General features: G+C 70.7%; 103 protein-coding genes, 2 tRNA genes and 3 pseudogenes (1 of these 108 running past the window's edge). 51 read left to right on the top strand and 57 right to left on the bottom strand.

The genetic code is table 11. The annotated features are described in order from the left end of the window. Nucleotides 1–106: pseudogene (locus AC2D8W_RS12730) on the top strand (IS5/IS1182 family transposase); the annotation flags it as partial. A gap of 47 nt (nt 107–153) precedes the next feature. Here AC2D8W_RS12730 and AC2D8W_RS12735 read toward each other — a convergent pair. After that, nucleotides 154–501 carry an ArsC family reductase gene (locus tag AC2D8W_RS12735; RefSeq protein WP_293482555.1) on the bottom strand — a complete coding sequence of 116 codons (348 nt, stop codon included), beginning with the start codon at nt 499–501 and terminating at the stop codon, nt 154–156. 12 nt (nt 502–513) lie between these two features. Between AC2D8W_RS12735 and AC2D8W_RS12740 the strand changes: the two genes are divergently transcribed. Continuing rightward, nucleotides 514–765 carry a DUF2164 domain-containing protein gene (locus AC2D8W_RS12740; RefSeq protein ID WP_484671855.1) on the top strand — a complete coding sequence of 84 codons (252 nt, stop codon included), beginning with the start codon at nt 514–516 and terminating at the stop codon, nt 763–765. Between the two features lie 39 nt (nt 766–804). On the opposite strand, the gene guaA is transcribed toward AC2D8W_RS12740, so the two are convergent. The 5 genes from guaA to AC2D8W_RS12765 all read right to left on the bottom strand — a co-directional run bounded on the left by guaA (nt 805) and on the right by AC2D8W_RS12765 (nt 6438). Next, the gene (gene guaA, locus AC2D8W_RS12745; protein ID WP_293482619.1) at nt 805–2364 is read right to left on the bottom strand and encodes a glutamine-hydrolyzing GMP synthase; all 1560 of its coding nucleotides are present in this window, start codon (nt 2362–2364) and stop codon (nt 805–807) included. A gap of 49 nt (nt 2365–2413) precedes the next feature. After that, nucleotides 2414–3691, bottom strand: coding sequence for an RsmB/NOP family class I SAM-dependent RNA methyltransferase (locus AC2D8W_RS12750; RefSeq protein WP_484671856.1), 1278 nt, complete (start codon nt 3689–3691; stop codon nt 2414–2416). Between the two features lie 4 nt (nt 3692–3695). Further along, nucleotides 3696–4094, bottom strand: a complete 399-nt coding sequence (locus AC2D8W_RS12755; RefSeq protein WP_293482621.1) for an MAPEG family protein — start codon at nt 4092–4094, stop codon at nt 3696–3698. A 14-nt stretch (nt 4095–4108) separates the two neighbouring features. After that, on the bottom strand, nt 4109–5569 hold the full coding sequence (gene guaB / locus AC2D8W_RS12760) for an IMP dehydrogenase (protein WP_484671857.1): 1461 nt from the start codon (nt 5567–5569) through the stop codon (nt 4109–4111). 71 nt (nt 5570–5640) lie between these two features. Continuing rightward, nucleotides 5641–6438 carry a class I SAM-dependent methyltransferase gene (locus AC2D8W_RS12765; RefSeq protein ID WP_484671858.1) on the bottom strand — a complete coding sequence of 266 codons (798 nt, stop codon included), beginning with the start codon at nt 6436–6438 and terminating at the stop codon, nt 5641–5643. Nucleotides 6439–6492: 54 nt separating this feature from the next. Between AC2D8W_RS12765 and AC2D8W_RS12770 the strand changes: the two genes are divergently transcribed. Next, a complete protein-coding gene (locus AC2D8W_RS12770; protein WP_484671859.1) occupies nt 6493–7395 on the top strand; it encodes a LysR family transcriptional regulator in 903 nt (300 codons plus the stop codon). A 62-nt stretch (nt 7396–7457) separates the two neighbouring features. Further along, the gene (locus tag AC2D8W_RS12775; protein WP_484671860.1) at nt 7458–8327 is read left to right on the top strand and encodes a sulfurtransferase; all 870 of its coding nucleotides are present in this window, start codon (nt 7458–7460) and stop codon (nt 8325–8327) included. Here the strand turns inward: AC2D8W_RS12775 and AC2D8W_RS12780 are convergent. Then, complete coding sequence (locus AC2D8W_RS12780) at nt 8324–8767, bottom strand: helix-turn-helix domain-containing protein (protein ID WP_293482626.1); 444 nt, start codon at nt 8765–8767, stop codon at nt 8324–8326. The genes AC2D8W_RS12775 and AC2D8W_RS12780 overlap by 4 nt on opposite strands. Before the next feature lie 81 nt (nt 8768–8848). Between AC2D8W_RS12780 and AC2D8W_RS12785 the strand changes: the two genes are divergently transcribed. After that, the gene (locus AC2D8W_RS12785) at nt 8849–9691 is read left to right on the top strand and encodes a class I SAM-dependent methyltransferase (RefSeq protein WP_484671861.1); all 843 of its coding nucleotides are present in this window, start codon (nt 8849–8851) and stop codon (nt 9689–9691) included. A 23-nt stretch (nt 9692–9714) separates the two neighbouring features. On the opposite strand, the gene AC2D8W_RS12790 is transcribed toward AC2D8W_RS12785, so the two are convergent. Together AC2D8W_RS12790 and AC2D8W_RS12795 are read right to left on the bottom strand one after the other, a co-directional pair. Then, a complete protein-coding gene (locus AC2D8W_RS12790) occupies nt 9715–10419 on the bottom strand; it encodes an RlmE family RNA methyltransferase (RefSeq protein WP_484671862.1) in 705 nt (234 codons plus the stop codon). After that, nucleotides 10416–11492, bottom strand: a complete 1077-nt coding sequence (locus AC2D8W_RS12795; protein ID WP_484671863.1) for a Ppx/GppA phosphatase family protein — start codon at nt 11490–11492, stop codon at nt 10416–10418. Before AC2D8W_RS12795 ends, AC2D8W_RS12790 begins: the two co-directional genes overlap by 4 nt. Nucleotides 11493–11653: 161 nt before the next feature. Here AC2D8W_RS12795 and hspQ point away from each other — a divergent pair, with 161 nt between their 5' ends. Then, a complete protein-coding gene (gene hspQ, locus AC2D8W_RS12800; protein WP_293482630.1) occupies nt 11654–11983 on the top strand; it encodes a heat shock protein HspQ in 330 nt (109 codons plus the stop codon). Nucleotides 11984–12102: 119 nt separating this feature from the next. Continuing rightward, complete coding sequence (gene phhA, locus AC2D8W_RS12805) at nt 12103–12975, top strand: phenylalanine 4-monooxygenase (RefSeq protein ID WP_484671864.1); 873 nt, start codon at nt 12103–12105, stop codon at nt 12973–12975. 12 nt (nt 12976–12987) lie between these two features. On the opposite strand, the gene AC2D8W_RS12810 is transcribed toward phhA, so the two are convergent. Further along, on the bottom strand, nt 12988–17163 hold the full coding sequence (locus AC2D8W_RS12810; RefSeq protein WP_484671865.1) for a translocation/assembly module TamB domain-containing protein: 4176 nt from the start codon (nt 17161–17163) through the stop codon (nt 12988–12990). Continuing rightward, nucleotides 17160–18938: an autotransporter assembly complex protein TamA gene (locus tag AC2D8W_RS12815; RefSeq protein WP_484671866.1), complete on the bottom strand. Its 1779-nt coding sequence runs from the start codon at nt 18936–18938 to the stop codon at nt 17160–17162. Before AC2D8W_RS12815 ends, AC2D8W_RS12810 begins: the two co-directional genes overlap by 4 nt. A gap of 267 nt (nt 18939–19205) precedes the next feature. Between AC2D8W_RS12815 and AC2D8W_RS12820 the strand changes: the two genes are divergently transcribed. From AC2D8W_RS12820 to AC2D8W_RS12830, 3 genes are read left to right on the top strand one after another with little or no spacing between them, the layout of a single operon-like run. Continuing rightward, the gene (locus tag AC2D8W_RS12820) at nt 19206–20612 is read left to right on the top strand and encodes a circularly permuted type 2 ATP-grasp protein (RefSeq protein ID WP_367118749.1); all 1407 of its coding nucleotides are present in this window, start codon (nt 19206–19208) and stop codon (nt 20610–20612) included. A gap of 4 nt (nt 20613–20616) precedes the next feature. After that, a complete protein-coding gene (locus AC2D8W_RS12825; RefSeq protein WP_293482633.1) occupies nt 20617–21564 on the top strand; it encodes an alpha-E domain-containing protein in 948 nt (315 codons plus the stop codon). Between the two features lie 32 nt (nt 21565–21596). Then, nucleotides 21597–22571: a transglutaminase family protein gene (locus AC2D8W_RS12830; RefSeq protein WP_484672083.1), complete on the top strand. Its 975-nt coding sequence runs from the start codon at nt 21597–21599 to the stop codon at nt 22569–22571. 150 nt (nt 22572–22721) lie between these two features. On the opposite strand, the gene phoU is transcribed toward AC2D8W_RS12830, so the two are convergent. The 5 genes from phoU to pstS (AC2D8W_RS12855) are packed head-to-tail and all read right to left on the bottom strand — an operon-like array spanning nt 22722 to nt 27110. Continuing rightward, nucleotides 22722–23390 carry a phosphate signaling complex protein PhoU gene (phoU, locus tag AC2D8W_RS12835; RefSeq protein WP_484671867.1) on the bottom strand — a complete coding sequence of 223 codons (669 nt, stop codon included), beginning with the start codon at nt 23388–23390 and terminating at the stop codon, nt 22722–22724. Between the two features lie 9 nt (nt 23391–23399). Further along, nucleotides 23400–24209, bottom strand: coding sequence for a phosphate ABC transporter ATP-binding protein PstB (pstB, locus tag AC2D8W_RS12840; protein ID WP_293482665.1), 810 nt, complete (start codon nt 24207–24209; stop codon nt 23400–23402). Beyond that, complete coding sequence (gene pstA, locus AC2D8W_RS12845) at nt 24206–25081, bottom strand: phosphate ABC transporter permease PstA (protein WP_293482667.1); 876 nt, start codon at nt 25079–25081, stop codon at nt 24206–24208. The genes pstB and pstA overlap by 4 nt, the downstream gene beginning before the upstream one ends. Further along, a complete protein-coding gene (gene pstC, locus AC2D8W_RS12850; RefSeq protein WP_293482669.1) occupies nt 25078–26046 on the bottom strand; it encodes a phosphate ABC transporter permease subunit PstC in 969 nt (322 codons plus the stop codon). Before pstC ends, pstA begins: the two co-directional genes overlap by 4 nt. Further along, on the bottom strand, nt 26043–27110 hold the full coding sequence (gene pstS, locus AC2D8W_RS12855) for a phosphate ABC transporter substrate-binding protein PstS (protein WP_484671868.1): 1068 nt from the start codon (nt 27108–27110) through the stop codon (nt 26043–26045). Before pstS (AC2D8W_RS12855) ends, pstC begins: the two co-directional genes overlap by 4 nt. 147 nt (nt 27111–27257) lie before the next feature. Here pstS (AC2D8W_RS12855) and AC2D8W_RS12860 point away from each other — a divergent pair, with 147 nt between their 5' ends. Both AC2D8W_RS12860 and AC2D8W_RS12865 read left to right on the top strand, forming a co-directional pair. Next, nucleotides 27258–27899 (top strand): DUF47 domain-containing protein, encoded by a 642-nt coding sequence (locus tag AC2D8W_RS12860; protein WP_484671869.1) that lies wholly within the window; start codon nt 27258–27260, stop codon nt 27897–27899. Between the two features lie 8 nt (nt 27900–27907). After that, a complete protein-coding gene (locus tag AC2D8W_RS12865) occupies nt 27908–28921 on the top strand; it encodes an anion permease (protein ID WP_484671870.1) in 1014 nt (337 codons plus the stop codon). On the opposite strand, the gene pstS (AC2D8W_RS12870) is transcribed toward AC2D8W_RS12865, so the two are convergent. Continuing rightward, entirely contained in the window at nt 28918–29955 is a 1038-nt protein-coding gene (gene pstS / locus AC2D8W_RS12870) for a phosphate ABC transporter substrate-binding protein PstS (RefSeq protein ID WP_484671871.1), read from the bottom strand. The genes AC2D8W_RS12865 and pstS (AC2D8W_RS12870) overlap by 4 nt on opposite strands. A gap of 214 nt (nt 29956–30169) precedes the next feature. Here pstS (AC2D8W_RS12870) and AC2D8W_RS12875 point away from each other — a divergent pair, with 214 nt between their 5' ends. Further along, nucleotides 30170–31750, top strand: a complete 1581-nt coding sequence (locus AC2D8W_RS12875; protein ID WP_484671872.1) for an OprO/OprP family phosphate-selective porin — start codon at nt 30170–30172, stop codon at nt 31748–31750. Nucleotides 31751–31769: 19 nt separating this feature from the next. Here AC2D8W_RS12875 and rnd read toward each other — a convergent pair whose 3' ends face one another. After that, nucleotides 31770–32948, bottom strand: a complete 1179-nt coding sequence (rnd, locus tag AC2D8W_RS12880; protein WP_484671873.1) for a ribonuclease D — start codon at nt 32946–32948, stop codon at nt 31770–31772. 84 nt (nt 32949–33032) lie between these two features. Between rnd and purM the strand changes: the two genes are divergently transcribed. The 5 genes from purM (at nt 33033) to AC2D8W_RS12905 (ending at nt 37971) form a co-directional block, all read left to right on the top strand. Then, a complete protein-coding gene (purM, locus tag AC2D8W_RS12885; RefSeq protein WP_484671874.1) occupies nt 33033–34058 on the top strand; it encodes a phosphoribosylformylglycinamidine cyclo-ligase in 1026 nt (341 codons plus the stop codon). Nucleotides 34059–35012: 954 nt separating this feature from the next. Continuing rightward, entirely contained in the window at nt 35013–35798 is a 786-nt protein-coding gene (locus AC2D8W_RS12890; RefSeq protein WP_484671875.1) for a DUF3313 domain-containing protein, read from the top strand. 40 nt (nt 35799–35838) lie between these two features. Beyond that, nucleotides 35839–36615, top strand: coding sequence for a hypothetical protein (locus tag AC2D8W_RS12895; protein ID WP_484671876.1), 777 nt, complete (start codon nt 35839–35841; stop codon nt 36613–36615). A gap of 116 nt (nt 36616–36731) precedes the next feature. Next, the gene (locus AC2D8W_RS12900) at nt 36732–37157 is read left to right on the top strand and encodes a nuclear transport factor 2 family protein (RefSeq protein WP_293482691.1); all 426 of its coding nucleotides are present in this window, start codon (nt 36732–36734) and stop codon (nt 37155–37157) included. Nucleotides 37158–37167: 10 nt separating this feature from the next. Beyond that, nucleotides 37168–37971 carry an SDR family NAD(P)-dependent oxidoreductase gene (locus tag AC2D8W_RS12905; protein WP_484671877.1) on the top strand — a complete coding sequence of 268 codons (804 nt, stop codon included), beginning with the start codon at nt 37168–37170 and terminating at the stop codon, nt 37969–37971. A 244-nt stretch (nt 37972–38215) separates the two neighbouring features. Here AC2D8W_RS12905 and AC2D8W_RS12910 read toward each other — a convergent pair whose 3' ends face one another. The 3 genes from AC2D8W_RS12910 to AC2D8W_RS12920 are packed head-to-tail and all read right to left on the bottom strand — an operon-like array spanning nt 38216 to nt 42920. Next, nucleotides 38216–39271 carry a 2-oxoacid:ferredoxin oxidoreductase subunit beta gene (locus tag AC2D8W_RS12910; RefSeq protein WP_484671878.1) on the bottom strand — a complete coding sequence of 352 codons (1056 nt, stop codon included), beginning with the start codon at nt 39269–39271 and terminating at the stop codon, nt 38216–38218. Further along, complete coding sequence (locus AC2D8W_RS12915; RefSeq protein WP_293482695.1) at nt 39268–41127, bottom strand: 2-oxoacid:acceptor oxidoreductase subunit alpha; 1860 nt, start codon at nt 41125–41127, stop codon at nt 39268–39270. The genes AC2D8W_RS12910 and AC2D8W_RS12915 overlap by 4 nt, the downstream gene beginning before the upstream one ends. Continuing rightward, a complete protein-coding gene (locus AC2D8W_RS12920) occupies nt 41112–42920 on the bottom strand; it encodes an FAD-dependent oxidoreductase (RefSeq protein WP_484671879.1) in 1809 nt (602 codons plus the stop codon). The genes AC2D8W_RS12915 and AC2D8W_RS12920 overlap by 16 nt, the downstream gene beginning before the upstream one ends. 327 nt (nt 42921–43247) lie before the next feature. Between AC2D8W_RS12920 and AC2D8W_RS12925 the strand changes: the two genes are divergently transcribed. Further along, the gene (locus AC2D8W_RS12925) at nt 43248–43424 is read left to right on the top strand and encodes a hypothetical protein (protein ID WP_293482699.1); all 177 of its coding nucleotides are present in this window, start codon (nt 43248–43250) and stop codon (nt 43422–43424) included. A 157-nt stretch (nt 43425–43581) separates the two neighbouring features. Here AC2D8W_RS12925 and tig read toward each other — a convergent pair whose 3' ends face one another. Continuing rightward, entirely contained in the window at nt 43582–44940 is a 1359-nt protein-coding gene (tig, locus tag AC2D8W_RS12930; RefSeq protein WP_484671880.1) for a trigger factor, read from the bottom strand. 189 nt (nt 44941–45129) lie between these two features. Between tig and AC2D8W_RS12935 the strand changes: the two genes are divergently transcribed. Then, nucleotides 45130–45214 (top strand) — tRNA-Leu (locus AC2D8W_RS12935). Nucleotides 45215–45266: 52 nt separating this feature from the next. Beyond that, nucleotides 45267–46496: a glycosyltransferase gene (locus AC2D8W_RS12940; protein WP_484671881.1), complete on the top strand. Its 1230-nt coding sequence runs from the start codon at nt 45267–45269 to the stop codon at nt 46494–46496. 329 nt (nt 46497–46825) lie between these two features. On the opposite strand, the gene AC2D8W_RS12945 is transcribed toward AC2D8W_RS12940, so the two are convergent. The 4 genes from AC2D8W_RS12945 to AC2D8W_RS12960 all read right to left on the bottom strand — a co-directional run bounded on the left by AC2D8W_RS12945 (nt 46826) and on the right by AC2D8W_RS12960 (nt 49896). After that, entirely contained in the window at nt 46826–47149 is a 324-nt protein-coding gene (locus tag AC2D8W_RS12945) for a peptidase inhibitor I78 (RefSeq protein ID WP_484671882.1), read from the bottom strand. Next, on the bottom strand, nt 47146–47604 hold the full coding sequence (locus AC2D8W_RS12950) for a DNA polymerase III subunit chi (RefSeq protein ID WP_293482707.1): 459 nt from the start codon (nt 47602–47604) through the stop codon (nt 47146–47148). The genes AC2D8W_RS12945 and AC2D8W_RS12950 overlap by 4 nt, the downstream gene beginning before the upstream one ends. Continuing rightward, nucleotides 47597–48295, bottom strand: a complete 699-nt coding sequence (locus AC2D8W_RS12955) for a hypothetical protein (RefSeq protein ID WP_484671883.1) — start codon at nt 48293–48295, stop codon at nt 47597–47599. The genes AC2D8W_RS12950 and AC2D8W_RS12955 overlap by 8 nt, the downstream gene beginning before the upstream one ends. Before the next feature lie 158 nt (nt 48296–48453). Next, complete coding sequence (locus tag AC2D8W_RS12960; protein ID WP_484671884.1) at nt 48454–49896, bottom strand: leucyl aminopeptidase; 1443 nt, start codon at nt 49894–49896, stop codon at nt 48454–48456. 136 nt (nt 49897–50032) lie between these two features. Here AC2D8W_RS12960 and lptF point away from each other — a divergent pair, with 136 nt between their 5' ends. From lptF to AC2D8W_RS13005, 9 genes are all read left to right on the top strand, one after another. Then, the gene (lptF, locus tag AC2D8W_RS12965) at nt 50033–51169 is read left to right on the top strand and encodes an LPS export ABC transporter permease LptF (protein WP_484671885.1); all 1137 of its coding nucleotides are present in this window, start codon (nt 50033–50035) and stop codon (nt 51167–51169) included. Continuing rightward, complete coding sequence (gene lptG, locus AC2D8W_RS12970) at nt 51166–52263, top strand: LPS export ABC transporter permease LptG (protein WP_484671886.1); 1098 nt, start codon at nt 51166–51168, stop codon at nt 52261–52263. The genes lptF and lptG overlap by 4 nt, the downstream gene beginning before the upstream one ends. 82 nt (nt 52264–52345) lie before the next feature. After that, nucleotides 52346–54676 (top strand): LPS-assembly protein LptD, encoded by a 2331-nt coding sequence (locus AC2D8W_RS12975; protein WP_484671887.1) that lies wholly within the window; start codon nt 52346–52348, stop codon nt 54674–54676. Nucleotides 54677–54721: 45 nt separating this feature from the next. Beyond that, complete coding sequence (locus AC2D8W_RS12980) at nt 54722–56077, top strand: peptidylprolyl isomerase (RefSeq protein WP_484671888.1); 1356 nt, start codon at nt 54722–54724, stop codon at nt 56075–56077. A 10-nt stretch (nt 56078–56087) separates the two neighbouring features. Further along, complete coding sequence (gene pdxA, locus AC2D8W_RS12985; RefSeq protein ID WP_484671889.1) at nt 56088–57092, top strand: 4-hydroxythreonine-4-phosphate dehydrogenase PdxA; 1005 nt, start codon at nt 56088–56090, stop codon at nt 57090–57092. After that, nucleotides 57089–57913, top strand: coding sequence for a 16S rRNA (adenine(1518)-N(6)/adenine(1519)-N(6))-dimethyltransferase RsmA (gene rsmA, locus AC2D8W_RS12990; protein ID WP_484671890.1), 825 nt, complete (start codon nt 57089–57091; stop codon nt 57911–57913). Before pdxA ends, rsmA begins: the two co-directional genes overlap by 4 nt. Before the next feature lie 42 nt (nt 57914–57955). Continuing rightward, nucleotides 57956–58624 (top strand): DUF969 domain-containing protein, encoded by a 669-nt coding sequence (locus AC2D8W_RS12995; RefSeq protein ID WP_484671891.1) that lies wholly within the window; start codon nt 57956–57958, stop codon nt 58622–58624. Further along, the gene (locus tag AC2D8W_RS13000; protein ID WP_484671892.1) at nt 58621–59562 is read left to right on the top strand and encodes a DUF979 domain-containing protein; all 942 of its coding nucleotides are present in this window, start codon (nt 58621–58623) and stop codon (nt 59560–59562) included. Before AC2D8W_RS12995 ends, AC2D8W_RS13000 begins: the two co-directional genes overlap by 4 nt. Further along, entirely contained in the window at nt 59546–60562 is a 1017-nt protein-coding gene (locus tag AC2D8W_RS13005; protein ID WP_484671893.1) for a DUF2891 domain-containing protein, read from the top strand. The genes AC2D8W_RS13000 and AC2D8W_RS13005 overlap by 17 nt, the downstream gene beginning before the upstream one ends. Nucleotides 60563–60585: 23 nt before the next feature. Here AC2D8W_RS13005 and AC2D8W_RS13010 read toward each other — a convergent pair whose 3' ends face one another. From AC2D8W_RS13010 to AC2D8W_RS13035, 6 genes are all read right to left on the bottom strand, one after another. After that, nucleotides 60586–62508 (bottom strand): flavin-containing monooxygenase, encoded by a 1923-nt coding sequence (locus AC2D8W_RS13010; protein ID WP_484671894.1) that lies wholly within the window; start codon nt 62506–62508, stop codon nt 60586–60588. Nucleotides 62509–62614: 106 nt separating this feature from the next. Next, nucleotides 62615–63526: an aldo/keto reductase gene (locus tag AC2D8W_RS13015; RefSeq protein ID WP_484671895.1), complete on the bottom strand. Its 912-nt coding sequence runs from the start codon at nt 63524–63526 to the stop codon at nt 62615–62617. Beyond that, a complete protein-coding gene (locus AC2D8W_RS13020) occupies nt 63526–64410 on the bottom strand; it encodes an alpha/beta hydrolase family protein (RefSeq protein WP_484671896.1) in 885 nt (294 codons plus the stop codon). The genes AC2D8W_RS13015 and AC2D8W_RS13020 overlap by 1 nt, the downstream gene beginning before the upstream one ends. 82 nt (nt 64411–64492) lie before the next feature. Next, on the bottom strand, nt 64493–64681 hold the full coding sequence (locus AC2D8W_RS13025) for a type II toxin-antitoxin system antitoxin (protein ID WP_484671897.1): 189 nt from the start codon (nt 64679–64681) through the stop codon (nt 64493–64495). Between the two features lie 5 nt (nt 64682–64686). After that, nucleotides 64687–65577, bottom strand: coding sequence for an SPFH domain-containing protein (locus AC2D8W_RS13030; protein ID WP_484671898.1), 891 nt, complete (start codon nt 65575–65577; stop codon nt 64687–64689). Further along, nucleotides 65574–65783 (bottom strand): hypothetical protein, encoded by a 210-nt coding sequence (locus AC2D8W_RS13035; protein ID WP_484671899.1) that lies wholly within the window; start codon nt 65781–65783, stop codon nt 65574–65576. The genes AC2D8W_RS13030 and AC2D8W_RS13035 overlap by 4 nt, the downstream gene beginning before the upstream one ends. 144 nt (nt 65784–65927) lie before the next feature. Here AC2D8W_RS13035 and AC2D8W_RS13040 point away from each other — a divergent pair. Beyond that, a tRNA-Val gene (locus tag AC2D8W_RS13040) sits at nt 65928–66004 on the top strand. Between the two features lie 40 nt (nt 66005–66044). Here the strand turns inward: AC2D8W_RS13040 and AC2D8W_RS13045 are convergent. The 6 genes from AC2D8W_RS13045 to AC2D8W_RS13070 form a co-directional block, all read right to left on the bottom strand. Then, nucleotides 66045–67442, bottom strand: a complete 1398-nt coding sequence (locus AC2D8W_RS13045) for a peptide MFS transporter (RefSeq protein WP_484671900.1) — start codon at nt 67440–67442, stop codon at nt 66045–66047. A gap of 24 nt (nt 67443–67466) precedes the next feature. Then, nucleotides 67467–68048 carry a TMEM165/GDT1 family protein gene (locus AC2D8W_RS13050; protein WP_484671901.1) on the bottom strand — a complete coding sequence of 194 codons (582 nt, stop codon included), beginning with the start codon at nt 68046–68048 and terminating at the stop codon, nt 67467–67469. Nucleotides 68049–68340: 292 nt separating this feature from the next. After that, nucleotides 68341–68616, bottom strand: coding sequence for an HU family DNA-binding protein (locus AC2D8W_RS13055; protein WP_293482824.1), 276 nt, complete (start codon nt 68614–68616; stop codon nt 68341–68343). A 197-nt stretch (nt 68617–68813) separates the two neighbouring features. Next, entirely contained in the window at nt 68814–71210 is a 2397-nt protein-coding gene (gene lon, locus AC2D8W_RS13060; protein WP_484671902.1) for an endopeptidase La, read from the bottom strand. 433 nt (nt 71211–71643) lie between these two features. Continuing rightward, nucleotides 71644–72222: a hypothetical protein gene (locus AC2D8W_RS13065; protein ID WP_484671903.1), complete on the bottom strand. Its 579-nt coding sequence runs from the start codon at nt 72220–72222 to the stop codon at nt 71644–71646. A 231-nt stretch (nt 72223–72453) separates the two neighbouring features. Then, nucleotides 72454–72840, bottom strand: coding sequence for a VOC family protein (locus AC2D8W_RS13070; RefSeq protein WP_484671904.1), 387 nt, complete (start codon nt 72838–72840; stop codon nt 72454–72456). 281 nt (nt 72841–73121) lie between these two features. Between AC2D8W_RS13070 and AC2D8W_RS13075 the strand changes: the two are divergent. Both AC2D8W_RS13075 and AC2D8W_RS13080 read left to right on the top strand, forming a co-directional pair. Next, nucleotides 73122–73250, top strand: a pseudogene (locus tag AC2D8W_RS13075) (DUF559 domain-containing protein); the annotation flags it as partial. Then, complete coding sequence (locus AC2D8W_RS13080; protein WP_484671905.1) at nt 73238–73639, top strand: DUF559 domain-containing protein; 402 nt, start codon at nt 73238–73240, stop codon at nt 73637–73639. The pseudogene AC2D8W_RS13075 and the gene AC2D8W_RS13080, both read left to right, overlap by 13 nt. A 9-nt stretch (nt 73640–73648) precedes the next feature. Here the strand turns inward: AC2D8W_RS13080 and AC2D8W_RS13085 are convergent, their stop codons facing one another. Then, on the bottom strand, nt 73649–74383 hold the full coding sequence (locus tag AC2D8W_RS13085) for a DNA alkylation repair protein (RefSeq protein WP_484671906.1): 735 nt from the start codon (nt 74381–74383) through the stop codon (nt 73649–73651). A 64-nt stretch (nt 74384–74447) separates the two neighbouring features. Beyond that, nucleotides 74448–75710 (bottom strand): ATP-dependent Clp protease ATP-binding subunit ClpX, encoded by a 1263-nt coding sequence (clpX, locus tag AC2D8W_RS13090; protein WP_293484598.1) that lies wholly within the window; start codon nt 75708–75710, stop codon nt 74448–74450. Between the two features lie 222 nt (nt 75711–75932). Between clpX and AC2D8W_RS13095 the strand changes: the two genes are divergently transcribed. Further along, nucleotides 75933–76577, top strand: a complete 645-nt coding sequence (locus AC2D8W_RS13095) for an HAD-IB family hydrolase (protein ID WP_293484596.1) — start codon at nt 75933–75935, stop codon at nt 76575–76577. Nucleotides 76578–76762: 185 nt separating this feature from the next. Here the strand turns inward: AC2D8W_RS13095 and AC2D8W_RS13100 are convergent, their stop codons facing one another. The 3 genes from AC2D8W_RS13100 to AC2D8W_RS13110 form a co-directional block, all read right to left on the bottom strand. Further along, nucleotides 76763–77713 carry a glycosyltransferase gene (locus AC2D8W_RS13100; RefSeq protein WP_484671907.1) on the bottom strand — a complete coding sequence of 317 codons (951 nt, stop codon included), beginning with the start codon at nt 77711–77713 and terminating at the stop codon, nt 76763–76765. A gap of 99 nt (nt 77714–77812) precedes the next feature. Further along, nucleotides 77813–78430 carry an ATP-dependent Clp protease proteolytic subunit gene (locus AC2D8W_RS13105; RefSeq protein WP_293484592.1) on the bottom strand — a complete coding sequence of 206 codons (618 nt, stop codon included), beginning with the start codon at nt 78428–78430 and terminating at the stop codon, nt 77813–77815. A gap of 133 nt (nt 78431–78563) precedes the next feature. Then, on the bottom strand, nt 78564–81890 hold the full coding sequence (locus AC2D8W_RS13110; protein ID WP_484671908.1) for a Calx-beta domain-containing protein: 3327 nt from the start codon (nt 81888–81890) through the stop codon (nt 78564–78566). Between the two features lie 280 nt (nt 81891–82170). Between AC2D8W_RS13110 and AC2D8W_RS13115 the strand changes: the two genes are divergently transcribed. Beyond that, nucleotides 82171–83427, top strand: a complete 1257-nt coding sequence (locus AC2D8W_RS13115) for a glutamate carboxypeptidase (protein WP_484671909.1) — start codon at nt 82171–82173, stop codon at nt 83425–83427. Between the two features lie 9 nt (nt 83428–83436). Here the strand turns inward: AC2D8W_RS13115 and AC2D8W_RS13120 are convergent, their stop codons facing one another. Beyond that, a complete protein-coding gene (locus AC2D8W_RS13120) occupies nt 83437–84075 on the bottom strand; it encodes a DsbA family protein (protein ID WP_484671910.1) in 639 nt (212 codons plus the stop codon). A gap of 95 nt (nt 84076–84170) precedes the next feature. On the opposite strand from AC2D8W_RS13120, the gene nthA reads away from it, so the two are divergent. The 4 genes from nthA to AC2D8W_RS13140 are packed head-to-tail and all read left to right on the top strand — an operon-like array spanning nt 84171 to nt 86022. Further along, nucleotides 84171–84788: a nitrile hydratase subunit alpha gene (gene nthA / locus AC2D8W_RS13125; RefSeq protein WP_484671911.1), complete on the top strand. Its 618-nt coding sequence runs from the start codon at nt 84171–84173 to the stop codon at nt 84786–84788. Continuing rightward, nucleotides 84785–85435 carry a nitrile hydratase subunit beta gene (nthB, locus tag AC2D8W_RS13130; protein WP_484671912.1) on the top strand — a complete coding sequence of 217 codons (651 nt, stop codon included), beginning with the start codon at nt 84785–84787 and terminating at the stop codon, nt 85433–85435. The genes nthA and nthB overlap by 4 nt, the downstream gene beginning before the upstream one ends. Next, entirely contained in the window at nt 85422–85757 is a 336-nt protein-coding gene (locus AC2D8W_RS13135) for a nitrile hydratase accessory protein (RefSeq protein WP_484671913.1), read from the top strand. The genes nthB and AC2D8W_RS13135 overlap by 14 nt, the downstream gene beginning before the upstream one ends. A 52-nt stretch (nt 85758–85809) precedes the next feature. After that, nucleotides 85810–86022, top strand: a complete 213-nt coding sequence (locus AC2D8W_RS13140; protein WP_293484578.1) for a hypothetical protein — start codon at nt 85810–85812, stop codon at nt 86020–86022. Here the strand turns inward: AC2D8W_RS13140 and AC2D8W_RS13145 are convergent. Further along, nucleotides 86019–86378: a DUF6481 family protein gene (locus AC2D8W_RS13145; RefSeq protein ID WP_293484576.1), complete on the bottom strand. Its 360-nt coding sequence runs from the start codon at nt 86376–86378 to the stop codon at nt 86019–86021. The two genes, AC2D8W_RS13140 and AC2D8W_RS13145, sit on opposite strands and share 4 nt — an antisense overlap. A 76-nt stretch (nt 86379–86454) precedes the next feature. After that, nucleotides 86455–86874 (bottom strand): nucleoside-diphosphate kinase, encoded by a 420-nt coding sequence (gene ndk, locus AC2D8W_RS13150; protein ID WP_293484575.1) that lies wholly within the window; start codon nt 86872–86874, stop codon nt 86455–86457. A 183-nt stretch (nt 86875–87057) separates the two neighbouring features. On the opposite strand from ndk, the gene AC2D8W_RS13155 reads away from it, so the two are divergent. Beyond that, on the top strand, nt 87058–88935 hold the full coding sequence (locus AC2D8W_RS13155) for an ABC-F family ATP-binding cassette domain-containing protein (RefSeq protein WP_484671914.1): 1878 nt from the start codon (nt 87058–87060) through the stop codon (nt 88933–88935). On the opposite strand, the gene AC2D8W_RS13160 is transcribed toward AC2D8W_RS13155, so the two are convergent. The 3 genes from AC2D8W_RS13160 to AC2D8W_RS13170 all read right to left on the bottom strand — a co-directional run bounded on the left by AC2D8W_RS13160 (nt 88928) and on the right by AC2D8W_RS13170 (nt 90276). Then, complete coding sequence (locus AC2D8W_RS13160) at nt 88928–89206, bottom strand: hypothetical protein (RefSeq protein WP_293484571.1); 279 nt, start codon at nt 89204–89206, stop codon at nt 88928–88930. The two genes, AC2D8W_RS13155 and AC2D8W_RS13160, sit on opposite strands and share 8 nt — an antisense overlap. Nucleotides 89207–89290: 84 nt before the next feature. Further along, a complete protein-coding gene (locus AC2D8W_RS13165; RefSeq protein ID WP_484671915.1) occupies nt 89291–89608 on the bottom strand; it encodes a polyhydroxyalkanoic acid system family protein in 318 nt (105 codons plus the stop codon). An 86-nt stretch (nt 89609–89694) separates the two neighbouring features. Further along, nucleotides 89695–90276 (bottom strand): BON domain-containing protein, encoded by a 582-nt coding sequence (locus AC2D8W_RS13170; RefSeq protein ID WP_484671916.1) that lies wholly within the window; start codon nt 90274–90276, stop codon nt 89695–89697. 111 nt (nt 90277–90387) lie between these two features. On the opposite strand from AC2D8W_RS13170, the gene AC2D8W_RS13175 reads away from it, so the two are divergent. Both AC2D8W_RS13175 and AC2D8W_RS13180 read left to right on the top strand, forming a co-directional pair. Beyond that, a complete protein-coding gene (locus AC2D8W_RS13175) occupies nt 90388–91422 on the top strand; it encodes a lysylphosphatidylglycerol synthase domain-containing protein (RefSeq protein ID WP_484671917.1) in 1035 nt (344 codons plus the stop codon). A 212-nt stretch (nt 91423–91634) separates the two neighbouring features. Then, on the top strand, nt 91635–92465 hold the full coding sequence (locus tag AC2D8W_RS13180; RefSeq protein WP_293484561.1) for an HAD family hydrolase: 831 nt from the start codon (nt 91635–91637) through the stop codon (nt 92463–92465). Nucleotides 92466–92726: 261 nt separating this feature from the next. Here AC2D8W_RS13180 and AC2D8W_RS13185 read toward each other — a convergent pair whose 3' ends face one another. The 3 genes from AC2D8W_RS13185 to AC2D8W_RS13195 are packed head-to-tail and all read right to left on the bottom strand — an operon-like array spanning nt 92727 to nt 96342. Next, a complete protein-coding gene (locus AC2D8W_RS13185) occupies nt 92727–94172 on the bottom strand; it encodes an NAD(P)H-hydrate dehydratase (protein ID WP_484671918.1) in 1446 nt (481 codons plus the stop codon). A gap of 59 nt (nt 94173–94231) precedes the next feature. Continuing rightward, the gene (locus AC2D8W_RS13190; protein ID WP_293484608.1) at nt 94232–94801 is read right to left on the bottom strand and encodes a histidine phosphatase family protein; all 570 of its coding nucleotides are present in this window, start codon (nt 94799–94801) and stop codon (nt 94232–94234) included. Nucleotides 94802–94803: 2 nt separating this feature from the next. Beyond that, nucleotides 94804–96342: an acetyl-CoA acetyltransferase gene (locus AC2D8W_RS13195; protein WP_484671919.1), complete on the bottom strand. Its 1539-nt coding sequence runs from the start codon at nt 96340–96342 to the stop codon at nt 94804–94806. Between the two features lie 239 nt (nt 96343–96581). Here AC2D8W_RS13195 and AC2D8W_RS13200 point away from each other — a divergent pair, with 239 nt between their 5' ends. From AC2D8W_RS13200 to AC2D8W_RS13210, 3 genes are all read left to right on the top strand, one after another. Then, the gene (locus tag AC2D8W_RS13200) at nt 96582–96920 is read left to right on the top strand and encodes a P-II family nitrogen regulator (protein WP_293484555.1); all 339 of its coding nucleotides are present in this window, start codon (nt 96582–96584) and stop codon (nt 96918–96920) included. Nucleotides 96921–96952: 32 nt separating this feature from the next. Then, nucleotides 96953–98362, top strand: coding sequence for a type I glutamate--ammonia ligase (gene glnA, locus AC2D8W_RS13205; protein ID WP_484671920.1), 1410 nt, complete (start codon nt 96953–96955; stop codon nt 98360–98362). Between the two features lie 154 nt (nt 98363–98516). After that, nucleotides 98517–100448: a M61 family metallopeptidase gene (locus AC2D8W_RS13210; RefSeq protein ID WP_484671921.1), complete on the top strand. Its 1932-nt coding sequence runs from the start codon at nt 98517–98519 to the stop codon at nt 100446–100448. Nucleotides 100449–100452: 4 nt separating this feature from the next. On the opposite strand, the gene AC2D8W_RS13215 is transcribed toward AC2D8W_RS13210, so the two are convergent. Then, a complete protein-coding gene (locus AC2D8W_RS13215; protein ID WP_484671922.1) occupies nt 100453–101358 on the bottom strand; it encodes an alpha/beta hydrolase in 906 nt (301 codons plus the stop codon). A 164-nt stretch (nt 101359–101522) separates the two neighbouring features. On the opposite strand from AC2D8W_RS13215, the gene AC2D8W_RS13220 reads away from it, so the two are divergent. Next, nucleotides 101523–102638 (top strand): helix-turn-helix transcriptional regulator, encoded by a 1116-nt coding sequence (locus tag AC2D8W_RS13220; protein WP_484671923.1) that lies wholly within the window; start codon nt 101523–101525, stop codon nt 102636–102638. Nucleotides 102639–102643: 5 nt separating this feature from the next. Here AC2D8W_RS13220 and AC2D8W_RS13225 read toward each other — a convergent pair. Next, nucleotides 102644–102742: pseudogene (locus AC2D8W_RS13225) on the bottom strand (PEPxxWA-CTERM sorting domain-containing protein); the annotation flags it as partial. 695 nt (nt 102743–103437) lie between these two features. Between AC2D8W_RS13225 and parE the strand changes: the two are divergent. From parE to AC2D8W_RS13250, 5 genes are all read left to right on the top strand, one after another. After that, nucleotides 103438–105492, top strand: coding sequence for a DNA topoisomerase IV subunit B (gene parE, locus AC2D8W_RS13230; RefSeq protein ID WP_484671924.1), 2055 nt, complete (start codon nt 103438–103440; stop codon nt 105490–105492). Between the two features lie 53 nt (nt 105493–105545). Continuing rightward, nucleotides 105546–105953 carry a hypothetical protein gene (locus AC2D8W_RS13235; RefSeq protein WP_484671925.1) on the top strand — a complete coding sequence of 136 codons (408 nt, stop codon included), beginning with the start codon at nt 105546–105548 and terminating at the stop codon, nt 105951–105953. A 170-nt stretch (nt 105954–106123) separates the two neighbouring features. Then, nucleotides 106124–107659 (top strand): DEAD/DEAH box helicase, encoded by a 1536-nt coding sequence (locus AC2D8W_RS13240; protein ID WP_484671926.1) that lies wholly within the window; start codon nt 106124–106126, stop codon nt 107657–107659. Nucleotides 107660–107708: 49 nt separating this feature from the next. Beyond that, nucleotides 107709–108761 carry a GGDEF domain-containing protein gene (locus AC2D8W_RS13245; RefSeq protein ID WP_484671927.1) on the top strand — a complete coding sequence of 351 codons (1053 nt, stop codon included), beginning with the start codon at nt 107709–107711 and terminating at the stop codon, nt 108759–108761. 85 nt (nt 108762–108846) lie between these two features. Beyond that, entirely contained in the window at nt 108847–109653 is an 807-nt protein-coding gene (locus AC2D8W_RS13250) for an enoyl-CoA hydratase/isomerase (protein WP_293484536.1), read from the top strand. 244 nt (nt 109654–109897) lie between these two features. On the opposite strand, the gene AC2D8W_RS13255 is transcribed toward AC2D8W_RS13250, so the two are convergent. The 3 genes in view from AC2D8W_RS13255 to AC2D8W_RS13265 are tightly spaced (at most 44 nt apart) and all read right to left on the bottom strand, a layout consistent with a single transcriptional unit that may run on beyond the window. Then, nucleotides 109898–110182: a 2TM domain-containing protein gene (locus AC2D8W_RS13255; RefSeq protein ID WP_293484534.1), complete on the bottom strand. Its 285-nt coding sequence runs from the start codon at nt 110180–110182 to the stop codon at nt 109898–109900. 44 nt (nt 110183–110226) lie between these two features. Further along, entirely contained in the window at nt 110227–110622 is a 396-nt protein-coding gene (locus AC2D8W_RS13260; protein WP_484671928.1) for a HesB/IscA family protein, read from the bottom strand. After that, nucleotides 110622–110867, bottom strand: the 3' portion of a protein-coding gene (locus AC2D8W_RS13265; protein WP_293484606.1) for an SUF system Fe-S cluster assembly protein. The gene runs 117 nt beyond the window's last position; 246 of the gene's 363 nt are visible here — the last part of the coding sequence; its start codon lies off the right edge, out of view — the gene reads right to left on this strand; its stop codon occupies nt 110622–110624. Before AC2D8W_RS13265 ends, AC2D8W_RS13260 begins: the two co-directional genes overlap by 1 nt.

Consider the following 110867-nt stretch of genomic DNA (forward strand, 5'->3'; position numbering starts at 1 on the left):
CTGCCGCCTGAAGGACTGGCGGCGCATCGCTACCCGCTACGACAAACTCGCAGCCGTCTTCGCCGCGACCGTCTACCTCGCCGCCGTCGTCACCTGGTGGACCTGATTGAGTCCGGAACCTAGTCGCCGCCGACGCTCGGATCGGATGCAGGCTCAGCGGAACCGCTGTGCGTAGACCTCCGGCCGAAAGCCGACGGTGACCGCGCCGTCCACATCCAGCACCGGCCGCTTGATCATGGCCGGCTGGGCCAGCATCAGAGCCACGGCCCTGCCCTCGTCGACGCCCTGCCGGTCGGCGTCCGGCAGCTTCCTGAAGGTCGTTCCCGCGCGATTGAGCAGGGTTTCCCAGCCCACCTGCCGGACCCAGCCCCGCAGGGTGGCTTCCTCCAGCCCGTCCTTGCGGTAGTCGTGGAAGTCGTAGGCTACGCCGTGCTGGTCGAGCCAGGTCCAGGCCTTCTTCATCGTGTCGCAGTTCTTGATGCCGTAAAGCACTGTCGCCATCGTGGCCCTCCCATGCCGAAGATCGAGCTCCCGAAGGACGTCCGCGACGCCGCCGCCAAGGCGCTCAGCCGCTATCTCAAGGACGAACTGGACGTCGAAGTGACCGGATTCGACGCCGTCTTCCTCCTGGACTTCATCACGGAAACCCTCGGCCCGCAGTTCTACAATCAGGCCCTGGCCGACGCCCAGTCGCTGCTGGGCCAGAAGATCGACGAGATTGGCGAGGCCCTCTGGCAGCTGGAGCAGACGCCGCCTAAGCGCTGACGCGTCAGGTCCGCGGCGTGGAACGCGGCGCCCGTCCGCCTACTCCCACTCGATGGTGCCGGGCGGCTTGGACGTGACGTCGTAGACGACGCGGTTCACGCCCCTCACCTCGTTGATGATCCGCGTGGCGCAGCGGCCGAGGACGTCCCAGGGGAATTCGAAGAAGTCGGCGGTCATGCCGTCGGTGGAGGTGACGGCGCGCAGGGCCAGGACGTGCTCGTAGGTGCGCGCATCGCCCATCACGCCCACCGTCTTCACCGGCAGCAGGACCGCGAAGGCCTGCCAGATCGAGTCGTAGAGCCCGGCCTTGCGGATTTCGTCCAGGTAGATCGCGTCGGCCTGCTGCAGGACGGCCACCTTCTCGCGGGTGATCTCGCCGGGGATGCGGATGGCGAGGCCGGGGCCAGGGAACGGGTGGCGACCGACGAACGGCGGCGGAAGGCCCAGTTCGACGCCGAGGGCCCGGACCTCGTCCTTGAACAGCTCACGGAGCGGCTCGACCAGCTTCAGCTTCATGTAGTCCGGCAGGCCGCCCACGTTGTGGTGGCTCTTGATGACCGCCGAGGGCCCGCCCCGCGCCGACACGCTCTCGATGACGTCGGGATAGAGCGTGCCCTGGGCCAGGAACTCGGCCCCCTCGATCTTGGCGCTCTCCCGGTCGAAGACGTCGATGAAGAGCCGGCCGATGGTCTTGCGCTTGGTCTCCGGGTCGGTGACCCCCGCGAGCTCGCCCAGGAAAAGGTCAGACGCATCAACGTGAACGAGCGGGATGTTGTAGTGATCCCGGAACATGGTGACGACCTGGGTCGCCTCGTTCTGGCGCAGCAGACCGGTGTCCACGAACACGCAGGTGAGCTGGTCGCCGATCGCCTCGTGGATCAGCACCGCGGCCACCGAGCTGTCCACGCCGCCGGAGAGACCGCAGATGACCTTCGCCTTGCCCACCTGGGCGCGGATCTTCTCCACCTGCTCCTGGCGGTAGCTGGCCATGGTCCAGTCGCCCGAGAGCCCGGCGATGCGGTGGGTGAAGTTGCGCAGGATCAGCGCGCCGCGCGGGGTGTGCGCCACCTCCGGGTGGAACTGGATGCCATAGAAGCGGCGGCCCTCGTCGGCGATCACGGCGAACGGCGAGCCTTCCGAGACGGCCACGGTCTCGAAGCCCTGCGGCAGGGCCGTGACCTTGTCGCCGTGGCTCATCCACACGGTTTCCCGGTGCCCGGCGCCGCCCAGACCTTCCAGCAGCGGGCTGTCGCGGACGATCTCGATCTCGGCGCGGCCGAACTCACGCGTCGTGCCCGGCTCGACCTTTCCGCCCAGCTCGGCGCACATCGTCTGTTCGCCGTAGCAGATGCCCAGCACCGGCACGTCCGCCTCGAACAGCGCCCGGGCGGCCGCCGGGCTCTCGGCCTCGTGCACGCTGGCGGGACCGCCGGACAGGATGATCGCCTTCGGCCGCATGGCCGCGAGCGCCGCCTCGGCCTTGTCGTAGGGATGGATCTCGCAATAGACGCCGCTCTCGCGCACGCGCCGCGCGATCAGCTGGGTCACCTGGCTGCCGAAGTCGACGATCAGGACGCGTTCGTGGTGGGCTTCGGTCATGGCTTCCTGTCCGGCCAGGTTGTCGGGGCGCGTGCAGCGCTCGTAACGGTCACGTCGTCTGCTCCAGGACGGCGACGTAGAAGCCGTCGGTGTCCGAGGTGCGCGGGGTCAGGCGCAGGTCGCCGAGCGGCGTCAGGAACGGCCTGAGCATCGGGTCTTCGGTGGCAGGCCGGCGGGCGAAGTCCGGACGGCGCTGCAGGAACGCCTCGACGCGGTCTTCGTCCTCCTCGGGCAGGACCGAGCAGGTGACGTAGACGATGCGGCCCCCGGGCTCCACGAACCGGGCCCCGTCGTCGAGCACGCCGTCCTGGTCCTGCTGCCGCTTCGCCAGGGCTTCGGGGGTGAGCCGCCACTTCGTGTCCGGATGCCGCCGCCACGACCCGGATCCGGTGCAGGGCGCATCGATGAAGACGAGGTCCATCCGGCCTTCCAGGTCCTTCAGCGCATCCTTCGCCAGCGGTGTGCGGACCTGCAGGTTGCGAACGCCTGCGCGCTCGCCGCGGCGGACCGTGTCGGTCAGCCGACGGGCATCGGAGTCGTAGGCGTAGATCTGCCCGGTGTTGGCCATGGCGGCCGCCAGCGCCAGGGTCTTGCCACCCCCGCCGGCGCAAAGGTCCAGGACCTGCCGCCCCCGCACGTCGCCGGCGGCAAGGGCCGCGACCTGCGAGCCCAGGTCCTGCACTTCGAACCAACCCTTGCCGAACTGCGGGATGGCCTCGACGGCCCCGGAACGGTCGGCCGCCTCCGGGGCGGGCACGCGCAGGGCGTTGGGTGACAGGCCGGGGATCTGGGGATCGAACGGCGCGAGCGCCTTCTGCGCCCGGGCCGGATCGGTCTTCAGCGTGTTGACGCGCAGGTCGACGGGCGCGCGCTCGGCCAGGGCGGCGGCTTCCTCGGCCCGCAGGTCCCCGAACGCCCGTGTCAGCGAGGCGTCCAGCCAGTCGGGATAGTCGCCGCGGACCGGCGGCGGCGCCTCGGCGAGGTCGCGGGGCCTGTCCAGCGCGGCCCGTTCGGCCTCGCTGAGCGCGCCGGGTCCATGGGCCTCATCGGCCGCCGCGTCGGCGATCCGGTCGACCGGCCAGTTCCAGACGACCCGCAGGGCCGCGAGCGCGGCCGCGCGGGGGCTGTCGTCACCCATGCGCCAGCCCAGGGAACGCCGCCGCCGCAGGACGTCCAGGACCAGGCCCGAAACCCAGGCGCGGTCCTTGGCGCCGGCATACCGGGCGGCTTCGCCCCAGGCCTTGAGGGCCAGGCGGACGGGGCGGTGGCGGGCCTCGATCTCTTCGATGATCTCAATCGCCGCCGCCAGGCGCCCGCCGTCGCGCATCAGCTCACCGGTAGAGGCCGAACAGCACGCTGAGCATGCCGGCGGTGGCCACGAACCAGACGATGGAGCGGACCATCGGGACGCCGGTGGCGTACAGCGGCACGTACAGGGCGCGGCCCACCACATAGGCCCAGGCGCCCCAGACCGTCAGCGGCTGACCCAGCTTGCCGGCCACGCCACAGGCGACGACCGCGGCGACGAAGAAGGGGAAGGTCTCCGCGAAGTTCCAGAAGGCCCGCTCCAGGCGCGCGGCGACGCCGCTGATGGGCATCGGCGTGTCCCGGGGGCCTGCGGCCCACTTCATGTCCTGCTGAGCCCGCGCCGCGCCGGCGGCCCAGAGGAGCTGCACCAGCCCCACGACCACCGCGGCGCCGAGGAGCTTCAGTTCGATCGCGACATCCATTCGCCCCGCCCTCCCTAGTTCGGACTCGAATAGTTCGGCGCCTCGCGGGTCATCATCACGTCGTGGACGTGGCTCTCGCGCAGGCCCGCGTTGGTGATCCGGATGAACCGCGCCCGATGCCGGAATTCGGCCAGCGTGGGCGCGCCCACATAGCCCATGGCCGCCCGGAGCCCGCCCACCATCTGGTGCAGGATCGGCGCGATCGGCCCCTTGTAGGCGACCTGGCCCTCGATCCCCTCGGGCACCAGCTTGAGGGTGTCCTTGACGTCCTTCTGGAAGTAGCGGTCGGCCGACCCCTGCCCCATGGCGCTCAGCGAGCCCATGCCGCGGTAGGCCTTGTAGCTGCGGCCCTGGTAGAGGAAGACCTCGCCCGGGGCCTCGTCCACGCCGGCGAAGACCGAGCCCATCATCGCCACCGACGCGCCCATGGCGAGCGCCTTGGCGAGATCGCCCGAGTACTTGATGCCGCCGTCGGCGACGACCGGAACGTCAGAACCTTCCGCCGCCCGCACGGCGTCCATGATCGCCGTCAGCTGCGGCACGCCGACGCCCGCGACGATCCGCGTCGTGCAGATCGAGCCCGGGCCGATCCCCACCTTCACCGCGTCGGCGCCGGCGTCGATCAGGGCGCGCGCGCCGTCGTAGGTGGCGATGTTGCCGGCGACGATCTGCACGCGGTTGGTCTCGCGCTTCACCCGCTGCACGGCGCGGGCCACGTCGGCGTTGTGGCCGTGGGCGGTGTCGATGACGACCACGTCCACTCCGGCGTCCACCAGGGCCATCGAGCGTTCGTAGCCCGCATCGCCGACGGTGGAGGCCGCCGCCACCAGCAGGCGGCCCTGGGCGTCCTTCGCCGCGTTCGGGTGCTGCTGGGACTTCTCCATGTCCTTGACGGTGATGAGCCCGACCGCGTGGTAGTCGTCGTCCACCACGATCAGCCGCTCGATCTTGTGCCGCCGCAGCAGGTCCCGCGCCTCGTCCTGCCCGACCCCTTCCTTGACGGTGACCAGACCATCCTTGGTCATCAGGGCCTTGGCGGGGATGTCGTCGCGGCCCTCGAAGCGCATGTCGCGGTTGGTGAGGATGCCCACGAGCTTCCCGGCGTCGTCGACCACCGGGAACCCGGAGATCTTCCGCCGCGCCTTGATCTGGCGGACCTCGCCCAGGGTGGTTTCCGGGCCGATGGTCATCGGATTGATGACCATGCCGCTTTCGTAGCGCTTCACCTCGCGGACGTGATCGGCCTGCTCCTCGACGGTGAGGTTGCGGTGCAGGACGCCGATGCCGCCGGACTGGGCCATGGCGATGGCCAGCCGGCTCTCGGTCACCGTGTCCATGGCCGCCGACACGAGCGGTATGTTCAGACTGATCTCGCGCGTGAACCGGGTCGAGACGTCCACCTGGGTGGGCATGACATCGGACGGGCCGGGTTCGAGCAAAACATCGTCGAAGGTGAGCCCTTCGCGAATCTCCATTGGAGTCTCCGTTTTGCGGGACGCGTATAGGGGGTCCGCCGCGGACGGGGCAAGGGGCCAGAGCGACGCGTTCATGCGATTGCGCCCTTCGGAGCGAAGACGATGAAGTCCCCGTGTGTCGGCTTCTCGGCGATCGCGGCCGCCGCGAGGTCGGCGTCGAGGCGCGCGAACCCCTCCTCGAGCTCGGCGTCCGACAGGTGTTCGAACACCGAGACGGCCCGCAGCTTCAGGCGTTCCACCGCCGCGGCCATGTCGCCCTCGAACGGGAGTTCCATCTGCACGCTGGCGATCGTCGCGAAGCCGGCCGCTTCGAACAGGCTCCGCGTCTCGGCCTCCGTGGGGAACATCGCGCGTTCGACGGCCCAGCTGCCGGGGAAGTAGCCGCGCCACCAGTGGTCCGGTATGCGCTCGCGGAAGGTGCTGCGAAGAACGAGCCGGCCATCCCGCGCGAGCACGCGCCGGATCTCCCGCGCGCCGGCCGGCTTGTCGGCCACGTGGTGCCAGGACAGGAACATCAGGACGAAGTCGGCGGCCGCGTCCGCCAGCGGGATCGCCTCCGCACGGCCGTCGACGTAGCGAACGTTGGGGTGCGCCGACTCGGCCGCGGCGCGCAGTCGCATGCCCGCGGCGGGCTCCACGCCCAGGATCGGGCCGCCGAAGCTCTCCGCCAGCGCCGGCGTGAAGCGGCCGGTTCCGGCGCCCAGGTCCACGCCGCTCAGCGGACGGCGGCTTGGAAGATGTTTGGCAAAGACATCCATCCACCGCCGGATCGCCTCGACCGGCAGCGCGCGTCCGCGGGCGTAGGCCTGGTGCTGGACCTTGTCGTAGTCGATGGGCGGGAGCGGTGTGGGGGGCGCGGGGGGTTCCATGACCAGCCTGTGCCCGGATTGCCGCTGCAAGGAAATCGACTTATTCGACGGACGATGTTCCAAAAGCTCACATTCGGCGCCCTTCCGTCGCTGAACGCGCTTCGGGCTTTCGAGGCGGTGGCGCGGACGGGGCGCGTGACGCTGGCGGCGGACGAACTGTCGGTGACGCATTCGGCGGTGAGCCGGCAGGTGAAGGCGCTAGAGGCCGCCCTCGGCGTTCGCCTCTTCACCGGGCCGAAGAACCGGCTGGAGCTGACGGCGGCCGGCCGCGAGCTGGCGCCCGCGCTCACCGCGGCCTTCGACCAGATCGCCGGCGCGGTCCGCGGGGTCCGCACGGGCGGCGAGGACCTGCACGTCGCCGTCAACGCCTCCCTCTCGGTGAAGTGGCTGATTCCGCGGCTGCCGGGCTTCCAGGAGGCCCAGCCGGGGCTGCGCCTGCAGCTTTCCGAGCTGTCGCCGCACGCCACGACCCACCGCGGCGCCCAGGCGGTCGTGCGCATCGTGCCGCTCGCGCGGGCCTCCGAGCCGAACGTCACGCCCTTCATGCGAAACGCCCTGGGCGTCGTCATGACCCCGGACATGGCGGCGCGTTTCCGCGACGACCCGCTGCAGGCCCCTCGCCTCGTCGCCCAGACGCATCCCGAGGCCTGGCACGTCTGGGCCGAACACGCCGGCGTCGAGTTGAGGCCCGCGCCGGAGCGGCCGTTCGCCCACGTCCACTTCGCCCAGGACGCCGCGCTCGCGGGACTGGGGGCGGCCGTGGTGTCGTGGCCTTTCGTGGCCGAGGACGTGGCGGCCGGGCGGCTGGTCGCTCCCCTGGGCTTCCGGTGGTCGACCACGACCTTCGCGCTCATTGCCGCGCCCGGGGCGCAGGGGCGCGCGCTGGACCGCTTCCGCGACTGGCTGGCCGAGGAAGGAAGACGGATGCCGCCGCCCCCGGCGACGCCAGCGGCGTGAACCGCCCCATTGCGCCGGCGGCGCGGACTTGGGAGCCTGGAGCCAACGCGGGAGGATGCCGAATGGACGATTGGGACGGTCGGGGCCTGGTGTCGACGGCCTGGTTGGCGGCGAACCTGGACGACCCCGGGCTGCGCATCTTCGACGCGACGGTGCACCTGAGGCCGGCCACGCCCGGCCCGTACACGATCGAGAGCGGCCGGGCCGACTACGAGGCCGCGCACATCCCGGGCGCCGCGTTCCTGGATCTCGTCGCCGACCTGTCTGACCCCGCCTCGAAGCTCAACTTCACGCACCTCCCCGCCGACCGGCTCGCCGATGCGCTGGGCGCGGCCGGCGTCGGGAGCGGCGACCGGGTGGTCGCCTACAGCAGCACCTCGCCCATGTGGGCGACGCGGCTGTGGTGGATGCTCAGGGCGGCCGGCTTCGAGTCCGCCGCCGTGCTCGATGGCGGGCTGGCCGCCTGGACCGCCGAGGGGCGGCCGACGGAGACCGGAACGCGACGCTATCCGCCGTCGTCGCTCACCCTCACGGATCGGCCCAATGCCTGGGCGGACAAGGCCGGCGTCCTCGCGGCCATCGAGGATGGCGGGGTCTGCACGATCAATGCGCTGGCCCCGGGCGTCCACAGCGGCGAATCCGCCACGAACTACGGCCGGAAGGGTCACATCAAGGGCAGCGTCAACGTCCCCTACGCCGCGCTGCTCGACGAGGCCGGACGCTACCGGCCCGACGCCGAACTGCGGAGGCTGTTCGAGGCCGTGGGCGCGTTCGACCGCAAGCGGGCCATCTGCTACTGCGGCGGCGGCATCTCGGCGACCATGGACGCCCTGGCCCTGACGCGGCTGGGACATCCGTCGGTCGCCGTCTACGACGGCTCGATGTCCGAGTGGACCCGCGACCCCGCCCTGCCGATGGAGACCGGACGCTAGACGGCTTCCGACACGAACGGCCTGCGGGGCGCCGGATCGAGCCGGCCCTCGCCTGCCAGGCGGACGATGCGGCGGAAATGAGGGCATTCGGCGTGGCTGGGCGCGGGACAGTGCGCAGCGTGACGCAGGCCGTCGCGCATCAATTCCAGGCGACGGATCGTCAGGTCGAGTTCGTCGGCCTTGGCCGTGAGACGCGCACGGTCGATCCGCGGACGGCCGTCGCCGGCGAACATCTCGCCGATCTCGTCCAATGTGAACCCAGCCGCCCGGCCCAGCGCGATGAGCGCGAGCCGCTCCAGCACCTGAGGGTCGAACAGGCGTCGCAGGCCCCGGCGGCCGATCGACGCGATCAGTCCCTTCTCCTCGTAGAAGCGCAGCGTCGAGGCCGGCACGCCGGACCGGCGCGCCACCTGGGCGATGTCGAGATCGCGCGTCGTCATCCGGGAGCTTGACCTCAAGTTCACTTGAACTTGCAGGATGCGCCGTCCCCTCCCCGGACGCAAGCCGAAGGACCTCGCGAGATGAGCAAGACCGACACCCCCAATCGCAGCCAGGCGGACGCCTGGAACGACGCCAGCGGCCGCGCCTGGGCCGAGATGCAGGACATGCTCGACCGAATGCTGGCGCCCTTTGAAGCGACGCTGACGCAGGCGGCTTTCCCCGGCGCGGGACGTCGCGTCGTCGACATCGGCTGCGGCGCGGGCGCGACGACGCTCGCCATGGCGCGGCGGCTGGGTCCGGACGGCCTGATCACGGGGGTCGACATTTCGGGGCCGCTGGTGGCGGTGGCGCGGGCCAGGGCCGATGCCGAGGGCCTCCGCGCCGGTTTCATCCAGGCCGACGCCCAGACGCACGCATTCGAGGCGGGAACGTTCGACGCGGCGATCTCGCGCTTCGGCGTGATGTTCTTCGACGATCCGGTGGCCGCCTTCGCCAATATCCGCCGCGCCCTGAAGCCAGGCGGGACCCTCACCTTCGAGGCTTGGCGGAGCCCGATGGAAAACGGCTTCATGGTCTCGGCGGCGATGGCCGCTGCGCCGTTTCTCCCCGCGATGAAGCCGCCGGCGCAGGACGCGCCGGGTCAGTTCGGTTTTGCGGACGGCGCACGGGTGCGGCGCATTCTCGACGCGGCGGGCTGGCGCGACGTCGAGGTGGCGCCGCTGGACATGCCCTGCGAAGTCCCCGAGGCAGACCTGATGGCGTACGCGACCCGGCTGGGCCCGGCCGGCGCGGCGCTCAACGACGCGGACGCGGCGACCCGCGCCAAGGTGACCGAGGCGCTCATGGCCGCGTTCCGGCCGTTCGTCCGCGACGGCGCGGCCCGCTACACGGCGGCCTGTTGGCTGGTGACGGCACGAGCCTGAGCGAACTGCTTCCGAGGTCGGCGTCAGCGGCCCCGGAAGCCCGTGGCGACGAGGAAGACCTCGGAGCTGTCCTGGCGGCTGGCCTTCGGCTTGACGTTGCGGACCTCGCGGAAGTGTCGGCGCAGCTGCGCGATCAGCCGGTCGGTGCCGCCGCCCTGGAAGGCCTTGGCGACGAACGCCCCGCCGGGCTTCAGCACCTCGACAGCGAAGTCCATGGCCGCCTCGATCAGGCCGACGATCCGCAGGTGATCGGTTTCTCGATGGCCGATGGTATTGGGCGCCATGTCGGACACGACCACGTCGGGCGCGCCGCCCAGCAGCGCGATCAGGCGGGGTCCGCACTCGGGGTCGGTGAAGTCCATTTGCAGGATGTGGGCGGGCGGCAGCGGATCGACCGGCAGCAGGTCCACGCCGACGATGTCGGTGACGCCCCGCTCGATCGCCACCTGCGTCCAGCCGCCCGGCGCGAGGCCGAGGTCGACGACCCTGACGCCCTTGCGGAACAGGTGGAAGCGATCGTCGATCTGGGTGATCTTGAACGCGGCGCGGCTGCGATAGCCCAGCGCCCGGGCCTTGGCGGCGAAGGGATCGTTGATCTGCCGCTCGAGCCAGGCCTGCTGGCTGGGCGTGCGTTCCTTCGCGGTCTTGAGCCGCGCGGGTTTCCCGCGGCCGCCCTCGAGCCCCCCGGTCGGGGGCTTCACCATCCTCTTGCGCGGGGGTTCGGTCATGGCGCGCGCCTCCCGCCGCGGCGTCGGCGACGCCGGCGCGGGCGGCCCCGCTCCGACATCAGGGACAGCAGGATGCCCTCGCGCAGGCCGCGGTCCGCGACGCGGACGCGGTTGCAGGGCCAGAGTTCCTGCACCGCTTGCAGGATGGCGGCGCCGGCCAGCACCAGATCGGACCGCTCGGGTCCGATGCACGGCTGCGCGGCGCGCTCGGCGGCGCTCAGGGCCAGCAGGTCCGCCGCCGCCGCATCGCAGTCCGCCCGGCTCATCCAGATCCCATCGACGCGGTTGCGATCGTAGCGTGGCAGCCGCAGGTGCATGCCCGCGAGACTGGTGATGGCGCCCGACGTGCCGACGAGGTGCGCCCGGTCCGCCTCGAACACAGGCTTCAGCGGGTCGGCGCGGCGGAAGGCGGCGAGCTCGGCCTTCACATGCTCGACCATCTGGCGGAACCACGCCTCGGTGGCGGCCTCTCCTTCAGGAAACCGCTCCGCCAGCGTGACGACGCCGATGGGCACCGACAGCCATGCGCGGATCGGAGGCGCCTGCCCGGGCGGCCCGCCCTTCAGGTCCACCCACGAGAGCTCGGTCGAGCCGCCGCCCACGTCGACCACCAGGGCCGCCTCGTGGCGCGCATCGAGCAGGTTCAGGCACCCGGTGACCGAGAGGCGCGCCTCCTCCTGCGGGCTGATGATCTGCAGCTTCACGCCCGTCTCATTGGCCACGCGGTTCACGAACGCCTGGCCGTTGACCGCGATGCGGCAGGCCTGGGTGGCGATGGCGCGGAAGCGCGCGACCTTGCGCCGCCGGACCTTCTCCCCCGAGACCTTCAGCGCCTGGAGCGCCCGCTCCATGGCGGCGTCCGAAAGGCGGCCCGTCTGCGACAGGCCTTCGCCGAGGCGCACGATCCGGGAGTAGGCCTCGACCACGCGGAAGCCGCCCCGCGGCGTCGGGGTCGCGATGAGAAGACGGCAGTTGTTCGTGCCGAGGTCGAGCGCCGCATAGCACGGCGTCTCGGCCACAGCCCCTTCCCGGCCTCGACTCGCGGGCCCGGGCGCCCGCGGCGCCTCGTTCATGGACTTCACCCGTCCTGCGCAGGCGCGTTCCCCGTGGTCCGCGCCTCATTTCGCGGCGACCTTAGCAAGCGGGGCGGCGAGCCGAAAGACGACGGTTGAATGACGCGCTACCGTGACTACGTTCACCTTCCGGTCAGCATAGAGGATGTAGATTCGCGGTCATGAGCACGCGACTCGCCAAGTTCACCATCGGCCAGGTCGTCCGCCACCGCGTGTATCCCTTCCGCGGCGTGATCTTCGACGTCGACCCGGTCTTCTCCAACACCGAGGAGTACTGGCTGTCGATCCCGGAGCACATCCGGCCCCACAAGGACCAGCCGTTCTACCACCTGCTGGCCGAGAACGATGACAGCGCCTACGTCGCCTACGTCTCCGAGCAGAACCTGCTGCCGGACGACAGCGGACAGCCGGTCGGCCACCCGCAGGCGTCGCTGATCTTCGACGCCTTCAAGGAAGGCCACTACACCTTGCGGCCCGGCATCGGCCACTAGGCGTCTTCGCGGCGAATTTTCTCCGCGCGCCCGCTTCGGCGCACGAACATTTCGCCCAAGGGCTGTGGGCAGGGACATTCCGAACGGAACTTCCGCTCCGGAGGGATCATTCTGCGCGCATGATCGCGAAGGATCCCGCCCTGCAGCCTCCGCCCGGCGCGCGCCCGGACTGGAGCATCGACCAGGACTGGGACGGCTACACCGCCGACGAGCATCAAGTCTGGATCACGCTCTACGAGCGGCAGACGGCGCTCCTGCCCGGCCGGGCCTGCGACGCCTTCCTTCACGGCCTCGAAGCGCTCGACCTGCATCGGGCGGGCATCCCGGACTTCTCGCGGATCAACCTCGAACTGGAGCGCCTCACCGGCTGGAGCGTCGTCGCCGTGCCGGGCCTCGTGCCGGACGAGGTGTTCTTCGACCACCTCGCGCATCGGCGCTTCCCCGCCGGTCAGTTCATCAGACGCCCGGAACAGCTTGATTACCTGCAGGAACCGGACATCTTCCACGACGTCTTCGGGCATGTCCCCATGCTCACCGACCCGACGTTCGCCGACTACATGCAGGCCTACGGCGAAGGCGGGCTGAGGGCGCTGGACCTGGGCCGGCTGCACAATCTCGCGCGGCTCTACTGGTACACGGTGGAGTTCGGCCTGCTGCAGACGCCTGCGGGCCTTCGGATCTATGGGGCCGGCATCGTCTCCAGCCACGCCGAGTCGATCTTCGCTCTCGACGACCCTTCCCCCAACCGCCTGGCTTTCGACCTCGAGCGCGTGATGCGGACGCCCTACCGCATCGACGACTTCCAGCAGGTCTACTTCGTCATCCCCTCGCTGCAGGCGCTGCTGGATGCGACGCTGCAGGACTTCGCGGCGCTCTACACGTCGATTGCGCGGCGGCAGGACCTCGCCATCGACGAGGTGACGCCCAGCGACCGCGTCTTCACGCGTGGCGACCAGTCCTACGCAGCCCGGGGCGGCCGCACCGCCGCCTGACCTCCGCTGACGTCAGTAGTCCTTGCGCCACCGGATCGCGATCCGGTTGCCGGACCCGGCGCGCGTGGTCTGCTGGGCCAGGCGCGAGAGGATCGAGAGGCTCCGGCTGATGCGCCACTCCACCTGGGCCGACGGGCCGCTGCGCCCGCCCCCGGTGAGCTCCAGATAGACGTCGTCCGTCAGGTACTTGCCGCCGGAAACGGTCACGCCGGTCTGCTCGTCGCCGCCGAACGCGAGCCGGTCCAGCCCCGCGAAGGTGCGCAGGTTTCCGATGACGTCGAAGCCCCCGCCCCCCGAGAGCGCGGACAGCGCCGAGGCCAGTTGCGCCGCCTCGACGCCCGAGAGCTGGCTGGCCGAGCGCTCGAACAGCACCTTCGCCAGCACCTCGTCGTCAGGCAGGCTCGGCGAGGACACCAGGGTGATCTCCGGACGGGCCGCCGTCCCGCGGATGCGAACCGTGACGGTCAGCGACGGGACCTCCCGCGTCGCGTCGAGCTGGAGGCGGATGTCCTGTGGGCGCGACGACAGGTAGACGAGGCTGCGGTCGTCGAACTCGAAGCGCTTGCCGGCGAAGTCGTAGTCCCCGCGGACCACGCGCGCCACGCCGGTCAGGTCGGCCCTGGCGGTCGTTCCGCCCACGTGGGCGTCCAGGGAGAGTTCGACGTCGAGGCCACGGCCGCGCAGGAACACCCGGCGCGGGGCCCGCAGCTTGACGTCCAAGGCCCAGCCGTCGCCCCGGCGAACACGCGGGGGCAGCGATGCGGCGAGGTCGGCCGGCCTGTTGATCTCCTTCACGTCCATGGCCACCACGCCGGAAGGCGTAGGCGGTTCGGCGGCGATTTCGGCCTCGTCGATCACGAGGTCGCCGGCCAGCTTCACTTGGCCGTCCGCGCCGCGGTTGATCGTGGCCTGCCCCGAGGCCCGTGCGGTCCCGATCTCGTTGTCGATCAGGCGGAAGCCACGCAGATCGAGCCGGAAGCTCGAGACGCCCTCCCGCGCCAGGCTCACCCGCCCCTGCCCGCTCACCTGGCCGCCACGCCCGTCGACGCCCCGCGCCTCCGTCACATTGACCGAGTCCTCGGTGAAGTCGGCGCGCACCACCACGTCACGCAGCGTGAGGCCGGTGCCTCCGTCGTCGAAGCGCCCGCGCTCCACGCTGACCTGCCCGGTCGCGCGGGGGTTGGCCAGCGTGCCGGCCAGCGCGCCCTCCGTCCGAACCAAACCGGCCAGGGCCCGGTCCCCGCCCACGAGGATGTCGAACAGGGGTCGCACTTCGCCCTCGGCAGAGAAGCGGCCGCGCATGGGCCGCTGCCGCGCGATGGCCACGCGGAACGGCGCCGCGGCGGCCTCGGCCGGCAGAACGAGGTTGGCGCTGGCGCGCAGCCCCTGCGCGTTCGCCGTGGCCACGTCCATGGTGATGGTGTCGCCCGTCAGGCGGGCCTGGAGCGTGCCGTCCATGCCCTGGACGGCCGGCGTGCCCTTGCCGCGCGCGTCCGTGAGCCTCGCTTCGAGCGCGCCATCGAGCCGCGCCCCCTGGCCCTGCAGGCCGAGGGTCGCGTCCACGCGACCGTCGAAGTCGGCGTTGAAGACGTCCAGGCCCATCGCGGCGACGCGGGCGGTGACGTTGGCCCGCTCCCCCCGCCACACGCCGTCGAGATCCAGGCGGCCTCCATCGGGACCCGCCAGCCGCACCCGTGCGGTCCGTTCAGGCCCGCCGAAGCGGAACGCGGCCGTCTCGACGGTGCGAAGGGTCCGAGCGCCGATCGCGCCCTGGCCGTCGAACGCCAGCGTATAGCCGGACGACGCCTCTCCCAGCACGCCGCGGCCGGCGACGCTCCACGCCCCCTGTCCGGAAGCGCCTCGGGCGTCGAGTCCAAAGGGCAGCCGGGCCAGGGGCCCATCGGCCGCGATGCGGGCGCTGCGCACCGTGATGTCCGAGCCCCGCCACCGGAGGTTCTCGCCCTGCAGGTCGAGGTCTGCGCGCGCGGCGCCCGCCGCCCCGATGATGCGGGCCGTTCCGGCGATCCGGCCGGCTTCGATCAGCGCGCCTCGGGTGATCGTCAGCGTGAGGTCCGCGGCCGAGGGGCTGGACTGCCGAAGGCTGAGCGAGCCGGCCGCCTTGACGCCGCCCGCGTCCACCTGCAGGCCCGTCAGGTCGACGCCGCCGCGCGGGAAGCGGAAGTCCGAGCGGGCGCTGGCCGGTCCATAGGCCGTGGAGGCGTTGAGGGCCACCGCGCCGCTCGATCCGTCCGGCCGCCGCTCGAACGTGAGCAGCAGCCGGGCGTCCGTCATCGGCAGCCGCGGAACGTCCAGCTGCGGCACGCTGGCGGCCAGTTCGAGACGCGGCTGCGCCACCGTTCCCGTCACGTCGCCGGTCCCGCGGACCCGTCCCGTGATCTCGACCGGACCCGCCCGGAGGGGGCCCGTCGCCGTCCAGTCCGCCTTGAAGGCCAGGCTGCGATCCCCGCCCATGACGCCCGCGACGTTCGCCTCGAGCGCGGCGCCGCTCAAGGACGCCCTGGCCACGTCGAGACGGCCGGCCTGCCAGCCTGCTTCCAGCTGCACCCGCGGCGTTCGCCCGACCAGGCGATCGAGTTCGGCCAGGCCAACGGCGAACCCCTGGCCTCTCGCGTCCAGCCTGAAGGTCCAGGGCGCCTCGGCGCGCGCCTGGGCCGCCCGCCACGAGAGCTTCGCCCCGCCGGACGCACCCAGCCGCGCCTCGCTCAGGTTCGACACGTCCGCCTCGCCATCCAGGGTGAGCGCGCCCAGGAGGCTTCGTCCGCCGCTGGCGCGCACCTTCAGGCCGCGTCCCGATAGGTCGAACCGACGCAGCATCTGCTGGCCGTTGGCGAGCCGCGCCGCCTCCAGGCGGACCGACGGCGTCGCGCCCAGGAAGGTGGCGACGAAGCCCTGTCCGCGGCCGCCGGCGCCGGTCAGCCCAGCCTCCAGGTCGTAGGCCCCGCGGCGACGGCTCAACGCCACCGGCCCCGACACCCGCGCAAGGCCGTAGCCCCCCAAGGCGACGTCGTCGGCCGCGGCTGAGCCCTCGAACGCCCAGTCAGCGCCGCTCATGTCGAGAACGCCGGCGATACGCGCGGGTCCGGCCTCTGGTCCTGGGACGAGGCGCGAGAGCGACGGCGCATCGGCCTCCAGCCGGACGCGGCTGAGACGCCGCTTGCCCAGGTCGCCCGGCCCCCAGGCGTGCACCTGCAGGCCCTCGGACCTCAGCTTGAGATCGAGGGCGAAGACCCCGGGCGCCGTCCGACGTCCGGCCAGGCCAAAGCGAACCTCCTCGCCCAGCCGCTGCGCAAGGCCGCGGGTCAGCTCCGAAGCGCCGAGCTGCAGCCGTCCGCCGGCCTGCCCTCCGGCCGGCGTCCACGCGCCGCGCGCCACGAGCGGGGCTCGCGCGCCCGACGTGGCCGTCGCCGTGAACTCGCCCTTCGACAACGTGCCCCCTGCGCGGACGTCGAGGCGGAACGGGACGTCGGGAGGGAGTCCCAGCGCGCCCGCGATGGCGCCGCCCCTCGCCTCCCTCGCCTGCGCCACGACCCGGAGCGGCCCCGTCCCGCCGAGCGCCAGGTCCAGATCGAGATGGTCCCCGGGGTGCAGGACGCTTTCGGCCGCAAGCGTCGCCCGCCGTCCGCCGAGCCTTTCGATGTCGAGGCCGAGTACAACGTCGTAGACGCCGCGCTCGTAGCTGAAGCCCGGCTCCAGGATGAGCCGCGTCGTGGCCTTGTCGATGTCGAAGGAGACGGGGAGACCGCGGTCCTTGCCCTTGGGCGTGAGCGTCGGCCTGCGGATCACCCGGACCGAGGCCGCCTCGATCAGGTCCGCATCGAAGCGCCGCCGGAAAAGTTCGAGATAGCGCCACGTGACGTGGACGTCCCTGGCATCGAGCCACACGCCCTTCTCATCCCGGATCGTGACGCGCCGGGCCCGGACATCACGCCATATGTCGCCGGAGAGCCCTTCGACCTTCAGCCGGCCCAGACGTCCGATCTTGAGGCCATCGGTCCTCGCCTCGATGAGGTGGCGGACCTGGGGCAGCAGGACCCCGTACCGTGTCGACGCCACGACCGCCGCCAGGACCGCCAGCAGCGCGAGCGCCGCCAGCAGCACCGTCCTGCGAAGGGGAAGGCGCCGCCGGGTCGCGGGGGCCGTCGCAGGCGTGTCGTCCGCGCCGCTCAAAAGCTCTGTCCGATCGAGAGGTAGATCTGGAACGGCGCCTCGCCGCGACGGCGGGCCACCGGCGTGGCCAGGTCCACCCGGATCGGCGCGAAGCCGAGGTTGTAGCGGACGCCGATGCCGGCGCCGACGGCGGCGTCGCCGAGGTCGACGACGTTGGACGAGCCGACCGCGCCGGCGTCGACGAAGAGCGCCACGCCCCAGCGCTCGGTCAGGTCGCGGCGCACTTCCAGGGAGGACTCGAAGAGGAAGACGCCCCCGCGGGGCGTGTTGTCGGCGAGCCGCGGTCCGACCGCCTGGTACGGGAAGCCGCGCACGGACCCGCCGCCGCCGGCATAGAAGCGCTGAGAGGCCGGGATCTGGTCCACCGTTCCGTTGACGATGCGGCCGAGGCGCAGGCGCGCGGCCACGACGGTGTCCGCCTCCTTGTCGAGCGGCAGGTAGTAGGATCCCTGGGCCACCGCGCGCAGGTAAGGCAGGTTGGTGTCGCCCACGATGAGCGTCGGCTCGAGGCGCGCCGACAGCCGCCAGCCGGAGGTCGGATCCAGGGGGTCGTTGGACCGGTCCAGCAGGACGTCGCCGAGCAGCGCCGCCGTGACCAGCCGGCGACCCACGTTGCTGAGGGTCCCGGCGGTCTTCTCGTCCGACTTCGTGGCGTCGAGGGAGACCCCCGCCGTGACGTACGACGTCCGGCCGTAGCGCCGCGTGACATCGGCGCGGAGACCCAGGCCGTCCTCGTTGTAGGCGTCGGTCTCGAGGCGATAGACCGACGCGCCCATCCGCAGCGTCTGCTGCGGCCTGCGCCAGTGCGGGAGGGCGAGATCCGCCTCGACCCTGGAATCCCGATCGGAGACCTGGCCGAACAGCGACAGCGTGTCCGCCCGGCGGAGGCGGTTGTAGTGCGTCCAGCGCGCGTTCACGCCGATCCCGTCCGAGGTGGCGTAGCTGGCGCCCGCCTCGATCGTCCGCGGCTTCCGCTCGGCCAGGCTCACGACCACCGGCCGCAGGCCTGCCGCCGACGTCTTGTCCGGGGGCGCCAGCGCGACGGTCACCGAGTCGTAGACGCCGGCGTCCAGCAACCGCCGCTCCAGTTCGGCGACATCGTCGGGATCGTAGGGTTCGCCGGCGTTCCAGGGCGCAAGCCGCCGCAGCCAGTCGGGGTTTGTGCGTCCGCCCTGGGCGATGTCGAGCCCGTCGAGGCGAACCAGCGGCCCGGAGGCGATCCGGTAGGTGGGCCGCATGGTGTGGTCGGCATGGTCGACGATCACCTCGCGCGGCTCGGCCTGGGCGTCGGCGTACCCGCGCTGCTGCACCGCGGCCAGGATCCGGCCCTCGGCGGCGATGACGTCGATCGCTCGCGCCGGGATGCCGGGATGCTCGAAGCCGATCACCGCGCGCGCCTCCGCCTGGACCTCGGCCTCGGGCGGAGTCCCCTGCCAGGCGATGTCCGCGGACCCGATGGCGAAGCGCGGGCCGGGGTCGATCCTCACCACCGGGTGCGGCGGCTCGGCTTCGGTCACGTCGGGCTCGACGCTGTAGGCGTAGTAGCCTTCCGACCGCAGCACGGCGATGGCGTCCTCGGCCGCCGTCCGCGCGCGGCGGCGCGCCTCGAAGCGGTTCTCGATGGGGCGGTCGGCATCCCCGATCGCCTGCCGGACGGCCGCGCGGAGGTTGGGCTCAAGGTCGCCTTCGACCTGCGCGCGAGGCTCGGCATGGGCAGGCGCGGAGGGTGCGCAGATCACCGCCGTGGCGGCGACGGCGGTGAGCAGTCGACCCAAAACCAGTCCTCGTGTCTCGCCCCGCCCGCGGGTGTAGCGGCGCGGTTCCGGCCTGTCACCCGCCTCCTCGAACGGGCGCCCAAATCCTGGGCAGTCGCACGCCGGGGCGGCGCGTCCTGACGATTTTCCCCTCGCGGCTTCCGAGCGGGCCGTAAGCGTCCTACAGATCAGGAACGGAAGGTCGGCGGCGGGGTGGAATCGATCGTGAGCGTCAGGCGCGACGAGGCGGAAGCGGCCACAGAGCTACCGGCGAGCCCCTATGACGAGATGCTGACCCCGCGCGGCGAGGTGCGGCCGCACTACGCGGCGCTGTCGGCGCGCCTGTCGACGCTCTCGCCCGACGAACTCGCCGAGCGCCAGAAGACCCAGGAGCGGTTCTTCCTGCTCCAGGGCATCACCTTCACCGTCTACGGCGCCGAGAGCTCCACGGAACGGATCATCCCCACCGACATCCTGCCCCGGATCATCCCGGCCGCTGAATGGGCGAAGATCGAGAAGGGCCTGACCCAGCGCCTGCAGGCCCTGAACATGTTCCTCGCCGACATCTATTCCGAGCAGCAGATCCTGATGGACGGGGTCGTGCCGCGAGAACTCGTCCTGCAGGCGCCCAGCTACCGGCGCGAGATGCAGAACCTGTACGTCCCCCACAAGGCGTACGCGAACGTCTGCGGTTCGGACCTCATCCGCCAGCCGTCGGGCGAGTTCGCGGTGCTGGAGGACAACCTGCGGGTTCCGTCCGGCGTCTCGTACATGCTCGCGAACCGCGAGGCGTCGAAGCGGGTGTTTCCCGGCACGTTCCGCGGCGCCGGCGTCCGCTCGATCGACCGCTATCCCGACCTGCTGCTGGCGACCCTCAAGAGCATGGCGTCCGACTGGCGGCCGGACCCCCAGGTCGTGGTGCTGACGCCCGGCGTCTACAACTCGGCCTACTACGAGCACGCCTACTTGGCCCGGCTGATGGGGGCGCCGCTAGTCGAGGGCCGCGACCTCGTGGTGCATGACAACATGGTCTACATGCGCACCACCACCGGGCTGCGCCGGATCGACGTGATCTACCGCCGCGTGGACGACGACTTCATCGACCCCCTGACCTTCCGGCGCGATTCCAGCCTCGGCGCGGCGGGGCTGTTCAACGCCTACCGCGCGGGGAACGTGGTGATCTGCAACGCGCCCGGCACCGGCGTGGCCGACGACAAGGCGGTCTACGCCTACGTCCCGGAGATCATCAAATACTACCTCGGCGAGGACGCGATCCTGCCGAACATCGAGACCTTCCTCTGCCGCGAACCGTCGCAGCTCAGCCACGTGCTCGCGAACCTCGACAAGTTCGTCGTCAAGGCGGTGGGCGCGTCGGGCGGATACGGCATGCTGGTCGGGCCGCACTCCACCAAGGCGCAGCAGGACGCCTTCGCCGAGGCGCTGCGGGCGGATCCGAACAACTACATCGCCCAGCCCACGATCCAGCTCTCCACCGCCCCCTGCCTGGTCGATCACGCCGTGGAGCCGCGGCACGTCGACCTGCGCCCGTTCATCCTGTCCGGGGAGAAGATCGTGGTCACCCCGGGGGCTCTCACCCGCGTGGCGCTCAAGAAGGGCTCGCTTGTGGTCAACTCCAGCCAGGGCGGCGGCTCGAAGGACACCTGGGTCCTGTCCGAGCCCCGCGGGGAGCGCTAAGCCCATGATGCTCGCGCGGGTGGCGGACAGCCTCTACTGGATCGGCCGGTACGTGGAGCGCGCCGAGCACATGTGCCGGCTTTCGGACGTGATGCTCAACGCGACGCTCGACCGCTCCGAGGCGGCGACCCAGGTGGCGCGCATCGCCCTCGCCGCCGTGGGCGACCCCGACGCGGCGAAGGCGAAGAACCCCTATGACGCGGCGCTGGCCCTGGCGCTGGACCGCGAGGACACCGGATCGATCTACTCGTCCGTCGCGCGAGCCCGGGAGAACGCCCGCCAGGTGCGGGACCAGATCACCACCGAAACGTGGGAGCGGCTCAACCTCATCTACCTGCGCATGAACGACGCCGAGGCCGCCCACTCGTTCGCCGAGGGCTCGCAGCAGTTCCTGCACGACACCATCGCGGACCTGCACCTGTTCAAGGGCGCCGGCGACGCCACCATGAGCCACGGCGAGGGCTGGAGCTTCCTGCTGCTGGGCGTCTACCTGGAGCGCGCCCAGCTGATCGGCGCCCTGCTCGAGGTGGTGTTCGGCGAGGATCGCCGGCGCCGCCCGATCTCGGACCATTTCGCGCTCACCAACGTCCTGCGCATGGGCTGCGCCCTGGAGCCCTACCTGCGGGTCTACACCGCCGAGATCCAGCCCCGCTTCATCCTGCAGTTCCTCACCCTCGACGAGGATTTCCCGCGGTCGATCCGCTTCTGCACGGACCAGATCGAACAGCACCTGTCGGCCATCATCCGCCACGCCGGGCTCGCCGGCCGCGTCGGCCCCGACCGCCTGGCGGGCCGCCTGCGCGCACGGCTGCAGTACGCGGACATGAGCGACCTGGAGAACGAGGGCGCCAGCGCCTTCCTGAAGACCGTCCTGGACGAGTGCTCGGCCATCCACCGCAGCCTCTACGACGCCTTCGTCGCCTACCCGCTCGAAGACCGGCTTCCGGCGTAAGGAGAAGTCCCCTGCTCCTAGAGACCCGCCACATCACCCAGTACCGCTACGCCTCGCCCGTCCGCGAGAGCGTCATGGAGGTCTGGATGCAGCCCCAGCAGTCGGCGCGCCAGCGTCTGGTCCGGTTCGATCTGGAGATCGATCCGCCGACCCAGGTGTTCAGCTACGCCGACAGCTTCGGCAACGCCGTCTACCATTTCGACGTCCCGCAACCGCACGACCTGCTGACGATCACCGCTCGCTCCGCCGTGGAGACGCAGCCGCCGGCGCCCCTGCCCGACAGCCTGGACATGGGCGAGTGGGATCGTCTGCGCTCCGAGTTCCTGCGCGGCGAGAACTTCGACTTCCTGAACCCGCACGGCTTCGCCCGGGAGACCGAGGCCCTGCGGGTCTACGAGAACGACCACGACATCGCGGCGCTTCGCCGGAAGGATCCGCTGACGGCGCTTCGGGCGCTCAACAGCACCATCTATGAGAGCTTCGGCTACGAGGCCGGCGTCACGCGAGCCGACAGCCCCATCGACGACGTGCTGAAGGCGCGCAAAGGGGTCTGCCAGGACTTCGTGCACGTGATGCTCGCCATCCTGCGCTCCTGGGGCGTCCCGGCGCGCTACGTGTCCGGGTACCTCTTCACGGACCGCAAGCACGGCGACCGCTCGGACCCCGATGCGACCCATGCCTGGGTCGAGGCGTTCCTGCCCAGCCTGCGCTGGGTCGGCTTCGATCCCACCAACAACTCCGAGGTCACGGAACGGCACATCGCCTGCGCGATCGGGCGGGACTATTCGGACGTGCCGCCCTCGCGCGGGGTCTACAAGGGCCAGTCCGAGAGCGCGCTGGCGGTCGGCGTCCGCGTCAGCAAGGCGCGCGCAGCCCTCGCCGAACCCGAATTCCTGCGGGTGACCCGCCCGATGCGCGGCGGAACCGCCCACCGCCAGGCGACCAGCGGCGCCGCGCGCGAGCACCAGCAACGCCTGCACCAGATGCAGCAGCAACAGCAGCAGTAGCCGAGGGGCGCTGCGGCGGGAGAGCGCTCTTGCGACGACGCTCTGACCCGCCGTCCTGAACGGGGCCCGGAATGGGCGCGCCGGTGGGCCGTCGTAGCCCGCCGCAGCAGTGCGAAGATAGCGACCGCCGCCGGCCTGCGCGAGAGGCGCTCAGAGCTTGGGACGGTCTTCCAGTTCGCGGCCCGTGATCTGGTAATGCACCAACTCGGCGATGTTGGTGGCGTGGTCGCCGATGCGCTCGAGGTTCTTGGCGATGAACAGGAGGTGCGCCCAGTCGCCCGCGCTCTGGCCTCCGGCGCTCATGCCCTGGATCAGGTCGGCAAGCACCTGCTCGTGCCGCTCGTCGATGTCGGTGTCCTTGAGCCAGACGGAATAGGCGCCCTGGGCGTCCCCGGCCCGGAAGGCGTCCACCACGGCGGCCAGCCGCTCCGCCGAGAGCTCGCCCAGCCCGACGATGGAGGCCACGAGACCCGGCGGCGGCGAGGCTTCCATCCGGAGCACGCGCTTGGCGATGTTCTTCCCGAGGTCCCCGACGCGTTCGAGCTGCATGGCGATCTTCATCGCCGCGATGGGCCGGCGCAGGTCGTCGGCCATGGGCTGGCGCAACGCGATGAAGCGGATCGCGCGCTTCTCGATCTCCGCGTCCTGGATGTCCAGCGCGTCGTCGCCCCGGACGACCTTGCCCGCGAGGTCGAGATCCCGGCGCACGAAGACGTCGAGCGCGGCCCGCACCTGGCTGACCGCCAGGTCGCCCATGGCGGCGATGCCGTGGGTCATGGCGCCCAGGTCGGAGTCGACGGCTCTGAGGGTGTGCTCCATCGGGGCCTCCTAGCCGAACCGGCCGGTGATGTAGTCGCGGCAGCGGGCCGTGACCGGGTTGGTGAAGACCTGCTCCGTCTCGCCGAACTCCACCAGCTTGCCCAGGTACATGAAGCCGGTGTGGTCCGAGAGGCGGGCGGCCTGGCCCATGTTGTGGGTGACGATCACGATCGTGTAGTCGCGCTTCAGCTCGGCGATGGTCTCCTCGAGCTTGGCCGTGGAGATCGGGTCGAGCGCCGAGGCGGGCTCGTCGAGAAGCAGCACCTCGGGACGGACGGCGATGCCGCGGGCCACGCACAGCCGCTGCTGCTGGCCGCCAGAGAGCGACAGGCCGCTCTCTTTCAGCTTGTCCTTCACCTCCTCCCAGAGGGCCGCACGGCGAAGGCTGTCCTCGACGCGCGCGTCCATGTCCGCGCGGGAGAGCCTCTCGTAGAGGCGCACGCCGTAGGCCACGTTCTCGTAGATCGACATCGGGAACGGTGTCGGCTTCTGGAACACCATGCCCACCCGGGCGCGGAGGGTCGCCACGTCGACCCGCGACGACAGGACATCCTCGCCGTCCAGGAGCACCTGGCCCGCAGCCTTCTGGCCTGGATAGAGGCTGTACATGCGGTTCAGCACGCGCAGCAGGGTGGACTTTCCGCAGCCCGAGGGTCCGATGAGCGCGGTGACGGCCTTCTCGGCGAACGAGACCGTGACGTCGAACAGGGCCTGCTTCGAGCCGTAGTAGAAGTCGAGGTTCTGCACCGTCAGCTTCACCGTCTCGGGCGGAAGCTGCAGGACCGCGGTCTCGGGCGGGGCTTCGATCTGCGTGTTCATGAGCGGGTCTTTTCCCGGGCGAGGATACGCGCGATCACGGTCACCGACAGCACCGTCGCAGCAATGAGCAGCGCCCCGGCCCAGGCCAGGCGGCGCCAGTCGTCATAGGCCGAGAGCGCGAAGTTGAAGATCACGACCGGCAGGTTGGCCGTGGGCTTGGTCAGGTCCAGGCTGAGGAACTGGTTGTTGAGCGCGGTGAAGAGCAGCGGCGCGGTTTCGCCCGAGATCCGGGCGAAGGCCAGCAGCGCGCCCGTCAGCATCCCGGCGCGCGCCGACTTCCAGATCACCGCGAAGATCGTGCGCCATACGGGCGCGCCGAGCGCCACGCTCGCTTCCCGCAGCGCCTTGGGCTGCAGGCGAAGGACGTCCTCGGTCGTGCGCGTGATGACAGGGGCTGCGATCAGCCCGAGGGCGGCCGCGCCGGCGAGGCCGGAGAAGCCTTTGAACGGGAAGACCAGGATCTCGTAGATGAAGAGGCCGACCAGGATCGACGGCGCCGACAGCAGCACGTCGTTCAGGAAGCGGATCACCTTCCCGTAGAGGCTGTCGCGGGCGTACTCGGACAGCCACGTTCCCGCGAGGAAGCCGATGACGACGGCGCCGACCATGGCGACGGCGCACATCATGAGCGAGCCCAGGATGGCGTTCAGCAGTCCGCCCTCCGAACCCGGCGCCGGCGTGGACTTGGTGAACAGGTCGAGGTCCAGGCCGCCGCTGTCGGGATCGATGAAGCCGCTCAGGCCCTGGCTCAGCAGGGACCACAGGATCGCCGCCAGCGCGACGAGCGCGACGACCGTCGCAACCCAGCAGAACACCAGGAACGCACCCTGGGCCAGGCGGCGCGACAGACGGGGCGTAGCGGTCGTGCTCACAGGTTCGCCTGCCGGCCGATGAGGATCCGGGCCAGGGCCAGGACCGCGAAGGTGATGACGAAGAGGACGAAGCCCAGCGCGATCAGCGAGGCCGAATGCAGGCCTGGAGGCGCTTCGGCGAACTCGTTCGCGATGGTCGAGGCGATCGTCGAGCCCGATGCGAAGATCGACGTCGGGAAGCCGTGCGCGTTCCCGATGATGAAGGTCACGGCCATGGTCTCGCCGAGCGCGCGGCCCAGGCCCAGCATCACCGCGCCGATGGCGCCGGTGCGGATGTAGGGCAGGCTCACCTTCCGGATCACCTCGAACGTCGTCGAGCCCAGGCCGTAGGCGCTTTCACGCACCTGCGCCGGGATCGTGAGCATGAGCTCGCGCAAGGTGGCGGCGATGAACGGGAGGATCATGATCGCCAGGATGATCGACGCGGTCAGGATGCCCGCGCCGTTGGGCACGCCCGTGGTGAGCTTCTCCCAGAAGCTGCCCGGCTCGGCCGACATCATGATCGGCATCTGGACGTGCTTGGCGAACCAGGGGGCGAACACGAAGAGGCCCCACATGCCGTAGACGATCGAAGGGATCCCGGCGAGCAGCTCGACCGCCGTGCCGATCGGCCGCCGCAGGACCGGGGGGCAGAGCTCCACCAGGAAGATGGCGATCCCCAGGGCGAGCGGCAGCGCGATCAGCAGTGCGATGGCCGACGTCACGAGGGTGCCGGTCACCGCACCGGCGGCGCCGTAGACGTCGCGCACCGGATCCCAGGTGGCGGTCGTGAAGAACCGCAGGCCGAAGGCCTCGAACGCCGGCCAGCCGCCGATCGCCAGCGACACCACCAGGCCGCCGAGCGCGGTCAGCAGGAAGGTCGCCGCGGTGAAGCAGAGGATCTCGAAGGCGCGATCGAAGCCGGCGCCCTTGGCCGATCGCCGCCGCGGCGTGGCCGCGGCGGAGGTCTCCGCGGCGAGAGTCATTGGGCGGCGGGCGTGAAGACCGGCTTGCCGTCGGGGCCGAGGATCTCGGCCCAGCTCTGCCGCACGCGCTGCTTCAGCTCGGCCGGAAGGGGCACGTAGGCCAGTTCGTTCGCCGATGCGTCACCCTTGCTGTAGGCCCAGTCGACGAAGCTGAGGACCGACTTGCCCGTCGCCGCGTCCGCCTGCGCCTTGTGCATCAGGACGAAGGTGGCGCCCGTGATCGGCCAAGTGCCCTGCCCCGGCTGGTTGATCAGCAGGAGGTAGAAGCCCGGGGCCTTGCTCCAGTCCGCGCCGGCAGCGGCCGCCGCGAAGCTCTCCGCGGTCGGCGCCACGAACTGGCCGGCGGCGTTCCGCAGGCTGGCCGTGGGCATGCCGTTCTGCTTGGCGAAGGCGTATTCGACGTAGCCGATCGCGCCCGGGGTCTGCTTCACGTATCCGGCGACCCCGTCATTGCCCTTGCCGCCCTGCCCCGTCGGCCAGGCGATGGCGTCGTTGGCTCCGACCGCCGCCCACTGAGGCGCGGCCGCCGTGAGGTAGCTGGTGAAGAGGAAGCTGGTGCCCGAGCCGTCGGACCGGTGCACGACGGTGATCGGCAGGTTCGGCAGCTTCAGGCCCGGGTTCACGGCGGCGATCGCCGGATCCGTCCATCTGGCGACCTTGCCGAGGTAGATGTCCGCCAGCAGCGGGCCGGTGAGCTTCAGCTGCCCGTTCTGCACGCCCGGCAGATTCACGATCGGCACGACGCCGCCGATCACCGTGGGGAACTGCACCAGGCCCGCCTCGGCCAGTTCCTCGGGCTTCAGCGGCTTGTCGCTCGCCCCGAAGGCCACGGTCTTGGCCTTGATCTGCTTGATGCCGCCGCCGGAACCGATGGCCTGGTAGTTCAGCGTCAGGCCGGTCTCCGCGCGCTGCTGCTCGGCCCACTTCGCATAGAGCGGCGCCGGGAAGGTGGCGCCCGCGCCGGCGATCTGCGCGCCGGCGGCCGGCGCGCCGGCCTTGTCGGACTGCCCACACGCGGCCAGGGCCAGGCAGGCGGCCAGGCCCAGAACGATCTTGCGGATCACGTGGATTCTCCCACCGAGGGTGTTGTGGGGACCGCTCTACGCGGCGCACATGACACTTCGGCGAAGCTTTTGCGACAGTTCAATGACGGCCCCGACGGATCAGGTTATGGAGCCGCCGTTCGTCCCGCACAGCGATAGAGGTGCTCCGTGAACTGGTTCCAGGCGCTCATGCCCAAGGAGGGCCGGTTCTTCGACCTGTTCGAGAGCCACGCCGCCAAGCTGACGGCCGGCGCGAGCTCGCTTCGCAAGCTGCTCGAGGGGGGCCCGGAGACCCCGACCCATTGCGCGGCCGTGGCCGCGCACGAGGACGCCGCCGACGACGTCGCGCGCGAGGTGATGCTGATGGTCCGGCGGACCTTCATCACGCCGTTCGACCGGGCCGACATCATCGACCTGATCTCCTCGATGGACGACGCCATCGACCAGATGCACAAGACGGCCAAGGCCACCAGCCTGTTCGAGCAGACGTCGTTCCAGCCGCACATGCTGCAGCTGGGCGAGCTGATCGAGAAGACGGCGCTCCTGACCGCCGAGGCGGTGCCGCTGCTGCGCACCATGCGGGCGAACGCCGGGCGGCTGAACGAGATCACCGAACAGGTCCGGCGGCTCGAGGAGGAGAGCGACCACCTCTACGACGCGGGTGTCGCCGCGCTCTACAAGACGATCGGCCGGACCGACCCGATGGCCTACATCGTCGGCGCGGAGATATACGACCACCTCGAGAAGGTGGTGGACCGGTTCGAGGACGTGGCCAACCGGATCAGCGGCGTGCTGATCGAACATCTCTGAGCCTCGCCATGGACCTTGGCGGAGCCAGCCTGCTCGTCATCTTCCTGATCGGCGTGGCCCTGGCGTTCGATTTCCTGAACGGCCTGCACGACGCCGCCAACTCGATCGCGACGGTCGTGTCGACCCGCGTGCTCTCGCCGCGCGTGGCGGTGGCCTGGGCGGCGTTCTTCAACTTCATCGCCTTCCTGTTCTTCGGCCTCCACGTGGCCAACACGGTCGGCAAGGGCATCATCTCGGCCGACATCGTCTCGGACGCCGTGATCTTCGGGGCCCTGGGCGGCTCGATCAGCTGGAACGTGATCACCTGGCTGGCGGGGATCCCGTCGTCATCGTCCCATGCGCTGATCGGCGGACTGCTGGGCGCGGGGGTCACCAAGGCGGGCCTGGACGGCGTGGTCTGGTCCGGCGTGCTCAAGACGATGGCCGGGATCGTCGTCTCGCCTTCACTGGGCTTCGGGCTGGCCCTCGTGCTCGTCTTCATCGTCACCTGGCTGTTCGTGAAGGCGACGCCGTCGTTCGCGGACGCGACCTTCCGCAAGCTCCAGCTCGTTTCGGCCGCGATGTTCTCGCTGGGGCACGGTGGCAACGACGCCCAGAAGACGATGGGCATCATCGCGGTCCTGCTGTTCAGCCACGGCCATCTCGGCGCGGAGTTCCACGTGCCGTTCTGGGTGGTGATCAGCTGCCAGGCGGCGCTGGGACTCGGCACGCTCTTCGGTGGCTGGCGGATCGTGCACACCATGGGTTCAAAGATCACCCGCCTGTCGCCGCAGCAGGGGTTCTGCGCCGAGACCGGCGGCGCGATCACCATCTTCCTGGCCACGCACATCGGCGTGCCGATCTCGACCACCCACACGATCACCGGCGCCATCGTCGGCGTCGGGGCGTCGCGCCGGATGTCCGCGGTGCGCTGGGGCGTCGCGAGCCGGATCGTCTGGGCCTGGGTCATCACCCTGCCCGCCTCGGGCGTGATCGCCGCGGGCTTCTACCTGCTCGCGCGCCTCGCGGACCGGGCGCTCTAGCGGAGGACCGGGCGGCCGTCGGGCCCGACGATCCGGGACCACGACCTGCGGACCATGTCCTTCACCGCGGCGGGCATCGGCAGGTAGTCGAGCTGCACGGCCGCCGCGTCGCCGTTGCGGTACGCCCAGTCGAAGAAGGCCAGCACCTCGCGCCCCTTGGCCGCGTCCTCCTGCCGGTTCTTCACCAGGATGAACGTCGCGCCGGTGATCGGCCAGGCGCCGGCGCCGGGCTGGTCGAGCAGCAGGAGGTAGAAGCCCGGAGCCGCCTTCCAGTTGGCGTTGGCCGCCGCGGCGCTGAAGTTCGCGGCCGCCGGGGGCGCGTACGCGCCCGCCTTGTTCTGCAGGAGCGTCGTGGTGAGGCCGTTCTGTTTGGCGAAGGCGTATTCGACGTAGCCGATCGAGCCCGGCGTCTGCTTCACGTAGGCGGCGACGCCGTCATTGCCCTTCCCGCCCAGGCCCGTGGGCCACTTCACGGCGTCGTTCGCGCCGACCTCGCTCGCCCAGCGCGGCGCCTTCATCGCCAGGTACGAGGTGAACAGGAAGGTGGTGCCCGACCCGTCGGACCTGTGGACCACAGTGATGGGGAGGTTCGGGAGCGTGAGGCCGGGATTGTACCTGGCGATCAGCGGATCGTTCCAGCGCTTCACCACGCCCCTGAAGATGTCGGCGGTCAGGGCGCCGGTCAGCTTCAGCTGTCCGGACCGGACGCCAGGGATGTTGACCACCGGGACCACGCCGCCGATCACCGTGGGGAACATCGAGAAGCCGGCGCTGGCCAGGTCGTCCGGCTTGAGCGGCTTGTCGGTGGCGCCGAAGTCGACCGTCCCGGCCGTGATCTGGCGTATGCCGCCGCCCGAACCGATGGCTTGGTAGTTGAGTCGCGAGCCGGTCTGGGCGCGGTAGGTCTCCGCCCATTTGGCGTAAATGGGCGCCGGGAAGGTCGCGCCCGCGCCGGAGATGTCGGCGGCCTGGGCAGCCCCCGACAGGGCAAGCGCGGCCGCCGCAACGATCGCCCCGAGATGGCGGTTGAACATGGTGTCACCCCTGCTGCTCCGGGCGGCCCTCGCGCCCGTCCAGCGGGGTGTAGGAGTTCAATGCGAAGAGAGCGCGACAGTTGGACGTCAGGTCGGTGACACTGGGAGCGTCACGAATCTGTCGTCGTTCTTTTGCCGTTCCGTCGCATACGGGGGCTACAGACCGCCTGCTTTCCGCGTCGGCGTACGGCGCGACTCGAGAAGGACCCCGCCCATGACGCCGCTCTCGACCCGCGGGGCCGCCGCTGCGGCGTGCGCTGGACTTCTTCTCTGCGCAGCCGCCGGCCCGGCCATCGCCGCGCCGGCTTCGGCGACCGAGGCGAAGCTCCAGGCCATGCAGCGGCAGCTCGACGACATGCGGACCCAGCTCGACCAACTGCGAGCGGGCGGAACGACCGACCCGCGGCTCACCGCCATCCAGCAGCAGCTCGATGCGATGGCGACCCAGCTCGCCGAGATGAAGACCGGGCAGGAGACCGCCGCGACCGACATCGCGACGCTGAAGCTGCCGCCCGCCGCCAACGCCGTCACGGCGTCGCTGTCCAACGGCAAGCCCGCGCTCGCCACCACCGACGGCCGGTTCACCGCCAACATCCGCGCGATCCTGATGATGGACGGCGGCAAGTACTTCCAGGACGACAACCTGCCGGCGACGGTGACCAACCGGGACCTCAACGAGGGCGTGAACTTCCGCCGGGCGCGCATCGGCTTCGACGGGCGGCTGTTCGGCGACTTCGACTACGCGTTCGTCTACGAGTTCGGCGGCTCGGGCGCCGAGGAGGCCGGACGACTGTACGAGGCGGCGGTGACCTACACGGCCCTGAAGCCCTTCCGCCTGAAGGTTGGGGCCTTCGAGCCCAACGTGAACCTGGCGGCGGCCACCTCCACCAGCCAGATGCCGTTGCTGGAGCGGCCGGCGCCCGCCGAGGCCGCGCGCAACGTCGCCGCCGGCGACTCGCGGGTGGCGATCCAGCTCAGCGCCAACGACGCCTTCGGCAGCGAGACCGGCGTCGCGTGGCGGTGGTTCGCGGCGACGGCGTTCACGGGCAACACCCTGGGCGGCGCCCAGCAGTTCGACGAGCAGACCGGCTGGCTGGCCCGGGCCGCCCTCGCGCCATACAGCGGCGTGGACTGGCAGGCGCACATCGGCGCGAACGTCCAGTACGTGCTGCAGCCGAACGACGCGACGGGTCCCAACGGCGCCGGCCCGCGGTATCCGGTCCAGATCCGCGACCGGCCCGAGCTGCGCCTGGACGGGACGCGGCTGGTGGACACCGGGGCGATCGACGCCGAGGGCGCCCGGGTCTTCGGCGGCGAGGCGGCGCTCCAGATCAAGGGCCTGCTCGTCGAGGCCGAGGCCTTCCGCTACCGGATCGAGCGCCGCGCCAGCGCGCTGCCGGATCCCAGTTTCAAGGGCTGGTACGTCCAGGGCTCGTGGGTGCTGACGGGCGAGACGCGGCCCTACAACGCCACGGAGGCGCGGTTCGACGCGCCGAAGCAGACCTACACCTTCAATCCGGCGGCCGGGACCTGGGGCGCGTTCGAGCTGGCGGCGCGCTACTCGGTGCTGGACCTGAACTTCCGCGAGGGCGTGGCCGGCGCCGTCGGGCCGCTGGGCGCCGTCCGGGGCGGCGAGCAGAAGATCCTCAGCTTCGGGGCGAACTGGTACCTCAATCCGGCGATCCGGCTGATGCTGGACTACCAGCGCGTGGACATCGAGCGGCTGACCGCTGCGGGCGCGCAGGCCGGTCAGGCGTACGACGCCGTCGCCGCGCGGGCGCAGGTGACCTTCTAGGGAGCGTGCTGAGGCGGCCTCAGCCGGTCGCGGCGGCCCGCGGCGCCCGGCGGACCTCGACCACCCGCACCCTGGCCCCGTCGAGCACCAGCGCCAGCTCGCCGCGCTTCAGCTTCAGGGCGTCGGCGCCGAAGGCCTCCAGGCGCCAGCCCTTCAGCGCCGCCACGTCGGCGCCGTCGTCGTTGGCGATCTGCTCCAGGTCGGAGACGGTGGCGATCAGCTTGGAGGCCACGCCGGCTTCCTCGGCCCGGGCCTTCAGCAGCACCTTCAGCAGCTCGACGACCGCGCCGGCGGCCGGCGACGCCTGTTGCCGGGGCTTCTCGACGACCGGGGCGTAGCCCTCGGGGTCGCGCAGGGCCTCGCGGATCGCCGCCACCAGGTCGGGCCCGAAGCGCGAGCCGGAGAAGCCCTTGGGCACCGAGCGCAGGCGGTCCAGGCCGTCGGCGTCGGTCGGGGCCTGGGTGGCGATCTCGTCGATGGCCTCGTCCTTGAGGATCCGGCCGCGCGGCTGGTCGCGCAGCTGCGCCGTGCGCTCGCGCCAGGCGGCGACGGCGCGGTAGATGGCGAGGTACTTGGCGGTGTGCCGGCGCGGGCGCAGGCGCTTCCAGGCGTTCTCGGGCTCTACGTCGTAGTTGGCGGGCGCGGTCAGGTCGGCCATCTCGTCGGTGACCCAGGCGAGGCGCCCTTCCCGCTCCAGCCGCTCGCGCAGCATCGGGTAGAGCCGCGCCAGGTGCGTCACGTCGGCCAGCGCATAGGTGAGCTGGTTGTCGCTCAACGGCCGCCGGGCCCAGTCGGTGAACCGCGAGCTCTTGTCGAGCTCGATCTTCAGCATCTGGCGGACCAGCGCGTCATAGGCGATCTGTTCGCCGAACCCGGCCGCCATGCCCGCCACCTGGGTGTCGAACAGCGGCTTCGGCATGGCCTGCAGGTTGTTGAAGATTTCCACGTCCTGCCGGGCGGCGTGGAACACCTTCAGGATCTTCGGGTCGCGCAGGACGTCGAGGAAGGGGCCGAGGTCGATCCCGTCGGCGAGCGGGTCGATCACCGCCTCGGCCGAGGGCGCCGCCGCCTGGATCAGGCACAGCTTCGGCCAGTAGGTGGTCTCGCGCATGAACTCGGTGTCCACGGCGACGAACGGCTGGCCCTTGAGCTTGTCGCAAAAGGCCTGGAGTTCCGCAGTGGTGGTGATCGGCGTCATAAATCAGCTATAGCCCCGCGCGCGGCCGACTCCATACCTGGCCGCAACGGGCGCCTCTCTCGCACTTTCAAACCGGGTTCGTAAATGTCCGAACGGCCAAACGGTCTCACGTACGCGCAGGCGGGGGTGTCGATCGACGCCGGCAACGAGCTGGTCGAGCGGATCAAGCCGCTGGCCAAGTCCACGCGGCGGGCCGGATCCGAGCCCTCGCTGGGCGGCTTCGGCGCGCTCTTCGACCTCAGGGCCGCCGGCTACGCCGACCCGCTGCTGGTGACGACCACGGACGGCGTGGGCACCAAGCTGAAGGTCGCCATCGAGACGGGCCTGCACGGCACGGTGGGCGTCGACCTCGTCGGCATGTGCGTCAACGACCTGCTGGCTCAGGGCGCCGAGCCGCTGATGTTCCTGGACTACTACGCCACCGGTAAGCTCGACGTGGACGCGGCGGCGTCCGTGGTGGCGGGCATCGCCGAGGGCTGCCGGCAGGCGGGCTGCGCCCTGGTGGGCGGCGAGACGGCCGAGATGCCGGGAATGTACGCCGAGGGCGACTACGACATGGCCGGCTTCTGCGTGGGCGCCGTCGACCGCGACAAGGTGCTGCCCAGGCTGGGCGACCAGCGTCCGGGCGACGTGCTGGTGGCGCTGGGCTCGTCGGGTCCGCATTCCAACGGCTACTCGCTGATCCGGCGCATCGTCGAGCGCTCGGGACTGGCGTGGGACGCGCCCGCGCCGTTCGCCCATGGCCGCACGGTGGCCGAGGCGCTGCTGGAGCCGACGCGCATCTACATCCGCTCGGTGCTGCCGCAACTCAAGGCCGGCCGCGTGAAGGGCGTCGCCCACATCACCGGCGGCGGGCTGATCGAGAACCCGCCGCGCGCCATCGCCGAGGGCCTCGTTCCCCGCTTCGACTGGGACGCCTGGGCCCTGCCCCCGGTCTTCAACTGGCTGCAGCAGGCGGGCGGCGTCGCCGAGCACGAGATGCGCCGCACCTTCAACTGCGGCGTGGGCCTGGTGCTGGTCGTGGCGCCCGAAGACCTGCCCGCCGTGCTGGAGGGCCTGATCGCCGCCGGCGAGGAGGCCTTCGTCGCCGGCGAACTGGCCCCGGCCTGACGCGCCGCAGGCGCGGATCCGGGCGCCGCGGAATACGCGGAAGGACGCGGAAGCGCGCTGTGGCATCGGCAAGGCCCAGGGGTCTTCCGCGCCAAGCCGCATATTCCGCGGTCCGCTTGAAGACGTCCGCGCAAGCGACGATTGAGACGCCGTGGGATTCCTTCAGGCCGAAGGCCCGGATCGACCACGAATGAACACGAAGAACACGAATGGCCGCGGTGAGGCCCGGGTCCCATTCGTGTGCATTCGTGTTCATTCGTGGTTCGCATGAGCGACGGCTGCGCAGTCGCGGGCGCGGCTCGATTGAACCGCGAACCATCGCCAACCATCGCGAACAGCGTCCGTGAGGCGTCGGCGGCGGGGCCGCTCGGGCTGGTTGGCGTTGGTTCGCGATGGTTCGCGGTTCTCTTCTCGGCCTGGACCTTGGCGGCGGCCGCCAGGTCGCGCTTCAGCCGCGCCTTCAGGGCCAGGGCCTGGCGGTACGACCGGCGGCGCGCTGGTGGCTAGGAAGGTCGGGGATTTCGGGAGGCTGGTCGCGGACCGCCCTCTTCCGTCATCCCGGGTCTCCGCGCTCTTTCGAGCGCTGCGCCCGGGATGACGGGAGGGGGGCGCCTTACCTCCCCCGCGAAGCGGCGGGAGGGGGACCGCTCGCCGAGGCGCAGCCGAAGAGCGAGGGGTGGAGGGGGCGAGCGGCCGGCACTGCGGAACGATCAGCCGTGGTTGGCTCAGCGGCTGAGGCTCGCCCCCCTCCACCCCCCGCTCACCGGCTGGCTCGCGCCGGCCTCGGCGGGGCGGTCCCCCTCCCGCCGTCGCGGCCGCGTCGGGGGAGGTAAGAACGCGTTCTGCTCTCCGAGGCGCGCTTGAATTGTGGAGGCGTGGGACCACATCGGGGGCCTGGGCGTTGGGGAGCGGCAACCCACGGCGGCCTTGGGCCTCCGGCAGACGCGAGCGCTCATGAAGGTCGTCCTTGCCCTCCCCCTGCTCCTCGTCCTGGCGGCGTGCGCCAGCACGCCCCGGCCGGCCGGACAGCTGTCGTCGTACGACGGCTTGAAGACGCGCGAGGGCGGCCTGCGCACAGGCCTCGCCGAGCGCCGGATCGAGGCCCCGCTGGCGCGCGTGCGGATCGAGCCCACCGTCGTCGCCGAGACCAAGGGCACTGCCTGGCTTTCCGAGGCCGAGCGCGAGCTGCTGATCCGCGAGGCTGACGCCCAGCTCTGCTTCGAGTTCTCGGAGCGGTACGAGATCGTCGAGCCGCCGGCCCCGGCGGACGCCCGGGTGCGGGCCGTGATCACCCGCGTGGCGCCCACCGGTCGCGTGGGCTCGGCGCTCTCGGCCGCCTCGGGCTTCTTCATCCCGGGACCGCTCGGCCTGCGTGTGCCGGGCGCGCTCGGCGGACTGGCGGCCGAGGCCGAGGTGGTCGACGCGCAAGGCCGGCAGCTCGCGGCGCTGGTCTGGACCCGCAACGCCCAGCCCGTCGGCACCGACAACCCCTCGCTGAGCCGCCTGGGGGACGCGCTCCAGTTCATCGAGCCGTTCGCGGACGCCGCGGCGGCCACGGCCACGCCCAAGGGCCACAAGAGCCGCCGGATTGGCGACGACGACCCCTGCAAGGCCTACGGTCCGCGGATTCGCCCCGAAGGCTGGCTGGCGAAGTTCGCCACCGGCCTGTACGTTCCGGCCCTGAGCGGCGCGAAGGCCGACGCCGCGGCGGTGGCGCCGGACAACCCCGAACCCCGATAGGCGTCATGGATCGAGCCCGCCCCGGACGCGTTCCCCGCCCATGAAGCTTCGCCGGATCCTCGTTCCCGCCGCCCTGGCGCTGGCGCTCGCCGCGCCGGCCCTCCAGGGCACCCTCGACCTGGGCCTCTCGGCGTCGGAGTTCGCCGGCGACGGCGAGGCGACCCTGCGCGCAGCGCCCTACGCCTTCGGCATCTGGAGCCTGATCTATGCGGCGCTGGCGGCCTATGCAGTCTGGCAGGCCCTGCCGCGCCAGCGCGACGACCAGTGGCTGGACCGCATCGCCGGGCCGGCGGCCATCGCGATCGCGGGTTGCGGGGTCTGGATCATCGTCTCGTCCGCCGACTGGAAATGGACCAGCGTGGTGGTGATCCTCGGCTCCGCAGCGGCCGCGATCACCGCGGTGGCGCGCGGCAGCCGGGACGCGCCGCCCTCACGGCTGCACCGCTGGCTGGCGCTGTGGCCGCTGGGCCTGCTGGCGGGCTGGCTCACCACGGCCTCGGCGCTCAACCTGCTGACGGTGGCGACGGCGCGGGGCCTTATCGACGCGTCGACCGCGGCAGGCGCCGCCCTGGCCGGGATCCTCGCCGTGGTCGTCACCGCCGCCGCCGTGCTGTGGCGCACCCGCGTGGCGATCTACGGCCTGCCGATCGCCTGGGGCCTGGTCGCCGTGGGCGTCGCGGAGCAGGCCGGCAAGCCGGCGATCTCGATGGCCGCCTTCGTCGCCGCCGGCGTCGTGGCCGTCATGGCCCTGCTGGCGCTGCGGGGCCGCGGAGCCGCGAAGCCAGCGCCAGGGCTGGAGGCCCACGGCGCCCGCTGAGGCCGCCCCGCCCGCATAGCCGTCGCGCATACGCCCATGCCACCGGCGCGACGGAGCACGCTTCGGGCTGCGCGCCCGCCCTGGCAGAGTGGATCGGTTGGAGCGGAGGGGAGCCGATGGACAGCCTCGAACGGTTGCTGATCGAGCGCGAATGCGAGCGGCTGGTGACTCTGTACTGCCACCTGATCGACCATGGCGAGGCCGCCAAGGTGGGCGACCTGTTCGCCGAAGACGGGGTGTGGGCCTCGGCCGAGCAGACGATGACGGGCCGCGACGGCGTCACCCGGGGCTTCACCAACCGGCAGAACAACACGGGCCGCATGTCGCGCCACATCTGCAACAACCTGCTGATCGACGTGATCGACGAGCACCATGCCCAGGGCGTGGTCTACCTGACCCTGCACCGCCACGACGGCGAGCCCGGACGGCGCACCTCGCCGATCGGCGCGCCGACGCTGGTGGGCGAGTACCGCGACACCTTCGTGAAGACGGCCGACGGTTGGCGCTTCCAGCGTCGCGACGTCACCGCCAACTTCGTCTGAGCGGGCCGGCATGACGGAGGCGCGCATCTTCCGCGAGCGGCACCTGGGCGAGGTGTTCATCGTCACCGGCGCCGGCAGCGGCATCGGGGCGGCTGCGGCCCGGCGACTGGCGCTGGAGGGCGCGGCCGTGACGGTGGCCGACGTGCGCGGCGCGACCGCGCAGGCCGTGGCCGACGAGATCGCCGCGGCGGGAGGCCGGGCCCTGGCGGTCACCTGCGACGTGTCGCGCGAGGCGGACGTGGCCCAGATGGTCCAGGCCAGCCAGGCGCGGTTCGGCAAGCTGTCGGGCCTGTTCGCCAACGCCGGGACGGCCGGGCGCGGCTGGATCCACGAGACGGCCCTGGAGGACTGGCAGCGCGTGCTGTCGGTCAACCTGAACGGGCCGTTCCTGTGCGCCAAGCACGTGCTTCCCCACCTGCTGGCCGCCGGCAAGGGCGTGATCGTGACCACCGGCTCCATCGCCTCGGTGGTGATCGGCGGCGCGGGTTCGGCCGCCAGCTACGCCGCCAGCAAGGGCGGGGTGCTGCAGCTCACGCGGCAGATCGCCGTGGACTATGGCCCGCAGGGGATCCGGGCCGCCTGCGTGTGCCCCGGCGCGGTGCGCAGCAACATGGGCGCGAACGCCAGCGAGGATCGCCAGCGCGACGCCACCCCCGCCAGCACGCCCCTGCCCCGCGCGCCGCACTGGACGCCGATGCAGCGCGCCTCGTCGCCGGACGAGATCGCGGCGGTGGTGTCGTTCCTGCTGTCGGACGAGGCGTCGTTCATCACCGGCAGCGCCGTGTTCGCGGACGGCGGGCTGCTGGCGATCTAGAACCCCTGCTCACCATCCGCTCATCCCGGCGAATGCCGGGATCCAGATGCAATGGCTCAGAAGCGGGCTCCAGAGCCTCGGAGCCCCTCCAATCGTGAGCCGGCGTGTGGGTCTCCCGGCTTTCGCCGGGACGATCGGAAGCTCTTGGAGCCCCGAGGCGTCGTGCGCGAGCCCTGATCCGCGCGGACGCCGAAGGCGGCCGTCCGTGTTTTCCGTGGTCCCGAGCCGGGCTCTCCGGCCCAGGCTACCTCAGCGACGCGTTGATCCGCTCGAGCGCGGCCTGTCCGGGAACCAGCTCGGCCTCGCCCAGCTGGTTGAGCGGGGTAGCCACGGTTCCCACCGCGTCGTGCAGGTCGCCCGCGGCGGGGTCGACGAACAGCAGGCCGGTGACGATCTGCCCCCGCGCCTGCCGGGCCTGGAGGTAGCCCAGGGCCTGGGCGCGGCTGTTGGGGTTGTAGAGGTCGTTCAGCTTGTGCAGCGACAGGATGGAGCCGTCGTGCTGCTGGACCCGCACCGTCTCGCCCGGGCGGTAGTCGACGTGGATCGGATCACGCGGGGTGATGACGTCGAGCCTATTCACCGCCTCGTTGTGCTCGCGTACGTAGTCAAAGCTCTTGGTCGAGCCCGGGTGGTTGTTGAACTGCACACAGGGGCTGATGCAGTCGATGAAGGCGGCGCCCTTGTGGGCGAGGCCGGCCTTGATGAGCGGGACCAGCTGCTCCTTGTCGCCCGAGAACGAGCGGGCCACGAAGGTGGCGCCCATCTGCAGCGCCAGGCTCACCATGTCGATGCCGGCGTCGGTGTTGACGACCCCGCGCTTGGATTTCGAGCCGCGGTCGGAGGTGGCCGAGAACTGGCCCTTGGTGAGGCCATACACGCCGTTGTTCTCGACGATGTAGAGCATGTTCACGCCGCGCCGGATGGCGTGGGCGAACTGGCCGAGGCCGATGGACGCGGAGTCGCCGTCGCCCGAGACGCCCAGGTAGATGAGGTCGCGGTTGGCCAGGTTGGCGCCGGTCAGCACCGAGGGCATGCGGCCATGGACGGTGTTGAAGCCGTGGGAGTTGCCCAGGAAGTAGTCCGGCGTCTTCGACGAGCAGCCGATGCCCGAGAGCTTGGCCACGCGGTGCGGCGGCAGCTCGAGCTCGAAGCAGGCCTGGATGATGGACGCCGAGATGGAGTCGTGGCCGCAGCCGGCGCAGAGCGTCGAGACCGAGCCCTCGTAGTCGCGGCGCGTGTAGCCCAGGCCATTGGTGGGCAGCTTCGGGTGATGCAGCTGGGGCTTGAGGATGTAGGTCATTCGGCGGCCTCGATCTGGCCCACGGCCATGCGGCTGGCGATGGCTCCGGCGATGAACCGCGCCGTGATCGGCGTGCCGTCGTAGTGCAGCACGGAGACCAGCTTGGCCGGGTCGACGTCGCCCTCGGTCATCAGCAGGGTGCGCAGCTGGGCGTCGCGGTTCTGCTCCACGAGGAACACGCGGTCGTGGCTCTCGATGAAGCTCATGACCTCGTCGGCGAAGGGGAAGGCGCGGATGCGCAAGGCGTCGAGGCGGCGGCCCTGGGCCTCCAGCATCTCCAGCGCCTCGTCCATGGCCGGGGTGGTGGAGCCGAAGTAGATGACGCCGTCGCGGGTCTGGCCCTTGGCGCGCCGCAGGATGGGCGCCGGCGCGAGCGACTTCGCCGTCTCGAACTTGCGGAGCAGGCGCTCCATGTTGTCGACGTAGACCGCGCCCTCCTCGGAGTAGCGCGCATAGGGGTTCCGCGAGGTGCCGCGGGTGAAGTAGCCGCCCTTGGTGGGGTGGGTTCCGGGATAGGTCCGGTACGGGATGCCGTCGCCGTCCACCTCCTTGTAGCGGCCGAAGTCGGCGCCTGCGTCCAGCATCTCGGCGGTCATGACCTTGCCGCGGTCGAGCTTGCGGCTGTCGTCCCACTGGAAGGGCTTCGTCAGCCACTCGTTCATGCCGATGTCGAGGTCGAGCATCACGAAGACGGTGGTCTGCAGGCGGTCGGCCAGGTCGAACGCCAGGGCGCCCATCTCGAAGCACTCGCCCGGGTCGGCGGGGAGCAGCATCGGGTGCTTGCTGTCGCCGTGGCCGGCGTAGGCGGCGGCCAGGAGGTCGGCCTGCTGGGTGCGCGTGGGCATGCCCGTGGAGGGCCCGCCGCGCTGTACGTCGAAGATTACCGCCGGGATCTCGGCGAAGTAACTGAGGCCGATGAACTCGGTCATCAGGCTGACGCCCGGGCCCGAGGTGGCGGTGAAGGCGCGGCAGCCGTTCCAGCCGGCGCCCACGACGATGCCGATCGAGGCGATCTCGTCCTCGGCCTGGACGATGGCGTAGCGCGACTTGCCGGTGTCCGGGTCGACCCGCAGCTCCTGGCAGTAGGCGGTGAACGCCTCGGCCAGCGAGGTCGACGGCGTGATCGGGTACCAGGCGCAGACGGTGGCGCCGCCGTAGACCGCGCCCAGGGCGGCGGCCTGGTTGCCTTCGACATAGATGCGGTCGCCGACGCCATCGGCGCGGCGGACCTGCAGGGGCAGCGGCGCCAGCTGCTTCTGCACGTACGAGAGGCCCATGTGCAGGGCCTCGATGTTGGCCTTGATCAGCCGATCCTTGCCGGCGAAGTCGTCGCGGATGAGGCTCTCGACCGCCTCGGCTTCGATGCCAAGAAGTCCCGCCAACGCCCCGACATATATGATGTTCTTGAACAGCTGACGCTCGCGCGGCAGCTCATAGGCCTCGTTGCACATAGCCGTTAGCGGCACGCCGACGACGGTGATGTCGTCGCGGAAGCGGCTGGGCGGGATGGGCTTGGTGGAGTCGTAGAACAGGAAGCCGCCGGGCTCGATCTCGGCCACGTCGCGGTCCCAGGTCTGCGGGTTCATGGCGACCATCAGATCGACGCCGCCGCGGCGGCCCAGGTGGCCAGCCTCGGTGATCCGCACCTCGTACCAGGTGGGCAGGCCCTGGATGTTCGACGGGAAGATGTTGCGCGCCGCCACCGGCACGCCCATGCGCATCACCGAGCGGGCGAACATGCCGTTGGCGCTGGCCGAGCCCGATCCGTTGACGTTGGCGAACTTCACGACGAAGTCGTTGATCCGCGCCCCCTTCTGGGCGGCGAGGGCCTGCTGCGAGGCTACCGGCTCAGGCATTGCGGCCCCGCGTGCGTCATCTCGAGATAGAACTTCTGCATGTCCCAGGCGCCGGTCGGGCACCGCTCGGCGCAGAGGCCGCAGTGCAGGCAGACGTCCTCGTCCTTGGCCATCACCCGCCCGGTGCCGGGCAGCTTGCCCGAGACGTAGAGGTCCTGCGTCAGGTTGAGCGCGGGCGCCTTCAGCCGTCCGCGCAGGTCGGCCTCGCCCTCGGCGCTTTCGGCGGCGTCCTCGGTGAAGGTGATGCAGTCCATGGGACAGATGTCGACGCAGGCGTCGCACTCGATGCACAGCTTGTCGGCGAAGACGGTCTGCACGTCGCAGTTCAGGCAGCGCTGGGCCTCCTTCAGACCCAACTCGCGGTCGAAGCCCAGTTCGACCTCGAGGCGCACGTCCGACAGCGCCTCCTTCTTGTCGCGCATCGGCACGCGGTAGCGGTTGTCGTTGGAGACGTCGTTGTCGTAGCTCCACTCGTGAATGCCCATCTTCTGGCTCACGAGCGTGGCGCCGGGCGGCGGGCGGACGGCGACGTCCTCGCCGTGGCAGAACTTGTGGATCGAGACGGCCGCCTCGTGGCCGTGCGCCACGGCCCAGATGATGTTCTTGGGCCCGAAGGCCGCGTCGCCGCCGAAGAAGACGTTGGGCAGAGTGGACTGGAAGGTGGCGGGGTCGACCTTGGGCATATGCCACTCGTCGAACTCCAGGCCGATGTCGTCCTCGATCCAGGGGAAGGCGTTCTCCTGGCCCACGGCCACCAGCACGTCGTCGCAGGGGTAGTGCTCGTCGGGCTCCCCCGTGGGCATGAGCTTGCGGCGGCCCTTCTCGTCGAACACGGCCTCGACCACTTCGAAGACCACGCCGGTGAGCCGGCCGTCCTCGTGGGTGAAGGCCTTGGGCACCCGCATGTTGATGATCGGGATGTCCTCGTGCATGGCGTCCTCCTTCTCCCAGGGGGACGCCTTCATCTCCTCGAAGCCGGAGCGCACGATCACCTTCACGTCCTCGCCGCCGAGGCGGCGCGAGGTGCGGCAGCAGTCCATGGCGGTATTGCCGCCGCCCAGCACGATGACGCGCCGGCCGATGCGGTCGATGTGCCCGAACGAGACGTTCGAGAGCCAGTCGATGCCGATGTGGATGTTGGCCGCCGCCTCCTGGCGGCCGGGGATGTCGAGGTCGCGGCCGCGCGGCGCGCCCGAGCCCACGAACACGGCGTCGTAGCCGTCGGCCAGCATGGCCTTCAGGCTATCGACCCGCTGCCCCAAACGCATGTCGATGCCGCCGAGGCCGGTGATGTAGCCCACCTCCTCGTCGATCACCTCCTCCGGCAGGCGGAAGCGGGGGATCTGGCTGCGGATCATGCCGGCCGACTTCGACTCGCCGTCGAAGACGGTGATCTCGTAGCCCAGCGGGGCCAGGTCGCGGGCCACGGTCAGGGACGCGGGCCCCGCGCCCACCAGGGCGATGCGCTTGCCGTTGGGCGCGGCGGCCGGCGGCGGAAGGCGCGCGGTGATGTCGGGCTTGTTGTCGGCCGCGACCCGCTTCAGCCGGCAGATCGCCACCGGCTCGTCCTCGACCCGGCCGCGCCGGCAGGCCGGCTCGCAGGGGCGATCGCACGTGCGCCCCAGGACGCCCGGGAAGACGTTGGACTTCCAGTTGATCATGTAGGCGTCGCCGTAGCGGCCTTCGGCGATCAGGCGGATGTACTCGGGGACCGGCGTATGGGCCGGACAGGCCCACTGGCAATCGACGACCTTGTGGAAATAGTCGGCGCCAGGCTCACGCGTGCGCTGCAAAACTCGCTTCCTTCCTGGAGCGCTCTACTCCCGGAGACGCAAAGTCATCCCCTGCCCCCGCAGGGTTGGCCCCGCCGCCCCGACGCGGCGCTGAGGGTCCCAAGGTAGGCCCTGCACGTTGGGTAAGCCAACCGATTCCCTTGCGGGCTATCGCTTTTCTGCGTCTGGGCGCGGCGTCGGCCGCGGCGGCATGGGCAGGATCTTCCAACGGAACTGTGATCGGCGCGGCCGAGGTGGAAGGCCATGGACCTCCTGGCGCTCAGTATAGGTAAATGATACCTTAAGAGCGGGAGAGGCCCCGCCGCGGCGGGATGAGGGAGGTGTCCCATGGACATGCCGGTCGAACGCGTGCCCGAAGCGCCGATGAACCCCGACCTGGACGACGTGATGGCGGCCCTGTCGCCGCTGGACCCGCAGGAGTCGCTCGACCTGCACCGCGCCATCAACGAACGGCGGGCGTCGATCGAGAACGCCGAGCTGCTGCGGCGCCTGCGGTCGCTGTAGGGACCCGCCCCGGCCGCTGTCATCCCGGTTGGGGAGAGCCCGCCGGGACCCGTAGACTCCACGTCACAAGCCGACCAGCGCCGCCGCTGCATCGTCGCAGGGCGCGCGCCTGGCGGCGAGACCGGGATGACGGCGCGGAGGACAGGCGTGGAGGAGGTTAGCCCTCGTAGCCTTCCGGCAGGTCGTCTTCCTTCAGGAGCTCGTCCTTCGAGACGGCCTTGTCGTCGACCTTGGCCTTCGAGACGATCAGGTCGACCACCTTGTCCTCGAAGATCGGCGCGCGCAGCTGGGCCTGGGCGTTCTGGTTCTCGCGGAGCAGGTTGAACACCTGCTGCGCCTGGGCGCCGTACTTCATGGCCTCGCGGCGGATGGCCTCGGCCAGTTCCTGCTCGGTCACGGTGACGTTGTTGGCGCGGCCGATCTCGGCCAGGACGAGGCCCAGGCGCACGCGGCGCTCGGCGATGCGGCGGTATTCCTTCTCGAGCTGCTCGTCGGTCTTCTTGGCGTCGTCCTCGGGAAGCTCGCCGGCCTCCTTGTCCTGCTGCACCTGCTGCCAGATCGCGGCGAACTCGGCCTCGACCATCTTGGGCGGCAGCGGGAAGTCGTGCTTCTCGTCGAGCTGGTCCAGGAGCGCCCGCTTCAGCTTGAAGCGCGAGGCGCCGGCGTACTGCTGCTCGAGATTGCCCTTCACCAGCTCCTTGAGCTTCTCGAGGTTCTCGACGCCCAGGCGCTCGGCCAGCGTTTCGTCGGCGGCGGAGTCCACCGGCGCGCGGACCTCCTTCACCTTGGTCTCGAACTCGGCGTCCTTGCCCGCCAGGTTGGCGCCCTGGTACTCGGCGGGGAACGTCACCTTCACGGTGAGCTCGCTGTCCGGCTTGGCGCCGATCAGCTGGTCCTCGAAGCCGGGGATGAACTGGCCCGAGCCCAGCACCAGCGGGACGTCCTCGGCCGTGCCGCCCTCGAACGCCTCGCCGTCGATGCGGCCGATGAAGTCGATGACGATCTGGTCGCCCTCCTTGGCCTTCACCGACTTGCCAGTGCGCGGCTCGTAGGTGCGGTTCTGCTTGGCGAGGTCGGCGATCGCCTCGTCCACCTCGGCGTCGGTGGGCGTGTAGACGGGTCTCGACAGGCTGAGCGTCGCCGCGTCCACCGGCTGGAAGTCCGGCATGATGTCGATGGCGAGCTCGTAGGCGAGGTCCGCCTTGCCGTCCATCACCGCCTCGATGTCGCCCTCGGGCTTGAGGTCGGGGTCGCTCGCGGGGCGCAGGTTGTTGTCGTCCAGCACCTTCTGGGTGGTTTCCGTCAGCGCCTGCTGGACGACCTCGCTCATCAGCGCCTTGCCGTAGAGCCGCCGCACGTGGGCCGGCGGCACCTTGCCGGGCCGGAAGCCCTTGATGTTGAGCGTCGGGGTGATCTCGGCGATGCGGGTCTCGAGGCGCTCGGCCAGATCCTTCTGCGGCACCGTGACGCCGTAGACGCGGCTTAGGCCTTCACCAGACTTCTCAACGATCTGCATCGACATCTTCAGCTTCCCGGACCGCGCGCGGCGTCGCGCCGTGTCCGCCCTTTCACGTCAAACGGGAGTAGCCGCCGAAGAGGCCCCGGCGGCGCGAAGGCGTCCTTATGTCACGGCGTGCGGGCGGGTGAAAGCCCCCTGCCCCTTGACGCCGACCGCCCGGCCCGCAATGGCAGGCGCGGCCTCCACGCGGATGTGGCGGAATTGGTAGACGCACTGGATTTAGGTTCCAGCGCCGCAAGGCGTGGAGGTTCGACTCCTCTCATCCGCACCACGCCCCGGCGTGCGGGGTGACAGCCGCGGCGGCGGCGCGGTAAAGCCGCGCCATGCCGTCGGGCGTCCTCTTCGTGCACAACAACTTCCCGGGCCAGTTCCGGGACCTGGCCGAGACCCTGGCGGCGCGCGGCGTTCGGACGCTGGCGATCGGCCAGGATCACGCCCGCGGCCTGCCGCCGACGCGGATCGCCCGCTATTCGCTGCCACGCGGCACCACGCCGGGCATCTTCCCGCTGGCGGTTCGCGCCGAGGCTGACCTCCTGCGGGGACGAATGGCCTACGACGCGGCGAAGGCGCTGCGCGCCGAAGGGTGGGACCCGCAGGTGATCGTGGGGCACCCCGGCTGGGGCGAGATGACGTTCTTGTCCGAGGTCTTCCCGGCGGCCCGCCAGATCGGCTTCGCCGAGTTCTGGTATCACGGCCGCGGCTACGACGTGGGCTTCGACACCGAGTGGTTCCCGGTCGAGGAGGAGCAGGCGCTGCGGGTGCGGGCGAAGAACCCGGTCATGGCGCTGAGCTACGCCGGCTGCGACGCCATCGTGGCGCCCACCCCGTTCCAGGCGAACGCCCTGCCTCCCGTGTTCCGCGAGCGCGCCCGCGTGATCCACGAGGGCGTCGACGTGGAGCAGATCCGCCCGGGGCCGGCGGAGCCCTTCGCCCTGGACGACGGGCGCGTGATCGCGCCGGGCACGCCGGTGATCACCCACGTGAACAACCACATGGAGCCGCTGCGGGGCCTGCACATCCTCGCCCGGGCCCTGCCCCGGCTGCTGGCGGAGGTTCCCGACGTGCAGGTGATCATCATCGGAGAGACCGCGGACCGCCCCTATGGCGGCTCCCCGCCGGACGGCCGCACCTGGAAGGAGGTCTGCTTCGACGGCGTCGCCTACGATCCCGCGCGGGTCCACTTCCTGGGCCGCGTGCCGCACGCCCGGATGCTGGCGGCGCTGCGGCTGGGGGCGGCGCACGTCTACTACACCTACCCCTTCGTCCTCTCCTGGTCGCTGGCCGAGGCGATGGCGAGCGGCTGCTACGTGATCGGCTCTGACACCGCGCCGCTGCACGACGCCGTGGAGGACGGGGTGAACGGAACCCTGCTGCCGTTCTTCGACGTGGCGGCGCTGTCCGAGGCGATGATCGCGGCGTGTCGTGAGCCACAGGCGTTCACAGGGCTGCGCGCGGCCGCCCGGGCGACGGCGGTCGCGAAGTTCGACCGGGCGAAGGGGCGCGAGGCCTGGCTGGCGCTGCTGCGGGCGTTCGGGGTGGAGATCCCGGGGTAGCGGGGGCCGTGGGGCGCCACGCGCTCCAGACAACCAACCGTCATCCCCCGGCTTGTCCGGGGGATCCACTGGGCTGGGCGCCGGACCGTCGCGCGCCGAGGGTTGCCACCGAGTCACAGCCCAGTGGGTAGCCCGGACGAGCCGGGCCATGACGGGATTTGTTGGCGGGCTCCGGAAAGACAATCCACCGTCATCCCCCGGCTTGTCCGGGGGATCCACTGGGCTGGGCGCCGGACCGTCGCGCGCCGAGGGCCGCCACCAAGTCACAGCCCAGTGGGTAGCCCGGACGAGCCGGGCCATGACGGGGGGCGGTGGAGGGCCGGCGGGGGCTAGCCGCAGCGGACTTCCTTGATGAGGCCCGTGCCGGCGTCGAAGAAGAAGTTCAGGCGCTCGGCGTTGTAGTCCATCGTGACCGGGCAGGTGGTGCAGGCGACGCGCTGGCGGTTCGGGTCCAGCGGCACGGGGACCTCGCTGCGCGGCCGGCCGACCAGGTGCTGGTGCTGGCGGGCGCCGCAGGTGTCGGGCGGCGGGGGCGGTTCGGGCGCGGGGCTCGCCGGCGGCGGCGGGGCGGGCGGCGGCGCGGACGTCGGCGGCGCGGAGGTCGAGCATCCCGCAAGTCCCAGTACGACCGCCGCCAGCGCCAACCGCTTCATGCCTGCTTCTCCCAGCCCCGGGCCTGCTGCTTCCAGTAGGACACCGGATGTCCCTTCGCCTTCGCGGACCGGAACTGCGCCCTCGCCGCCTCGAGCTGGGCCTGGTCGGCTCCGTCGAAGATGACGATGCAGCGCTGGTAGCCCGCGAGGTCGCCGGGTTCGGCGCCGTCGACGAGGAACAACGCATCGGCGGCGTTGGGGTTGTCGGCGCGCGTGGTGAGCAGGATCGGCTGGCGCGCGGCGTTGGGCTCGTCGGCCGGCGCGTGGGGCAGGAAGCTCTCGTCCCGGTAGCTCCAGAGCCAACCGTCCAGGTGGTCGATGCGCTCGGAGGCGGACGAGCGGACGATGGCCTTCCAGCCGCGCTGCAGCGTCTTCTCGAGCAGCTCGGGCAGGGCCTGGTCGAGGCCCGTGCGCTCGAGGTGGTAGAACCAGACCTCGCAGGGCGCGTCAGCCATCCCGGCCCTCCAGGCGCGCGGCAAGGCTCTCGATGGCGCCGGCGACGGCCTCGGCGTGGGTCAGCATGGCCAGATGATGCAGCGGAAGGCGCACCACGGGCCAGCCCCTGCGCATCGAGATCTGCGCCTCCTCGACGTAGGCTCCCGAGAGCTGCAGGTAGGCGGCGGGAACGGTCAGTTCCAGTTCGGGCGCGAGTTCCTCGAAGTAGCCGACCGGGATGGGCTCCAGTTCCCCGACCAGCGCCGCGCGGAGATCGGCGTCAGGAACCAGCTTCGCCAGCGCGCCCGGCGGCCACCACTGGTCCCAGGCCGGAAGCCGGCCCTCGACGGCGCCCGCCAGCAACTGGGCCGCCAGGGCCGGCGGGGCGGTGTCGAACCACGAGAGCCCCGGGTGGGGCAGGATGGCGTCGCAGTAGATGACGCCCCTCACCTGCCCGCGGGCCAGGGCCGCCACCGAGGGCATGAGCGCGCCGGCGCCCGAATGCGCCACGACGATCGCCGCAGGACCTGCGCCCAGGCTGGCGGCCATGCTGTTGGCCAGCGCCGCGTAGCCGTCGGCGCCCAGCGTCGAGAGCCGCGGCCAAGCCGCCGCCTCGGCCGCCGCTCCGCGCCCGGCAAGGATCGCCGCGACCCGCCGCCACGACAGCGGCCCCAGCAGCGGGCTGTGCAGGAGGACGAGGCGGGTGGTCATCTTCCCCCTTCAGTCGTCATGGCCCGGCTTGTCCGGGCCAGCCATTGGGCCGTGCGCGGGAAGGAAGGCGTCGACGCCGAGCGCGTTCTGGACCGCACAGCCCAATGGATCCCCCGGACGAGCCGGGGGGATGACGTGGGCGGGGGTGCGACGCCCCATCACCCCTCGTACTTGTCGCGCACCATGCGGTTGAGGAGCCGCACGCCGAAGCCCACGGCGCCGTCCGGCACCGTGGGGACCGAGGAGGGCTTCTTCCAGGCGGTCGAGGCGATGTCCAGGTGCGCCCAGGGGACGTTGTTCACATACCGCTGGAGGAAGAGCGCCGCGGTGATCGAGCCACCCGGCCGGCCGCCGGTGTTCTTCATGTCGGCGATCATGGAGTCGATCTGCTTGTTGTAGGCGTCGGGCAGCGGCATGCGCCACAGGCCTTCGTCCTCGGCCTTGCCGGCCTCGAGCAGGTTGGACGCGAGCTCCTCGTTGTTGGCGTAGCAGCCGGCGAGGTCGTTCCCCAGCGCGATGATGATGGCGCCCGTCAGCGTGGCGAGGTCGACCATGAACTTGGGCTTGAAGCGGTCCTGGCAGTACCAGAGGGCGTCGGCCAGCACGAGGCGGCCCTCGGCGTCGGTGTTCACCACCTCGATCGTCTGGCCGGACATGGAGGTCAGCACGTCGCCCGGACGGTAGCTGTTGCCGTCGGGCATGTTCTCGACGAGGCCCAGGATGCCGATGGCGTTGACCTTGGCCTTCCGCCCCGCGAGGACGTGCATGACGCCGGCGACCGTGCCCGCGCCGCCCATGTCCCACTTCATGTCCTCCATGTTCTCGGCCGGCTTGATCGAGATGCCGCCGGTGTCGAAGCACACGCCCTTGCCCACGAAGGCGATCGGCTGCGCCGACTTGTCGGCGGCGCCCATCCACTTCATCACCACGAGCTGGCTTTCGCGGATGCTGCCCTGCCCCACGGCCAGCAGCGAGCCCATGCCGAGCTTCATCATCTCGGCCTCGCCCAGGATCTCGACCTCGAGGCCGAGGGTCTCCAGCGCCTTGGCGCGCCGGGCGAACTCGGCGGGGTAGAGGACGTTCGGCGGCTCGGAGACGAGATCGCGGGTGAAGCTGATGGCGTCGGCCAGGGCGGCGAAGTCGGCGAAGGCGGTCAGCGTCCCGTCGGGATCGTCCGCGGCGACCTCGGTGCGCAGGATCGACGGCTTCTTCTCGGCGGGCTCCTTGGTCCGGTAGCGGTCGAAGCGGTAGCTGGCGAGCCGCACGCCGAACGCGGCGTTGGCCGCCAGCGCGCCGGCGCCTTCCACCCGCAGCACCTCCAGGCCGGACGCCTTGACGGCGTTGTAGGCGGTGGCGGCGGCGTTCTCGGCCCCGACCGCGTCGAACGCCTCCCGCTTGCCGGCGCCCATGAGGACGAGCCGGGCGGCGTCGGTTCCCTGCGGCGCCAGGATGTCGAGCGTCTGGCCCTTGCCCCCCGTGAAGCGGCTCGCGGCGACCGCCTGGGCGACCGCGCCGGTGTGGGGCTCGCCCTCGAAGACGATGCGGGCCACGGCGCATTTCGCAGGAACAGCGGCGCCCGCCGCGACGAATTGGATATCCATGATCTCTTCTCTCGAGGTCTCGGCTTAGGTCTCTGGGCCGCCGACGTAGGGTTGTTGTCTGGCGAAGCGACGCATGGTTTAGAACAGGTCCGCCGCCGGGGCGCGACTAAATCTCCGGGCCATTCGATTTTCGCAAGTGCGCCTCATTGATCGATATCTCCTGCGCCAGTTGCTGGGGCCGGTGGTCCTGGCCACCTTGGCCCTGACGTCGGTCGCGCTGCTCTCGCAGAGCCTGGCGGGGCTCGACCTGATCGTGAACCAGCGCCAGAGCGCGCTCGTGTTCCTGAAGGTGACGCTGCTGTACATGCCGCAGCTCATCAACCTGATCCTGCCGATCGCGGTGTTCGTGGCGGCGCTGGTGGCGCTGAACCGGCTGCACACCGAGCAGGAGATCGTGGTCTGCTTCGCCGGCGGCATGAGCCGCTGGCGCGTGATCAGCCCGGCCATGCGGCTGGCGGCCACGATCGCCTTCCTGGCGCTGCTGATGAACCTGTTCGTGCAGCCCGCCTCGTTCCGGACCCTGCGCCAGGAGCTGTTCGAGGTGCGCACCGACCTGGCCGCCACCCTGGTGCGCGAGGGCGAGTTCACCGAGCCGACGCCCGGCCTGACCGTCTACGCGCAGAGCGTCGACGGGCAAGGAAACCTGCGCAACCTCTTCATCCACCAGGTGAAGCCGGACGGCTCGACGAGCACCTACACGGCCGAGCAGGGCCGCGTCGGGCGCGCCCAGGGTCGGCCGGTGCTGTTCATGCGGAACGGCTCGAACCAGGAGCTGTCGAGCCGCAGCGTCCTGAACTACCTCACGTTCGACGAGTACATCTTCGACCTCGCGCCGCTCTCGCGATCCGACGAACTGATCCACTACAAGCCGTCGGACCGGTGGTTGCACGAGCTGTTCTTCCCCGACCTGCAGCAGGACTGGGAACGGCGGAACCGGCTGGAGCTGCTGGCGGAGGGCAACGCCCGCATCGCCTCGCCCCTCTACAACATCGCCTTCATGGCGCTGGCGCTGAACGCCATCATCGGCGGGGGTTTCTCGCGGCTGGGTTACGGCCGGCGCATCGTGGTGATGGGCGCGATCGCCGCAGCGGTCCGGCTGGTCGGTTTCCAGGTACAGTCCGCCTGCGAGGACGAGGCCTGGCTCAACGTCGCCCAGTACCTGACGCCGATCCTGGCGACCTGGCTCGCCCTGGCCCAGATCTTCCGCCAGAAGGTGAGCCGCCACATCGACATCACCAAGCAGCCGCTGCACCTGACGGGCGCCCGCGCATGATGGGGCGGATCGAGCGCTACATCCTGGGCTACACCCTGCTGGGCGTGACCGCGGCGCTCGCCATCATCTCGTCGGTGGTGCTGCTGATCCAGTTCGTCGAGCTGACCAGCCAGGTGGGAACCCGGGCCGACGTCGGCGCCGACTCGATCTTCCAGCTGACGCTGCTGAAGATCCCCTCGATCATCCAGATCCTCCTGCCGTTCTGCTTCCTGTTCGGCGGCATCGGGGCGTTCGTGGGCCTGAACCGGCGCAGCGAGCTGGTGGCCATGCGCGCGGCGGGGGTCTCGGCGTGGCGGTTCATCTGGCCGTCGGCGGCGGGCGCGTTCGCGCTAGGCCTGGTCGCCGTGGCCGCGCTCAACCCCCTCGCCGCCGCGCTCAGCGCCCGGTTCGAGCTCGAGCGCGCGCGGCTGATGGAGAACTACCTGGGCGACGCGCCGCAGGACATCTGGCTGCGCCAGGGCGACGAGAAGAGCCAGATCGTGATCCACGCCAAGGACCGCGACGTGCGGCGGGGCGTCGTGACCCTGCGCGGCGTCTCGCTGTTCATCTACGAGAAGAGCCCGCGCGGGCAGCCGGAGTTCCGGCGGCGGCTGGAGGCCGAGGAGGCGACCCTGCTGCCCGGCCACTGGCGCCTGCGCAACGTGCGGGAGGCGACGGCGGGCGCCTCGTCGATCCGGTCGGATTCGCTGTCCATCCGCTCCACCCTGGACGAGGAGGCCGCCCTGGAGCGGCTGGCCTCGCCCGAGGCGATCGGGTTCTGGCGGCTGCCGCGGGCCATCCAGCTCACCGAGCAGGCCGGGTTCTCGGCCAACAGCTACCGGCTGCGCCTGCAGCAGCTCCTGGCGACCCCCCTGCTCTTCGCGGCCATGTCCGTCCTGGCCGCCGCCTTCTCGCTCCGGCTGACGCGCCTGGGCGGGCTGGCGGGGCTGGCCGGGACAGGCGTGGCGCTGGGCTTCGTCATGTTCTTCTTCAACCAGTTCGCCGGCGCGCTGGCCAAGGCCGACATCATCCCGCTGTTCGCCGCCGCCTGGGCTCCGGCGGTGGTCGCGCTGCTCGCCGGGGTGAGCCTGCTTTGCTACACCGAAGACGGTTGAATCGTTCGCCTGCGGAGCTATGCATCGCAGGCCTGCAACAAGAGACGCCGCCGCGGCGCGTCACTGGGGATCGAGAGGGTTGATGGTTCCGCGTCGGCGTTCGCCGCGAAGCGCAGGCAAGCGCGCCCTCCTGGCGAGCGCGGCGGTCGCCCTCCTGTGGTCCTCGGCCGTCCAGGCCCAGACTCCGCCCGCGGCCCCGGCCCGGGCCGACGGGCTGAAGCCGGACGAGATGTACATGGAGGCCGACGAGGTCGTCCGCGACGACCAGAACGGCGTGACCACCGCGCAGGGCAACATCGAGGTGCGCTACAACGGCCGCACCCTGCGCGCCGACCGTCTGGTCTACGACGACAAGACCGGGGTGATCCGGGGGTTCGGCAACATCGTCATCGTCGAGGCCGACGGCTCGACCGAGTTCGCCAACGAGATCGTGCTGGACGACGAGATGAAGGCCGGCGTCGCGCTGGGCTTCTCGGCGCGCCTGCAGGAGAACGTGAAGATCGCCGCCGCCAGCGCGGCCAAGCGCAGCGACACGATCCAGGAGCTCAACAAGGCGATCTACACGCCGTGCGAGATCTGCGCCGCGGACGGGACGCCGAAGACGCCCACCTGGTCGATCGCCGCCGAGCGGGTGGTCCGGGACAAGAAGCGGCGGATCGTGACGTACCGCAGCGCGCGCTTCCGGCTGTTCGGGGTCTCGGTGGCCTACCTGCCGGTGTTCTGGCACGCCGACCCGGACGCGCCGCGCTCGTCCGGCTTCCTGGTGCCCAAGGCCTCGGTTTCGGACCGCCGCGGCCTGTCCTACGAGCAGCCGTACTACCTGGTGGTCTCGCCTTCCACCGACCTGACGATCAGCCCGCAGATCAACTCCAAGATCGCGCCGTTCCTCAACGGCCAGGTGCGCAAGCGCTTCTACTCGGGCGACGTGGACATCCGCTTCGGCTACACCCACGCCCGCGACTTCGACGGCAAGGGCAACGAGCTTCCGGGCACGTCCACCCACAGGAGCTACGTCCTGGGCCGGGGCGCCTTCCAGATCGACGAGAAGTGGCTGTGGGGCTTCACGGCCGAACGCGCCTCGGACGACCTCATCTTCGACAAGTACGAGGTGGGCAAGGTCTACGACACGCGCGGGCCCTACATCGCCGACGACCGCCGGCTGATCAGCCAGATCTACTCGATCCGGCAGGACCAGCGCTCGTACTTCTCGGTCGCCGCGATGACCATCCAGGGTCTGCGGCCTGGCAACTTCGACCCGGCCACGGGCTTCGCCTCGGGCGAGAACGACCGGATCTTCCCGGTCATCGGTCCCCTCGTCGAGGGCCACTACGAGCCTGCCGGCACGGTCGCGGGCGGCCGGCTGCGGGTGCACACCAGCGGCGTCGTGCTCAGCCGCGAGCAGTCGCAGTTCTTCCCGGCCGCGCGCCTGCCCGGCCTGGACAGCGCCCGGCTGACCGGCGAGGTCGACTGGCGCCGCTCGTTCACCTCGGCCGCCGGCCTGCGCTTCTCGCCGTTCCTCAACGCGCGCGCCGACGCCTACCGGATCCAGGACATCCTCACCGGCGTCGGCTCGACCACGCGGAAGGACGAGATGACCCGCGGCCTGGCGACCGTCGGGCTCGACATCAACTACCCGTTCTTCAAGCGCCTCAGCGACGCCACGGTCATCGTCGAGCCGATCGCGCAGATCGCCGCCTCGCCCAACGCCAAGCAGGTGATCATCGGCCGCACCGCGGCGGGCGATCCGATCTACCTGAACGAGGACTCCGTCGCCTTCGAGTTCGACGAGACGACGCTGTTCCGCTCGAACAAGTTCCCCGGCTACGACCTCTACGAGGACGGCGTGCGCCTGAACGTCGCCGGCCGCGCCACCGTGATGTGGGACGACGGGCGGCGGGCCAACGTGCTGGTGGGCCGCAGCTTCCGCACAGAGGAGAACGCCGTCTTCACGAACCGGTCCGGCCTGCGGACCAAGGCGTCGGACTGGGTGGTGGCGGCCGACGCCCAGCCCATCCGCGGCCTGTCGGTGTTCGCGCGGGCCCGCCTCGACAACGACACCCTGGACGTCCATCGCCTGGAAGCCGGCCTGAACACCTCGAACAAGTACGGCTCGGGCTTCGTCCGCTACCTGACCGACGACTTCGACATCAACGGCACGAAGCGCGAGAACCTGGACCTGGGCGGCGAGATCTACCTGTCGAAGAACTACGGCGTCAGCTTCTACGGCAACCGCGACCTGTCGCAGGACTCGTGGGTCATCCGCGACGTCGGCGTCTTCTACCGCGACGAATGCCTGCGGGTGGATGTGATCTATCGCCGCGAAGACACGATCATCGGGCGTCTGCTACCCAGTGAATCGGTTTCCGTGCGCCTAACCCTCGCCACATTGGGCGGGTCATTCAATGGCAGGTAGAATGGGGTCTGCAATGCGGTCCCACGAAGGAAGAGACTCTCGTCCATGATGCGTTATCTGACGGGCCCGACAGCGCGGAACACCGCGCTTGCCTGCACGCTGGCGATCCTGGGCGCCGCGCCGGCGGGCGCGCAACAGAGCGATGCGCCGGTGCGCGCCGCGCCGCCCGAGACCGCAGCGCCCGCCCCCGTCCCGCAGCCGACCGGGCTCTCGGAATCGGTGGCCGCCGTGGTCAACGACGACATCATCTCGACCTACGACCTGGGACAGCGGATGCGGCTCCTGATCGCCACGTCCGGCATCCAGCCGACGCAGGAGAACCTGCCCCAGTTCCAGCGCGAGGCGCTGATCTCCCTGGTCGACGAGACCCTGCAGTTCCAGGAACTGCGCCGCGTGGAGCGGGAGCAGAAGATCGACATCGTCGCCGAGGACGAAGAGGTCTTCGAAGAGATCGACGGCATGGCGCAGCAGAACAACATGAGCCGTGACCAGTTCATCGGCTACCTGACGTCGCGCGGCATCAGCCCCGAGACGCTGAAGGACCAGATCCGCGCCAATATCAGCTGGGGCCGCTGGATCCAGGGCCGCTACGGCAGCCGTCTGCGGGTCGGCGACGACCAGATCGCCGCCACCCAGGCGCTGCTGGCGGCGCAGGCCGCCAAGCCGCAGTACGCCATCTCCGAGGTGCTGATCGACGCCAACCGCGTCGGCGGCCTGCAGCAGGCCATGGCCGGCGCGCAGCAGCTGGTGGCCCAGATGCAGCAGGGCGCTCCGTTCCCCGCCGTCGCCCGCCAGTTCTCGGCCCTGCCCACCGCCGCCAACGGCGGCGACGCCGGCTGGGTGAGCCCGGGCGAGGTTCCGGCCGAAGTCGCCGGCGTGCTCGAGCAGATGCGGCCGGGCCAGCTCTCGCAGCCCATCGCGGTGAAGGACGGCGTCTACATCGTCTACCTGCGCGAGAAGCGCGCCGGCGGCGCGACGACCCTGGTCAGCCTGAAGCAGGCCGCCGTCCCGCTCGCCCAGGGCGCCAGCGCCGAGGACGAGGCCGCGGCGCGGGCGAAGCTCGTCGCGCTCAAGCCGCAGATCAAGGACTGCGCCACCATCGAGGCCACGGCCGGGACGGTCGCGGGCGTCATCGGCGGCGACCTCGGCGAGGCCGAGGTGAGCGACCTCGCGCCCCAGTTCCGGGAGGCGGCCGAGAAGCTCGAGGTGGGGCAGATCTCCGACCCCATCCGCACGACGGCGGGCCTGCACCTCGTCGCGGTCTGCGGGCGGCGCAACGCCGGCCAGGCGCAGGTCGACAAGGACCAGATCGAGCGCCGGCTCCGGGGCCAGCAGCTCAGCATGATCGCCCGCCGCTACATGCGCGACCTGCGCAACTCCGCCACCATCGAGCAGAAGTGACGGCGGCCTTGTGACCGGAGGCCCGCTCGCGCTGACGCTCGGCGATCCGGCCGGCATCGGCCCGGAAATCATCGTCAAGGCGTGGCGGGCCCTGCGCACGGAGCCACACGTGTTCTTCGTCGTCGGCGACGCCCAGGCCATCGCGGCGGCGCCGACGTCGTCGGCGGCCCTGGTCCAAAGCATTTCGACCCCCGACGAGGCCGCCGCGGCCTTCCCGGACGCCATTCCGGTTCTGGACCTGCCCCTCAAGGCGCCCGTCGTGGCGGGCCGGCCCACGCCGGAGGCGGCGGGCGCCGTGATCCGGTGGATCGAGACCGCCGTCGGCCTCGCCCTGTCCCGCACCGTCGCAGGGGTGGTCACCGCGCCGATCGCCAAGGCGCCATTGTACGCCGCCGGCTTCAAGTTCCCCGGCCACACCGAGTTCCTGGGCGAACTCACGTCGGCCGCGCCGTACGAGGGCGCGCGGGGCCCCGTGATGATGCTGACGGCGAAGGACCTGCGCGTGACCCTGGTCACGGTGCACGAGCCCATCGCACGGGTGGCGGCCAAGCTCAGCATCGAGGCCGTGGTCGACGCGGGCCTGGTGACCGCCCAGGCCCTGCAGCGCGACTTCGGCGTGGCGCGTCCGCGCCTCGTCGTGGCGGGGCTCAACCCGCATGCGGGCGAGTCGGGCGCCATCGGCCGCGAGGAGGTCGAGATCGTCGAGCCCGCGGTGCGGGTGCTGAAGGACCTCGGCGTCGACGCGCGGGGCCCCTACCCCGCCGACACGCTCTTCCCCGAAGAAGTGCGCCGGACCTACGACGCGGCGATCTGCCTCTATCACGACCAGGCGCTGATCCCCGTGAAGATGCTCGACTTCTGGGGCGGCGTGAACGTGACGCTGGGCCTGCCCATCGTGCGCACCTCGCCCGACCACGGAACGGCCTTCGACATCGCCGGCCGCGGGATCGCCCGCGCGGACAGCCTGATCGCCGCCATCCGGCTGGCCGCCGAGATCGCGCGGCGGCGGCCTTGAGCCTGGATCGCCTGCCGAGCCTGCGCGAGGCGCTGGAGGCCCACGGTCTCTGGGCCAAGAAGGCCTTCGGCCAGCACTTCCTTCTCGACCTCAACGTCACCCGGAAGATCGCCCGTCTGGCCGAGATCGGCGAAGGCGACCACGTGATCGAGGTAGGTCCGGGTCCGGGCGGACTGACCCGGGCGCTGCTCGAGACCGGCGCTCGCGTGACGGCCATCGAGAAGGACGAGCGCTTCCGGCCGCTGCTGCAGGAGGTCGCGGACGCGGCCCCGGGCCTCACCCTGATCTTCGGCGACGCCCTGGCGGCGGACGAGGCCGCCCTGGCGGCCGGCGAGCCGGCGCACCTGGTCTCCAACCTGCCCTACAACGTGGGCACGCCGCTGCTGATCAAGTGGCTGACCGGCCCGTGGACGCCCGCCTCGCTCACCCTGATGTTCCAGCGCGAGGTCGTGGACCGGATCACCGAGGGCCCGGGCGAAGACGCCTATGGCCGCCTGGCGGTGATCGTCCAGGCCACCTGCACGGCCCGGCGCGTGCTGGACGTGCCCGCGCGCGCGTTCACGCCGCCGCCGCGGGTGGAGTCCGCCGTGGTCAGGCTCGAGCCTCTCGCGCAGCGGCCCTCGCGCGCGCGGCTGGAGGCCCTGCAGGCGGTGACGGCCGCGGCCTTCGGGCAACGCCGCAAGATGCTGCGCTCCAGCCTGAAGGCGCTGGGCGGCGAGGACCTCGTGCGGGCAGCCGGTCTGGACCCACAGGCGCGCGCCGAGGTGATCCCGGTGGACGGCTTCCTGGCCCTTGCCGACGCCTGGCTTGCCCGCCGCTGAGGCAGCCGCTCCTATGGGCGTGGATTCGGAACGGGAGCCCGCATGCTGACCCTCTTGGGCGTGGCCGCCGTCGTGGTCGGCTTCGCCGCGCGGCTGAACCCCCTGCTCGTGGTGGTCATCGCCGCCTTCGTCACGGGGCTCGCGGCGGGGATGACGCCGGTCGAGGTCCTCGAAGCGTTCGGCAAGGCGTTCAACGAGAACCGGTTCGTCACGGTGGCCTATCTGGTGCTTCCCGTCGTGGGCGTGGTGGAGCGCGCCGGGTTGCAGGAGCGCGCGCGCAGCCTGATCGGGCGCTTCCGGCAGGTCTCGGTGGGCCCCCTGCTCATCCTGTACCTCGCGTTCCGGCAGATCACCTCGGCGCTGGGGCTGACCTCGATCGCCGGCCAGACGCAGAGCATCCGACCGATGGTCGCGCCGATGGCCGAGGGCGCCGTCGAGACGCGGACCGGACCGCTGGACGCCGCGACGCGCCAGGACGTCCGCGCCATGGCGGCCGGGACGGACAACATCGGCCTCTTCTTCGGTGAGGACATCTTCATCGCCATCGGCTCGATCCTGCTGATGGTGGGCTTCCTGGCCTCCAGCGGGATCACGCTCGACCCGATCCAGCTGTCCGTCTGGGCCATTCCGACCGCCATCGTCGCGTTCGTGATCCATGGCGCCCGGCTGGTCCTCTTCGACCGCAGGACCCGGCGGAGGACGGCCGGATGATTCAGTTGTCGGCCGTCTACCTGCTCGCGGGCGCGCTGTTCGCCGCCTTCGCCGTGCTGAGCGCCCTGGACCGAAACAACACCAAGCGGCTCGGCAACGCCCTGTCCTGGGGGCTCGTGGCGCTGAGTTTCCTCGCCGGCGACCGGCTCGGCGACCTCGGCAACGGGGTGCTGGTGCTGGGTCTCGCCCTCATCGCCGGCCTGGGCCTGCTGGGCCGCGGCGCGCCCGCGACCACGTCGCCCGAGGAACGCCGGAGCCTCGCGGACCGGTTCGGGGAGACGCTGTTCGTGCCCGCGCTCAGCCTGCCCGTGGTGGTGGCGGCCGGGGTGCTGGCGACGAAGTACGGCGGCCTGACGCTGATGGACCCCAAGCAGGCCACGCTGATCTCGCTCGCGCTGGCGGCGGTGGTCGCCACGGGCGTCGGCCTGATCCTGCTGCGCCAGCCGCTCATGAGCCCCCTGCAGGAGGGCCGCCGGCTCATGGACACCGTGGGCTGGGCCGCGCTGCTCCCGCAGATGCTGGCGGCCCTGGGCGCGGTCTTCGCGATCGCGGGCGTGGGCGAGCTGATCGGCCAGCTGGTCACCAGCTACATTCCGATGGACGCGCGCCTGACGGCCGTCGCCGTCTACTGCCTGGGCATGGCGGGCTTCACCGTGATCATGGGCAACGCCTTCGCGGCCTTCCCCGTGATGACCGCCGGCATCGGCCTGCCGATCCTGATCCGCCAGTTCGGGGGCGATCCCGCCGTGATCTGCGCCATCGGGATGCTGTCGGGGTTCTGCGGCACGCTGATGACCCCGTTGGCGGCCAACTTCAATCTGGTGCCGGCCGCGCTCCTGGAGCTGCCCGACCGCTACGCGGTGATCAAGGCGCAGATCCCGACGGCTCTTCCCCTCCTGATCGCCAATGTGGTGCTGATGTATGCCTTCGCGTTCTGAACTCGGACTGACGGCCGAGCTCGCCTCGCGGTTCGCCCGGATCGCGCTGGGCCACGTCGGCCGCGAGTACCCCAACAAGGTGGATCACGTGCTGGCCGGGCCCGGAGACGTGCGCGGGCCGCGCGACCTGCACCCGATCTACTACGGCAGCTTCGACTGGCACTCGTGCGTCCACGGCTACTGGACGCTGGCGACCGTGCTCCGACGCCATCCGGAGATCCCCGAGGCGGGCGCGATCCGATCGCTCTTCGACGAAAGCTTCACCGTGGGGAACGTGGCCGCCGAGACCGCCTATGTGGAACGGCCCGCGTCGCGCGGTTTCGAGCGGCCCTACGGCTGGGCTTGGCTGCTGAAGCTGCAGAGCGAACTTGTGGCCCATGACGCGCCCTGGGCGGCGACGCACCGGCCGCTGGCCGACGCCTTCGCCCAGAGGTTCCGGGACTTCCTGCCCATCGCCGCCTACCCGATCCGGACGGGCGTCCACTCGTCCACCGCGTTCGCGCTGGCGCTGGCGTCCGACTACGCGCGGGTCGTCGGAGACACGGAACTGCTGGAACTGTTCCGCGAGCGGGCGGTGGCCTGGCACGGGCAGGACCGTGACGCGCAGGCGTGGGAGCCTTCGCTCGACGACTTCCTGTCGCCCACCCTCATGACCGCGGAGTGCCTGCGACGCCTGCTCCCTGCGGCGGACTTCCGCGCCTGGCTGGCGGCCTACCTGCCCCGGTTGGCGCGGGGCGAGCCGGCGAGCCTGTTCACGCCCGCCGCGCCCACGGACCGCACCGACGGCAAGATCGCCCACCTGGACGGACTGAACCTGTCGCGCGCGTGGTGCTGGCGCGAGATCGCCGCGACGCTCGACGCGGACGACCCGGCGCGCACCGCGGTGTCGGCGGCCGCCGATGCGCATCTGGCCGCCGCCCTGCCGCACGTGGCCGGCGACTACATGGGCGAGCACTGGCTGGTTTCGTTCGCCCTGCTGGCGCTGACGGCGGGGTCCTGACCCACAGCGGCAGGGAAAGCGCCCTACGCCGGCGCCTTTTCCCGCTCCAGGACGTAGTCGTCGGGGTTGGGGGCCAGGGTGGCCTTCCAGTAGTCGATCAGGCCGAAGGGCCAGTTCTGGCTGACGCGGCCGAACTGGTTCTTGTACCAGCTGGACACGTGCGGCGAGCCCCAGGCCCAGCCGGCGTTCGCCTCATCCACGCGCTTGTTGAACTCGTCGTAGACCGACGCCTTCGGCTCCATCGCCGCCGCGCCCGTCTCGGCCAGCAGCTTGAGCGCGCCCACGATGTAGCGGACGGCGCACTCGGAGAAGAAGATGATCGAGCCGTTCACGACGATGTTCGTGTTGGGGCCGTAGATCGTGAAGAAGTTCGGGAAGCCGGGGTGCGTGATGCCGAGGTAGGCGCGCGCGTCGCCGCCCCAGCTCTCGTGCAGGTCGCGTCCGCCCCGGCCCTTCACCTTGAGGAACGAGAGGAAGTTCGAGGCCTGGAAGCCGGTGCCGTAGATCAGCACGTCGGCCTCGTATTCCTTGCCGTCGGCGGTGACGACGCCCTTGGGCGTGACCCGGGCGATCCTGTCGGTCACGAGATCGACGTTGTCGCGCTTCAGCGCCGCGAGCCAGACGCCGTTGTCGAGCACGGCGCGCTTGCCGCCGACCGGATAGTTCGGGGTCACCTTGGGCAGCAGGTCGGGCCGGTCGGCGAGCTGGGCCGAGAAGCTGGCGATGGCCATGTCGCGCAGGCCCGCGTTCATCTCGCTGACGGCGCCGGGGCCGCCGTTCCACAGCGGATCGGACTTCACCATGGGCAGGAAGCCCTCGGTGGTCATCCAGAACAGCCAGAAGCGGTACCACTTGTCGTAGTAGGGCACGTGCTCGAGGGTCCACTTCATGCCTTCGGGCACATCCTCATGGTAGTGTGGCACGGGCAGGCCCCACGGCGGGGTGCGCTGGAACACCGTCAGGTGCGCCACCTTGGGCGCGATCTCGGGCACGAACTGGTAGGCCGAGGCGCCGGTGCCGATGACGATCACCTTCTTGCCGGTCAGGTCGACGTCGTGGCGCCACTCGGCGGAGTGGAAGGCGGGGCCCTCGAACGTGCCCATCCCCTCGATCTCCGGGAAGCGCGGGCGGTTCAGCTGGCCCACGGCGGTGACGACGGCGTTGGCCTCGACGACCTCGGTCTTCCCGTCCTTGCCCTTCAGCGTGGCGCGCCAGACCGAGCGGGCCTCGTCCCAAGCCAGGGTCTCGACCAGGGTCTCGAAGCGGATGTGCTTCTTCAGGTCGTACTTGGCCGCGATGCCGCGGAAGTACTCGAGCAGCACGGGCTGCGGCGAGAAGTGCTGGGGCCAGGCGTGGTTGGGCTCGAACGAGTAGCTGTACATGTGGTTCGAGTTGTCCACCCGGCAGCCGGGATAGGTGTTCTCGAACCAGGTGCCGCCCACGTCGGGGTTCTTGTCGACGATCTCGAACGGCACGCCCGCCTGGCTGAGGCGGATGCCGGTGAGCAGGCCCGACATGCCCGCGCCGATCACCAGCACCTTCATCCGCCGCGCGGCGGCCTGCACCTGCGGCGCCTCGAAGTGGGGCTCCTTGGAGCTGCGGCCCTTCAGGGACAGCTCGTCCACCAGGAAGTCGACGTACTGCTCGGGGATCGCGGCGCCGGCCACGAAGTCCATCTGCCGGCGCAGGATGTCTGTGGCGGGGTTCTGCAGCGCGAGCGGTCGGCCGCCCAGATAGGCGTGGATCGCGGCGGCGGCGCGCTTGCGGATCTGCGCCTGCTCGGCCTCCGGGATGCCCGTGTCGCCGCGGGAAAGCGGGTTGTAGACGGGCGTCCACTCGGACTTCAGCCAGTCGGTGTCGCCGGTCATCTGGACCATGGCGCACATCAGCGCCGGCAAGTGGGCGTCCTTCAGGATCTCTTCGATCTGCTCGACGGTCTCCGCCATACGCTCCTGCCCATTAGGTTATCGTTGTTCCGTTGGCCGGGAGCATGCCTCCCGCAGGCGGCTGGCGGAAGTCCTCACGTGGCGTCAGGACGGCATCCCGCCGGCGTCAGGCCTGGGCCTCACGGATGCGGGCGAGGACCTCGGGCGGCAGGACCATCCCGGCGGCCGCCACGTTCTCGCGCAGGTGGGCCGGGCGCGTCGCGCCGAAGACCGCGGCGCTGACGCCGGGGTTGGCCAGGACATAGGCCAGGGTCGCCTGGGAACCGGTCATGCCGGGCAGCTCGTGGAGGAACCGGAAGCGGCGGCCGCGGGCGAGCTCGCCCCGGTGCTTCGCGAGGGCGCGCGCCGCGTACCAGACGTCCTGAGGCCCTCTCAGGCGGGCCAGAAGCGGCCGCGTGTGGCCCATCGCCAGGGGCATGCCGGCGAGCACCCCCTTCCCGGCCGCCGCGGCGCGGGCGATCAGCGGTTCGCGCTCGGGGCGCAGGACGTTGTAGTCGACCATCAGAACGTCGATCTGCGACAGCCCGACGGCATGCTCCGTCACCGCGGGGTCGAAGCTGTTGAGGCCGACGGCGGCCACGAGGCCTCTGCGCTTCAGCCCGTCCAGGGCGGCCAGCATCGGATCGTCCAGCTCGGCGATCGACGGGCCGTGCAGCTGCAGGAGACCGAGGCGCTCGAGGCCCAGGTTGCGCAGGCTGCGCTCGGCGCTCGCGACCACGGCGGCCGGGGCCATGTCGCGCGCGATGCGGCCGCCGCCGGCGTGGAAGGTTCCGGCCTTGGTGGCGATCACGAGGCCGGAGGCGTCGCGCCCCTGCAGCGCGCGGCCCAGGCGCGGCTCGGCCTCGCCGGCGGAATAGCTGGCGCCGGTATCGAACAGGGTGACGCCGAGGTCGATGGCCTCGTGGACGAGACCCAGGGCCGTGCGCTCGTCGAAGGCCGGCTTGCCCCACCAGCTGGCGCAGCCGAAGCCGAGCTCGGAGACCAACAGGCCGGTCCGGCCAAGGGCTCTGCGGCGCATCAGGGGCGCTTGCCGAACGCGCGGGCGATGGCCGGCAGCACGACGGTCCGCCAGGCGTCCGACCCCGGCATCACCGGCTCGAAGTGGCCGGCGCTCCTGACCTCGATCGCGTCCGCCCGGTCGCCCGCGGCGCGCACGGTGGCGGCGTAGGCGCGGCCCGTGGCGGGCGGCATCACATGGTCGAACTCGCCGTGGATCATCGTCACCGGGACGCCGGCCGGCAGCAGCGCCGCCGGCGAGGTCTCGGCGTAGGTCTCCGGCGGCGCGACCTGCGCCAGCGTCGGGCCGCAGACGCCGGAGAAGACGCCCTCGTGGGCCTGAAGGTCGCCGATGCCGCCGAGGCTGACGACGGCGCGGATGGGCAGAGGGTGGGCGCGCGACAGCGGGCTCGACGCCGGCAGCTTCCCGCGCGACGCGGCCCAGAGCGCCAGGTGTCCGCCGGCCGAGTGGCCGAGGGCGACCACGCGCTTCGCGTCCAGCCCGTACTTGGGCGCCTCGGCGCGGAGCCGGTCGACGGCGTCGGCGACGTCGAGGAACGTGCCGGGATAGCCTGCGCCCGCCTCGCCCAGCCTGCGGTACTCGACATTCCAGACGGCGTAGCCGCGGGCGGCGAGGTCGGCGGCGATGCCGCTGGTCTGCGGCAGGCCCTGGTACTCGGCGAGGAAGCAGCCGCCATGGATCAGCACCACCACCGGATGCGGGCCCTCGCCGGGCGGCAGGAAGAGCTCGACCACCTGGGCCGGCGCCGGGCCGTAGGCGATCCGCGCAGACGGAGCCGCCCGCGGCTGGCCCATGTAGGCCTCGACCGACGCCGGGGCGGCGCGCGCCGGACCCGTCACCGCGGCGCCCGCCGGCAGGATCGCCGCCGCAAGGATCGCCGCCAAGCCAGGGCGCCCGGCGTTGCGGTCACGCGTCGTCTCCTGTTTCACCCGGCCTACTTCGACCCATTCGCGCCGCCGGGACAAGTCAGCCCTCGTCGGGAGGTGGCTTGCCCGGCGCTCGCACGGTCACGCCCCGGCGCGCGAGGGCCTCGCGCACCAGCACCTCCATCTGGGCGTTCACGCTGCGCAGCTCGGACCCTGCGAGCCGCTCGACCGCCGCAAGCACCTCAGGCGCGGTCCGGAACAGGAACGCGCGCTTTCCGGGCGAAGCCACGCGACCTAGCCGTACAGCGTGCCGGTGTTGACCACGGGCTGGGCCTCCCGATCCGCACAGAGGACCACCAGAAGGTTCGACACCATGGCCGCCTTGCGCTCCTCATCGAGGGTCACGACCTCCCGCTCGCCAAGCTGCTGCAGCGCCTGCTCGACCATGCCGACGGCGCCGGCGACGATCTTCTGGCGCGCCGCGATCACGGCCTCGGCCTGCTGGCGCTTGAGCATGGAGCCCGCGATCTCGGGCGCGTAGGCCAAGTGCATCAGGTGCGCCTCGTCGACCATGATCCCGGCTACGGCGACCCGGGCCGACAGGTCGGCCTTCAGCTTCTCGCCCACGATCTCGGCGTCGTCGCGCAGGGTGTGCTCGCCGTCGTCGGCGTGATCATAGGCGTACTGCCGCGCCACTTCGCGCAGGCCCGTCTCGATCTGGATGTTCACGAAGGTGGCGTAGTCGTCGACGTCGAAGAGCGCCTGCGCGGAGTCGCCCACGCGCCAGACCACGTTGGCGGCGATCTCGATGGGGTTCCCGCGCCGGTCGTTCACCTTCAGCGTCTCGCTGGTGACATTGCGCACCCGCAGGCTGATCTTCTTGCGGCCATACCAGGGCAGCACCCAGCGCAGCCCCGGCCGCCGGTCGGTGCCCTTGTAGTCGCCGAAGAGGGTGATCGCGACGCCCTGGTTCGGCTGCACGGTGTAGAGGCCCGTCATCAGCAGGATCACCACAACCAGGAACAGCGCCGCGGCGGCGACGAAGGGCCCGCTGTCAGCCCGCCCACCCAGCACGACGGCGTAGACGCCGGCGCCGAGCAGCACCAGGAGCGCGAGCAGCATCAGCGCGCCGTTCACGCCGCCGCCGGGACGCTCCTGCGTCCGATTGATCGTCCGCTCGCTCACAGGTCGACCTCCTTGATCACGTGGCCGCCGCCGAAGGCCTTGGCCCGAATGCTCAGCACCTTGTGCGCGCGCTGGCGGCGCAGCAGCACATGGTGCGCGTGCGTGCCCCACGAGGGATCACGCGCGGAGGTGAACCCGATCACCTCCCAGCCTTGCGCCACCAGGGCGCTCAGCGGCTTGTCCTCGCCGTTCATGCGATCCTCCATTCACTATCAAAGTGATATCACTTTTCTCGAGCGTTGCAATGGCGCGGCGTGCGCCTCGGCCGGTCAAGTGGATCAACGCCGCGCCCCATTTTCCGGAACGCGCGCTGGCGCGCGCTGTGACGGTTGGACTAGAAGGGCGGCTGCGGGCGGCTAGCTCAGCTGGTTAGAGCACCTCGTTTACACCGAGGGGGTCGGGGGTTCGAATCCCTCGCCGCCCACCAGCCCGACACGGCGCCGGAGCGAAGCGAACGAAGGCTGTCCCTAGACCCTCGCCGGGCCACCGACGGCCTCGTGGCTGAGCAGGCGCGAGAAGAACCGCCCGACCACCAGGAAGACCAGCGCAGCCCCCGCCGCGATGCCCGCGTGCATCAGCCAGAACTGGCTGGCGGGCATCCGCTCGAGGAACGTGCCGAGGATGCCCACGGTCTGGTTCCCCAGGAAGAGGTGGAGGTAGTAGACGCCGATGATCGTCGAGCCGAGCGCCACCGGCGCCGCGCGGGCGTAGAGCGCCAGCGAGACGGGCAGCATGTTCGCGAACGCGATCGAGTTCAGCACGTGGAACAGGACGCACCACCAGATGCTGACCTTGGCGCCCGTCTGCTCGGCGATGATCGCGCCGGCGGCGAGGCACAGGACGCCGCTCACCGAGATGAAGGCGCCGATCGTCAGCTTGCCGATCTCGTCCGGTTCCTTGAACCGCTTGGCCCACAGCCGCCAGAAGACGACCATCCCCGCGAGGAAGGTCACGGACACCACGGAATCGAGGGTGATCAGCCAAGTGGTGGGCACCTTCTCGCCCATGAAGTTCAGGTCCACGCCGCGATCGGCCCAGACCAGGTAGGCGTTGAAGATCTGCTGGTTGCAGAGGACCGAGGCGGTGAGCACCGGGATCAGCGCCACGAGCAGCATGATCGTGCGCCACTCGTGCGCCCGCAGCGGCGGCGGCGGCGGGGCGTTCGGGTCCTTCCGCCGGATCGGCGGATCGGGCGGCAGATGGCGGCGGCCCATCATGTAGATCACCAGCGCGATCAGCATGCCCACCCCGGCCACGCCGAAGCCGTAGTGCCAGCCCACCTTCTCGCCCAGCGTGCCCGCGATCAGGGGCGCGGCGATCACCCCGGCGTTGATGCCCAGGTAGAAGATCTGGAAGGCGTCGGCCCGTCTCAGGTCGCCCTCGGCGTAGAGCGAGCCCACCTGCCCCGCGATGTTCCCCTTGAAGGCCCCGGTGCCGAGCACCAGGCAGAGAAGCGCGAGGAGGAAGGTGGCGTCGAAGGCCATCAGGAAGTGGCCCGCCGCCATCAAGAGGCCGCCCAGGATGATCGTGCGGGTCTTGCCCAGCAGCCGGTCGGCGATGACGCCGCCGAGGATGGGCGTGAGATAGACGAGGCTGGTGTAGAGGCCGAAGATCGCCGACGCCACGGCCTGCTCGGACGGGCCGGGGCGGTACACGAACTGGATCAGGTCGTGGAAGACCTCGTAGCCCGCGATCTGCTCCACGTGCGGCGAGAACAGCAGCGTCTTGGTCATGTAGAGGACCAGGAGCGACTGCATGCCGTAGTAGGAGAACCGCTCCCACGCCTCGGTGAACGCGAGATAGCCCAGCGCGCGCGGATGGCCCAGGAAGGCCTTGTCGCCATCTCTGGCGGTCGTGGCGGTCATCGATGTCTCCAACCCCAGGCGACCTTAGAAGGAAATGCCCGGCTTGAGGAAGGCGGCCGCGAGGACCCATGCCCCGATGAGCGCGAAGATGACGGCGGCGGCGATCCGCACGTAGCGGAGCGGCACGACGCGGGTCGCCACCTCGCCCAGCAGCACGGCGGGCACGTTCGCCAGCATCATCCCCGCGGTCGTGCCGGCGGCGACGAGGCCGATGTCCTGGAAGCGGGCGCCGAGCAGCGTCGTGGCGATCTGGGTCTTGTCGCCGATCTCCACGATGAAGAAGGCGACCAGGGTGGTCAGGAACACGCCCCCGGCCCCGCGGGAGGCGGCCCCCTCGTCGTCCTTGTCCGGGATCAGGGCCCAGGCCGCCATGACGATGAAGCCGATGCCGACGGCCGCCTGGAACCAGTGGCCGCTGAGCCAGCGGGCGATGAACACCCCCACCGCCGCGGCGGCCGCGTGGTTGGCCAGCGTCGCCACGAGGATGCCCAGGATGATCGGGACGGGCCGCCGGAAGCGGGCGGCCAGCAGGATCGCGAGCAGCTGGGTCTTGTCGCCGATCTCGGCGATGGCGACGAGCCCGGCGGATATGAGGAACGGTTCCAAGTTCAGACCCATGGGGACGCGGCCGACAAAGACACGACGATGCAGGGCTCCGGCCGCGCCCGTGGGCTAACGGAGCCGCATCGCCGGTCTCGCCAATCCGGGCCCGAAGGCCCGCCGCTTGCGCCATGGCCGGGCCCTGGCGGACACGTCCAAGTCTGTTGACGCAGGCTCCGCTGGGGTGCGGACGGCTACTCCCCGAAGACGGCCCTGCCCTACGCGCCGCGCGCCCGCCGCGCAAACGAAAAGAGCGGCTGTGGCGTCCAGCCGCCTCGTCGTCGATCCGCGTCTGCCGTCAGCTGTTCAGCGTGCTCTTGAGCGAATCGCCCACCCGGAAGCGGCAGGTCTGAGTCGCCGGCCGCTTCACCTTCTCCCCCGTCTTCGGATTGCGCGCGGTGCCCGCCGCCCGCTTCACCGGCACGAAGCTGCCGAACCCGACGAGCCGCACCTCCCTGCCCGCCTTGAGCGATGTCGAGACCGACGCAATGAAGGCGTCGAGCGCCTCCTTGGCCTGCGCCTTGTTCAAGCCTGCCTTGTCGGCGATCTCCGAGACGAGCTCCGCCTTCGTCATGGTGTTTTCTCCCAGCCCGTTCTTTGTTTTGACGTGGCGGATCCAGGCTGCGTCCACCTACGCCTTATTCGAATTCAGGCACGCCAAAGCAGAGCCGTCAAACGGCAGCGGCGCGGGAATCCTCCCGCGCCGCCCGGTTTGTCACAGAATTTGATCGCGCCGCCCGTCGCAGGCGGCGCGATACCCGCCTTTCGAACCTAGTGGATGCCCACCACGTCCGAGGCGTCGTCCTCGACCGGCGCCACGGCGACCGGCTCGACCTCGTTCCACTCGATCGCCACCGGCTGGCGGGTGAGCGCCTTGGCGAGCACCTCGTCCATGGTGTTGACCGGGATGATCTCGAGCGCCGACTTCACGTTGTCCGGGATGTCGGCGAGGTCCTTCTCGTTCTCCTCGGGGATCAGCACGGTCTTCACGCCGGAGCGCAGGGCCGCGAGCAGCTTCTCCTTGAGGCCGCCGATGGCGGTGACCCGGCCGCGGAGCGTGACCTCGCCGGTCATGGCGATGTCGGCCCGGATCGGGATGCCGGTCAGCACCGAGACGATGGCGGTGGCCATGGCCGCGCCGGCGGACGGTCCGTCCTTGGGCGTGGCGCCGTCCGGCACGTGGATGTGCACGTCGGTGCGCTCGAAGATCGGCGGCTCGATGCCGAACTTGGTGGCGCGGGCCCGGACGAACGAGTTCGCCGCGGAGATCGACTCCTTCATCACGTCCTTCAGGTTGCCGGTCACCGTCATGCGGCCCTTGCCCGGCATCTTCACGGCTTCGATCGTCAGGATGTCGCCGCCGAAGTCGGTGTAGGCCAGGCCGGTGATGATGCCGACCGCGTCGTCCTTGTCGGTCTCGCCATAGCGGTACTTCTTGACGCCCGCGTACTTCTCCAGCCGCGCATCGTCGACCGTGATCGAGAGGAGCTTCTCGCGCATCAGGTCACGGACGGTCTTGCGGGCCAGGTTGCCCAGCTCGCGCTCGAGGTTCCGGACGCCGGCCTCCCGCGTGTAGTAGCGGATCAGGCTGCGGATCGAGTCCTCGGGCACCACGAACTCCTCCGGCTTCAGGCCGTGGTCCTTGGTGAGCTTCGGCAGGATGTGCCGCTTGGCGATCTCGACCTTCTCGTCCTCGGTGTAGCCGGGGATGCGGATGATCTCCATGCGGTCCAGCAGCGGCTGGGGCATGTTCAGCGAGTTCGCCGTGGTGACGAACATCACCGGCGACAGGTCGTAGTCGACCTCCAGGTAGTGGTCGCCGAACGTGGAGTTCTGCGCCGGGTCCAGCACCTCGAGCAACGCCGACGACGGGTCGCCGCGCCAGTCCGCGCCCATCTTGTCGATCTCGTCCAGCAGGAAGAAGGCGTTGGTGGTCTTGGCCTTCTTCATCGACTGGATGACCTTGCCGGGCATCGAGCCGATGTAGGTCCGCCGGTGGCCGCGGATCTCGGCCTCGTCGCGCACGCCGCCCAGGGAGACCCGGACGAACTCGCGGCTGGTGGCCTTGGCGATCGACTTGCCGAGCGACGTCTTGCCGACGCCGGGCGGGCCCACGAGGCACAGGATCGGGCCCTTCAGCGTCCCCACGCGGCTCTGCACCGCCAGGTACTCCAGGATCCGCTCCTTGACCTTTTCCAGGCCGTAGTGGTCCTCGTTGAGGATGTCCTCGGCCTTCTGCAGGTCGATGGGCTTCTGCTTGGCCTTGCCCCACGGGATCGACAACAGCCAGTCGAGGTAGTTGCGCACCACCGTGCTCTCGGCCGACATCGGGCTCATGTTGCGCAGCTTCTTCAGCTCCGCCTCGGCCTTGGTGCGGGCCTCCTTCGACAGCTTGGTCTTCTTGATGCGCTTCTCGAGCTCGATCAGCTCGTCGCGGTGGTCGTCCTGCTCGCCCAGCTCGCGCTGGATCGCCTTCATCTGCTCGTTCAGGTAGTACTCGCGCTGGGTCTTCTCCATCTGCCGCTTCACGCGGTTGCGGATCTTCTTCTCGGTCTGCATGACCGAGATCTCGCCCTCCATCAGGGCGTAGACCTTCTCCAGGCGCTTCACGACGTTGAAGACCTCGAGCAGCTGCTGCTTCTCGGCGATCTTGACGCTCAGGTGACCGGCGATGCGGTCGGCCAGCTCGGACGGGTTGTCGATCTGCGGGATCGCCGCCAGCGCCTCGGGCGGGACCTTCTTGTTGAGTTTGACGTAGTTCTCGAACTGCTCGATCACCGCGCGGCTCAGGGCCTCGGCCTCGGGCGAGCCGACGCCGTCCTCCTGGACCATGGCGATCTCGGCCTCGTAGTAGTCTTCCTGGCCGGTGAAGCGGGTGATGCCCGCGCGCGCCTTGCCCTCGACCAGCACCTTCACGGTGCCGTCGGGCAGCTTCAGGAGCTGCAGGATGGTGGCGACCACGCCGACGTCATAGATGGCGCCGGGCGACGGATCGTCGTCGTCCTTGTCCTTCTGCGTGGCCAGCAGGATCTGCTTGCCCTCGCCGCGCATCGCCTCTTCGAGCGCACGCACGGATTTTTCGCGGCCCACGAAGAGCGGCACCGGCTGATGAGGGAAGACCACGATGTCCCGCAGGGGCAGGATCGGCAGAATCTTGATCTCTGACATGATGCTCTAACTCCTGGCGGGCCCCTTCAGTGGCGACCTCGCCTGCCGGATCGCGGTCACTCAAACGATGCGCTTGAGTCGGACGACCCGTCCGCCGGACCTCGGCGGCTTGCTCAACGATTTATGTGGACGGTTTCCAACACCTTTCAAGCGCAGCAAGAGCCATGCGCGACACTGCGTCCCATCGCCTCTGACAAGCCAGCTTGAGCGGGAGAACGCGGGGGCGACGCCCAAGGCCATGCCCGACCACGCCGCCTAGATATGGACGCGGCGGCCTCCGCTCAAGGCGAGGCCGTCGCGCATGACGAGACGGCCCTTCCCCCCCACGCGGGCCGGGCGAGCGGGCAGGCGGCGTGGCGGCCGGGCCTGGAGGCCTCGACCGTGCGCCAGGATCGTGCGGCAAGCGGCGTCACCGGGGGGCCGGAGCCGCGGCTCAACCGGTGTCGGGAGCGCCGGGCGGCGGCGCGGCCGAGGACATGCCCGTGGGCGTGACCTCTTCGGACGGCCAGGCGGCCTGATGGGGCCAGAGACCCTTGCCCATCACGTGGCTGACACGGTCGACGGCGTCGACCTTGGGCTCGTCCAGCGGCAGCCGCGCGCAGATGTCGGCGACCAGCGCCTCGATGTCGGCCGTCAGGAAATCGGGCCGCTCGGACTCGATCTCGACCTCGCGCGCCAGCGCCGCCAGGGCCGCCTCGCGCTCGTGGGGCTCGGCGCAGACGACCACGGCCGCGCCGAGCCGGTCTTCGATCTCGCGGCCCCGCGCGGTCCGACGCGCGACGTCCAGCAGCCTCTCGCGGGCCGCCGCCTCGGCCTCGCGCGCCAGGCGCGCTTTCAGCGCCAGCGACTGGCGCAGCGAGCGCGCGAGCCGCTGGTAGGTCCGGCCGAGGTCGGAGAACTCGGCGGCGCTCTCGGCCGCCATCATCCGCGCATGCGCTTCCTCGGCGCCGGCCAGGTCGCACGCGGCGATCCGGGCCAGGGCGGCCTCGATGTCGGGCGGCGCGGCGGTCATCCGCACATGGGGTCAGGCGGCCACGTCAGAATCGGTCGTGCGTCGGCCGCCTGCCGTCCGCCAGGCGGGAGCCGCCCTTCGCGCGAAGCGCCTTCAACGAACCACGAATGAACACGAATGCACACGAATGGGGCCCGGACCTCTCCGCGAACATTCGTGTTCTTCGTGTTCATTGGTGGTCGAAAAAGAAGGGCCTTCGGCCTGAAGGAACCGGCGGGAGGGATCGCCCCGTCAGCCTCGCGGCCGTTCGCCCTTCCAGTTCAGCTCGATGGTCACGCCGGTGGGGTCGCGGACGAAGATCTGCCTGACCGTCGTGCCGGGCGTCTCGACCGCGCGGAACTTCCGCCCGGAGCGCTGCACGCGGGCGAGCGCATCGTCGTAGTCCGAGATGTCGAAGGCGAAGTGGTCGAGGGACGAACCCGCCGACTCGGCCGCGGGCGCGTCCACCTCGACGAGGTGCACCACGTCCTTGTCGCCGGCGTACAGCCACGCCCCCGGGAACGGGAACGGCGGCCGCCAGCCCTCCACGAGACCGAGCACGTCGACCAGGAACGCCCGGGTGGCGGCCAGGTCGGCGGTGCGGATGTTGACGTGATCGAGGCCGTTGATGAGGGGCATGGGCGGAGTGTGGCGCGGGAGGCCCCGCGCCGCCAGGGGTCAGGCTCTCCAGCTCGGTCGTGTACTCATAAGCTAGCAGCAGGTGGACGCGCCCTGAGGCGGACTCCAGGAACGCCCGCGACGGGTGGAATGGGGACGTTGAACCGGCTTGCCGCCACATATTGTTCCGCCCCTCCTCTCCCAGGCGCGGCAGCGCCGTGGGAGAGGCCGGGAGAGGGCGGCGCTGAGCTGCGCGCGCGGCGCCGCCGTTGGACCAGGAGGCGACGCCTGTGGGCAAGGTCATGTCCGTCACCGCCAAGCTGCGGCGGGATCGGGCCCGCCGGCTCCGACGCGAGCAGACCGAAGCCGAGGCCCGCCTCTGGGAGGTCCTGCGCGGCGACCGGATGGACGGCTGGAAGTGGCGTCGCCAAGCCGTCGTCGGTCCCTCGACTTCCTGTGCCTCGAGGCTGCGGTGGTGGTCGAACTGGACGGCGGCGTGCATGCCGAGCGCACGGTCTACGACGAGCGCCGTGACGCCTATCTGCGGGGGAAGGGCCTGCTCGTGCTCCGGTTCGGGAACGTCGCCGCGCTCCAGGATCTCGACCGTGCCAGCTGGCGCATCCTGAGCGCCTGTCGCGAGTCCGACCCCAGCCGACGTGGGCGTCACATCGAGCGGCGTCGAGCGGGATCAGGCGCTTTCCGCCTGCGACCGGGTCCCACGCGGCGTCCCCGGCCCTTCCGACCGCGCCGCCCTCTCCCGGCCTCTCCCACAGCGCTGCCGCGCTTGGGAGAGGAGTCCTCACGGAAGCGGGCGTCATGAGTACACGGCCTAGCCGGGGACGAGGCGGACCGGCCTCGGGCCCTTGCGGCCGGTCGACAGCTTGGCCCGCACCTCCCGCGCGATAAAGGCGGGCATCTGAGCCGCATGGTCCTCCAGCCACGCCTGGACCTGCGGCGCGTGATGGCGCGCCAGCGATCGCAGCAACCACGAGACGGCCTTGGAGATCAGGGGGTCGGTCTCGCCGCAGAGACGTTCCAGCGTCTCGAAGGCGTGTGCGGCCAGACGCGGGTCCGGATCCGAGCGGACGGGGCCGGTCAGCAACACGAGCGACGCACGCCGATGGGCCACACTGGCCGAGGCCCGCCAATTCTCGAGAGCGCTTTTCCAAGCCGGCCAGTCCGCGAGCAGCTGTTCCGCCGGAAACAGGCCCTGGCAGAGATGATCGACCTCGGCCCAGCCCGTGAGCTTCGTCAGCCAACGCGCCACGTCGTCGGGCCGGACCGCCCGGCGCGCGGCCGGGTGATAGCCCAGGATCAGCGGGCCGAGCGTCTTCTCCTCGAGCGTCGGGCCATCGAACAGGCTCTCGACAACCACGAGCACGCCGGCGGCGTCCTGCCGATCCTGCGCGCGAGCCCACCGGGCAGCGATCTCGCGGCGCAGGGGCACAGGCACGCCGAGCACTTCGTGCGCGCCTTCGCCCAGGTAGTTGGCCGGCGGTCGCCGAGCCGGATCGGCCACGTCCCGAAGCTGGGCGCGCAGCCGCTCATGTTCCGGATGGATCAAGAAGGGGTCGGCGCCTGCCGCCGCCACACGGGCGCGAAGCCGACGAGCCCCGCGCCGCGCACGATCAGGCCGCGCCGCCCTTGTCGCGGCGTTCGGCGTAGATGATCAGCGGCTGGGCGCGGCCTTCGATGACTTCCGCGTTGACCACCACCTCCTCGACGCCGTCGTAGGTGGGCAGCTCGTACATGGTGTCGAGCAGCACGCCCTCGAGGATCGAGCGCAGGCCGCGCGCGCCGGTCTTGCGCACGATGGCCTTGCGGGCCACGGCGTTCAGCGCGTCGTCGGTGAAGGTGAGGCCCACGTTCTCCATCTCAAAGAGGCGGACGTACTGCTTCACGAAGGCGTTCTTGGGCTCGGTGAGGATCTTCACCAGGGCCTTCTCGTCCAGGTCGTCCAGCGTCGCGATGACGGGCAGGCGGCCCACGAACTCGGGGATCAGGCCGAAGCGGAGCAGGTCGTCCGGCTCCACCTGGCGGAAGATCTCGCCGGTGCGGCGCTCGTCAGGGTCGGAGACCTTGGCGCCGAAGCCGATCGAAGTGCCCTGCCCGCGCGCCGAGATGATCTTCTCGAGGCCGGCGAAGGCGCCGCCGCAGATGAACAGGATGTTGGTGGTGTCGACCTGCAGGAACTCCTGCTGCGGATGCTTGCGCCCGCCCTGCGGCGGCACGGAGGCGACGGTGCCCTCCATGATCTTGAGCAGCGCCTGCTGCACGCCCTCGCCCGACACGTCCCGCGTGATGGAGGGGTTGTCGGACTTCCGGCTGATCTTATCGACCTCGTCGATGTAGACGATGCCGCGCTGCGCGCGCTCGACGTTGTAGTCCGCGGCCTGCAGCAGCTTGAGGATGATGTTCTCGACGTCCTCGCCCACATAACCGGCTTCGGTGAGCGTCGTCGCGTCGGCGACGGTGAACGGCACGTCGATGATTCGGGCGAGCGTCTGCGCCAGCAGGGTCTTGCCGGTGCCCGTGGGGCCGATCAGCAGGATGTTCGCCTTGCCCAGTTCGACGTCGTTGTTCTTCGTCGCGTGGTTCAGGCGCTTGTAGTGGTTGTGGACCGCGACCGAGAGGACCTTCTTGGCGTGATCCTGGCCGATCACGTAATCGTCGAGGACTTCGCGGATTTCCTTCGGAGTGGGCACGCCATCCTTGGACTTCACGAAGGAGATCTTGTGCTCCTCGCGAATGATGTCCATGCACAGTTCCACGCATTCATCACAGATGAACACAGTCGGACCTGCGATGAGCTTACGCACCTCGTGCTGGCTCTTGCCGCAGAAAGAGCAATACAGCGTGCTCTTCGAATCTCCGCTGGCCGCCTTGGTCATGGTCTCATCTCACTCTCTCAGCGGAGCCGGCCGATGGTCTGGACGGCTTCGCCCCGGGGCGTCATCTGCCCTCGCTTGCAGGATACGCGCCGCGGGTTGTCCAAGTCTTGACATTCCCTGATCCGCGCCGGGATCACAAGCGTTCGCTTGCGGGAGCGACATTGTGAGGCGCGCACCTCCGGGAACCGGCGGCGCCTGGCACCAGATGGGAAACGCGCCGAAATGGCACAAGAGCGTGAGGACGACCCGGTGGTCGAAGAGGGTTGGGATCCGCCCATCGTGGCCTTCGATTTCGACGGCACGCTCACCGTGCGCGACAGCTACACAGCGTTCCTCAAGTGGCGGACGCCGGCGTTCCGGTGGTGGCTGGGCAGTCTGCGGCTGGCGCCGGCCGCCGTGGCCTACCTGTTCCACCGGGATCGCGGACGGATCAAAGCGGCGGCGACGAAAGTGTTCCTTTCCGGCGTGCCGCGCGAGCGTCTCGAGGCGGACGCGCGACGGTTCGCCGAGCTCTTCTCGCGCAAGCTGCTGCGGCCCGACGCGATGATCGCGTGGAAGCGGTGGCGCACGAAGCGCGTCAAGCTGGTGATCGTCACGGCCTCGCCCGACATCGTGGTGGCGCCCTTCGCCCGCGGCCTGGCGGCGCACGACCTGCTGGGAACGCCCCTGGCCTTCGACGCGCAGGACCGGGTCACCGGGGCGTTCTCGTCCCCCAACTGCCGCGGGGCGGAGAAGGTCGCCCGGCTGAAGGCCGCCTACGGCCCGGACCTGCGGGTCCACGCGGCCTACGGCGACACCAGCGGGGACACCGAGATGCTGGCGATCGCCGAGCAGCCGTACTTCCGGGTGTTCACCGGCAAGCCGTGAGGCGCGCCTGGCCGGCGGCGCGGGCCGTCGGCGTGCGCAGCTCCGACCGTCCCGGCGAATGCCGGGATCCAGTTCCACAATGCGGGATCGTGATGGGAAGAGCTCCGAGACGGCGGAACCCGCTTCCGAGCCATGCTATCTGGATCCCGGCATTCGCCTGGGTCACCGGGTATGGAGAACGGACCCTAGGGTTCTCCGGCGATCGACGCCCAGGCGTGGGCCAGCTGCGCCTCGAAGGCCTCGCGGCTGAACCCGGCGGCGGTGGCGCGGCCGGCGGCGCGGCGGGCCTCGAAGGTCTCGCCGGCGCGCAGTTCGTCGACGCGTCGCGCGAGCGTCTCGGCGATCTCGATGTAGGCGCCCTCGTCGAACCAGTCGCCGTTCTCGGGCGTGGCGTACTCGCGCCCGCCGCCGCCGGTGAAGCCCACCACCAGGGCGCCCGTGGCCAGGGCCTCGAGGGGCGGCAGGCCGAGGCCCTCACGCTCGCCGAGCGCCAGGAAGAGCTCGCTGCCCGCCATGGCCTGGGCGACCTGGGCGCGTGACATGTCCCTGATCTCGATCCACGGGACCTCGCCCAGGTCGGGCCGCAGCGAGCGGAAAGCGCCGCGGATCAGCCGCCACTCCTGCGGGCGGCGGTTGACGGTGGCGGCGATGCGGAGCCGGCGCAGCCCTCCGGCGGACGCGAAGCGCGGATCCAGCGCGGGCCGCACCACGTGGAGCGGCCGCGTCCAGCCCATCCGCCGGAGCATGTCGGCCGCGAAGCCGGACGGCAGGATCATCGCCTCGGCGCCCCAGCGTTCGATCGAAGGGACGTCCAGGAAGGCCGTGAAGCTGTAGTAAGGTCCCTGGTTGTGCAGGATCTTGCGGCAGGGCGCGTCCATGACCGCCAGCGCGCCCGCGCCGAACATCTCGCCCACCACCGCGATGTCGTCGGCCGCCAGCGACGGGGCGCCGACGCTCCAGGGCGCATCGAAGCCGGACGGGAACTCGGGCGCGAAGGCCCCTGGCGGCTCGCTTTCCGGGCGGACGAACAGGAGGCGCGCGTCGTAGCCGAACCGGCGCAGGGCCGCGACGTGGTCGAGGTTCACCAGCTGGCCGCCGGTCCGGTGCACCCCCTGGGTGACGTAGAAGATCCGCAACTGCGCGCCCCCGCCTCACCCGCACGGTGGCGGACTCGCGGGCAAACGAAAAGGGCGCCCGGCGGACCGGACGCCCTTCGCAAAGCCGGATCGCGGCGCTCAGACGTCGCCGTCACGCTTCTCCCAGACGTGGTCCACGAGGCCCCAGTCCTTCGCTTCGTGCGCGGTCATGAAGTGGTCGCGGTCCAGCGTCTCCTCGACCACCTCGATGGGTTGGCCGGTGTGCTTGGCGTAGATCTCGTTCAGGCGGCGCTTGGTCTTCAGGATGTCCTCGGCGTGGCGCTGGATGTCCTGGGCCTTGCCCGAGTAGCCGCCCGAGGGCTGGTGCACCATGATGCGGCTGTTGGGGAGCGCGATGCGGCTGCCCTTCTCGCCGGCCATCAGCAGGAACGAGCCCATGGAGGCCGCCATGCCCAGGCACAGGGTGATCACCGGGCTCTTGATGTACTGCATGGTGTCGTAGATCGCGAGGCCGGACGTCACGATCCCGCCTGGCGAGTTGATGTACATCTGGATCTCTTTCTTCGGGTTCTCAGCCTCCAGGTGCAGCAGCTGGGCGCAGATGAGGCTGGCCATCCCGTCCTCGACGGGCCCCGCCAGGAAGATGATCCGGTCCTTGAGGAGGCGCGAGAAGATGTCGTAGGCGCGCTCGCCCCGGCTCGTCTGCTCGACGACCATCGGCACGAGGCCAAGGGCGGTGGTCACGGGATCGCGCATCGGAAGTCCTTTTCGAAAGTCGCGACGCGCAGCCTGCGAAAGGCGGCGCGGCAGAGTCCCGATATCGCGTGCCCGCGGGCCCGGCGCAAGGCGGCAGGACGGCGGCAATTGCGTGCCGCCGTCCCGCAGGGCCTCACACGAACAGGAAGTCGTTGGCCTGCAGGCTGGCGAGCGAGACGTTCTGCAGCGTGATCACGTGCGTGGCGTCGAGCGTGATCACCACGTCGGCGCCCACCTGGGCCGCGCGGCTCTGCACGCCGGCGAAGTCCGTGAACTGCGCCGCGTCGAGCTGGATCACGTCCTTCGACTCGAAGTCCGTCACCACGTCCCTGCCGAAGTCGCCCGAGAAGACGAACCGGTCGACGCCGACGCCGCCCGAAAGGGTGTCGTCGCCGAGGCCGCCGTTGAGCGTGTCCGTGCCCACCAGGCCGGTCAGCTTGTCGGCGCCGCCGAGGCCGTTGATCGTGTCGTCCAGCGCCGTGCCGTTCAGCGTGTCGCCGTTGGCCGTGCCGTTGCGCACCGGCGCATTGGCCACGCCGCGGACGGTGACGTTGATGGTCCCTGTCGAGACCGCGCCGTGGCTGTCCTGCACCTGGTAGGTCAGGACGTCGATCAGCGTCTCGGGCTGCTTCAGGGCGTCGGCGGCGTCCCCGCCGGCGACATAGACCACCTTGCCGTTCACGATCGAGGCCGTGCCGGCGCCGGTCGACGACGTGACGCCGACCAGGGTCAGGGTGTCGCCCGCGTTGCGGTCGGTGTCGTTGGCCAGCACGTTGATCGTGACCGACTGGTTCTCGGCCACGGTCGCGGCGTCGCCGCCCGTGGAAGGCCGGAAGTTCACGAAGAAGCGGGCCACCGAACCGTCGTGGTCGGACGTCTGGTTGGCCACCGCCTGGTTGGCGTTGACGTGGACGATGTCGTACTGGGCGCCGGCCGCGAGCTCCGGCGAGGCCAGCATGTGGTCGATCAGCTGGTTGTTGCCCTCGAAGTTGTACGAGTAGCGCTCGTTGACCGGCAGCAGGTTGGCGAGGTTGCTCAGCCCGCCGGCCTCCAGCTGGGTGACGCTGGTCTCGAACTGGAAGGCGTTGAAGTCGCCGAGGACGAGCACGCGCGCGTCGGGGTCCGAGGCCAGCAGGTTCTCGACGTAGTTGCGGATGTGCAGCGTCTGCTCGACGCGGCGGTCGTCGCCCGCGTTGAGCGCCGGCTGGTTCTGTCCGAACAGTCCGTCGCTGCCCAGGCGCGAGGTGTTGTGCACGCCGATCAGCGTGACCGTCTCGCCGCCGAACGTGAAGACGCCCACCAGCGGCTTGCGGCTGTTCGCGTAGGTGTCGCCGTTGGCCGGCGTCGTGTCGGTGATCTGGCTGACCGAGACGAAGCCCACGCGGTCGGGATTGTAGAGGTAGCCGTTGCGGATGTTGCCGTTCCCCTCCCCGCCGTTCTGGTTGTTCCCGGTGGGGGCCACCTCGACGTAGACGTAGCGGGGCCCGCCGGCGGCGACGATGGCGTCGATCAGCTTCTGGGCGGTCGGCTGTCCGGAGTAGTTCGTCCCGGCGCCGGGGCCGTCGGCGTCCTGCACCTCCTCGAGGCCGACGATGTCCGGCGCGCCCAGGTTGGTGACGATGTTGCCGGCCAGGGCGTCGAACTTGGCCTGCGGGTCGAGGGGGTCGAGGTTCTCGACGTTGAAGGCGCCGACGGTCAGGTGCTCGGCGCCGCCGCGCAGCGTGGTGGTCTCGCGGGGGAGGACGACGGGGCCGCTGCCGGCCGACCCGATCGCGGTGGGCAGCACCTCATAGTTGCCGCCGAAGTAGTGCATGATGCCGGTGATGTCGCCGAGGTCGTCGCCCGTCACCGCGTTGGGCTTGGCGCCGATCGGCGCGACGCCGCTGTCATAGAAGATCTGGACCCGCTCGGGGTTGAAGTCGCCGGCGCTCACCGTGATGCCGCCCGCGGCGTTCATGCCGGTGGCGTTCGCGCCCTGGTTGGCGACCACCCACGTGGAGTTGCCGTTGGTGGGGCCGACGGCCTGGGCGTCCGGCACCGTCACCCGCATGCCTTCCAGCGACTCGTAGAAGTCGATGGCGTCCTCGGCGGGGTCGAAGACGGCGAAGTCGTCGTTGTCGATCACCGAGGTCGGGACGAGACGGCCGCCCGTCCCGAGCACGACCGCGGCCGGCAGCGGGTTGCCGCTGCTGAGCACCGTGATGATCGGCGAGTCGATCTCGGTGATGCCGAGGTTGTTGGCGTTGGAGCCGAAGAACTCGTTGACGTCGCCCTCGACCCGCACGAGGTCGCCCACGCTGACCGTCGGCGCGGCGCCGGTGAAGACGAAGATGGCCTCGGACGTGGCGTCGTTGGCGTCGGGGTTCGGATCCTGGATCCAGAAGCCGCGCGCGCCGGTGGTGTCGATCGCCGTGACGATCCCGGTGGTGAACACGTGCGCCCCGTTGAGCGGCGAGATGTGGCCCGCGCCCTGGATGTCGTGGATCGGCACCGGGGTGGTGTCGTCGTTGAGGATCGTCCCGGTCCCCTCGCCCGAGCCCTGGATCGTGGCCGCGCCGCTGACGTTGACGAGGTTGCTCAGCACGACCTTGAAGGTCTCGTTGGCCTCGGTGGTCATGTCGCCGTTGATGGTGACCGAGATGGTCTGGGTGGCGGGCCCGCCGGCCGCGAAGGTCAGGGTCCCCGAGGCGGCGACGTAGTCGCTCCCGGCCGTGGCGTTGCCGCCGCTCGTGGCGAAGTCGACCGAGAACTCGCCCGCCGTGTTGCTGCGGGTGACGGTGAACACCATGGTGGTCACGCCCGCGTCGCCCTCGAGGATGGAGACGCTGTCGATCGTGACGCTGGCGCCCACCGCGGCGGCCTGGCTGGTGACGCTGATGTTGTCCATGCCGATGAACGCGTCGCTTCCCGTGGCGTCCACGGTCATGAAGCGGATCTGGATCGTGGCCTGGCCGTTCAGCGCGCTGGGCAGGTCCAGCGAGATATGGCCCGTCGCGGCGTTGGCGATGTAGGCGCCCGGCACGTTGGTCCAGGTCTCGCCGTCCGCCAGCCGGTACTGGATGTTGAACTGCTGCACCGCCGCGTCGGCGTCGAGTCGGCGCAGGTCGAGGTCGAGGTGCAGGCTCTGGCGGCCCGTGGCGTTGAGGTACAGCACGAGGCTGGGGGCGTCGGCCGTGCCCGACCCCTGGAAGCCCACGACCGGATCGGCGCCATGGAACTCGGCGACGCCGCCGTTGCTGATGCCGAAGCTCGACTGGTTGGCGATCACGTCGACCGCGCCGAGGTTCGACCCGGTGAGCGTGCGCGCGTCCGTGGTGACGAGCGACGTGCTGCTGATGTCGCCCAGGTAGCCGACGATGCTGGGCACGTTGCTCCAGTCGTCGTTGACGGTGATCAGGGAGATGTTGGACCAGTCCTGGAAGAAGTCCCCACCAGCCAGGTTGAAATAGACCGCGCTCATTATGCCCCCACTGAAACACCCGTTACGCGGCCCCTCCCCAGGGGCCGGTCAAGCAACCAAGCCTGCCCCAGGTTCGAGCGCAAGCGCCGGCAGCCGTTCGCCCACAGGCGGCGCACCGTTGCAGCCGCGCTGCCCGCGCAGAGCCCGCTCTGCGCAAGGATCGGGCTGGCTTAGCGAGCCCGGGTGACAGGTCGAAGACGGTCTGATCAAAGTCCCGCGTCCGCCACGCGGGCGGCGATCCCCATCGACGGCGCATCCCGCCGCGGCTCAGGAGTCCCGAATGAAGTTGGCCTTCATCGCCGCCGCCCTCAGCCTCGCGGCGGGGCCGGTCGCCGCGGCGGTCAAGCCGGTCCCCCGCGACGAGCGGGTCTGGGCCGCGGCCGAGGCGGCGCGCGCCGAGCAGCTGAAGCTGCTCGAGACGGTGGTGAACATCGACTCCGGGACGGGCGACGTCGAAGGCGGCCGCAAGGTCGCCGCCGTCCTGATCCCGCGCCTCGAGGCGCTGGGCATGACGGTCGAGAAGGTGCCGGCCGAGGCGCCGGGACTGCCCGAGAACATCGTCGCCACGCTGAAGGGCACGGGCAAGGCCCGCATCCTGCTGATCGGGCACCTCGACACCGTGTTCGAGCCCGGGACGGCGGCGAAGTGGCCCTACTCGGCGGCCGGCGACCGGGCCACCGGGCCCGGCGTCGGCGACGAGAAGGGCGGGGTCGTGGCCGGGGTCTACGCGCTCAGGATCCTGCGCGACCTCGGGTTCAGGGACTTCCGGCAGATCGTCTTCCTGATCGAGAGCTCGGAGGAGCGCGGGTCCCCGGGCACGCGCAAGCTGATCGACCGCCTGCTGGCCGACGCCGACGTGGAGCTGAACCTCGAACCGGGCGACGCCCCCGACGTGATCACGGTCTGGCGCAAGGGCTCGACGGTCGTGAACATCGCGGTCAAGGGCCGCGCCGCGCACGCCGGGGTCGCGCCGCAGGAGGGCCGCAACGCGGCGGAGGAGCTGATCAACCAGCTCAAGGGAACGGCGCAGTTCCCGAAGACCGGCGACGGCACGACGCTGAACCTGACGGTCCTGGACGCGGGCACGCGCAACAACATCATCCCCGAGGACGCCAGCGCGACCCTGAGCCTGCGCGTGCGGGAGAAGGCCGAGGCCGAGCGCGTCTTCTCGGTGCTGGAAGCCAACGCGCGCACGACGGTCATTCCCGACACCCGGGTGACGGTGACGCGGCAGCCCTCCTTCCCGCCCCTGCCCGACAATCCCGCCACCGACGCCCTCGCCGACCGCGCGGAGGCGATCTACGCCGGCCTGGGACTCTCGCTCGGCCGGGGCGGCAATGGCGGCGCCTCGGAGTCGGCCCTGGCCCACGAGGCGGGCGTGCCGGCGCTGGACGGACTGGGCCCGGTCGGCGGGGCGTTCCACTCCGACAAGGAGTGGATCGACCTCAGGAGCGTGACGCCGCGGCTCTACCTGCTGACGAAGCTGATCATGGACGTGGCGAAGACGCCGCCCGCGCGGCACGCCCCGACGCGCTGAGCGTCGGGTTCAGGCGGCGATCCCGGCGATCCACTCGCGCAGCACCGCCAGCACCTGCTCGGGCGGCGCGTACCCGCGCGTGACGACGCCGTAGACCCCCTGGGCGTTCGGCCCGCCGACCAGGGTGGGAAAGCCCGTGACGCCGGCGCGGTGCGACGTCGCGTAGTCGCGCCAGGTCTCCTGCTTGGCGTCCTCGGTGGACCAGTCGGCCAGGAAACGCTCGCGGTCGAGCCCGAAGTCGGCGGCGAGATCGGCCAGGACCTCGGGGCGGGTCACGTCCCGGCCCTCGGCGTAGAAGCCGCGCTGCACGGCCGCCAGGTATCGCAGGGCCACGTCCTGCCCCTCGCGGCGCACCACCACCACGGCGCGCGCGGCGGGGTCGGTGTCGTAGACGAAGCCGGGCTGGTTGATCACCGCGGGATCGAAGGGCAGACCGGACGCCTCGTGCACATGATGCCAGTGCCCGGCGATGTCGACCTTGGCCTTGTCGGTCATCGGCTCTTCCGTGCCGGGCCGCAGCCCCCCCATGATCACCCGGATCGGCAGGGCGTTGCCGTAGGCGGCGCGGACCTGCTCGATGACCGGCGAGAACCCGTAGCACCACGAGCACATCGGGTCGGAGAAGTAGATCAGATGCGGGCCGTCCATCCCTCGCCTCCTTGTCCGCGCGATGATCGCAGCGATCCGGCCACGGGTCACGCGCGCTCTTCACCTTCGCCGCCCATTGGGTCCACACTCGTCACATGGCGCACGACCACCACGACCACCATCACGACCACGATCATGAGCAGGAGCCGCCCTCCGAGATCGCCCTGCGCGTGAAGGCCCTGGAATCGCTGCTCGTGGAGAAGGGCCTTGTCGAGTCGGCGGCGCTCGACGCCATCGTCGACCACTATGAGCACAAGGTCGGCCCCAGGAACGGCGCGCGCGTGGTCGCCCGGGCGTGGACGGACCCGGACTACCGCCGCCGGCTGCAGGAGGACGCGACCGCCGCGATCGCCGAGTTCGGCTTCACCGGGCGCCAGGGCGAGCACATGATCGCGGTGGAGAACGGCCCCGGCGTTCACAACCTCGTCGTCTGCACCCTGTGCTCCTGCTACCCCTGGCCCGTCCTGGGCCTGCCGCCGGTCTGGTACAAGTCGCCGCCCTACCGCTCGCGCGCCGTGATCGATCCGCGCGGCGTGCTGCGCGAGTTCGGAACCGAGCTCCCGGAAGACGTCGAGGTGCGGGTCTGGGATTCCACGGCCGAGGTCCGCTACCTGGTCATTCCCGAGCGCCCGCAGGGGACCGAGCACCTGGACGAGGGGGCCCTGGCCGCCCTCGTCACGCGGGACGGCATGATCGGGACGGCGCGGCTGTGAACGGCGTGCACGACATGGGGGGCATGCACGGGATGGGTCCCGTCGCGCCAGAGCCGGGCGAGCCCGTGTTCCACCACGCGTGGGAGGGCCGGGTCCACGCCATGACCCTCGCCTCCCCGACCCGGGGAAACATCGACGCGGGCCGGCACCAGCTCGAGCGGCTGCCGCCGGCGGAGTACCTGCGGATGAGCTACTACGAGAAGTGGCTCGCCCGCCTCGAGCTGCTGCTGGTGGAAGGCGGGTTCGTGACCGCCGAGGAGCTGGCGACGGGCCGGGCCGACCCGGCCGCGCCGAAGGGGACGCCGGTGCGCCCCGCGGACAGTGTCGAGGCCGCGCTCACCGGTCCCTATTCCTACGTCCGCGAGGGCGGGGCGCCCGCCTACGCCGTCGGCGACAGGGTCCGCGCCCGCCGGATCAGCCCGCCGGGCCACTGCCGCCTTCCGCGCTACGTCCGCGGCTGCGTCGGAACGATCCTGCGCCGCCACGGCGCGCATGTGCTGCCGGACGCCAACGCGCACGACCTGGGGGAGCAGCCTGCGCAACTGTACACGGTGCGCTTCGCCGCGCGCGACGTGTGGGGGCCCGAAGCGTCCGCCGTCGACAGCATCAGCCTGGATCTGTGGGAGCCCTACCTTGAGCGCGCCTGACGTCCTGGCGCTGCCGCGTCTCCCGCGCGACGCCGAGGGGCCCGTCTTCGCCGAGCCCTGGCAGGCGCAGGCCTTCGCGCTCGCCCTAAGGCTCCATGAGGCCGGCGCGTTCAGCTGGCCCGACTGGGCGGAAGCCCTGTCGCAGGAGCTGGCCAAGGACCCGGCCGACGACGGCTCCCGCTACTACGAGCATTGGGTGGCCGCGCTGGAGCGGCTGGTCGACACCGGGGGTCTCACAAGCGCTGACGAGCGTGCCGCCCGGCAGGCCGCCTGGGCCGAGGCCTACCGGCGCACGCCTCACGGCCGACCCGTCGAATTGTGAAGCTTCCGGGAACCGTCGCCATGACCACGCGCTCAAGCTCGTGGAGGACGGCATGGTTCAACTTGCGGTGACCCTGAAGGACGGGGACTGGACGGTCTTTCACGACGGCAAGGCCGTGGCCGGCGAGCTCTCCCGCTCGGCCGCCGTGCAGATGGCCAAGGACCTGGCGTTCGAGGCCGAGGAGCGCGGCGAACCGGTCGAGCTCCTGATCCAGGGCTACTATGGCGAAGTGAGCCGCCGCATCACGGGCGGCTCCGAGGACTAGCCCCGACGCATCTGCGCCTTCATCTCGCGCTTCGCGCGGGCCTCAGCCTTGGCCTGGGCCTTGCGGGCCTTCCGCTCGTCGCGCTTCAGCTGGAGCATCAGCTCCTCGTCGTTCTCGCGCGCCAGGCGGGCCTCTTCCTCGGCCTTCTCCTTGGCGATGCGCGCGGCTTCCTTCTCGGCGGCGCGACGCTCGCGGACTTCCGCCAGCTCGCGCGCCTTCTTCTGCTCGCGCGTCTCGAAGGCGCCTTCGGCCCGGACGGTCGGCTTCGGCTTGAACTTCTCGAGGAGGGCTTTCCGGGCCTCGGCCTGAGCGGCGAGACGATCGGAGAAGCCAGGCATGACCTTGGATTCTCTCATGTTCACTTATGGCAGTTGATGAAACTGGTTGGCCCCGCGAGGGAAACCCCCGCGGGAGCCGAGAGGTTGCGCGACCTCAGCCGACGATCTCGTCGTCCTTGAAGAACTGCGCGATCTCGATCCCGGCGTTCTCCAGGCTGTCCGAACCGTGCACCGAGTTCTCGCCCACGCTCTCGGCGTAGAGCTTGCGGATCGTGCCGTCGGCGGCCTGGGCCGGGTTGGTGGCGCCCATCACCTCACGGTACTTCGCCACGGCGTTCGGGCCTTCCAGCACCTGCACCACGACCGGCGCGGAGGTCATGAAGTCGACGAGCTCGCCGTAGAAGGGGCGCTCCTTGTGCACCTCGTAGAACTTCTCGGCCTGGGCCTTGCTCATCCGGATGCGGCGCTGAGCCACGATCCGCAGGCCGGCGTCTTCGATCACCGCGTTGATCTTGCCGGTCAGGTTCCGCCGCGTGGCGTCCGGCTTGATGATCGAGAAGGTGCGTTCGGTCATGGGCTCCGCTGGGCTACTGCAGATGTGGGAAAGACGCGGGGCGTGCCCCCGCGCGAGTGGCGCGGTCTATATCGTGATGCCGCCCGCCAGCGCAACCCGGGATGCGGCCCGGGCGCCGGGCCAGATTCGCGCAGGCATGACGCACCCGCGCGCGTCTGCTAGAGCCCCCCGCCAGCTAGCCCCATGTTGCAGATCAACGACCTTGTCCTCGACGCCTGGGGACGCCGCTTCTTCGACCACGCCACGGTCACCCTGCCCAAGGACGCCAAGGTCGGCCTCGTGGGGCGCAACGGCGTGGGCAAGACCACGCTGTTCAAGGTCATCCTGGGCCAGCTCGTCCATGGCTCGGGCGAGATCGGCCTGCCGCGCCATGCCCGGATCGGATCGGTCGACCAGGAGCATCCCGCCACCCCCGTCTCCCTGCTCGACACCGTGCTCGAGGCCGATGTCGAGCGGCACACCCTGCTGGGCCGGCTGGACACCGCGCCCCCCGAGGACCTGGGCGACATCTACGCGCGCCTGATCGAGATCGACGCCGATCGCGCCCCTTCGCGCGCCGCCGAGATCCTCGCGGGCCTGGGATTCAGCCAGGCCGACCTGGCGCGGCCGATGGCCGAGTTCTCGGGCGGCTGGCGGATGCGCGTCGCGCTGGCCGCGAGCCTGTTCGCCGAGCCCGACCTGCTGCTGCTGGACGAACCCACCAACTACCTGGACCTGGAGGGGGCGCTCTGGCTCGAGGCGCGCCTCAAGAAGTACCCCCACAGCGCCATCGTGATCAGCCACGACCGCGAACTGCTGAACAACTCGTGCGACCACATCCTGCACCTGAAGGACGGGAAGCTGAACCTGTACGTCGGCGGCTACGACGCCTTCGAGCGGCAGCTGACCGAAAAGCTGCGCCTGCAGGAAGCGATGCGCGTGAAAATCGAGGCGCAGCGGGCCCACCTGCAGTCGTTCGTGGACCGGTTCCGCTACAAGGAGTCCAAGGCCCGCCAGGCCCAGTCGCGCCTGAAGATGATCGCGCGCCTGCCGCCGGTCGCCGCGGTGGTGGAGGAGCGGGTGACGCCGTTCGTCCTGCCCTCGCCCGAGCGGCCGCTGGCGCCGCCGCTGCTGCGGCTGGAGGACGCCGCCGTGGGCTATGGCGGACCGCCGATCCTGAAGAAGCTGAACCTGCGCCTGGACGTGGACGACCGCATCGGGCTGCTGGGGGTCAATGGCGCCGGCAAGTCCACCTTCGCCAAGCTGGTCGCAGGCGCGCTGAACGCCGAGACCGGGCGCCTGCACCGCTCCCCGCGCCTCAAGGTCGGCTGGTTCCACCAGCACCAGATCGAGGCGATGGACCCCGACGACACCCCGCTCGAGATCATCCGCCGCGTGATGCCCGAGGCGACGGAGGCGTCGCGGCGCAACCGGCTGGCCCAGTTCGGGATCGGCTTCGAGAAGGTGGAGACGACGGTCGCCAACCTGTCGGGGGGCGAGCGTGCGCGCCTGCTGCTGAACCTGGTGGCGATGGAGGCGCCGCACCTCCTGATCCTCGACGAGCCGACCAACCACCTCGACATCGACTCGCGCCGCGCGCTGCTGGACGCACTGAACGAGTACGAGGGCGCGGTCATCCTGATCACCCACGACAGGTCGCTGATGGAACTGGTGGCCGACCGGCTATGGCTGGCCGCCGATGGCGGGATCGAGCCGTTCGACGGTGACCTGGAGGACTACGCCAACTTCGTCCTGGAGCGCGCCCGTATGGCCGCGCGCAGCCCGACGCAGGTGAAGGCCGAGACCGCTCCGCCGCCGCCGCCTCCACCGCCGCCGGCAAGGGCCCGCGTTCCCACTGGACCCGCCCGGCGACGAGCGGAAGCGGCCGAGGCCGCCCTGCAGAAGGCCACCGAACTGGTGGCGATCATCGATCGGGCGCTAGCCGACCCGGCGACCTTCTCGGGCGACCCGGCCAAGGCCGCTGAGCTGGGGCGCAGGCGGGAGGCCGCCCAGGCCGCCCTGGAGCGGGCGGAACTGGAGTGGATCGAGGCCCAGGAGGCCTACGAGGCGATCCTCAGGTGATGTGCTTGGGGCTGATGGGATCCGAGCCGGGGAAGGTCTCCTCGATCGCCTCGTCCAGCAGCGCCTCCTGACGGTCCTCGGCCGAGGCCTCGCGCTCCGCGAGATGGTCGTGCTTCTGGCCTTCCGGCAGCGGCTCGGCGCTGCGGCTCGAAGGACCTTCCACGCTACGCTGTTCCCTGATGTCGCAGGTCGGGTCCGTGGCCAGGTCGGCGGTCGCCCCGCTCGTGCCGTGGGTCAGGCCGCGATCCTTGTCGTGCTTACCGGTTTGCATTTGACGCTCCTCGCATTCGGTAGCGGAACGTCGGCCGGGCGAAGGGGTTGCCTTGGCCGTAGCCGCATCGGACGTCCCGCGCGGCTAGCCTCGCTTGGGACCGCCGAGAAGGATCTGGCCCTCGTTCTGGAGCCGGCCCTTCACCTTGTTGGCGATCATCCCGAAGATGCCCGGCAGGACGACGTCCAGCCGGACGTCCTGGTCGGACACGTCGATGGACCCGGTGATGGTCTGGCCGATCGCCTGCAATGAGAAGGCGAGCCGGTCACCCGTCCAGTTCTGCTTCAGTTCGCCCACCGCGCCGATCTGGCTGGTGAGTCCGCCGAGGCCCTCCGCGATGCGGCGGCGGGCTTCCGCGCGGCCTAGCTGGTGCGGAATGGTGACGGTGATCGGCTTGCTCATGGGCCCTAGAACGATCCAGGCGCCGCAGGGGGTTCCCGTCGTGCGCGCCGCTGCGGCGTCACGGGCGATGGAACCCCGACCGCGGCCTAGAGGAACATCCAGCGTCGGTGCTGCTCGCGGACGCGAAGGTTGTTCTGCACGTTCACGACCCCGTCGACGTCGGCGACATCCTCGATGCGGCGCTTGTCGCCCTTGCGCCGGACGGTGCCGTTCAGGATCACCTCGCCGTTACGCACGTCGACCTCGACGTCGCTGAGATCCAGCCGCCGCTCGTCCTCGAGCCGCTCCGTGATCACCGCCCAGAGCACCCGGTCGGAGGGCCCGTCGCGGCGTCCGTGCCGCCGGTCGGCCCAGGCGTCGGCGCGGCGGCGGTCGTCATGGCGGGGCGGATCGTCGCGATAACGGCCCTCGTCGTAGCGACGGCGTTCGTCGTAGGCGCGTACCTCGCCGAGGGGCCTGTGTTCATCGTAGCGGCTCGCCTCGCCGAGAGGCCGCCGCTCGTCGCGTCGGTCCCAACGCTCGTCCCGGTCCACCCGGTACCCGGTCCGGTGCTCCGGGTCGTAGGCGTACCGGTCTGAGTAGTCCGCCTGGCCGTAGTCGTCGCGGTCGCGGTCCCTCAGGCGCCGCAGACGCTCGCTCTCCAGGTCGCGCCAGTCTTCCCGCGCCATCCAGCGTCTCCTTGAAACGGTCTTGATGCTGACGGAGAAACCTGCGCCTTGCGCTTCGGTTCCCGAAGCCGACCATGGGCCTGAGCCCGATTCCGCGGAGCTGACCGAGCCTTGCTAGCCCAAGACCCCGACGCGCGGCCCGGCTCCCTCCCCGAGGATGTGGAAGAGGAACTGGCCGCCGTCCTGCCCGAGACGCAGGGCTCGCGGTTCGGGCGGTTCCTGGGCGGCGCGATCTGGCATTTCGTGGCCGTGATCCTGCTGGCGGCGGCGGCCTTCATCCTGTGGCGGGAATTCCACGACCTCAGCCCCCAGGAGCTGGCCGCGGCGATCCGCGCCTGGGGCTGGGACTCGACGCTGATGGCCATCGGCCTGTCGGCCGGAAGCTTCGCCCTGATGGGGGTCGTCGAGCTGATGGGCCTGCGATGGGCCGGCGCCCGCATCGGCGCCGGCTCGGCCATGGCGGGGGGCTTCATCGCCTGCGCCCTGTCGCACAGCCTGGGCGCGAACCTGCTCGTCGCGGGGGCGGTGCGGGCCCGCTTCTACGCCAAGCACGGGATCACCCTGCGCCAGGTGGCGGCGGCCACCGTGTTCAACAGCTTCACCTTCACCGCCGGCATCGCGACCCTGGCGGGCTTCAGCCTGCTGCTGGCGGGCAGTCACGAGATCGCCGCGGTCAGCCGCATCGCCAACCCGGTCGCCGACGTGCTCGGCGGGCTGCTTTTGGCCGGCGTGGGCGGCTACGTGGTGCTGTGCGCCGTGCTCAGAAAGCCGCTGCGCGCGTTCGGTCACAGCGTGAAGCTGCCCTCGCTCAAGGTGGCCCTGGCGCAGCTCGCGATCGGGACGATCGACAACGCCATGGCCGCCGCCATCCTGTGGGTTCTGCTACCTGCGGGTGCGATCGGCTACTTCGCCTTCGTGGGCTCCTATGCGCCGTCCGTGATCGTCGGCCTCATCTCGCACGTGCCGGGCGGCGTGGGGGTGTTCGAGAGCACGCTTTCGACCCTCACGAAGGGGCTGAACCCCGCCGCGCTGGCCGCGGGCTTCCTGGGCTACCGCCTCTTCTTCTTCCTGCTGCCGCTGATGATCGCGGGCCTCGCGCTGGCCGCCGACACCGTGCGGGAACGCGCCCGCGCCGCCCGGCGCTGAAAAAAATTCTACCAGTGGATGCATCCCGTGCATCCGGGCGCGCCCTGGCCTCGTAACTCCGACGTCCGCGCATCTCCCACACACACGGACAAAAACGCGGCAGCGGCCCTGTTCCCCGACAACCGCCGCCGTACGCCCCGGTCCCCCGCCTCCCGTCGCGGGGACCGGGGCGACCCTTATCCGGAAGCTCCAAAACCGCTACTGGAACGGCCATGAGCCGCCCCCTCGCCGTTTTCGCCTACGATTTCGACGGAACCCTCGCGCCCGGCAACATGCAGGAACACGCGTTCATCCCGGACGAACTGGGGATGGACCACGCCGACTTCTGGGCCGAGGCGGGGCGCCTGGCGCGCGCCCAGCGGGGCGACGGCATCCTCGCCTACATGCACCTGATGCTCGCCAAGGCCCGCGAGAAGGGCCTGGAGCTCAGCCTGGAGAGCTGGCGTCGCCGCGGGGCGAGCCTGCCGCTGTTCCCGGGCGTCGAGGACTGGTTCGCCCGGCAGAACGCGCGGGCCGAGGCGCTGGGGCTGGACCTGCGCCACTTCATCATCTCGTCCGGTAACCGCGAGCTGATCGAGGGGTCGCCGATCGCCGGCTGGTTCGAGCGCATCTACGCCTCGGGCTTCATGTTCGACGAGGACGACGACGCCATGGGGATCGCTCTGGCGATCAACTACACGGCCAAGACCCAGTACCTGTTCCGGATCAACAAATGGACCCTGGACGAGTGGGACAACGAGGGGATCAACGCCTACCTCGTCGACCGCGAGCGCCCGGTCCCCTTCAGCCGCATCGCCTTCTTCGGCGACGGGCTGACCGACATCCCGGTGATGCGGGTGATGACCGACCACGGCGGCCACCCCGTGGCGGTCTACGATCCGCAGACGCCGATCACCGAGGCCGCGGCCGCCAAGCTGCTGGCCGACGGCCGATCCCGGCTGGCGGCCGGCGGCGACTACCGCGAAGGCTCAAGGCTGGACACGCTGGCCGAGGACATCCTGCGCGAGATGGCCCGCGGCGTGACCAGCGACATGTTCGGGTAGCTGACCGCCCGGGGCGGGGGAGTCGGCCCTTTCGCCTTACCTCCCCCGCGAAGCGGCGGGAGGGGGACCGCTCGCCGAGGCGCAGCCGAAGAGCGAGGGGTGGAGGGGCGAGCGGCCGGCATTGCGGAACGATCGGCCTTGTTTGGCTCGGCGGACGAGGCTCGCCCCCTCCACCCCCCGCTCTCCGGCCGGCTCGCGCCGGCCTCGGCGGGCGGTCCCCCTCCCGCCGTCGCGGCCGCGACGGGGGAGGTAAGGCTCGCCTCAGCGGTCGTCGTACAGTCGCCGCAGCACCGCGGGCGCGAGGCCCGGCAGGTCCTCGGAGATCAGGCCGGGACCGTGCAGGTCGGCGGCTTCGGCGTGGATCCAGGCGGCGGCGCAGGCGGCTTCGAAGCTGTCCATGCCCTGGCTGACAAGGCCGCCGATGAACCCCGCCAGCACGTCGCCCGAGCCGGCGGTGGCGAGCCAGGGCGAGCCGTTGACGTTGACGGCCGCGCGGCCGTCCGGCGCGGCGACGACGGTGTCCGGGCCTTTCAGCAGCACGACCGCCCCGGCCCGTTCGGCGGCCTTGCGGGCGGCGGTGATCCGCTCGGGCGACGCCTTCAACAGGCCCGGGAACAGCCGCTCGAACTCGCCCGCATGGGGCGTGAGGACGTCGTCGCGATCGAGCACGGAGAACAGCTCCTCGGGATCGTCCCGGAACACCGTGATCGCGTCGGCGTCGATCACCAGCGCCGCGCCCGTGCGGGCGAGCGCCAGGACGTTCAGCAGGGTCGTCTCGCTCACGCCCGCTGCCGGGCCGATGATGGCCGCGTCGGCGGTGTCGGCCGCCTGCTCCAGCTCCAGGTCGGTCGCGAAGGGGCGCAGCATCACGGCTTCCAGGTGCGCGGCGTTCGGGGCGAGCGCCTCCTCGGTGGCGTAGAGGGTGACGAGGCCCGCCCCGATGCGCAGGCCCGCCCGGGCCGCGAGCCGCGCGGCTCCGGTGCTCCAGGCCTCGCCGGAGATCACGATCAGGCGGCCGCGGGCATGCTTGTGGGCCGTCGCGGTCGGCCAGGGGAAGCGGGCGAGCCAGAGCTCGGGGCCGTTCTCCACGAGCTTCGACGGCGTCGCGCCCAGCCCGATGTCGGCCACCACGACCTCGCCGCAGAGGCTGCGGCCGGGCTCCAGCACCAGCCCCGGCTTGCGGGCGTGGAAGGTCACGGTCAGCCCGGCGCAGACGGCGGGCCCCTTGGGCTGGCCCGTGTCGCCCGGCACGCCGCTGGGAACGTCCACCGCGACGACCGCCTCCGGCCGCCCGGCCAGGGCCGCGGCGGCCTGCGCGGCCACGCCGTCCAGGGGCCGCGAGAGGCCGGCCCCGAAGAGCGCATCGACGACGAGGCCCTCGCCGGCCCTGCCCTCCAGCGCGCGCGTCTCGCCGTCCCAGCGCGCGGCCATGGCCTGCGCGTCGGCGGTGGCCGGCTCGCCCAGCCGGCGGACCTCGACCGGCCAGCCCCGCGCCTTCAGCAGACGGGCGATCACATAGCCGTCGCCGCCGTTGTTGCCCGGCCCGCAGAGCACCTGCGTCGGCTGGGGGCTGAAGCGCGCGGCGATCGCCTCGACCACGGCCGCGCCCGCCCGCTCCATCAGCTCGACGCCCGGCGTGCCCCCCGCGATCGCGGCGCGGTCGGCCGCGGTCATCTCGGCGACGGTGAGGATCGGCTGGGCGGTCACGCGGGACTCCGTTGGCGGCCAACGGTGTTTCACCCCGCGCGCCCGGGTTCAAGCCCCGGTCAGAGCACCTGCGTCGCGGCCTCGGCGCCCTTCTCGACCAGCCGCACCGTTCCGCCGTCGGTTTCCAGGACGGTGATGGAGCAGTGGTCGGGCCGGAACGCCAGGACCTGGTCGACGCCCAGCAGGCGCGAGACGGCGGCGTTGATCGCGACGTAGTGCGAGAAGACGGCCGTGTGGCCCCGGCGGCTGAGCGACTCGACGATCTCCCCGCGCCAGGCGTCGTAGTCGAGGTCACCGCGGATGTCGGACCAGACCCCCTCGAAGGCCCTGCGCAGCCACGCCGGGCGCTCGGCCGCGCTCAGGCCCGACGGCGTCGGGATCTCGCCCACCACCGGGTCGACCTCGATCGTGACGCCCAGGGCCTGCGCCGTGGGCTCGGCGGTCTCGCGGCAGCGCCGCAGGGGCGAGCTGACGACCAGCCGCGGCCGCTCGTCCTGTGGACGCGACAGCAGCCAGTCCCGCGCCGCCCGCGCCTGCCCCTGCCCGGTCTCGTCGAGGCCCGGGTCGTCGTCGTGGCCGCCCCAGGTGGAGGACGGTCGGCCGTGCCGGATGAGGTAGAGCCGCGCCATGGTCACGCCGGGGTGAAGATGTTGAGGTCGCCCGCCTGCGACACGGTTCCCTTGCGGCCCACCTGTTCCGAGGCCTCCATCGAGGCCAGGGTCGCGGGATCGGCCGGCGTGTTGGCCACGAACCGGCGGCCGTTCTCGTCACGGCCCACGACGATCGCCATGAAGGGTCCCTCTCGCTTGTGGACAACGGTGTAGGTCTCGATCGTGCCGCCGCCCTGCGGCGTCTCGACGATCTCGGGGTGCGGCAGCGCATCGATCTCGCGCTGCAGGACCGCCGGGTCCTCGCGCTCGAACGGCCTGTCGGGCGGCGTGGTGGAGTAGATGCCGGTGGACTGCTTGGTGAGGTACCAGCCGTTGCCGGTGATCAGGCCGTAGGCGCCCGGCTTCTCCGTGAGCTTGCGGTGCATCACGGCCACGGAGTGCATGACGTAGTTGTTCCCGGGACCGCCCATGTAGGGGAGCCCGCCGGTCACCGTCAGGCCGCGCGGATCGTCCAGCGACAGCCCCAGCTCCTCGGCCCCGACCTCCACTGCCACCGGGAAGCACGAGTAGAGGTCGATGAAGTCGATCCGGTCGAGACCCACGCCGGCCATCTCGAACGCCCGCTTCCCGGTGAGCCGCATCGCCGGGCTGGAGTGGAAGTTCTGGCGGTCGGTGAGGTTCCACAGGTCGGCCGCGTCGGCGCAGCCGTGCAGATAGACCCACTTCGATTCCGGGACGCCCAGCTCGCGCGCCTTCCTGACGCTGCAGACGAGGACGGCCGCCGACTGGTCCACCTCCATGATGGCGTTGAGCAGCTTCGGGTACGGGAAGCCGATCATCCGGTTCTTCTCGGAGACCTCGACCAGCTCCTCGGGCGTGCGGGCGGTGGGGAACCAGGCGTCCGGGTTCTTCGCCGCCACCTGGCTGAACGCGGAGAACAGCTTGCCCAGCCGCTTCTGGTGGTCGGGGATCGAGCGCTTGTCGCGGGCCCGCAGCGCGTTCTCGAACATCGGATAGATGTTGATCGGGCGGTTCAGGCCGTGGCGGCCCTCATAGGGGGTGTTGCCCGGCCGGGGATCGCCGACCCGCTGGGGCGGATCGAGCGTCTCGTCCTCGACGGCCTTCCAGTCGTCGAACGGGAGCCCCTTGCCGGCGCGCTTCATGGCCGAGCCCAGGAACTCGCATCCCACGGTGAGGGCCAGGTCCGCCTCGCCGCGCGCGATCCGCTCGGCCAGCGTGTTGATCAGGTACTGGGGCGTGTTGCCGCCCATCTCGGAGTAGGCGCTCCAGCGCGGGTTCGCGCCGATCATGCCGGAGAGCAGCGCCGGCGGGTTGGTGGAGTGCGGAATCATCCCCCGCTTCGAGCCGGGCGCGTCGATGGTGAAGCCCGCCACCGCCAGGGTGTCGATCGCCGCCAGGCCCGCCGCGCCGATGCCGGCGTCCGCCGCGGCGCGTTCCGCCGCAATCTTCAGCAAAGTGGTCGGCGACGGCGAAGCGGCCGGATCGCCCCGGTAGGTGAATTGGCCCGCTCCGATGAGCACCGGGGTCCGTTCGTCCATGTCAGCTCTCACTCCCGAGACGTTTCGCGGCGATCCTAGGGGTGGAAGACGCCGTCACAAGGCGATTCCCGGCCTGATCGTTTTTTGAACTTTCGGCGCCTATTTCCTAGGCGCCCGCTCAGTTTCGCAACTCGCCCCAACGGCAAGCAACCGCTCGCCGCTTGTGAGGGCGGCCCGGCGCGTGCTGGGTCGCCCGCAACCGGCGGGGGCCCCGGCGACCGCAAGCCAATGTCGAGCGCATGAAAAAGATCGAAGCCATCATCAAGCCCTTCAAGCTCGACGAGGTGAAGGAGGCTCTCCAGGAACTGGGCGTCCAGGGGATGACCGTCATCGAAGCCAAGGGCTACGGGCGCCAGAAGGGCCAGACCGAGCTCTACCGCGGCGCCGAGTACGTCGTGGACTTCTTGCCCAAGATCAAGGTCGAGGTCGTGGTCGCGGACGATCAGTTGGACCGCGCGCTGGAGGCCATCGCCGGCGCCGCGCGCACCGGGCGGATCGGGGACGGCAAGATCTTCGTCACCGAGGTGCTGGACGTCGTGCGGATCCGCACGGGCGAGTCCGGCGCGATCGCCATCTGAACATCGGGTCTATCGAAAGGGGATAATCAACAATGGCTTCCGCCAAGGACATCCAGAACCTCATCAAGGAAAAGGACGTCAAATACGTCGACGTCCGCTTCACCGACGTGCGCGGCAAGATGCAGCACGTGACCTTCGACATCGACCTGGTGGACGAGGAATTCCTCACCGACGGCACCATGTTCGACGGCTCCTCGATCGCCGGCTGGAAGGCGATCAACGAGTCCGACATGAAGCTGCGTCCCGACCTGGACTCGGCGATCATCGACCCGTTCTACCAGCAGACCACGCTGGCGCTGTTCTGCGACGTCGTGAACCCCGACACCAACACGCCCTACAACCGCGACCCGCGCTCGATCGCCAAGGCCGCGCTGAACCACGTGAAGGCGCTGGGCATCGGCGACACCGTCTACTTCGGTCCGGAAGCCGAGTTCTTCATCTTCGACGACGTGCAGTGGAACACCGCCCCGCACGACACCCGCTACTCCTACGACTCCACCGAACTGCCGGTCAGCTCGGGCAAGGCCTATCCGGAAGGCAACATGGGCCACCGGCCCGGCCCGAAGGGCGGCTACTTCCCCGTGAACCCGGTGGACTCGGGTCAGGACCTGCGCGGCGAGATGCTGGCGGTCATGGGCGAGCTGGGCATGAAGCCCGAGAAGCACCACCACGAGGTGGCGCCCGCCCAGCACGAGCTCGGCCTGAAGTTCGACGAGCTGATCACCATGGCCGACCGCCTGCAGCTCTATAAGTACGTGATCCACAACGTGGCCCACGCCTACGGCAAGACGGCCACCTTCATGGCCAAGCCGATGTTCGGCGACAACGGCTCGGGCATGCACGTGCACCAGTCCATCTGGAAGGCCGGCAAGCCGATGTTCGCGGGCGACAAGTACGCCGGCCTCTCGGACATGTGCCTCTGGTACATCGGCGGCATCATCAAGCACGCCAAGGCGATCAACGCGTTCTCGAACTCCACGACGAACTCGTACAAGCGCCTGGTGCCGGGCTACGAGGCCCCGGTGAAGCTGGCCTACTCGGCCCGCAACCGCTCGGCCTCGATCCGCATCCCGCACGTGGACTCGCCGAAGGCCAAGCGCATCGAGGCCCGCTTCCCCGACCCGATGGGCAACCCCTACCTGACCTTCGTGGCCCTGCTGATGGCCGGCCTCGACGGGATCGAGAACAAGATCGATCCGGGTCCGGCCATGGACAAGAACCTCTACGACCTGCCGCCGCGCGAGCAGAAGAAGGTTCCGGAAGTCTGCGGCAGCCTGCGCGAAGCCCTCGACAACCTCGACCGCGACCGCGCCTTCCTCAAGAAGGGCGGCGTCATGGATGACGACTTCATCGACAGCTACATCGAGCTGAAGATGGAAGAGGTGATGCGCCTGCAGCTGCACCCGCACCCGGTCGAATTCGACATGTACTACAAGTGCTAGCCGCCTGACGTTCAGGTGGATCGGAAGGGGCCGCGGAGCGATCCGCGGCCCTTTTTCGTGGGCGCCCCCGGCGGCGGACGGACGGCGCGGCGCGACCGCCGGCAGTTGAGAGGCGACGCCGACCCGCTCTAGAAGGACGGAAACCCTTCGCAGAGTGCCCGCCTTGAAATCCGCGCTCCTCGCCGCCGCCCTCCTGCTGGCGGCCGCCTCCCCGGTCTTCGCCCAGCCGTCCGCCGGTCCCCAGCCCGTCGCCCTGCCCCCCGCGGTCCCCGCCCCGCGCGACGTGGCCTATCCGGGCGTGATCCGGCTGGAGGTGGACCTCACCGACACGGCCCGACGCATCTGGCGCGTGAAGGAGACCATCCCCGTCGCCCAGAGCGGTCCCCTCACCCTGCTCTACCCGCAGTGGCTTCCCGGCAAGCACGCGCCGCGGGGCGCCATCGACAAGCTCGCCGGCCTGGTGATCAAGAGCGACGGCAAGACGATCCCCTGGGTGCGCGACACGGTGGACGTCTACGCCTTCCACCTGGACGTGCCCGCAGGCGTGCGGGAGATCACCGCGGAGTTCCAGTTCCTGACTCCCACCGCGCCCAACCAGGGCCGGGTGATGGTGACGCCCGAGATGCTGAACCTGCAATGGGAGGCCGTGGCGCTCTATCCCGCAGGCCACTTCAGCCGGCGGGTCATGGTGGAGCCGCGCATCCGGCTGCCGGGCGGCTGGGGCTATGGCGTGGCCCTGGACACCGCCGCGCGCGAGGGCGACGTGGTCCGCTTCAAGCCGGTCGACTTCGAGACCCTGGTGGATTCCCCGATCTTCGCCGGCCGCCACTTCCGCCAGATCGACCTCGACCCGGGCGCCAGGATTCCCGTCCGCCTGAACGTGGTGGGCGACACGGCCGGCGAACTCGTGGTCGCCGACAAGGTGGTCGAGACGCACAGGAACCTCGTGCGCCAGGCGGACAAGCTGTTCGGCTCGCGCCCCTTCGACCGCTACGAGTTCCTGCTGGCCATTTCCGACCGGCTGGGCGGCATCGGCCTGGAGCACCACCGCTCCAGCGAGAACCAGGTCGAGCCCGGCTACTTCACCGACTTCGACAAGGCGGTGACCGACCGCAACCTGCTGGCGCACGAATACACCCACGCCTGGGACGGCAAGTACCGCCGCCCGGCCGAGCTCTGGACGCCGAACTACAACGTGCCGATGCGCGGCCAGCTCCTGTGGGTCTACGAGGGCCAGGACCAGTACTGGGGCTATGTCCTGGGCGGCCGCTCGGGCATGTTCTCGAAGGAGGAGAGCCTGGAGGCCCTGGCCGCCACCGCCGCCACCTACGAGACCCGCATCGGCCGGCGCTGGCGGCACATGGAGGACACCGGACAGGATCCGGTGATGTCGGCCCGGCGGCCGCAGCCGTGGGTGAGCTGGCAGCGCAGCGAGGACTACTATTCCGAGGGCCAGCTGATCTGGCTCGACGCCGATACCCTGATCCGGGAGCGGTCCGGCGGGAAGCGCTCGCTGGACGACTTCGCCCGCGCCTTCTTCGGCGGCAAGGACGGCGACTGGACGGTGCGGCCCTACACCTTCGAGGACGTCGTCGCGGCGCTGAACGCCGTCGAGCCCTACGACTGGGCGACGTTCCTGAAGGTGCGGATCAGGGACGTGGCGGTGAAGCCGCCGCTGGACGGCATCACCCGCGGCGGCTGGAAGCTGGTCTACGACGAGACGCCCACCAGCTACTTCAAAGCCGCCGAGACGGCCGCCAAGAACACCAACCTGACCTATTCGCTGGGCGTGGTCCTGGGCCGCGAGGGCGAGGTGACCAGCGTGCTGTGGGACAGCCCGGCGTTCGACGCGGGCCTGACGGTTTCGACGCGGATCCTGGCCGTGGACGGCATCGCCTATGACGCCGATCGCCTGAAGGTGGCGATCACCGCCGCCAAGGACGGCCGGCCCATCAGCCTGCTGGTCCGGAACGGAGACCATTTCCAGACGATCCAGATCACCTACCGGGGGGGCCTGCGCTATCCCCGTCTGGAACGTCTCCCCGGGAAGCCGGACCTGCTCAGCGAGATCTACCGGCCGCGGTAGCGGCTCAGGACAGCCGTTCGTCCAGCCAGGCCCCCGCGGTACGGATCGCGCGGCGCGCGGCGTTCAGCACGGCGCCGTAGGCCTGGAACACGTGGATCATCTCGGGCCAGACCTCGAGCCGGACCTCAACGCGCGCCTGGGCCAGGACGTCGGCGAGGGTCACGCTGTCGGAGAGCAGCGCTTCCTCCGAGCCGGTCTGGATCATCACCGGCGCCACGCCCTCGAAGTCGCCGAAGATCGGCGACGCCAGCGGATCGTGCGGATCGAGCCCGCCGAGATAGGCCAGGGCCATCTGGTCCAGGCCCGCCTTGGTGATGACCGGGTCCACGTCGGCCTTGGTCCGGTAGCTGGCCCCGGACTGCGTCAGGTCGGCCCACGGGCTGATGGCGAGATAGCCCGCCGGCTGCGGCAGCCCCGCGACCTTGAGGGACAGCGCGAGCGCCATGGCGAGGCCGCCACCGGCGGAGTCGCCCGCGACCGCGAGGCCGGCCGGCTCGGTCCCCGCGTCGAGCAGGGCCCGGTAGACCGCCGTCGCGTCCTCGACGGCGCCGGGAAACCGGGTCTCGGGGCCCAGCCGATAGTCCGGCACGATCGCGACCGCCCTCGCCGCCTCGGCGAGGCGGGCCACCATCGGCCGGTGGCTGCGCGGGCTGCCGATCGTGTAGCCGCCGCCGTGCAGGTAGAGGAGGCGCCGCCCCTCCACCGCCCCTTGCGGCACGACCCGCTCGCCCTTCACCCCGCCGAGCGCCAGCGGCTCGTGGAAGCACCCTCTCGGAAGCGCGCCGGCCTCGCCCACCGCGTCCATGGCCGCGCGCCGCTCGGCGTAGCTGGGCGGCGAGGACGGGTCCGGCGCCCGCGCCGCCAGCAGGGCCCGCACGCCCGCGATCTCAGGATCCCGCCAGCTCGCCAACGCACCCTCCGAAGGCTCGCCCCCGTCAGCGTGCCTAGAATCTGAGCGTGCCCTAGAATCACGGCGGCCGCACAGCGGTCTGTGGCCGCGCACATAGCCCGATCGGGGGATGGCGGCGCGGGCGAACCGGCTTCAGCGTAGTGCGATCGTGCTATGGAGCCCGGATGTCCGGAGACGAGGAAATTCTGGACCTGATCTACGGCGCGGCTCTCGACCCGAGCCTCTGGACGCGGGTCATGGAGCGGGTCGCCGATCAGGTGGGCGGCGGAGGCGCCACACTGGCCAGGTTGAGCGTCGTCGATGGGTCGGGCGAGGCGCTGCTGGCGCGCTCGGACCCGGAAACGCTTCGCACCTACGCCGAGCATTTCGAACGTCGCAACGTGCTGACCGTGGTGGAGGACCCCGCGGCCTACCGCCAGGGCCGGACAGCCGGGGTCGCGACGGAAGAGGCGGCCCTGCCGCGCGCGGCGTTCGAGCGGAGCGAGTTCTACAACGACTTTCTCAAGCCGCAGGACATCGACTCGGCGCTCTGGATCCGCCTGGAGCTGGCAGAGCGCGAGGTGTGCACGATCACGGTGGGCCGGCCGGAGCGTCGGGGGCGCTTCGAGACGTCCGACATGGAAGCCGCCCTCCGGCTGCGGCCGCATCTCGTCCGGGCCTACAAGATGGGGCGCAACCTCGCCGGCCGCCTGGGGCTGGCGCACGACCTGACCCAGGCGGTCGAAGGCTCGCTCCACGCGATCCTGATCCTCGACGCCTCAGGCCGGGTGGTCCACGCGAACCGCCGCGCCGCGTCGCTGCTGGGCCAGGACCGCGGGCTCGGGCTCGCGGCCGGACGGCTCTTCGCGTCCAACCCACAAGCCAATGCGACCCTGCAGAAGCTCATCGCGAGCGGCCTGGCGGCAGGCGGCGACAGGGCGGGCGGCGCGATGGGGATCCCGTCGCCGACCCGGCGGTTGCCGCTGGCGCTGCGCACCTCGCCGATCCCGGGCCGCGACATGCCGATATTCGGTGCGCCGGGCGGTCTGCTGGTCTCGGTCGCGGACCTCGATCGCCAGCTTCGCTCGCCCGCTGACGAGCTGCGCCTCCTGTTCGGACTGACCGCGGCCGAGGCCCGGCTCGCGGACGCCGTGTTCGAGGGCTTGAGCCTGCCCGAGGCGGCGGACCGCTTCGGCCTGAGCCTGCATACGGTCCGCTTCCAGATCGCCCGGGTGTTCGAGAAGTCGGGCGTCGCCCGCCAGACGGACCTCGTCAAACTGATGATGCGGCTGGCGGGGTAGCCCCGTCAGGCGGCGGCGGGCTGCCGCCGACGCGTCCGGATGGCGGCGCCGGCCGCGCCGAAGCCCAGGATCATCATCGCCCAGGTCGCCGGTTCCGGGACGCCGCCCGGGGGCGCCGGGAAGTCCACGCTGGCGACGGAGCCCGGCGCCTGGCGCGCATCGAGCTGGCCGGAGAACAGCAGGGTGTCGCCCGCGCCGAAGATGCTCACGTTCCAGAAATCGCGTGCACGGCAGCAGTCGGTGCGGCCTCTGATGCTGAGGCTGGAGAGCGTCGCGATCCGGCCCAGCTGAATCGTCAGCTTCTCGAGCCCATCCCCGCTGCCCGAGTAGTAGGGCGAGAAGACGGACGCGTCGATCGCGTCGCCCGCCGAAGTCCCAAAGCCGCTGCTCACCGCGCTGGCCGAGGCTCCCTCGGCGGCCGACGCGACGTTGTCCAGCGAGCCGAGCTCCAACGCCTGGACGTCGAAGATCTGCAGGAAATCCGGGACTGCGCTGCTGATCTCGATCCGCACCGCGTCGACGACGGGGGTCGCGGCGGTCGCGGCTGCGGCGACGGCGACGGCGCACGCGGTGGTCAGGCCTGCTATGATCTGCCGAAGGTAGGACAAGGTAAGCTCCGGTGGTTCTTCATGGTCGCCGCCAGCCTCGCCCGACCGACCGGATCGCCGCATCCGCCGAACGCGCTATGCTCGAAAGGCGACCGGCGCTCGCCTTTTCCGGGAGCCCGGCTTTCCATTGACCCGCGCGCCGCCGCGCGCCCATAGGGCCCCTCGCCCAGAATCGACGCACTTTCCCCACGATGCCCAAGTCCTCCGCCCAGCCCCTTCCCGACCTCTTCGGCGACGACGCCCTGAACCCCGTGCCGGCCGCGCCCCTGGCCGAAAGCCATGAGCCGCGCGCGGACGCGGCCGTGACCAAGGGCGGCGGCTACTCGGCCAAGGACATCGAGGTCCTCGAGGGGCTGGAGCCCGTGCGCAAGCGGCCGGGCATGTACATCGGGGGCACCGACGAGCGGGCGCTGCACCACCTGTTCGCCGAGGTGCTGGACAACGCCATGGACGAGGCCGTGGCCGGCCACGCCAAGGTGATCACGGTCAGCCTGGACGCCGACGGCCAGCTCACCGTCACCGACGACGGGCGCGGCATTCCCGTCGACCCGCACCCGAAGCACCCGGGCAAGTCGGCGCTGGAAGTGATCATGACCGTCCTGCACTCGGGCGGGAAGTTCTCGGGCAAGGCGTATGAGACGTCCGGCGGACTGCACGGCGTGGGCGTGTCCGTCGTCAACGCGCTCTCCGAGCGGGTCGAGGTGACCGTCTGGAAGGACGGCTTCGAGTGGCGCCAGGCCTTCACCCGCGGCAAGCCGGTGGGCGGCATCGAGAAGATCGGGCCGACGCGCAAGAAGGGCACCCAGATTGCCTTCACGCCCGATCCCGTCATCTTCGGCGAGAGCGTCGCCTTCAAGCCGGCGCGGCTCTACCGGATGGCGCGATCCAAGGCCTACCTCTTCGGGGGCGTCGAGATCCGCTGGCGCTGCGATCCCGGCCGCATCCAGGACCAGACGCCGCCCGAGGCGGTGTTCCGCTTCCCCAACGGCCTCGCCGACTTCCTGGCCGAGCGCGTGAAGTCGCTGGAAACGGTGACGCCCGAGCCCTTCACCGGCCGCTACGAGCGGCCCGGCGAAACCGGCAAGGTGGAATGGGCGGTGGCCTGGACGCCGGCGGGGTTCGGCGAGGCCGACGGCTTCATGCAGTCCTACTGCAACACCGTGCCCACGCCGGAGGGCGGCACGCACGAGAGCGGACTGCGCGCCGCGCTCACCCGGGGCCTCAAGCAGTACGCCGAGATGGTGGGCGAGAAGCGCGGCGGCCTCATCACCGCCGACGACGTGGTGGCCCAGGCCGGCGCGCTGGTCAGCGTGTTCATCCGCGACCCCGAGTTCCAGGGCCAGACCAAGGAGAAGCTGTCGTCTTCCGAGGCCCAGCGTCTGGTCGAGAAGGCGGTCGCCGATCCCTTCGACCACTGGCTGACGGCGCAACCCAAGGCGGCCAGCGCCCTGCTCACCTTCGTGGTCGAGCGCGCCGAAGAGCGCCTCAAGCGCCGCAAGGAGAAGGAGGTCGCCCGCGCCTCGGCCACCCGCAAGCTGCGGCTGCCCGGCAAGCTGGCCGACTGCGCCGGCTCCTCGACGGAGGGGACGGAGCTGTTCCTGGTCGAGGGCGACTCGGCCGGCGGCTCGGCCAAGCAGGCGCGCGACCGCAAGACCCAGGCGATCCTGCCGCTGCGGGGCAAGATCCTGAACGTCGCCTCGGCGTCGGTCGACAAGTTCGGCGGCAACAAGGAACTGTCGGACCTGCTGCTGGCCCTGGGCGCGCAGACGGGCTCGAAGTTCAGGGAAGAGGACCTGCGCTACGACCGCATCGTCATCATGACCGACGCCGACGTCGACGGCGCCCACATCGCGAGCCTGCTGATCACCTTCTTCTACCGGACCATGCCCGACCTGATCCGCTCGGGCCGGCTCTACCTCGCCCTGCCGCCGCTCTACCGGCTGAGCCACGGCGGCAAGGCGGTCTACGCCCGGGACAACGAACACCGCGACGAGCTCCTGGCCACCGAGTTCAAGGGCAAGAAGCCCGAGATCAGCCGGTTCAAGGGGCTGGGCGAGATGATGCCGGCGCAGCTCAAGGAAACCACCATGGATCCCAAGACCCGCACGCTCGCGCGGGTCACCCTGCCCCGCTCCGAGGAGCAGGTGGAGGATCTGGTCGAGGCGCTGATGGGCCGCAAGCCCGAGCTGCGGTTCCGCTTCATCCAGGAGAACGCCGAGTTCGCCGCGGCGGACCTCGACATCTAGTCCGGAACGTCCCCCCGCAAGGACGCGTTTGGGCTCCGGACCAGGAGTTCGCGATGGCCAAGCCGAAGAAGCGTTCGAAGGGACTGATCCCGAAGCGGATCGCGGGCGTGAAGGTGCCCAAGGCGGTGCGCAAGGGCCGCTTCGGCGAACTGCTGGCCTCCAGGACAGGACAGGCGGTGATCGCACAGGCGATCCTCGGCGCAGGCGCGGTGGCCGCCGGCATGAAGGCCGCCGACAATCCCGAGGTCCGCGCGCGGGCCCGGGCCGCCAAGACGACGGCCGCCAACGAGGCCCATGACGCGGCCGACGCCGCCGCCTCCGCGGGCTCGGCGCTCGCCTACGCCCTGGGCGAAGCGGCCCACGCCTTCGCCGACGCGCTGAAGCGGGGCGGGCCCAAGGCGGCCGGCTCCGGACCCCCGGACGCCGACGGCCCGGCGTCCCCGGCCCTGGCGCGACAATAGGCGAGGCGCGCCGAAATGGGCGGCTCAGGCGCCGGCCGATGAACTCCGTCGAGCAGCGTGCGTTGACAGCGGGACCGTCCGACGTATGTTCCGCGCGCGCGGCGATCTCCGTCCGCGCCGCCGCGTGGCCCTACCCCACCCCGGGAGCGCTCCGCACTCATCGTTAGCGAATGACCGAATTTTCCGATCTGGGGCTCTCGCCCGCGACCCTCGCCGCTGTGGCCGAGACCGGCTACACCACCGCCACGCCGATCCAGGCCTCGGCGATCCCCGTGGCGCTGGCGGGGCGCGACGTCCTGGGGATTGCCCAGACCGGCACCGGCAAGACCGCCGCCTTCACCCTGCCGCTCATCGACAAGCTGGCCGCGGGCCGGGCGCGGGCGCGCATGCCCCGCGCGCTGGTCATCGCGCCGACGCGCGAGCTGGCCGACCAGGTGGCCGCGAGCTTCGAGAAGTACTCCAAGGGCCAGAAGCTGACCTGGGCGCTGCTCATCGGCGGCGTCTCGTTCACCGACCAGGAGCTGAAGCTGGACCGGGGCGTCGACGTGCTCATCGCCACGCCCGGCCGCCTGCTGGACCACTTCGAGCGCGGCAAGCTGCTGCTCACGGGCGTGCAGATCATGGTGGTCGACGAGGCCGACCGCATGCTCGACATGGGCTTCATCCCGGACATCGAGCGCATCTTCAAGCTGACGCCGCCCAAGAAGCAGACGCTGTTCTTCTCGGCGACCATGCCGCCCGAGATCACGCGGCTCACCAAGCAGTTCCTCAACGACCCGACCCGGATCGAGGCGGCGCGCCCCGCCACCACCGCCGAGACCATCACCCAGAACATCGTGCGGCTGCCCACGGCGGACCCGAAGGCCAAGCGCACGGCGCTGCGGGCCCTGATCGGCCGCGACGACGTGAAGAACGGCATCGTCTTCTGCAACCGCAAGAGCGAGGTCGACATCGTCGCCAAGTCGCTCAAGAAGCACGGCCTGGACGCCGCGCCGATCCACGGCGACCTCGACCAGTCCACCCGCATGCGCACGCTGGAGGCTTTCCGGAAGGGCGAGCTGAAGCTCTTGTGCGCGTCCGACGTGGCGGCCCGCGGCCTCGACATCCCGGACGTGAGCCACGTCTTCAACTACGACGTCCCGCACCACGCGGACGACTATGTGCACCGGATCGGCCGCACGGGCCGGGCCGGCCGGTCGGGCCAGGCCTTCATGATCGTGACGCCGGTCGACTCCAAGAACCTGGACAAGGTGCTGAAGCTCACCGGCAAGGCGCCCGAGGAGATCACCCTCGAGGGGATCGACTGGGCGAGCATCAAGGACGAGCCCCGCAGTGGCGGCCGCGGCGCGCGCGAGCGCGGGGGCGGCCGGGGCCGCGATCGTGACCGCGGCGGTCGTGAGCGCGACCGCGCGCCCCGCGAACCGCGCCCGCCGCGCGAGGAGCCGGCCGCGAGCGCCGCGCCCGCGCCCGAACCCGCCGAGGCGGCCGCGCCGTCGCCCGAACGCAGCCGGCGCCCGCGCCGGGAGGCCCCCGCCGAGCGGCCCGCGCGCACGGACCGCCCTGCCCGCCCCGATCGGACCGAGCCGGCGCGCGCCGCGGAGCGTCCGCGACGCGAGCCCGATGAGGATCGCGACGGCGTCCGCGGCTTCGGCGGCGATACCCCGGCGTTCCTGATGCGCCCGACCCCGCGGGCCCGCGACGATTAATCGGCGGCTTTAACGGACCATTTGCGGTCGGCGCGTACGCTATCGACCCATGCCGTCGGACATCGACATCTATATCCGCAGCCCCAAGGCCTATGACTGGGCCCGGCAGGCGATCGAGGCCATGGAAGCCCACAAGGTGTGGCCGACGGCCGTGAACTTCGAACTGTGGGTGCACTACGTCGCAGCCAAGGACAGTCGCGTCACCGCCGCGATCGACACCGTGCTGCAGTCCGGCGCCCCGTTCACGGACCAGGTGGGCGAGGCGATCGCCGAGCAGCACCTGCCGCACGCCAAGCTCTCGGGCGAGATCCTCGACGCCGGCAAGAGCCTGACCGAAGAACTGGACAGCGTCTCGCGCGCCATCGAATCGGCGCGGGAGACGACCGAATCGTACGGCCAGCAACTGGCCACCGCGTCCGAGTCCCTGCAGGGCGAAGACGCCGAGGCGGTGCGGGCGATGGTCGAGAACCTGAGCGCCGCGACCCGCAAGGTCCGCGAGGAGAACGCCGCCCTGGAAAGCCAGCTGGCGGAGACCAACGACGAACTCGGCCGCCTGCGCGAGCACCTGGAACAGGTGCGCCGCGATGCGATGACCGACGCCCTCAGCAACCTGGCCAACCGCAAGGCCTTCGACGAGGCGCTCGAACAGGCCTGCGCCGATCCCAACAGCAAGGTGACCCTGGCTGTCGTGGACATCGACCACTTCAAGATCTTCAACGACACCTGGGGACACCAGACCGGCGACCAGGTCATCCGGTACGTGGCCAGCGTGGTGGGGCGCATCGCGGAGACGGGACACCGCTTCGCCGCCCGCTACGGCGGGGAGGAATTCGCCGTGATCTTCCGCGGCGAGGCCAGCGAGGTGGCCCTGCAGGCCCTCGAGGGGGCCCGCGAGGAGATCAGCTCGCGAATCCTCAAGCGCCGCTCCACCAACGAGGACCTGGGCGCGATCACCATCTCGTCCGGCATCGCCGAACGGCGCGCGGCCGAGTCGCCCAGCGCCCTGCTGGAACGCGCCGACACGGCGCTCTATGCCTCCAAGCGCGGCGGGCGCAACCGCACCACCGTGGCGGGCGCGGAAGAGGCCCCGAAAGCCGCCTGACCCGCGCCGCCCGGCGTTTCGGCCTTGGCTGACGCGGGGGTACTCTGCCTTCGATTGGGCTCAAGAGTTCAACGGAGGACGCCCCATGGACGGCGCGCAGGCTCCCGCCAAGGTCAAGACGACCATCCAGGACGGGATCGGCATCATCACGCTCTCGGACCCCGGCACGCTCAACGCCGCCGGGATCGACCTGATGCAGGAACTGCAGGCGAGCTTCGACGAGCTCGCCTACGGCGACAAGGCGCGGGCCATCGTCATCACCGGCGAGGGCCGCGGCTTCTGCTCGGGCGCCAACCTCTCGGGCGGCGGCTCGGCCGGCCGCGCGACCGACGGCGGCACGGGTCCCAACCAGGCGCTGCTGCGCACCTTCAACCCGTTCGTCTCGGCCGTGCGCAAGTCGCCCAAGCCCCTCGTCTCGGCGGTCAACGGCGTGGCCGCCGGCGTCGGCGTGTCGCTCGCGGTGGCGGCCGACCTCGTGGTCGCGGCCGAGAGCGCCTACTTCCTGCTGGCGTTCCGCCGCATCGGCCTCGTCCCGGACGGCGGCGCGACCTGGATGCTGCCCAAGCTGATCGGCAAGGCCCGGGCGATGGAGCTGATGCTGCTGGGCGAGAAGCTGCCGGCGAAGACGGCGGCCGAATGGGGCCTGATCAACAAGTGCGTGCCCGACGCCGAGCTGATGGACGCGGCGATGCAGTACGCCCGCGCCCTGGCCGACGGGCCGGCCTCGCTCGCGCTTACCCGCAACCTGGTGTGGGACTCGCTGGACTCGGCGTGGCACGAGCAGCTTGAGGCCGAGGCCTACGCGCAAGGGATCGCGGCCCGGACGAAGGACGCCCGCGAGGGCATCATGGCGTTCGTGGAAAAGCGCCCGGCGAAGTTCACGGGCCAGTAAGCCCAGACGCCACCCGTTCGAAGGCCCTCGCGTTCCGCGCGGGGGCCTTTCCGTGCGGGCTAAGGCTATAGGCCCCCGGACTCAAGGCCCGGTCATCCCGGCGAAGGCCGGGATCCAGATGGAATGGCTCAGTTGGGGGGTTCCGCAGGCTCGGAGCCCTTCCCTTCACGGTCTCGCACGGGGATCTGGGTCCCGGCATTCGCCGGGACGATCGGAAGAACCAAAGATCGAACGGGCCTGAAGCCTATCCGCCGCGCGTCCGCCGCAGCTTCTCGAGCTCTTCCTCGATGAGGCGGTCCCGGATGCCCTCGCCGTTCATGTAGACGGAGGCGCCGTGGGCGGCGAGGCCGATGCCCCAGCCCAGCATGGGCCAGATGGGCCAGAAGTAGTCGCCGAAGTCGCCCGTCGCGATGTAGATCGCCACCAGGCCGGCGTTGACCATGACATAGGCCAGCAGGTGGCTGCGGAAGGCCAGCTTCATGTCCGCTCGGCGGATGGCCAGGCGGCGCAGTTCGACGTCGTCGGTCATGTCGGGTCCAGAGTTGCTGGGCACAGGATACCCCGTTCGAACCGTCAGTCGAGTTTCACTGGTGTAATGGTTACGCTCTCGCCGCAACCGCACGCATCGGTCTCGTTCGGATTGCGGAACACGAACTTCGCGGACAGCCGGCTGACCTCGTAGTCGATCACGGTGCCCAGCAGGAACAGCACGGCCTTCGGCTCCACCAGGATGGTCACGCCCTTGTCCTCGACCACCTCGTCGAGCGGGTCGGCCGCGTCGGCGTACTCCAGCACGTACTCCTGGCCGGCGCAGCCGCCGTTCTTCACGCCGACGCGGAGGCCGGCGTAGGGCTTCTCGGCCTTGGCCATGATCTCGCGGACGCGCTCGGCGGCCGCATCCGTGAGGGTGACGACCTTGGGCCGGGGGCGGCGCGCGCGCGGCGCGGGCGTGGCGTCGAGGTGGGTCATCAGAACATGTTGAGCGCGAGCTTGGCCTCGTCGCTCATCCTTGAGGGGTCCCAGGGCGGATCGAAGACGAGGTCGACCTTCACCGAGCGCACCTCGGGGATCTCGCCGACGGCGTCCTCCACCCAGCCGGGCATCTCGCCGGCCACCGGGCAGCCGGGCGCGGTGAGCGTCATGTCGATCGCCACGTCCTTGTCGTCCGAGACATCGACCTTGTAGATCAGGCCCAGCTCGTAGATGTCGACCGG

The sequence above is a fragment of the Phenylobacterium sp. T106 genome, from assembly GCF_057219735.1.

Bases quoted from the DNA above. Each gene is read 5' to 3' on its own strand.
- tig (WP_484671880.1), bottom strand. From the start codon at position 44,940: ATGCAGATCGTTGAGAAGTCTGGTGAAGGCCTAAGCCGCGTCTACGGC.
- nthA (WP_484671911.1), top strand. From the start codon at position 84,171: ATGGCGCACGACCACCACGACCACCATCACGACCACGATCATGAGCAG.
- hspQ (WP_293482630.1), top strand. From the start codon at position 11,654: ATGAGCACGCGACTCGCCAAGTTCACCATCGGCCAGGTCGTCCGCCAC.
- AC2D8W_RS12765 (WP_484671858.1), bottom strand. From the start codon at position 6,438: ATGGAACCCCCCGCGCCCCCCACACCGCTCCCGCCCATCGACTACGAC.
- AC2D8W_RS12945 (WP_484671882.1), bottom strand. From the start codon at position 47,149: ATGAAGCGGTTGGCGCTGGCGGCGGTCGTACTGGGACTTGCGGGATGC.
- AC2D8W_RS13235 (WP_484671925.1), top strand. From the start codon at position 105,546: ATGGCCAAGCCGAAGAAGCGTTCGAAGGGACTGATCCCGAAGCGGATC.
- AC2D8W_RS13120 (WP_484671910.1), bottom strand. From the start codon at position 84,075: ATGGACGGCCCGCATCTGATCTACTTCTCCGACCCGATGTGCTCGTGG.
- AC2D8W_RS13000 (WP_484671892.1), top strand. From the start codon at position 58,621: ATGATTCAGTTGTCGGCCGTCTACCTGCTCGCGGGCGCGCTGTTCGCC.
- AC2D8W_RS13045 (WP_484671900.1), bottom strand. From the start codon at position 67,442: ATGACCGCCACGACCGCCAGAGATGGCGACAAGGCCTTCCTGGGCCAT.
- AC2D8W_RS12905 (WP_484671877.1), top strand. From the start codon at position 37,168: ATGACGGAGGCGCGCATCTTCCGCGAGCGGCACCTGGGCGAGGTGTTC.
- AC2D8W_RS12770 (WP_484671859.1), top strand. From the start codon at position 6,493: ATGTTCCAAAAGCTCACATTCGGCGCCCTTCCGTCGCTGAACGCGCTT.
- phhA (WP_484671864.1), top strand. From the start codon at position 12,103: ATGATCGCGAAGGATCCCGCCCTGCAGCCTCCGCCCGGCGCGCGCCCG.
- AC2D8W_RS13105 (WP_293484592.1), bottom strand. From the start codon at position 78,430: ATGCGCGATCCCGTGACCACCGCCCTTGGCCTCGTGCCGATGGTCGTC.
- clpX (WP_293484598.1), bottom strand. From the start codon at position 75,710: ATGACCAAGGCGGCCAGCGGAGATTCGAAGAGCACGCTGTATTGCTCT.
- AC2D8W_RS13010 (WP_484671894.1), bottom strand. From the start codon at position 62,508: ATGGCGGAGACCGTCGAGCAGATCGAAGAGATCCTGAAGGACGCCCAC.
- AC2D8W_RS12980 (WP_484671888.1), top strand. From the start codon at position 54,722: ATGATGCGTTATCTGACGGGCCCGACAGCGCGGAACACCGCGCTTGCC.
- guaA (WP_293482619.1), bottom strand. From the start codon at position 2,364: ATGACCGAAGCCCACCACGAACGCGTCCTGATCGTCGACTTCGGCAGC.
- AC2D8W_RS13095 (WP_293484596.1), top strand. From the start codon at position 75,933: ATGGCACAAGAGCGTGAGGACGACCCGGTGGTCGAAGAGGGTTGGGAT.
- AC2D8W_RS13165 (WP_484671915.1), bottom strand. From the start codon at position 89,608: ATGAGCAAGCCGATCACCGTCACCATTCCGCACCAGCTAGGCCGCGCG.
- AC2D8W_RS12865 (WP_484671870.1), top strand. From the start codon at position 27,908: ATGGACCTTGGCGGAGCCAGCCTGCTCGTCATCTTCCTGATCGGCGTG.
- AC2D8W_RS12785 (WP_484671861.1), top strand. From the start codon at position 8,849: ATGAGCAAGACCGACACCCCCAATCGCAGCCAGGCGGACGCCTGGAAC.
- AC2D8W_RS12890 (WP_484671875.1), top strand. From the start codon at position 35,013: ATGAAGGTCGTCCTTGCCCTCCCCCTGCTCCTCGTCCTGGCGGCGTGC.
- AC2D8W_RS12960 (WP_484671884.1), bottom strand. From the start codon at position 49,896: ATGGATATCCAATTCGTCGCGGCGGGCGCCGCTGTTCCTGCGAAATGC.
- purM (WP_484671874.1), top strand. From the start codon at position 33,033: ATGTCCGAACGGCCAAACGGTCTCACGTACGCGCAGGCGGGGGTGTCG.
- AC2D8W_RS12790 (WP_484671862.1), bottom strand. From the start codon at position 10,419: ATGACCGAACCCCCGCGCAAGAGGATGGTGAAGCCCCCGACCGGGGGG.
- AC2D8W_RS13255 (WP_293484534.1), bottom strand. From the start codon at position 110,182: ATGACCGACGACGTCGAACTGCGCCGCCTGGCCATCCGCCGAGCGGAC.
- AC2D8W_RS13260 (WP_484671928.1), bottom strand. From the start codon at position 110,622: ATGACCCACCTCGACGCCACGCCCGCGCCGCGCGCGCGCCGCCCCCGG.
- AC2D8W_RS13035 (WP_484671899.1), bottom strand. From the start codon at position 65,783: ATGGAGGATCGCATGAACGGCGAGGACAAGCCGCTGAGCGCCCTGGTG.
- AC2D8W_RS13005 (WP_484671893.1), top strand. From the start codon at position 59,546: ATGCCTTCGCGTTCTGAACTCGGACTGACGGCCGAGCTCGCCTCGCGG.
- rnd (WP_484671873.1), bottom strand. From the start codon at position 32,948: ATGACGCCGATCACCACCACTGCGGAACTCCAGGCCTTTTGCGACAAG.
- AC2D8W_RS13070 (WP_484671904.1), bottom strand. From the start codon at position 72,840: ATGCCCCTCATCAACGGCCTCGATCACGTCAACATCCGCACCGCCGAC.
- AC2D8W_RS13250 (WP_293484536.1), top strand. From the start codon at position 108,847: ATGGACGGCGCGCAGGCTCCCGCCAAGGTCAAGACGACCATCCAGGAC.
- AC2D8W_RS13170 (WP_484671916.1), bottom strand. From the start codon at position 90,276: ATGGCGCGGGAAGACTGGCGCGACCTGGAGAGCGAGCGTCTGCGGCGC.
- AC2D8W_RS13195 (WP_484671919.1), bottom strand. From the start codon at position 96,342: ATGGACGAACGGACCCCGGTGCTCATCGGAGCGGGCCAATTCACCTAC.
- AC2D8W_RS13145 (WP_293484576.1), bottom strand. From the start codon at position 86,378: ATGAGAGAATCCAAGGTCATGCCTGGCTTCTCCGATCGTCTCGCCGCT.
- AC2D8W_RS12755 (WP_293482621.1), bottom strand. From the start codon at position 4,094: ATGGATGTCGCGATCGAACTGAAGCTCCTCGGCGCCGCGGTGGTCGTG.
- AC2D8W_RS12910 (WP_484671878.1), bottom strand. From the start codon at position 39,271: ATGACCTACATCCTCAAGCCCCAGCTGCATCACCCGAAGCTGCCCACC.
- pstC (WP_293482669.1), bottom strand. From the start codon at position 26,046: ATGACTCTCGCCGCGGAGACCTCCGCCGCGGCCACGCCGCGGCGGCGA.
- AC2D8W_RS12900 (WP_293482691.1), top strand. From the start codon at position 36,732: ATGGACAGCCTCGAACGGTTGCTGATCGAGCGCGAATGCGAGCGGCTG.
- AC2D8W_RS12795 (WP_484671863.1), bottom strand. From the start codon at position 11,492: ATGAACGAGGCGCCGCGGGCGCCCGGGCCCGCGAGTCGAGGCCGGGAA.
- AC2D8W_RS12925 (WP_293482699.1), top strand. From the start codon at position 43,248: ATGGACATGCCGGTCGAACGCGTGCCCGAAGCGCCGATGAACCCCGAC.
- AC2D8W_RS12750 (WP_484671856.1), bottom strand. From the start codon at position 3,691: ATGCGCGACGGCGGGCGCCTGGCGGCGGCGATTGAGATCATCGAAGAG.
- AC2D8W_RS13065 (WP_484671903.1), bottom strand. From the start codon at position 72,222: ATGACCGCCGCGCCGCCCGACATCGAGGCCGCCCTGGCCCGGATCGCC.
- AC2D8W_RS12875 (WP_484671872.1), top strand. From the start codon at position 30,170: ATGACGCCGCTCTCGACCCGCGGGGCCGCCGCTGCGGCGTGCGCTGGA.
- AC2D8W_RS13155 (WP_484671914.1), top strand. From the start codon at position 87,058: ATGTTGCAGATCAACGACCTTGTCCTCGACGCCTGGGGACGCCGCTTC.
- AC2D8W_RS12825 (WP_293482633.1), top strand. From the start codon at position 20,617: ATGATGCTCGCGCGGGTGGCGGACAGCCTCTACTGGATCGGCCGGTAC.
- AC2D8W_RS13240 (WP_484671926.1), top strand. From the start codon at position 106,124: ATGACCGAATTTTCCGATCTGGGGCTCTCGCCCGCGACCCTCGCCGCT.
- AC2D8W_RS13200 (WP_293484555.1), top strand. From the start codon at position 96,582: ATGAAAAAGATCGAAGCCATCATCAAGCCCTTCAAGCTCGACGAGGTG.
- AC2D8W_RS13160 (WP_293484571.1), bottom strand. From the start codon at position 89,206: ATGCAAACCGGTAAGCACGACAAGGATCGCGGCCTGACCCACGGCACG.
- AC2D8W_RS13115 (WP_484671909.1), top strand. From the start codon at position 82,171: ATGAAGTTGGCCTTCATCGCCGCCGCCCTCAGCCTCGCGGCGGGGCCG.
- AC2D8W_RS12820 (WP_367118749.1), top strand. From the start codon at position 19,206: ATGCTGACCCCGCGCGGCGAGGTGCGGCCGCACTACGCGGCGCTGTCG.
- AC2D8W_RS13015 (WP_484671895.1), bottom strand. From the start codon at position 63,526: ATGCGCCGCAGAGCCCTTGGCCGGACCGGCCTGTTGGTCTCCGAGCTC.
- lptG (WP_484671886.1), top strand. From the start codon at position 51,166: ATGATGGGGCGGATCGAGCGCTACATCCTGGGCTACACCCTGCTGGGC.
- AC2D8W_RS12915 (WP_293482695.1), bottom strand. From the start codon at position 41,127: ATGCCTGAGCCGGTAGCCTCGCAGCAGGCCCTCGCCGCCCAGAAGGGG.
- AC2D8W_RS12895 (WP_484671876.1), top strand. From the start codon at position 35,839: ATGAAGCTTCGCCGGATCCTCGTTCCCGCCGCCCTGGCGCTGGCGCTC.
- parE (WP_484671924.1), top strand. From the start codon at position 103,438: ATGCCCAAGTCCTCCGCCCAGCCCCTTCCCGACCTCTTCGGCGACGAC.
- AC2D8W_RS13245 (WP_484671927.1), top strand. From the start codon at position 107,709: ATGCCGTCGGACATCGACATCTATATCCGCAGCCCCAAGGCCTATGAC.
- AC2D8W_RS13220 (WP_484671923.1), top strand. From the start codon at position 101,523: ATGTCCGGAGACGAGGAAATTCTGGACCTGATCTACGGCGCGGCTCTC.
- AC2D8W_RS12775 (WP_484671860.1), top strand. From the start codon at position 7,458: ATGGACGATTGGGACGGTCGGGGCCTGGTGTCGACGGCCTGGTTGGCG.
- glnA (WP_484671920.1), top strand. From the start codon at position 96,953: ATGGCTTCCGCCAAGGACATCCAGAACCTCATCAAGGAAAAGGACGTC.
- AC2D8W_RS12735 (WP_293482555.1), bottom strand. From the start codon at position 501: ATGGCGACAGTGCTTTACGGCATCAAGAACTGCGACACGATGAAGAAG.
- guaB (WP_484671857.1), bottom strand. From the start codon at position 5,569: ATGGAGATTCGCGAAGGGCTCACCTTCGACGATGTTTTGCTCGAACCC.
- pstS (WP_484671871.1), bottom strand. From the start codon at position 29,955: ATGTTCAACCGCCATCTCGGGGCGATCGTTGCGGCGGCCGCGCTTGCC.
- AC2D8W_RS12975 (WP_484671887.1), top strand. From the start codon at position 52,346: ATGGTTCCGCGTCGGCGTTCGCCGCGAAGCGCAGGCAAGCGCGCCCTC.
- pstB (WP_293482665.1), bottom strand. From the start codon at position 24,209: ATGAACACGCAGATCGAAGCCCCGCCCGAGACCGCGGTCCTGCAGCTT.
- AC2D8W_RS12780 (WP_293482626.1), bottom strand. From the start codon at position 8,767: ATGACGACGCGCGATCTCGACATCGCCCAGGTGGCGCGCCGGTCCGGC.
- lon (WP_484671902.1), bottom strand. From the start codon at position 71,210: ATGTCAGAGATCAAGATTCTGCCGATCCTGCCCCTGCGGGACATCGTG.
- AC2D8W_RS13180 (WP_293484561.1), top strand. From the start codon at position 91,635: ATGAGCCGCCCCCTCGCCGTTTTCGCCTACGATTTCGACGGAACCCTC.
- AC2D8W_RS12950 (WP_293482707.1), bottom strand. From the start codon at position 47,604: ATGGCTGACGCGCCCTGCGAGGTCTGGTTCTACCACCTCGAGCGCACG.
- AC2D8W_RS12740 (WP_484671855.1), top strand. From the start codon at position 514: ATGCCGAAGATCGAGCTCCCGAAGGACGTCCGCGACGCCGCCGCCAAG.
- AC2D8W_RS12955 (WP_484671883.1), bottom strand. From the start codon at position 48,295: ATGACCACCCGCCTCGTCCTCCTGCACAGCCCGCTGCTGGGGCCGCTG.
- AC2D8W_RS13055 (WP_293482824.1), bottom strand. From the start codon at position 68,616: ATGACGAAGGCGGAGCTCGTCTCGGAGATCGCCGACAAGGCAGGCTTG.
- ndk (WP_293484575.1), bottom strand. From the start codon at position 86,874: ATGACCGAACGCACCTTCTCGATCATCAAGCCGGACGCCACGCGGCGG.
- AC2D8W_RS13110 (WP_484671908.1), bottom strand. From the start codon at position 81,890: ATGAGCGCGGTCTATTTCAACCTGGCTGGTGGGGACTTCTTCCAGGAC.
- phoU (WP_484671867.1), bottom strand. From the start codon at position 23,390: ATGGAGCACACCCTCAGAGCCGTCGACTCCGACCTGGGCGCCATGACC.
- AC2D8W_RS12940 (WP_484671881.1), top strand. From the start codon at position 45,267: ATGCCGTCGGGCGTCCTCTTCGTGCACAACAACTTCCCGGGCCAGTTC.
- AC2D8W_RS12995 (WP_484671891.1), top strand. From the start codon at position 57,956: ATGCTGACCCTCTTGGGCGTGGCCGCCGTCGTGGTCGGCTTCGCCGCG.
- AC2D8W_RS13140 (WP_293484578.1), top strand. From the start codon at position 85,810: ATGGTTCAACTTGCGGTGACCCTGAAGGACGGGGACTGGACGGTCTTT.
- AC2D8W_RS13190 (WP_293484608.1), bottom strand. From the start codon at position 94,801: ATGGCGCGGCTCTACCTCATCCGGCACGGCCGACCGTCCTCCACCTGG.